This window comes from Pseudoalteromonas sp. GW168-MNA-CIBAN-0100, assembly GCF_040309225.1.
Classification (GTDB): domain Bacteria; phylum Pseudomonadota; class Gammaproteobacteria; order Enterobacterales; family Alteromonadaceae; genus Pseudoalteromonas; species Pseudoalteromonas arctica.
Window position 1 is genome coordinate 1 of sequence record NZ_JBEOOL010000003.1, and the last position, 115,343, is coordinate 115,343.

The 115,343-nt window shown below is 39.1% G+C and carries 91 protein-coding genes and 2 pseudogenes (1 of these 93 running past the window's edge); 52 read left to right on the forward strand and 41 right to left on the reverse strand.

What is annotated here, in order from left to right; genetic code table 11:
* The first annotated feature begins 381 nt into the window (after positions 1-381).
* The 6 genes and pseudogenes from AAEY62_RS02125 (at position 382) to AAEY62_RS02150 (ending at position 8,474) form a co-directional block, all read left to right on the forward strand.
* On the forward strand, positions 382-3,474 hold the full coding sequence (locus AAEY62_RS02125; protein ID WP_350634526.1) for a pilus assembly protein: 3,093 nt from the start codon (positions 382-384) through the stop codon (positions 3,472-3,474).
* Positions 3,475-4,056: 582 nt separating this feature from the next.
* Positions 4,057-5,544, forward strand: coding sequence for a hypothetical protein (locus tag AAEY62_RS02130; RefSeq protein WP_350634527.1), 1,488 nt, complete (start codon positions 4,057-4,059; stop codon positions 5,542-5,544).
* A gap of 235 nt (positions 5,545-5,779) precedes the next feature.
* The gene (locus AAEY62_RS02135) at positions 5,780-6,118 is read left to right on the forward strand and encodes a methanolan biosynthesis protein EpsI (RefSeq protein ID WP_350634528.1); all 339 of its coding nucleotides are present in this window, start codon (positions 5,780-5,782) and stop codon (positions 6,116-6,118) included.
* Entirely contained in the window at positions 6,111-7,451 is a 1,341-nt protein-coding gene (locus AAEY62_RS02140; protein ID WP_002961828.1) for an SPFH domain-containing protein, read from the forward strand. Before AAEY62_RS02135 ends, AAEY62_RS02140 begins: the two co-directional genes overlap by 8 nt.
* Before the next feature lie 150 nt (positions 7,452-7,601).
* Positions 7,602-7,868 (forward strand): YrhK family protein, encoded by a 267-nt coding sequence (locus AAEY62_RS02145; RefSeq protein WP_350634529.1) that lies wholly within the window; start codon positions 7,602-7,604, stop codon positions 7,866-7,868.
* A gap of 90 nt (positions 7,869-7,958) precedes the next feature.
* Positions 7,959-8,474, forward strand: a pseudogene (locus tag AAEY62_RS02150) (M23 family metallopeptidase).
* Positions 8,475-8,548: 74 nt separating this feature from the next.
* On the opposite strand, the gene AAEY62_RS02155 reads toward AAEY62_RS02150, so the two are convergent.
* Both AAEY62_RS02155 and AAEY62_RS02160 read right to left on the reverse strand, forming a co-directional pair.
* Positions 8,549-9,718 (reverse strand): MFS transporter, encoded by a 1,170-nt coding sequence (locus AAEY62_RS02155; protein ID WP_350634530.1) that lies wholly within the window; start codon positions 9,716-9,718, stop codon positions 8,549-8,551.
* Between the two features lie 299 nt (positions 9,719-10,017).
* Complete coding sequence (locus tag AAEY62_RS02160) at positions 10,018-10,965, reverse strand: sodium-dependent bicarbonate transport family permease (RefSeq protein WP_007583307.1); 948 nt, start codon at positions 10,963-10,965, stop codon at positions 10,018-10,020.
* Between the two features lie 151 nt (positions 10,966-11,116).
* Here AAEY62_RS02160 and AAEY62_RS02165 point away from each other — a divergent pair, with 151 nt between their 5' ends.
* The gene (locus tag AAEY62_RS02165) at positions 11,117-12,061 is read left to right on the forward strand and encodes a LysR family transcriptional regulator (RefSeq protein WP_024607567.1); all 945 of its coding nucleotides are present in this window, start codon (positions 11,117-11,119) and stop codon (positions 12,059-12,061) included.
* 19 nt (positions 12,062-12,080) lie between these two features.
* On the opposite strand, the gene AAEY62_RS02170 is transcribed toward AAEY62_RS02165, so the two are convergent.
* The 3 genes from AAEY62_RS02170 to AAEY62_RS02180 form a co-directional block, all read right to left on the reverse strand.
* The gene (locus AAEY62_RS02170; RefSeq protein WP_007583313.1) at positions 12,081-13,082 is read right to left on the reverse strand and encodes a LacI family DNA-binding transcriptional regulator; all 1,002 of its coding nucleotides are present in this window, start codon (positions 13,080-13,082) and stop codon (positions 12,081-12,083) included.
* 75 nt (positions 13,083-13,157) lie between these two features.
* Positions 13,158-14,684: an MFS transporter gene (locus tag AAEY62_RS02175; protein WP_165741114.1), complete on the reverse strand. Its 1,527-nt coding sequence runs from the start codon at positions 14,682-14,684 to the stop codon at positions 13,158-13,160.
* 32 nt (positions 14,685-14,716) lie between these two features.
* Positions 14,717-16,045, reverse strand: a complete 1,329-nt coding sequence (locus AAEY62_RS02180; protein WP_350634531.1) for a GH1 family beta-glucosidase — start codon at positions 16,043-16,045, stop codon at positions 14,717-14,719.
* Positions 16,046-16,283: 238 nt separating this feature from the next.
* On the opposite strand from AAEY62_RS02180, the gene AAEY62_RS02185 reads away from it, so the two are divergent.
* Positions 16,284-18,860, forward strand: coding sequence for a glycoside hydrolase family 3 protein (locus tag AAEY62_RS02185; protein ID WP_350634532.1), 2,577 nt, complete (start codon positions 16,284-16,286; stop codon positions 18,858-18,860).
* A gap of 327 nt (positions 18,861-19,187) precedes the next feature.
* On the opposite strand, the gene AAEY62_RS02190 is transcribed toward AAEY62_RS02185, so the two are convergent.
* The 3 genes from AAEY62_RS02190 to AAEY62_RS02200 form a co-directional block, all read right to left on the reverse strand.
* A complete protein-coding gene (locus AAEY62_RS02190) occupies positions 19,188-20,675 on the reverse strand; it encodes a tryptophan halogenase family protein (RefSeq protein WP_350634533.1) in 1,488 nt (495 codons plus the stop codon).
* A complete protein-coding gene (locus tag AAEY62_RS02195; protein WP_350634534.1) occupies positions 20,668-22,218 on the reverse strand; it encodes a tryptophan halogenase family protein in 1,551 nt (516 codons plus the stop codon). The genes AAEY62_RS02190 and AAEY62_RS02195 overlap by 8 nt, the downstream gene beginning before the upstream one ends.
* A 102-nt stretch (positions 22,219-22,320) precedes the next feature.
* The gene (locus AAEY62_RS02200; RefSeq protein ID WP_350634535.1) at positions 22,321-25,287 is read right to left on the reverse strand and encodes a TonB-dependent receptor; all 2,967 of its coding nucleotides are present in this window, start codon (positions 25,285-25,287) and stop codon (positions 22,321-22,323) included.
* A 678-nt stretch (positions 25,288-25,965) separates the two neighbouring features.
* On the opposite strand from AAEY62_RS02200, the gene AAEY62_RS02205 reads away from it, so the two are divergent.
* The 7 genes from AAEY62_RS02205 (at position 25,966) to AAEY62_RS02235 (ending at position 30,402) form a co-directional block, all read left to right on the forward strand.
* A complete protein-coding gene (locus AAEY62_RS02205) occupies positions 25,966-26,637 on the forward strand; it encodes a hypothetical protein (RefSeq protein ID WP_024590887.1) in 672 nt (223 codons plus the stop codon).
* A 3-nt stretch (positions 26,638-26,640) separates the two neighbouring features.
* A complete protein-coding gene (locus AAEY62_RS02210) occupies positions 26,641-27,315 on the forward strand; it encodes a Crp/Fnr family transcriptional regulator (protein WP_010553509.1) in 675 nt (224 codons plus the stop codon).
* Between the two features lie 71 nt (positions 27,316-27,386).
* Entirely contained in the window at positions 27,387-27,794 is a 408-nt protein-coding gene (locus AAEY62_RS02215) for a hypothetical protein (protein WP_024590888.1), read from the forward strand.
* An 84-nt stretch (positions 27,795-27,878) separates the two neighbouring features.
* Positions 27,879-28,382, forward strand: a complete 504-nt coding sequence (locus AAEY62_RS02220; protein ID WP_010553511.1) for an Mpo1 family 2-hydroxy fatty acid dioxygenase — start codon at positions 27,879-27,881, stop codon at positions 28,380-28,382.
* 60 nt (positions 28,383-28,442) lie between these two features.
* A complete protein-coding gene (locus AAEY62_RS02225; protein WP_024590889.1) occupies positions 28,443-29,234 on the forward strand; it encodes an SDR family oxidoreductase in 792 nt (263 codons plus the stop codon).
* Between the two features lie 61 nt (positions 29,235-29,295).
* Positions 29,296-29,889: a DUF2238 domain-containing protein gene (locus AAEY62_RS02230; RefSeq protein ID WP_007583339.1), complete on the forward strand. Its 594-nt coding sequence runs from the start codon at positions 29,296-29,298 to the stop codon at positions 29,887-29,889.
* A gap of 60 nt (positions 29,890-29,949) precedes the next feature.
* Positions 29,950-30,402: a GNAT family N-acetyltransferase gene (locus AAEY62_RS02235; RefSeq protein ID WP_350634536.1), complete on the forward strand. Its 453-nt coding sequence runs from the start codon at positions 29,950-29,952 to the stop codon at positions 30,400-30,402.
* A 39-nt stretch (positions 30,403-30,441) separates the two neighbouring features.
* Here AAEY62_RS02235 and AAEY62_RS02240 read toward each other — a convergent pair whose 3' ends face one another.
* The 3 genes from AAEY62_RS02240 to AAEY62_RS02250 all read right to left on the reverse strand — a co-directional run bounded on the left by AAEY62_RS02240 (position 30,442) and on the right by AAEY62_RS02250 (position 33,890).
* Positions 30,442-31,776 carry a hypothetical protein gene (locus AAEY62_RS02240; RefSeq protein WP_101162976.1) on the reverse strand — a complete coding sequence of 445 codons (1,335 nt, stop codon included), beginning with the start codon at positions 31,774-31,776 and terminating at the stop codon, positions 30,442-30,444.
* Positions 31,777-32,381: 605 nt separating this feature from the next.
* Positions 32,382-32,561, reverse strand: coding sequence for a DUF6435 family protein (locus AAEY62_RS02245; RefSeq protein WP_007375469.1), 180 nt, complete (start codon positions 32,559-32,561; stop codon positions 32,382-32,384).
* A gap of 153 nt (positions 32,562-32,714) precedes the next feature.
* A complete protein-coding gene (locus AAEY62_RS02250) occupies positions 32,715-33,890 on the reverse strand; it encodes a PQQ-dependent sugar dehydrogenase (RefSeq protein WP_101162977.1) in 1,176 nt (391 codons plus the stop codon).
* Positions 33,891-34,156: 266 nt separating this feature from the next.
* Between AAEY62_RS02250 and AAEY62_RS02255 the strand changes: the two genes are divergently transcribed.
* The 3 genes from AAEY62_RS02255 to AAEY62_RS02265 all read left to right on the forward strand — a co-directional run bounded on the left by AAEY62_RS02255 (position 34,157) and on the right by AAEY62_RS02265 (position 37,451).
* Complete coding sequence (locus AAEY62_RS02255) at positions 34,157-35,200, forward strand: flavin reductase family protein (RefSeq protein WP_101162978.1); 1,044 nt, start codon at positions 34,157-34,159, stop codon at positions 35,198-35,200.
* Positions 35,197-36,249: a fatty acid desaturase family protein gene (locus tag AAEY62_RS02260; RefSeq protein WP_350603189.1), complete on the forward strand. Its 1,053-nt coding sequence runs from the start codon at positions 35,197-35,199 to the stop codon at positions 36,247-36,249. The genes AAEY62_RS02255 and AAEY62_RS02260 overlap by 4 nt, the downstream gene beginning before the upstream one ends.
* Before the next feature lie 200 nt (positions 36,250-36,449).
* Positions 36,450-37,451 carry a branched-chain amino acid aminotransferase gene (locus tag AAEY62_RS02265; protein ID WP_257983256.1) on the forward strand — a complete coding sequence of 334 codons (1,002 nt, stop codon included), beginning with the start codon at positions 36,450-36,452 and terminating at the stop codon, positions 37,449-37,451.
* 81 nt (positions 37,452-37,532) lie between these two features.
* Here AAEY62_RS02265 and AAEY62_RS02270 read toward each other — a convergent pair whose 3' ends face one another.
* Both AAEY62_RS02270 and AAEY62_RS02275 read right to left on the reverse strand, forming a co-directional pair.
* A complete protein-coding gene (locus AAEY62_RS02270) occupies positions 37,533-40,115 on the reverse strand; it encodes a TonB-dependent receptor plug domain-containing protein (RefSeq protein WP_350634537.1) in 2,583 nt (860 codons plus the stop codon).
* Positions 40,116-40,785: 670 nt separating this feature from the next.
* Positions 40,786-41,100: an Mpo1-like protein gene (locus AAEY62_RS02275; protein ID WP_010552524.1), complete on the reverse strand. Its 315-nt coding sequence runs from the start codon at positions 41,098-41,100 to the stop codon at positions 40,786-40,788.
* 164 nt (positions 41,101-41,264) lie between these two features.
* Between AAEY62_RS02275 and AAEY62_RS02280 the strand changes: the two genes are divergently transcribed.
* A complete protein-coding gene (locus AAEY62_RS02280; protein WP_197174173.1) occupies positions 41,265-43,421 on the forward strand; it encodes a prolyl oligopeptidase family serine peptidase in 2,157 nt (718 codons plus the stop codon).
* Positions 43,422-43,674: 253 nt separating this feature from the next.
* On the opposite strand, the gene AAEY62_RS02285 is transcribed toward AAEY62_RS02280, so the two are convergent.
* On the reverse strand, positions 43,675-44,967 hold the full coding sequence (locus AAEY62_RS02285; RefSeq protein ID WP_197237060.1) for an anti-phage deoxyguanosine triphosphatase: 1,293 nt from the start codon (positions 44,965-44,967) through the stop codon (positions 43,675-43,677).
* 247 nt (positions 44,968-45,214) lie between these two features.
* On the opposite strand from AAEY62_RS02285, the gene AAEY62_RS02290 reads away from it, so the two are divergent.
* Entirely contained in the window at positions 45,215-46,021 is an 807-nt protein-coding gene (locus AAEY62_RS02290) for a glucosaminidase domain-containing protein (protein ID WP_197237061.1), read from the forward strand.
* Positions 46,014-46,682, forward strand: coding sequence for a DUF2987 domain-containing protein (locus tag AAEY62_RS02295; RefSeq protein ID WP_007585308.1), 669 nt, complete (start codon positions 46,014-46,016; stop codon positions 46,680-46,682). The genes AAEY62_RS02290 and AAEY62_RS02295 overlap by 8 nt, the downstream gene beginning before the upstream one ends.
* Before the next feature lie 72 nt (positions 46,683-46,754).
* Here AAEY62_RS02295 and AAEY62_RS02300 read toward each other — a convergent pair whose 3' ends face one another.
* From AAEY62_RS02300 to AAEY62_RS02310, 3 genes are all read right to left on the reverse strand, one after another.
* Positions 46,755-47,759 (reverse strand): LacI family DNA-binding transcriptional regulator, encoded by a 1,005-nt coding sequence (locus AAEY62_RS02300; RefSeq protein WP_197237062.1) that lies wholly within the window; start codon positions 47,757-47,759, stop codon positions 46,755-46,757.
* Between the two features lie 62 nt (positions 47,760-47,821).
* Positions 47,822-49,144, reverse strand: coding sequence for a glycoside-pentoside-hexuronide (GPH):cation symporter (locus AAEY62_RS02305; protein ID WP_197237063.1), 1,323 nt, complete (start codon positions 49,142-49,144; stop codon positions 47,822-47,824).
* Positions 49,145-49,190: 46 nt separating this feature from the next.
* The gene (locus AAEY62_RS02310; protein WP_197237064.1) at positions 49,191-50,519 is read right to left on the reverse strand and encodes a GH1 family beta-glucosidase; all 1,329 of its coding nucleotides are present in this window, start codon (positions 50,517-50,519) and stop codon (positions 49,191-49,193) included.
* Between the two features lie 258 nt (positions 50,520-50,777).
* Between AAEY62_RS02310 and AAEY62_RS02315 the strand changes: the two genes are divergently transcribed.
* Together AAEY62_RS02315 and AAEY62_RS02320 are read left to right on the forward strand one after the other, a co-directional pair.
* Entirely contained in the window at positions 50,778-52,052 is a 1,275-nt protein-coding gene (locus tag AAEY62_RS02315) for a sugar MFS transporter (protein WP_350634538.1), read from the forward strand.
* A complete protein-coding gene (locus tag AAEY62_RS02320; RefSeq protein WP_101162851.1) occupies positions 52,052-54,604 on the forward strand; it encodes a glycoside hydrolase family 3 protein in 2,553 nt (850 codons plus the stop codon). The genes AAEY62_RS02315 and AAEY62_RS02320 overlap by 1 nt, the downstream gene beginning before the upstream one ends.
* Before the next feature lie 189 nt (positions 54,605-54,793).
* On the opposite strand, the gene AAEY62_RS02325 is transcribed toward AAEY62_RS02320, so the two are convergent.
* Positions 54,794-55,747 carry a GGDEF domain-containing protein gene (locus tag AAEY62_RS02325; protein ID WP_101162858.1) on the reverse strand — a complete coding sequence of 318 codons (954 nt, stop codon included), beginning with the start codon at positions 55,745-55,747 and terminating at the stop codon, positions 54,794-54,796.
* A 354-nt stretch (positions 55,748-56,101) separates the two neighbouring features.
* Entirely contained in the window at positions 56,102-56,992 is an 891-nt protein-coding gene (locus AAEY62_RS02330) for a TIGR01777 family oxidoreductase (protein ID WP_010552533.1), read from the reverse strand.
* A 170-nt stretch (positions 56,993-57,162) separates the two neighbouring features.
* On the opposite strand from AAEY62_RS02330, the gene AAEY62_RS02335 reads away from it, so the two are divergent.
* On the forward strand, positions 57,163-58,200 hold the full coding sequence (locus AAEY62_RS02335; protein WP_024590908.1) for an AI-2E family transporter: 1,038 nt from the start codon (positions 57,163-57,165) through the stop codon (positions 58,198-58,200).
* A 69-nt stretch (positions 58,201-58,269) separates the two neighbouring features.
* Here the strand turns inward: AAEY62_RS02335 and AAEY62_RS02340 are convergent, their stop codons facing one another.
* The 6 genes from AAEY62_RS02340 to AAEY62_RS02365 all read right to left on the reverse strand — a co-directional run bounded on the left by AAEY62_RS02340 (position 58,270) and on the right by AAEY62_RS02365 (position 62,764).
* The gene (locus AAEY62_RS02340; RefSeq protein WP_350634539.1) at positions 58,270-59,349 is read right to left on the reverse strand and encodes a flavin monoamine oxidase family protein; all 1,080 of its coding nucleotides are present in this window, start codon (positions 59,347-59,349) and stop codon (positions 58,270-58,272) included.
* A gap of 286 nt (positions 59,350-59,635) precedes the next feature.
* Positions 59,636-60,046: a hypothetical protein gene (locus AAEY62_RS02345; RefSeq protein ID WP_101163078.1), complete on the reverse strand. Its 411-nt coding sequence runs from the start codon at positions 60,044-60,046 to the stop codon at positions 59,636-59,638.
* Positions 60,033-61,370 (reverse strand): ATP-binding protein, encoded by a 1,338-nt coding sequence (locus AAEY62_RS02350; protein WP_010552535.1) that lies wholly within the window; start codon positions 61,368-61,370, stop codon positions 60,033-60,035. Before AAEY62_RS02350 ends, AAEY62_RS02345 begins: the two co-directional genes overlap by 14 nt.
* A complete protein-coding gene (locus AAEY62_RS02355) occupies positions 61,364-62,038 on the reverse strand; it encodes a response regulator transcription factor (protein WP_007375447.1) in 675 nt (224 codons plus the stop codon). Before AAEY62_RS02355 ends, AAEY62_RS02350 begins: the two co-directional genes overlap by 7 nt.
* Before the next feature lie 3 nt (positions 62,039-62,041).
* Positions 62,042-62,299 (reverse strand): PepSY domain-containing protein, encoded by a 258-nt coding sequence (locus AAEY62_RS02360; RefSeq protein WP_002959808.1) that lies wholly within the window; start codon positions 62,297-62,299, stop codon positions 62,042-62,044.
* A gap of 162 nt (positions 62,300-62,461) precedes the next feature.
* A complete protein-coding gene (locus AAEY62_RS02365) occupies positions 62,462-62,764 on the reverse strand; it encodes a YciI family protein (protein ID WP_010552536.1) in 303 nt (100 codons plus the stop codon).
* A gap of 189 nt (positions 62,765-62,953) precedes the next feature.
* Between AAEY62_RS02365 and AAEY62_RS02370 the strand changes: the two genes are divergently transcribed.
* Together AAEY62_RS02370 and AAEY62_RS02375 are read left to right on the forward strand one after the other, a co-directional pair.
* On the forward strand, positions 62,954-64,378 hold the full coding sequence (locus tag AAEY62_RS02370; RefSeq protein ID WP_024590912.1) for a sodium-dependent transporter: 1,425 nt from the start codon (positions 62,954-62,956) through the stop codon (positions 64,376-64,378).
* A gap of 111 nt (positions 64,379-64,489) precedes the next feature.
* Positions 64,490-64,942 (forward strand): lysozyme inhibitor LprI family protein, encoded by a 453-nt coding sequence (locus tag AAEY62_RS02375; RefSeq protein ID WP_197237070.1) that lies wholly within the window; start codon positions 64,490-64,492, stop codon positions 64,940-64,942.
* 53 nt (positions 64,943-64,995) lie between these two features.
* Here the strand turns inward: AAEY62_RS02375 and moeA are convergent, their stop codons facing one another.
* On the reverse strand, positions 64,996-66,213 hold the full coding sequence (moeA, locus tag AAEY62_RS02380) for a molybdopterin molybdotransferase MoeA (protein WP_197237071.1): 1,218 nt from the start codon (positions 66,211-66,213) through the stop codon (positions 64,996-64,998).
* Between the two features lie 45 nt (positions 66,214-66,258).
* Here moeA and modA point away from each other — a divergent pair, with 45 nt between their 5' ends.
* Genes modA through AAEY62_RS02395 form a run of 3 tightly spaced genes read left to right on the forward strand, consistent with a single transcriptional unit; the run spans position 66,259 to position 68,705 of the window.
* Positions 66,259-67,011, forward strand: a complete 753-nt coding sequence (modA, locus tag AAEY62_RS02385; RefSeq protein WP_350634540.1) for a molybdate ABC transporter substrate-binding protein — start codon at positions 66,259-66,261, stop codon at positions 67,009-67,011.
* Positions 66,998-67,675: a molybdate ABC transporter permease subunit gene (gene modB / locus AAEY62_RS02390; RefSeq protein WP_002959821.1), complete on the forward strand. Its 678-nt coding sequence runs from the start codon at positions 66,998-67,000 to the stop codon at positions 67,673-67,675. The genes modA and modB overlap by 14 nt, the downstream gene beginning before the upstream one ends.
* A gap of 1 nt (position 67,676) precedes the next feature.
* Positions 67,677-68,705 carry an ATP-binding cassette domain-containing protein gene (locus AAEY62_RS02395; RefSeq protein WP_350634541.1) on the forward strand — a complete coding sequence of 343 codons (1,029 nt, stop codon included), beginning with the start codon at positions 67,677-67,679 and terminating at the stop codon, positions 68,703-68,705.
* On the opposite strand, the gene moeB is transcribed toward AAEY62_RS02395, so the two are convergent.
* Positions 68,706-69,464 carry a molybdopterin-synthase adenylyltransferase MoeB gene (moeB, locus tag AAEY62_RS02400; RefSeq protein ID WP_350634542.1) on the reverse strand — a complete coding sequence of 253 codons (759 nt, stop codon included), beginning with the start codon at positions 69,462-69,464 and terminating at the stop codon, positions 68,706-68,708.
* A gap of 289 nt (positions 69,465-69,753) precedes the next feature.
* Here moeB and AAEY62_RS02405 point away from each other — a divergent pair, with 289 nt between their 5' ends.
* From AAEY62_RS02405 to AAEY62_RS02460, 12 genes are all read left to right on the forward strand, one after another.
* Positions 69,754-71,223, forward strand: coding sequence for a NarK family nitrate/nitrite MFS transporter (locus AAEY62_RS02405; RefSeq protein ID WP_350603198.1), 1,470 nt, complete (start codon positions 69,754-69,756; stop codon positions 71,221-71,223).
* A gap of 13 nt (positions 71,224-71,236) precedes the next feature.
* Positions 71,237-72,994, forward strand: coding sequence for a bifunctional protein-serine/threonine kinase/phosphatase (locus tag AAEY62_RS02410; protein ID WP_350603200.1), 1,758 nt, complete (start codon positions 71,237-71,239; stop codon positions 72,992-72,994).
* Between the two features lie 9 nt (positions 72,995-73,003).
* Entirely contained in the window at positions 73,004-74,197 is a 1,194-nt protein-coding gene (locus AAEY62_RS02415; protein ID WP_350603201.1) for an alginate export family protein, read from the forward strand.
* Between the two features lie 227 nt (positions 74,198-74,424).
* Positions 74,425-75,948, forward strand: a complete 1,524-nt coding sequence (locus AAEY62_RS02420; RefSeq protein ID WP_350603203.1) for an FAD-dependent oxidoreductase — start codon at positions 74,425-74,427, stop codon at positions 75,946-75,948.
* Positions 75,949-75,974: 26 nt separating this feature from the next.
* On the forward strand, positions 75,975-78,671 hold the full coding sequence (locus AAEY62_RS02425) for a nitrate reductase (RefSeq protein WP_350603205.1): 2,697 nt from the start codon (positions 75,975-75,977) through the stop codon (positions 78,669-78,671).
* Between the two features lie 16 nt (positions 78,672-78,687).
* Positions 78,688-79,659, forward strand: coding sequence for a GTP 3',8-cyclase MoaA (gene moaA, locus AAEY62_RS02430; protein ID WP_024590923.1), 972 nt, complete (start codon positions 78,688-78,690; stop codon positions 79,657-79,659).
* Between the two features lie 37 nt (positions 79,660-79,696).
* Complete coding sequence (locus tag AAEY62_RS02435) at positions 79,697-80,356, forward strand: molybdenum cofactor guanylyltransferase (protein WP_442960167.1); 660 nt, start codon at positions 79,697-79,699, stop codon at positions 80,354-80,356.
* Positions 80,353-80,892, forward strand: a complete 540-nt coding sequence (gene moaB, locus AAEY62_RS02440; RefSeq protein ID WP_007585240.1) for a molybdenum cofactor biosynthesis protein B — start codon at positions 80,353-80,355, stop codon at positions 80,890-80,892. The genes AAEY62_RS02435 and moaB overlap by 4 nt, the downstream gene beginning before the upstream one ends.
* 1 nt (position 80,893) lies before the next feature.
* Complete coding sequence (moaC, locus tag AAEY62_RS02445) at positions 80,894-81,364, forward strand: cyclic pyranopterin monophosphate synthase MoaC (protein ID WP_350634582.1); 471 nt, start codon at positions 80,894-80,896, stop codon at positions 81,362-81,364.
* Positions 81,342-81,641: a MoaD/ThiS family protein gene (locus tag AAEY62_RS02450; protein ID WP_350634543.1), complete on the forward strand. Its 300-nt coding sequence runs from the start codon at positions 81,342-81,344 to the stop codon at positions 81,639-81,641. The genes moaC and AAEY62_RS02450 overlap by 23 nt, the downstream gene beginning before the upstream one ends.
* Positions 81,641-82,099: a molybdopterin synthase catalytic subunit MoaE gene (moaE, locus tag AAEY62_RS02455; protein WP_007585235.1), complete on the forward strand. Its 459-nt coding sequence runs from the start codon at positions 81,641-81,643 to the stop codon at positions 82,097-82,099. The genes AAEY62_RS02450 and moaE overlap by 1 nt, the downstream gene beginning before the upstream one ends.
* Positions 82,100-82,226: 127 nt before the next feature.
* Complete coding sequence (locus AAEY62_RS02460) at positions 82,227-83,546, forward strand: hypothetical protein (protein ID WP_350634544.1); 1,320 nt, start codon at positions 82,227-82,229, stop codon at positions 83,544-83,546.
* A gap of 156 nt (positions 83,547-83,702) precedes the next feature.
* Here the strand turns inward: AAEY62_RS02460 and AAEY62_RS02465 are convergent, their stop codons facing one another.
* Positions 83,703-84,872 carry a zinc-binding metallopeptidase family protein gene (locus AAEY62_RS02465; RefSeq protein WP_197111380.1) on the reverse strand — a complete coding sequence of 390 codons (1,170 nt, stop codon included), beginning with the start codon at positions 84,870-84,872 and terminating at the stop codon, positions 83,703-83,705.
* A 69-nt stretch (positions 84,873-84,941) separates the two neighbouring features.
* A complete protein-coding gene (locus AAEY62_RS02470; protein WP_007585227.1) occupies positions 84,942-85,715 on the reverse strand; it encodes an SHOCT domain-containing protein in 774 nt (257 codons plus the stop codon).
* Positions 85,716-86,472: 757 nt separating this feature from the next.
* On the opposite strand from AAEY62_RS02470, the gene AAEY62_RS02475 reads away from it, so the two are divergent.
* The 6 genes from AAEY62_RS02475 (at position 86,473) to AAEY62_RS02500 (ending at position 96,769) form a co-directional block, all read left to right on the forward strand.
* Positions 86,473-89,784 carry a transglutaminase family protein gene (locus AAEY62_RS02475; protein WP_350634545.1) on the forward strand — a complete coding sequence of 1,104 codons (3,312 nt, stop codon included), beginning with the start codon at positions 86,473-86,475 and terminating at the stop codon, positions 89,782-89,784.
* 112 nt (positions 89,785-89,896) lie between these two features.
* Positions 89,897-92,416, forward strand: a complete 2,520-nt coding sequence (locus tag AAEY62_RS02480; RefSeq protein ID WP_350634546.1) for a circularly permuted type 2 ATP-grasp protein — start codon at positions 89,897-89,899, stop codon at positions 92,414-92,416.
* Complete coding sequence (locus tag AAEY62_RS02485) at positions 92,413-93,291, forward strand: transglutaminase family protein (RefSeq protein ID WP_024590933.1); 879 nt, start codon at positions 92,413-92,415, stop codon at positions 93,289-93,291. Before AAEY62_RS02480 ends, AAEY62_RS02485 begins: the two co-directional genes overlap by 4 nt.
* Positions 93,292-93,337: 46 nt before the next feature.
* The gene (locus tag AAEY62_RS02490) at positions 93,338-94,792 is read left to right on the forward strand and encodes a circularly permuted type 2 ATP-grasp protein (protein ID WP_007585223.1); all 1,455 of its coding nucleotides are present in this window, start codon (positions 93,338-93,340) and stop codon (positions 94,790-94,792) included.
* A gap of 1 nt (position 94,793) precedes the next feature.
* Positions 94,794-95,726 (forward strand): alpha-E domain-containing protein, encoded by a 933-nt coding sequence (locus tag AAEY62_RS02495; RefSeq protein ID WP_007585221.1) that lies wholly within the window; start codon positions 94,794-94,796, stop codon positions 95,724-95,726.
* A gap of 389 nt (positions 95,727-96,115) precedes the next feature.
* Positions 96,116-96,769 (forward strand): MOSC domain-containing protein, encoded by a 654-nt coding sequence (locus tag AAEY62_RS02500; RefSeq protein WP_350634547.1) that lies wholly within the window; start codon positions 96,116-96,118, stop codon positions 96,767-96,769.
* A gap of 6 nt (positions 96,770-96,775) precedes the next feature.
* On the opposite strand, the gene AAEY62_RS02505 is transcribed toward AAEY62_RS02500, so the two are convergent.
* Positions 96,776-97,684: a LysR family transcriptional regulator gene (locus AAEY62_RS02505; protein WP_350634548.1), complete on the reverse strand. Its 909-nt coding sequence runs from the start codon at positions 97,682-97,684 to the stop codon at positions 96,776-96,778.
* A 129-nt stretch (positions 97,685-97,813) separates the two neighbouring features.
* Here AAEY62_RS02505 and AAEY62_RS02510 point away from each other — a divergent pair, with 129 nt between their 5' ends.
* Both AAEY62_RS02510 and AAEY62_RS02515 read left to right on the forward strand, forming a co-directional pair.
* On the forward strand, positions 97,814-98,251 hold the full coding sequence (locus AAEY62_RS02510) for a PACE efflux transporter (protein ID WP_350634549.1): 438 nt from the start codon (positions 97,814-97,816) through the stop codon (positions 98,249-98,251).
* A gap of 289 nt (positions 98,252-98,540) precedes the next feature.
* The gene (locus AAEY62_RS02515; protein ID WP_350634550.1) at positions 98,541-98,774 is read left to right on the forward strand and encodes a hypothetical protein; all 234 of its coding nucleotides are present in this window, start codon (positions 98,541-98,543) and stop codon (positions 98,772-98,774) included.
* Here AAEY62_RS02515 and AAEY62_RS02520 read toward each other — a convergent pair.
* The 5 genes from AAEY62_RS02520 to nirB all read right to left on the reverse strand — a co-directional run bounded on the left by AAEY62_RS02520 (position 98,758) and on the right by nirB (position 104,519).
* Positions 98,758-98,916 carry a hypothetical protein gene (locus AAEY62_RS02520; RefSeq protein WP_350634551.1) on the reverse strand — a complete coding sequence of 53 codons (159 nt, stop codon included), beginning with the start codon at positions 98,914-98,916 and terminating at the stop codon, positions 98,758-98,760. The genes AAEY62_RS02515 and AAEY62_RS02520 overlap by 17 nt on opposite strands.
* 279 nt (positions 98,917-99,195) lie before the next feature.
* Positions 99,196-100,458, reverse strand: coding sequence for a nitrate- and nitrite sensing domain-containing protein (locus AAEY62_RS02525; protein WP_350634552.1), 1,263 nt, complete (start codon positions 100,456-100,458; stop codon positions 99,196-99,198).
* Between the two features lie 274 nt (positions 100,459-100,732).
* Entirely contained in the window at positions 100,733-101,596 is an 864-nt protein-coding gene (cobA, locus tag AAEY62_RS02530; protein ID WP_350634553.1) for a uroporphyrinogen-III C-methyltransferase, read from the reverse strand.
* 9 nt (positions 101,597-101,605) lie between these two features.
* Complete coding sequence (nirD, locus tag AAEY62_RS02535) at positions 101,606-101,959, reverse strand: nitrite reductase small subunit NirD (protein ID WP_350634554.1); 354 nt, start codon at positions 101,957-101,959, stop codon at positions 101,606-101,608.
* Positions 101,946-104,519 (reverse strand): nitrite reductase large subunit NirB, encoded by a 2,574-nt coding sequence (gene nirB, locus AAEY62_RS02540; protein ID WP_350634555.1) that lies wholly within the window; start codon positions 104,517-104,519, stop codon positions 101,946-101,948. The genes nirD and nirB overlap by 14 nt, the downstream gene beginning before the upstream one ends.
* 394 nt (positions 104,520-104,913) lie before the next feature.
* Here nirB and AAEY62_RS02545 point away from each other — a divergent pair, with 394 nt between their 5' ends.
* A complete protein-coding gene (locus AAEY62_RS02545) occupies positions 104,914-107,055 on the forward strand; it encodes a 2Fe-2S iron-sulfur cluster-binding protein (protein WP_350634556.1) in 2,142 nt (713 codons plus the stop codon).
* Between the two features lie 196 nt (positions 107,056-107,251).
* On the opposite strand, the gene AAEY62_RS02550 is transcribed toward AAEY62_RS02545, so the two are convergent.
* Both AAEY62_RS02550 and AAEY62_RS02555 read right to left on the reverse strand, forming a co-directional pair.
* Positions 107,252-107,653, reverse strand: coding sequence for a hypothetical protein (locus AAEY62_RS02550; RefSeq protein WP_010552564.1), 402 nt, complete (start codon positions 107,651-107,653; stop codon positions 107,252-107,254).
* Positions 107,654-108,028: 375 nt separating this feature from the next.
* Entirely contained in the window at positions 108,029-108,652 is a 624-nt protein-coding gene (locus AAEY62_RS02555) for a glutathione S-transferase (RefSeq protein WP_350634557.1), read from the reverse strand.
* Between the two features lie 117 nt (positions 108,653-108,769).
* On the opposite strand from AAEY62_RS02555, the gene AAEY62_RS02560 reads away from it, so the two are divergent.
* Positions 108,770-109,687 carry a LysR family transcriptional regulator gene (locus tag AAEY62_RS02560; RefSeq protein ID WP_165721817.1) on the forward strand — a complete coding sequence of 306 codons (918 nt, stop codon included), beginning with the start codon at positions 108,770-108,772 and terminating at the stop codon, positions 109,685-109,687.
* Positions 109,688-109,763: 76 nt separating this feature from the next.
* On the opposite strand, the gene AAEY62_RS02565 is transcribed toward AAEY62_RS02560, so the two are convergent.
* The 3 genes from AAEY62_RS02565 to AAEY62_RS02575 form a co-directional block, all read right to left on the reverse strand.
* Positions 109,764-110,615 (reverse strand): universal stress protein, encoded by an 852-nt coding sequence (locus AAEY62_RS02565; RefSeq protein WP_197188145.1) that lies wholly within the window; start codon positions 110,613-110,615, stop codon positions 109,764-109,766.
* A 10-nt stretch (positions 110,616-110,625) separates the two neighbouring features.
* Positions 110,626-112,116 (reverse strand): SulP family inorganic anion transporter, encoded by a 1,491-nt coding sequence (locus AAEY62_RS02570; RefSeq protein WP_121954540.1) that lies wholly within the window; start codon positions 112,114-112,116, stop codon positions 110,626-110,628.
* A 271-nt stretch (positions 112,117-112,387) separates the two neighbouring features.
* Positions 112,388-113,116, reverse strand: a complete 729-nt coding sequence (locus AAEY62_RS02575; RefSeq protein ID WP_007585186.1) for an NUDIX hydrolase — start codon at positions 113,114-113,116, stop codon at positions 112,388-112,390.
* A 128-nt stretch (positions 113,117-113,244) separates the two neighbouring features.
* Here AAEY62_RS02575 and AAEY62_RS02580 point away from each other — a divergent pair.
* Positions 113,245-113,874: pseudogene (locus tag AAEY62_RS02580) on the forward strand (MFS transporter); the annotation flags it as partial.
* A 560-nt stretch (positions 113,875-114,434) separates the two neighbouring features.
* Here AAEY62_RS02580 and AAEY62_RS02585 read toward each other — a convergent pair.
* Positions 114,435-115,343 carry the final stretch of an AAA family ATPase gene (locus AAEY62_RS02585; protein ID WP_350634558.1) on the reverse strand. 1,710 nt of this gene lie beyond the right edge of the window, so only the last 909 of its 2,619 coding nucleotides appear in the window; its start codon lies off the right edge, out of view; it ends in the stop codon at positions 114,435-114,437.

Below are 115,343 nucleotides of genomic sequence, written 5' to 3' on the forward strand. Positions count from 1 at the left end.
ACGCCTGCAAAATTGATGCAGGATCACTTGGCGGCTAAAGCCGCCTAAACGTTATGCACTTCAGATTTGAATCCGCGTTATTTTTTGACGTGACTAAACTGTGCAGTAAAACGGGATTATTTTATTTAAGTTGTTGTTTTTAATTGATAATAAATCCTAATGTCTTTGACTTTAATCTGTTTTTATTTAAAATCGAAGTAATATATATTTTATAGCATTGACGACACGTGGATGCTAATCACTGTTTTGTGATAAATAGCTAGATATTATCTTGGTTTTAATTTTTAGTCCCACCTCCATATTACTAAAAATTAAACAGGGAATAGAGTAGTTATTAACTTGCGCAATAAAAATAAAAAGCGCAAATAAAGGGATTTAAAAATGCAATTCAAACTAAAAAAAATAGCTGCCTTGTTATTCGGGGTGGGTATTAGCCTTTCTGTATTTGCCGAAGATATAGAGCTATACGTAAACCATAATGTTAAAACCGATGAAAACCCTCGTGTACTTATTGTGTTTGATACTTCAGGAAGTATGAAGACTAAGTTGCCTAATGGGGGACCTAGAAAAATCGATGCTGGTATAAGCGCGATGACCCAATTAGTAAATGATAACAGCTCGATTGATTTTGGTTTAATGCGTTTTAATGGCAATGATGGTGGTTATGTTATGGCTGGCCTAGGCTCCTCACATGATAAAATATTGGGTCAAATAAAAAAGCTGCCAGCTAGCGGGAATACACCTATCACTGAGACCTTATGGGAAGCTTACCTATATATGACGGGGCAGACGGTTTGGTATGGGCAAAATACGGACAAACGAGATACTACGATTGAGAGAGAGCAAAGTGGTACTGATATACCTCGTTATGTCTCTCCTTTTCAACAGGCTGTTGGTGCAGATGAGCGTTGTGATAACTCAATTAGCTTAATATTAATGACTGATGGTGATCCGACACAAGATATTACCCGAAATGATGATATAAGAGCTTTATACAAATCTACTTTTGGTTCATATCCTAGTACTACAAGTAATAGTTATTTAGCCGCTTTAGCTCAGATAATACATGGCACAAGAGATGTTGAAGTTGACTTGTACGACACCACGCCAGAGGTTGCTGATACCGGACGCGTTTTTACTATCGGTTTTGGTAGTGGCATGAGTACAAATGGTAAAAAGTTATTAGAAAAAACCGCTTTATTGGGAGGAGGCGAGTACTTACATGCAGACACATCAACTGAACTTTCTGAAGCGCTTAATAATACAATATCGAAAATACGCGAAGTTAACGATAGTTTTTCATCTCCTACGGTAGCAAGTAATAATGTTGACCAAACACGTAGCCGAGAGTCAATTTACTTTGCGATGTTTTACCCTGAAACAGGCGCACGTTGGAGCGGAAATTTAAAAAAGCTTAAAGTGTCTGGTGCAAATATAGTCGATTCAACTGATAAAATAGCTCTTGATGAAAATGGGTTAATTGATGAGAAAGCGCGAACTTTTTGGCTGCCAACTAATAAGCCTGCAGATGGGAATTTAGTAGCTCAGGGTGGCGTAAATTTACTTTTATCAACTTTAGACCCTGATAGCCGTAAAATCTACATAGATAAAACGGGCAGTATTATTGATTTTACTTTTGATAAAGTACAAACCATTTTAAATTTAGCGACAAGTACAGTTACCGATCTTGCCCCTGATTTGATTCCTAATATCGGGTTAACTTTACAGGAGAGTGATATTAACTGGGCACGAGGGGTTGATGTTGATAATGAAGATGGAGATGACTCATCAGTAGATCAGCGAATCAATATTTTTGGCGACCCTTTGCATTCAAAACCGGTATCTATAGATTACGGCGATGGAAGTATTCATATACTTGTTGGTACCAATGCCGGCTTTTTACATATGTTCGAAGACAAAGGCGATACTGTTGAAGAAAGGTGGGCTTTTACACCTGCTGCCTTATTAAAAAACATTCCGGCTTTGCGGAGTAATCTCGCAAATACAAAAGTGTATGGCATGGATGGCCCTATAAGTGTGTTCTTTAATAATAAAAGTTTAAACACTGATGGTTTAAATGATGGCGTTGTTAAAGCAAGTGAGGGCGATGAAGTTTGGGCATTTACAGGCATGCGCCGAGGCGGTAAAAATTACTATGGCCTGGATATAAGTGACCCAAAAAAACCTAAAAAATTATGGAATAAGCCAATTGTTGGTGGCTCTGAAGAATTTAAATATTTAGCACAAACATGGTCTAAACCCCAAATTGCGTATATTAAAGCGTTTGGTGAGGATCCATTGCTAATATTTGGCGCAGGCTACGATACAAACAAAGATAATGCGATTAGAACAACAGATGAAACCGGGCTAGGTATTTACATTGTTAATGCTAAAACTGGCGAAAAGGTATGGGCGCTCACTCCAGATGAACATGGTTTTACCGGAGAGCACAGTATTGCAGCGGATGTAACTACGCTTGACTCAGATTACGACGGGTATATTGACCGAATTTATGCAACCGATACTGGCGGTAATATTTGGCGTGTAGATATTCCTAGTGACGATGAAAGTGATATTACTCATTTTAAGCTTGCGGAGCTTGGCAGTACATTAGCGTCACAAGACAGACGTTTCTTTTATAAACCGTTAGTTGCTAGAACGCTGTTTAGTAAAGTTACTAAGACCAATTATGGTGGTGAAATGATCACGACTCGTTTAGACACCCCGTACGACGCAATTGTGATAGGCAGCGGAAATCGCTCAAACCCACTTGCTACTAATGAGCAAGATCAGCTTTATATGATCCGTGATGAAAACACCTTAACAAAAATATTTACTGAATTTCCAGCCCCAATAGTGCCTGATGATTTAATGAAAATGAATGAAGACCCATTTGGTAACGCACTTGATGACGTTGACAAATTTGTTAACCTTGAAGTTAAGTTAGCCGAATTTAAAGGATGGCGATATGAATTAGGGACGGGCGAAAAGTCCCTTGCTGCAGCAACGGTCGTTGGTGGGGTTGCTTACTTTACTTCCTTTACGCCTGCATCTTCATCATCAACACAAAACCAATGTTCGTTAACGGGTGGCGGTGGTTCGCTTTATGCCTTTCATTTGCATTATGGAACGAAGGTTTATGACGATGTGAAATTTGCAACAAGTAATGATGTACCAGATACACCTAAACTGTTTTTTGGGGAAGGCCCGTCGTGTGCAGATAATGATGCGGATGGTAAGTGCGATTGGGATGATGCAACGGATGTAACGCAAGTTAGTCAGTTTTATTTAATAGGCCCTGGGGTTAAAGGTTCTGATAAGCCGATAAAAGCTATTGAAATACTTGGACCAAATTTAAATGTTGAAGGTGGAAAAGTTAAGCTAGTAAATGGCGCTGAACCAATTGGTTTTGGCTTTAAAACCCAACAAACCTATATTTATAAACGCGAAGAAAACGATACTCAGGCACTTTAGAAACACAATGCAATAAACATAAGCCACCTTAGTTAGGTGGCTTTTCAATTTTAAGAGCGAATCAAAAATGCTAATGATTTGCTTATATAATTGGTTTAGAGTTTTCGAAGGGCTCTAAACCAACCCATGTATAATACACATTCATTTACAAAATACTGCCTATCACTCACGCCCTTTAGATTGGGTTCCTGTAGTCCATATTAGTTAATAATAGCTGGCATTTGTTATATTTAATTAACAAATGTAAGAGCTAAATATAACATGCTGTGTCACTATATGGGTACGGGGCATGTTAACTTGTTGCCATCCCCCCATAAAAATTCAATAAATTTCTGTTGCTTAAATTTATACCAACCTGCATAAATCTTTGAGTAATTTAACAAATTAAATTGCACTATAACGTCGTTAAAATTTTTATTTAGAACAACTAGAGACAAAAATTTTTGCCTCTTTCTAGCATAATTTTCTTAATGTTAACTAGATCCCATATATAAGCAGATTGGCATTACTTATTTTGTTTAAAGTAACTTATAACAATATGATTTTTAATAATAATTAAAGTGCAAAAAAGGAAGTCTTTGTATGTTTTTTAAAAAAAGTCAGTTAGCTATTTCATTAGCGTTTACGCTAGGCCTTGTTGGGTGTGGTGGCGGTGATAAAGCGGCCGTTGTAGAGCCAGTTGTAGCTAAGCCAGATCCTATAAAAGTAGAGCCCGTAGAAGTTAACACTATCTCTCTTACAGGAAAGGTTATTGATGGTTATGTATCTGGTGCAATAGTATGGCTGGATATTGATGGCGATGGTACTTTTGATGAGCAATCAGAACCTTCTGTAGTCTCTGAAGAATCGGGTAATTATAGTTTTAATTTTACAGAAGAGCAGGCGCTGTGTGTGCCGTATTCAACTATGTATGTTGATGTACCAGTTGGCGCAATTGACGAGGATTTAGGGGAGGTAACACAAGCGTATCAAATGTCATTTCCACCCTCAATTGAGGCTTTGACTGATGAAGATATTCGAAATATATCCCCTTTAACAACCGTTATTTGGGAACAACTGAGCCTTCAATTACAAAAAAGTAGTAACAATAATTTAAGTTGTGATGCACTTAAAGAAAATACTGAACTACTTGCAAACCTTCAAAGCGAAATAACAAATGTTATGCAAAACTTGGTTGCGCATTATAATTTGTCGACAGAGCAAATTTACTCAGATTTTATCGCTACTAACGACAGCGACGCTTACGACAGAGCACAAGCAATTGTTAAGGGACTAAAAGCGGCCTATAAATTCAAGCAAGAGCTAGATGCTCAGTATCCTGATGCAGAAGAAGTAAGAGCAGTGATTTACCAAGACACAGCAAAAGATGCAGAGTATGGATTTGAAAATGCATGGTACCGCGATAAAGTTATTTTTGCAGGCGCTGAACTTATTTATGAGCAAGTAAAGCTTCAAAATACAGACGAACTCGACAAAATTGACGTTATTTTGTCTCGATTGGATTCAACAGATACGCCTTGGGGCGAAGAATCGTTAAATGGAAAATTAACAGTTAGAGACGATGTTTACATTAACGCCGATCGTACTTACCGATGCTCTAGCATTGAGAACGTTAGTTTTGAGCAAAGCAATGTGCTTTATGGCGTTGCTAATACTAGCCCAACGGTTAACTTTCCTACAGCAGATGAATGCGTTAGTGCTAATTTAGATACACCGTTCGAGCGAGGTTTTAGCATTAGCTATACTGAGTCAGGATCGTTTTACCAAACTGACTTTGCCTTTAGAGAGGAAAATGCCGACTTTCAGACATTATCTGATTGGGTAAATGTTAAAGACAAAGCTACTGACTTAGAAACTCAAGATTTAGTGACCGTACTCGCTGCTATGCCCTATAAGTTTGATGACGAAACATCTATTGATGCTAGCTTTTGGCGTAAATACAAAACCACAGACAACGTACGTATTATTAAAACAATTGAAGGGCAATGGTTTAGAGATACCCGCCGAGAAGATGGAACAATGCTGCATGAGTGCGGTGAAAATGGTGTTGATTGGGTGCAATGCGAATAATGTAAAAACACCTTAATTAATATTGACTTAGTGCCAGTCAGTTAATAACTGACTGGCATTTTTTTGTTTGAAAAAGCTTACTTTTATGTGCGGTTATAACTGTATACCTGATGAACTTTATTTTTAATCTGTTTTTTACTCGGGTTTACTGTAAAATTACTGGGTTAACATTTGTTAAGTGATGCTTACAATTGTTATTGCTCATTAAGTATTTAAACTAATTTAAGTAGAGCTTATGATTTTTTATATTATAGGGTTAAGTTTACTTGTTATTATTTTATGCGTTGCACTTTATGTAATTTACAGCAACGTACATAAAAGTCGGGTAAGAAAATCCAAGGAATACAACGTACTGTTTGATAAAGACACGATAGTTGATGATTTAATCACTCAACTAACAGAAAAAAATCAAACACAAGAAAACCAAGATAAAACAGCTAATGGTAAAGAAGAAATCCTTGCAACATTTGTTGAGTTACATCGCTCTGGTAGCTTTTGCGCACATTTGAGTGAACAGGAAATTATTTACTTTGTTAAAAAGAAATTAAACATGGAGAGTAATAAAAATGGATAGCGAAAAAGCAGTCCCAGCAGTAAAAAGTGACTCATTTATGAGTCGATTTGGTCGTCGTAATGTAATTATAGTGTCATCAATTGTTGTTGTATTGGTAGTGATAGCAACCCTTACATCGCAAGTTGTTTCGTGGAATGAAGCAGATGAGCGTTTAGTACATCAATCGGCTTTTACAGGTAACTTAACCGTAATAAATCAAGCCGGCCCTTACTTAAAAGCATTTGGTAGTACATCCGCTTATAAAAAAGTAATTTCGATTAACTTTACGGGCGATGCCGGTGCAACAGCAAGTGCAATTGTGCCGTTAATTCCGATTCGATTTTTAGATACGACAACAGGTGGCGCACGAGGTGTTTCTCGTTTTAGATTACCAGGCAATGTACCTGCAGCAGAGTCGGGTGCTCTACGTGGTTTACTTAAAATACACGAAGAGTTTGGTTCACAAGAAACATTAATATCTAATTTATTAATGCGTGCAACCACTGAAAATGTAAAAGCGTCGGCGCGTATGATGTCGGTAGAGCAACATTACTCTGGTGGTAATGGTCAATTAAGCCAAGATTTTGCTGATCAATTAACCAACGGTATTTTTGTTACTGAACAAATTATTAGTACCGGTGAGCGTGATAAATCTGACGATTTAGGTAATTTAAGTAAACAGCAACGTGTCACTATTAATATTAAAATGGACGATGAAGGTAATACACTGCGTAACGCACCTATTTTAGGCGCTTACGGTATTACAGTAGTTGATGCCAGTATTATTGATATTGACTACGAAAGCAAAGTAAATGCTCGCCTTGAAGCTCAAAAGCAAGCTGCTGCTGATGAAGCGCTAGCGCGTCAAAACCTTAAAAAAGCAGAGCAACAAGCGCGTACTGAAGTGGCTTTAGGTGAACAAGCAATTGCTAAGCAACGTGCTGAATCTGAAAAGCTAAAAATAAAAGAGCAAATTGATGCTGAGCGAATTAAGGCAAATGCCATTATTTCTGCGCAGCAACGAGTAGCTGTAAAAGCGGAGCTTGCAAAAGAGCAAGAAGAGATTTTAAAGCAACAACGTTTAGAAGCATTAGGTATGGACGTTTTAGCTGAGGCTCGTTTAAGAGCTAAGTCTGCTGCACTTGATCCAAAGTATGTATTTGATGAAACGCTAAAAGCAGAAGTTAAAATTCAAACCGCTTTATTTACAAGCCTAGGTAATAGCCGTTTAGTGCCTGAAATTGTAATAGGCGCAGGCCAAGGCGAGCAAAGTAATGGCTCTGAATTTATGCGTTTATTAGCCGCCGATGCTGCATTAAGTCTTAAAAAGCGTTTAGAAAAAGAGAAAAAATAAACGATTAGTTAGTATTGCACAAACAATAAAACGTTGGCTGATTCGCATTGGCTAGCGTTTTTTATTGCGTAAATTTTGTTATTGTATGGTGCGGCTTAGCGTGTGAAAACAAGCTTTTTAAATTATGAAATAAAAGAGTGAGCAGTACTTATGGACCCCAGTAATCAGTTTATTTTAGATTTAGGACAAGAGCATATTACCATCCAGCGACGATATGAAGCGCTGGGAGCGTTTAACGATTTTTTGATTGCTGTTTGGTTTTTAATTGGCAGTTTTTTCTTTTTAAATGACTCACTAATAGAAAGTGGCACATGGTTGTTTATAGCGGGCAGTGTTCAATTACTTATAAAACCTGTTTTGAAATTGATCAGCTTAGTACATGTTAGTCGGGTATTTCATTCAAATAAAACTTCATAAATAAAACCATAAATACGACTCATGATGAGTTCAGTTATTATGGCTAATAATTTACCAGTATAAGTTATTTAAATATCAAGGATAGAAAAAGTGAAAGTACTTAAGTGGATTGCAATTGGAATAGCTACTTTACTAATTATAGGCTTACTAATTCCCGAAAAAATAGTGATTCCGGTACAAGGTGCCACAAGTAAAGATTGGAACCATAACACGTTTTGGTACGAGCCTTGGGGTAGGTCGGGTGTGCACAAAGGAATTGATATTTTTGGCACAAAAAATACTCCCGTAGTTTCCTCAACAAGCGGTGTTGTTATATTTGCAGGTGAGTTAAGCCGAGGTGGTAAAGTGGTTGCGGTGCTTGGGCCTAAATAGCGCGTGCATTACTTTGCACATTTAAATGACTACTCGGTAAGTACAGGTGATGTAGTAAGCATAAACAGTCAAATTGGCTTACTGGGCGATACCGGAAATGCCGCAGGAAAACAGCCTCATGTGCATTATTCTATTTTATCGTTAGTGCCTATGCCGTGGCTTTTTACAACGCAAAACCAAGGCTGGAAAAAGATGTTTTTTTTGAGCCCACATAAAAAACTCACTGCTAAATAATAGTTTTAGCTGTTAAAACAAGGTGTTCAACAGCTAAAATCCGTTAATAAGCAAGCGTGTATTTAAGTTAAAAATTAGCCTGCAACAGGGGTTTTACCCGCGCGAATATTTTTAATGCTTTTAATAAACATATAAATACAGGTAGTGATTAAACAGCCTGCTAAATAAAACACAATACCATTGGGTGCATCAGATAAATTTGCGGCGAGCATAGGGCCAAATACCGAACCAATACTGTAACTCAAAAGCATTACCTCAGTTGCCGATACTATTTTTGCCATTGGCAATGAGTCGCACGCAAGTGTTATAGCAATAGGGTAAAGTGCAAAGCTGCATGCGCCTAGTATTAAGTAGCTTACTATTAATCCTGCTAAAGTGTTTGCTTGTAGTATACCCACAGCACCGGCTGCGCCTGCTAAACAAAACATACCCATCAATAAGCTTTTTTCAAGCCGAGTAGATAAGTAACTCACAAGCGGCTGCACGACCATGCCGCCTAAAATAATAACCGCCATAAGTGTCCCTGTGTACTGAGCTTGATCAGCCTGTGCTGAAATATACACCGGCATTAAGCCGTAAATAGGGCCCAGTAATAAGCCCGATGCTAAGCATCCGAGCATAGCTGGGTGGCTTAATGTTTTTATTTCTTTTAGTGGTAGTTTTTCAAGGTGCTGTTTTTCGGGCTGACCTTTAGTTATTAATAAAGGCGCCAAAATAGCTAAAAATAATAACGAGGCTACAAATAAATAAGGCGTTGAACCTTCGGTGCCAAGCGGCCCTATAGCAAGTTGACCAACCGCGCTGCCCCCATAGAGTGAGGTCATGTATAAACCCAAACGTTTAGCCCGCGACTTTGCTGTGTTGGTCATTAACAACCAAGACTCAACAACGACAAACACACCGGCAACAGCAACACCTGCTACAAATCGTGCAATTAACCAGTTAACGGTATTTGGCAGTGCAAGTTGTGCAAGCACACTTACTATTAATAAACTTAAAAATAATATAAATGCGAAGCGATGACCAATTTTTACCACAATGCGCTCTATTGTGGTGGCGCCAATAAGTAAGCCAAAGTAAAAAATGCTCGCAAGCCAAGGCGCTAGGTTTTCATCAAGTTTAAATGCGGGTAACGACAGCGGAATAAGGCTCATTAAAAAGCCCGAGGCAATAGCAAAAAATGACAGCCCGATAACAGGTGCTAAAGGGTTATTAGAGGTGCTTGTGGCGGCTAATTCGGCCATGTGTGTTTATCGACTCATCAAGGTAAATAACCACTGTTTTAAAGTTTGAGAGGTTACTTTAATAATAAAATTTGCGCGAATTTAGAGCCAAATTAAAAATAAGTAAAGTGATATTTTATTAAACAATATAAATAAACTTTAAAACGATCTTTTTGGTAAATTATCGGATCTATTATGCTTTTTATTGTAGTGTTTTTATGTAGATATTGTTTTATATTTGTGAGCATTTATTAGTGTTAAACCCTATGTAAAATAGGGTTTAACCGTTTTTTAAAGTGATAAAATTAGCACTTATTTGTTTATTGCATTACTAGTGCAAGGTGGTGATATAAACCAATACCAACAATCACATTAAACGGAAAAGTTACACCGAGAGAGCTCAGCATAGCAAGACCAATATCGGCTTTAGGAATTGCCGCTTTTATTGCAGCGGGCGCGGCTATGTAAGAGGCGCTGGCTACTAAACTTCCCAATATAACTACCGAGCCTAATTCTAAATTTAAAAGTGTGCCTACTGCTGTGCCAATCGTGCCTAGAAATAGCGGGGTGACAATAGCAAATACCGCTAGTTTCCAATGTTTCCAAGGGATAGGACGAAGAGTTTGCGCGGCTACTAAACCCATTTCTAGTAAAAATAATGCCAGTACAACTTTAAAGCTACTTGTTAAAAGACTCGTTACTTGGCTACCTTGCACCGTGCCGTACATCATACCTATTACTACACCGCCAACGAGTAAAATCACACTTTTGTTCGTCAGAGTTTCATGCCAAAGCGCCTTTAACGACAGCTCATTGTTTTGGCTGTTTTCTTTATCAAGCTTTCGGTAAAGCAATAAACCAACAATGATTGCAGGAAGTTCTAGCATCACTAAATACAGGGTGACTTCTGCGCCTACTACCAACTTAGCTGACTCGGCATAGGCGAGTGCAACAGCAAATGTACCTGCACTCACTGAGCCGTAATGTGCGGCAATACTGGCGCTATTAGCAACAGAGAGTTTAATCACGTATTTTAAAATAGGGTAAAGCATGAGGGGTATAAGTGCGCCAAGTAGCATTACCGATCCCATTTCTGGCAGTAGTTGCCAGCTTAAGTTACCGTGCAGCACCATACCGCCTTTTAAGCCGATGGTTAACATAAGTAATAAGCTTAATGTGTCGTAGGTGGCTTTTGGAATGGCCAAGTCCGAGCGTAAAACACCCGCTACTAATCCTAAAATAAAAAACATAACAACAATATCTGGCACTGGCTTTCCTTACTAGGTGGTAAATTAAGTGGCGCTATTGTAGATAAAACTTTGTATAGTAAATAATAAAATAAATACGAGTTATCTATAGATATTTATCTATAGGTTATTTATTAAGTAACTATTATTAGATAAAGATTATGAGGTTGGTATGGATTTACGACATATATCGTTTAGGTTGCTTGAAGTCTTTATGAGCGTAGTTAAAACGGGTTCAATAAGCGAAACCGCAAGGCGCTTACACCTAACGCAGCCTACGGTATCGCTACAAATAAAACGACTACAAGAAGCAGTAGGCGAGCCATTACTCCTTATACAACAGCAAAAGCTACACGTGACCGATGCGGGGCTTGAGCTATTTAAAACATGCCAACAAGTGTTTGGACATTTTGATGATTACCAAGATTTTTTAACTGAGCTTAATGGTGGATCGCGCGGCCGTTGTAAAATTGCCATGGTTAATACGGCGCAATATATTTTACCAAAACTGCTTGGCCCTTATAGTAATTTACATCCCCATGTTGAGCTACCGCTTGAGATTGGTAACAGGGCAGAGGTGCTTGATAGGTTTGAGCGAGGGGAGGACGATATTTATGTATTTAGCCACCCGCCGTCGCTTGAACACGCACAAGCTGCGCGCTTTTTGCATAATCCACTGGAATTTATAGTGCCGCTAAATCATCCGTTAGCTCACGTAAAAGCCGTTAAATTAACTGATTTAATGCAGTATCGCTTTTTACTACGAGAAAATGGCTCAGCAACACGTATGTTATTTGAAAGCGAGTTGCAAAGCCGAGGCTTAGTGCTGAGCGATAGCGTACAAATGGCGAGTAATGAAGCAATACGTGTCGCGGTTGCATCGGGGATGGGCATTGCGGTTTTATCACGCCATGTACTTGCAACAGACGATACAAGTTTTAAAATTTTAAACGTAACCGATACTCATTTAGCGAGTCATTGGTATTTTGTAATGCGAACAGATAGGCACATATCGCATGCTGCACGTAACTTTTTAAAGTTTGCGCAGCAGCACGTAGAGCAATATTTAGGTACGCAGTGGGTGCGTAATGAGTTACATAACTTAGATTTAAACTAGGTTTAAATTAGGTTTAAAGTTAATTAATGTCGGGTGTTGAGTCTCTTAAAATAAGCTTTGGCTGAAACACGTGCTTTACTGTTATGCCGCTTTTTTTGTAAATGTCTTTAAGCACTAAGTTAGCCGCAGCTCGGCCCATTTCGGGAACTGGGTTATCTATTGTAGTCAGTGTTGGGTAGAGGTAATTGGTAAAAATTACGTTATCGAACCCAATAATGGCTAAATCTTTTGGTAGGTTAAAACCGTGTTCGCGGGCGTATTTCATAGCACCCGATGCCATTTCGTCATTGGCACATACAAGGGCGGTTATTTGCGCTTTATTTTGAATAAAATGCCTTAAGCCGTCGCTTCCGCCGGTTTCTTTGAAGTCGCCTATGTAAAATAGGTTTTCGTCAAAGGTTAGGTTGTACTCTGCTAGGGCTTGTTTGTGACCTTTTAAACGATTTGACGCGTCTTCTTTAAACTGCGGGCCTGCTATGTACGCAATGTTTTTATGACCTTTGTTGATCATGGCTTTAGTGGCTAAGTAGCCGCCCATTACGTTGTCGAGGCTAATGCAGTTTTCTTCAATTTCTTTAACGTAGCGGCTCATTAGGTAAATAGGGGTTTTACCTTTACTTAACTCAATTAGGTACTCGTTTGATACCGCTTCTACGTGGGCAATAATAGCGTCGCAATTACGGCCTATTAAAAACTCAAAGCCGCTTTTTTCTTTTTTCTCGTCACTGTGCCCAGGCGTAATAATAACGTGTTTACCCGCAATACGAAGATGCTCTTCAATGGCTGACATCATTTGACCAAAAAACGGACCATCCAACTCAGAAACTAAAATACCGACGCTGTTTGTAGTGCTAGACGCCAAAGAGCGAGCAATAGAACTTGGCTGATAGCCTAGCTCTTTCATTGCTTCTAATACCTTTTTTTTAGTTTTTTTGCTTACGTAGTCGTTGTCGTTAAGTACCCTTGAAACAGTTGATAAAGACACACCTGCCATTTCTGATACTTGATAAATTGTCGCCATTGATGTCCTAGCTTATATGTGTTTTTACTCGCGCTTTATAAAAATATAAAGCGCGAAGAATCATTAAAAGTTAATTTACACATTACTGCGTCTAATTGCTAAGTCTTCTGTTATTTTTTGCGTCATCGCTGAGGTAAGCGGATAAATAAGCATCAACGCGGCGCCTAAAAAAGCAAATGCGGCAGGTATCCAGCTCATAAGTAACTGCATACCAGGTAGGGCTTGCGTAATTGTTAGCTCATCCATACCGTTATAGCCGTAGCCTGCAAGTACCACTAATACTAATGCACCGGCAAAACCACCACCGGTTTTTTGCACAAATGTACCCGCAGAATAAATAAGGCCTGTAGCGCGGCGTTTGTTTTTCCACTCTGAATAATCGGCTGAATCACCAAGCATACTAAAAAATAATGTTGGCATCATCGCGGCAAAAAATTCAGCAGCGCAACCAAAGGTAAATACAGCAACCAGGTTATCGCTAGGCACCCAGTAAAATGCAGTAGTGAGTATGCCGCTTAGCATTAATGATGCAATAAATAGGTTTCGTTTACCCATAATTTCGGCCAGTTTACCTGTGGCAAGTGCGCCTAATATAGATACAACTAACAAGGCAATAAAGTATTGCCCAGCCATGAGTTCATTGGCTACGTGGTACTTAAAGTAGTACGCAATTACACCATATTTTATGCCATTAAACATCATGGTTAAAAAACCAATGCCGAGTAACACCAACCAAGGTTTGTTGGTCAGAAGATCAACCATGTCGCGCTGTGATCCTGTTAGGCTTTGCTTATCTTTATTGAGCAATTTTTTAATAACGAATGTCATTGCTGCCATAACAAGGGCAAAAAATACGCCGCTGTATAAATCGCGGTAATAAAAAAACAGGGTAGTAGCAAGCAAAGGTAGGATTATAAATGGCAGGCTTTTGGTTAAATCAAACAACTCTGATTTTAAATTGCCTTCATTTGAGGCGTGCGGTGTTACACGCTCTTTGGTGGTCGCAAACGTTATAATCATTAAAATAATAAGTAAGCTGGCAAATAAGTACATAGTAAGCTGATAGCCTTTGGCATCGTCGCCGCCACCAAAAAAAGCTACTAGCTCAGGTAAAAAACCCATAACCAATAAGCCACCAGTAAATGCACCTGCAAACCTAAAACCAGAGAGCTTTGTGCGCTCTGTATCGTCTGGTGTCATTACGCCCATAAGTGCCGAGTAGGGCACGTTACTTACGGTGTAAGCAAGCGTTAAACCAATGTAGGTTACGTAGGCATAAATAAGTTTGTTGGTGGTGCTAAAGTCGGGTGTAGTAAAACACAACACCATAAACAAGCCCAAAAACGGTGCCGAGTAGAGTATCCACGGGCGAAATTTACCAAAGCGCGACTGCGTTCTGTCGGCAATCATACCCATAATAATGTCGGTTACGCCATCAGATAGCCTTACCACCAAAAACAACATGGCAGCGGCGGCTGCCGATATGCCAAATGTATCGGTGTAAAACACCGCTAAATAAGCAAGCGCGCCGCGCCATACTAAGTTAGCGCCGGCATCGCCCATGGCGTAACCGACTTTTTCGTATAAAGGGAGTTTGTTCACAGTGTGTGTTCTTATTGTTATAAGCCGATAAATTATCGGCTTGTTATTAGTTTACTGTACGCTTTACCGCTGGCTTTAACAGTTCGTTTTTGTGTGTTGTAGTCTACGTGTACTATTCCAAAACGTTTTAAATATCCTTCAGCCCATTCAAAGTTATCCATTAGGCTCCACGCAAAGTAACCATCTACTTTAACGCCTTGCTCTGCTGCGTTATGCAGGGCATTTAAATGTTCGTGGTAATATTCAATACGGTCGATATCTTTTACTTCACCGTCTTTAAATTCGTCAGCCATGGCTGCACCGTTTTCGGTAATATAAATAGGTGGTAGGGTGTATTTTTCGTTTAACGATACAAGTAATTCTGTCAGCGCTTTAGGGTAAATTTCCCAGCCAATATCGGTCATTGGCGCTTTATGTGGAAGCTCATGGTAAAAGTCGGTATCGCTTGCTTGATAATGCATGCGGGTATAAAAGTTAACCCCTAAATAATCCAGCGGTTGAGCAATTATTTCCATATCGCCATCTAAAATGTCAGGGCGGTGGGCTTTAGGTAATTGCTTAATAATATCAGGGTATTTACCTTGCATTACAGGCTGCATGTACCATTGATTTATATAGTCATCAGCAAATGCAGTGGCTTTTAAATCTTCTTCACTTTGGGTAACGGAGTAACAAGGCGTAAAGTTAAGTACAATCCCGTTTAGCGTATTTGGGCTATTTTTAGCAAGTACTTGCATAGCTAAACCGTGACCAAGTAATAAGTGGTGCGCGGCTTTACGACCAAATTCACGACCTACAATGCCAGGCGCATGTACGCCAATTTCGTAACCTAAGTAAGAGCTACAAAACGGTTCGTTTAAGGTGGCGTAAGAGTGCACACGTTCCCCAAATGCTTTGGTAATTAAATCTGCGTAATGAGCAAATTCGTAAGCGGTGTTACGGTTTAGCCAGCCACCTTCGTCTTCAATGTGTTGTGGTAAATCCCAGTGGTATAGCGTTACAAAAGCTTTAATGTTACGGCGTTTTAATTCATCTAAAATATCGGTATAAAACTTAACGCCTGTCGGGTTTAAGTGACCGCTTTTAGTCATTACGCGTGGCCACGAAATTGAGAGTCTGTAAGCGTCTACACCTAATGACTCAATTAAGTTTATATCGTCTTTCCAGCGAGTGTAGTGCTCGCAGGCTACATCGCCATTTGAATTATCGACTATTTTGCCTTCTTTACTGCAAAAGGTATCCCAAATACATGGCAAGCGATCAGCTGCGCCACCTTCAATTTGAAATGAGGCCGTAGCTACACCATAAGTAAAATTTTTGGCTAAAAGTGGTGAGCCACTAGGTAAAGATAATTGTTTCATTAAGAGAAAACCTCTGCTTCTTTGTAGTAAATTTTGCTTTTATTTATAGTTTATAAATTGCATTGGTGGAAGCGCTTCCATATTTAATTTGATTAATCACTAAGGATGGTATTTAATAACTTTAAGGAAGCGCTTCCATATTTAGGTTAGTGGCTATTGTTAAGCAGGTCAATAGTTAAATTTAAATAACAAATAGGCGTTTCACAAAAACACACTGACACAACACAGGGCTATAAAAATGAAAAAAAGCTTAAACACTAACAGGTTACGCATGCTCCTCATTTTAATAGGAGGATTATGCGTTTTAAGTGCGTGTAATAAACAAGAGGTTAACGCTAATAATAGCCAAGGCGCCGTAGCCAAAAAGGCTGAGCATGAGCAAGGTGATTTATCACTTTGGCCAACGCTTAAAAGTAAGGTAGTGAAAACGCCTGAAATTGAAAATACGATTGCACAGTACTTAAAAACAATGACGCTTGAGCAAAAAGTAGCGCAGATGATCCAACCTGAAATTCGCGATATAACCGCTGCAGACATGCGCAAATATGGTTTTGGTTCCTATTTAAATGGCGGTGGCTCGTTCCCGAATGCTAATAAACATGCAACGCCTGCAGATTGGATAACGCTTGCTGAAAGCATGTATCAGGCCTCGGTTGATGACTCAATTGATGGCAGTAAAATTCCGACCATGTGGGGCACTGATGCAGTACATGGCCATAATAATGTGATTGGGGCGACGTTATTCCCGCATAATATAGGTTTAGGTGCTGCTAATAACCCCGCATTAATTGAGCGAATTGCAGCAGCTACTGCAATAGAGGTAATGGCAACAGGCATAGATTGGGTGTTTGCACCGACTGTTGCGGTTGTGCGCGATGACCGATGGGGCCGAACGTACGAAGGCTACTCAGAAGACCCTGCAATTGTACGTGAATATTCAGCCGCAATTGTGAACGGATTGCAAGGCAGAGCCGATGAGGACTTTTTAAGTGACAAACGCGTAATTAGTACTGTTAAGCACTTTTTAGGCGATGGCGGCACGGTAGATGGCGACGATCAAGGGGACAACATTGATAGCGAAAAGACGTTATATAACATTCATGCACAAGGTTATATAGGAGGCTTAACCGCAGGTAGTCAGTCGGTTATGGCATCGTTTAATAGCTGGAATGGTAAAAAAAATCACGGCAATAAATACTTACTTACCGATGTACTAAAAACAAAAATGGGTTTTGATGGCTTTGTTGTAGGCGATTGGAACGGGCACGGACAAGTTGCCGGCTGTACAAATGAAAGCTGCCCGCAAGCTGTTAATGCAGGGCTTGATATTTTTATGGTACCAACGGGTGCTTGGAAACCACTTTATGAAAATACAATTAAACAAGTAAAAGCGGGCACAATAACAATGGCGCGAATAGATGACGCCGTAGCACGTATTTTATGCGTTAAATTACGCGCGGGTTTATTTGATAAACCAAGCCCCGCAAATCGAAAATATTCAGGTAAATTAGAACTAATAGGTGCGCCAGCACATCGAGATATTGCCCGCCAAGCCGTACAAGAGTCGTTAGTACTGCTTAAAAACAACAACCATTTATTACCGCTTAACCCATCAAGCAACATACTCATAGCAGGCGATGCGGCCGATAACATTGGCAAGCAATCGGGTGGTTGGAGTATTACGTGGCAGGGAACTAATAATCAAAATGCAGATTTCCCTGGGGCAACGTCTATTTATGCGGGGCTAAAAACGCAAATAGAGGCTGCTGGCGGTAACGCTATTTTAAGCCCAACGGGTGAATTTAATACCAAACCCGATGTAGCCATTGTTGTATTTGGTGAAGAACCATACGCAGAGGGGCATGGCGATAAAGACAACCTTGAGTTTGAACGTAACAATAAACGCTCTCTTAAAATATTAAAAACATTAAAGCAGCAAGGTATTGCGGTGGTATCGGTGTTTATATCGGGCAGACCAATGTGGGTTAACAGCGAGCTAAACGCGTCAGATGCATTTGTAGCAGCATGGCTTCCTGGCACTGAAGGGCAAGGCATTGCAGATGTTTTACTAGCGGATGCAAGTGGGGAGGTACAATACGACTTTAAAGGTAAGTTGTCTTTCTCGTGGCCTAAATCGCCACTTCAAACCGCAGTAAATAAGGGCGATGCTGATTACTCGCCATTATTACCCTATGGCTTTGGCTTAACGTATAAAGATGAAAGTACGCTTAGCAATAATCTAAATGAAGACTCAGGTGTTGATATTAGTAACCTTGCGCCGCTATCTATATTTAATGGCAGTTTTAAAACACCGTGGCGTTTGTTTTTAAATTCAAACAGCGAGCAGCACCAAGTAGCAAGTAACAGTGTAAAGCTCGGCGGCATTACTTATCGTACTGAAGACAAAGCGATTCAAGAAGATGCGATGCAATTTAATTTTGATGGCACTGCAGCCAGCTATATCGAAATTAATAGTAACTTTACCGAAGACAAAGTGGCCTACATTGAAGCAAATTCGGCCCTTAGCTTTAGCTATAAAGTAAACCAAATACCTAGCTCACAGACATACCTTGCAATGAAATGCGAACAAGGCTGTGGTGGCGAGCTTGATATTACCAATGAGCTTAAAAATGCTGATTTAAATACATGGCAAACCATGAGTATAGATTTAACGTGTTTTGCTAAAAAGGGCGTTGATTTTGCCAGAGTAACCAGCCCTTTTATTATTAAAACAGCAGGAGAGCTTAACGTTTCAGTTGCAGATATTAGCTTTGAACCACAAAGCGCTAAAACAGCAAAAATAAAGTGTGAGTAGTAGAGTGTTGATAAGTTAAGTTTATTGTGTGTTGTCTCAAAGCCCTAAGGGCGTGTTGATCTTTGTGGATTGAAATTTGTTCAATCTAGGGGCAATTTAATCGCGGCGCGAGGTTTGTAACCTAGTGGGCTAAGTAAAAACCGAGCAACAAAGAGTAAATTGCCCCTAGGCAGAACCCTACGGGCAGCGCATGTTTGGCATTTATGCTACGTTATCGCCTATTTATGGGGAATAACCACACTACATAGGCTCTGCCTTGCCTAAAAACCAAATATGCTGCTGCAAATTCAACCACCAAAGAACAACACGCCCTAGTAAGGGCTTTTTTTATGCTGGGCAATAGTGTTTTAAAAACTCATGATGAGATGGTAATTGGCTGACGCGTTGCTCTATTTGTTGCTTAATACCGTGTAAAAAACGGGTGAGTTCTTCGTCGTTCATCATGCTGGCTATTAAGTGATGTTGATTAGGCTCAATACCTTGACCAAGCATAACTTGCACCCACGAATCGACTCTAAAAATGTCGCCATCGTCTAAAAATACCCGGCCGGTTTGTTTAAACAAATCAATTTTATGTTGAAGTGTTTTTGGCACCTCCATGGCGCTACAGTGTTGCCAAAATTCACTGTCATTGCGACTAGTTACTTTGTAGTGCAGCACAATAAAGTCGCGAATATTTTCAATTTCGCTTTTAAGTTGTTTGTTGTATTCGTCAATGGCGTGATTGGTAATGCCATTAAACGGAAATAAACGCATAAAGCGAATAATACCCGACATAATTAAGTGAATGCTGGTGGACTCAAGTGGCTCTACAAAACCGCTAGCAAGGCCAAGCGCTAGGCAGTTTTTGTTCCACCCTTTTAAGCGACGCCCTGTTTTAAATTTAATAATACGGGGCTCTGTAAGCGGCTCACCTTCAATATTATTTAATAATAGCGCTTTGGCTTGTTCGTCATCCATATATTGGCTGCAATAAACTAATCCGTTGCCTACACGGTTTTGCAGCGGTATACGCCATTGCCAGCCGTTTTTATGGGCAATAGAGCGGGTAAGTGGCAATACGGTATCGCTGGTTGATTTTGTTTGCACCGCAATGGCGCTGTTACACGGTAGTAAATGCGACCAGTCTTCGTAGCCAGTATGCAATGCTTGCTCTATTAATAAACCTCTAAAGCCGGTGCAATCAATAAAAAAGTCGCCGTTAATGTGCTCGCCATTATTTAAAGTAAGTGATTCTATATGGCCCGTTTTAGTGTTTTTTACTACTTTTTGTATTTTACCTTCAATGCGTTTTACACCCAATGGCTCTGAAAATTCACGTAAAAACTGCGCGTAACGCGTAGCATCCATATGGTAGGCATAGTTAATGGGATTTTGCTGATTAAACGCAAATTTACCGCTTTTAGCCGCTTGCAGCTCGTAGCAGTAATCGCCAAATGGGTTGTTTATTCCAAGTACTTTACCTTGCAACCAAAAGTGATGAAATTCACCCGCCCAACATTCTTTGCCCGTTGCGCCAAATGAGTGAATATAATGCGTGTTTTCATCGCCCCAGTTTTCAAAGCTAATACCTAATTTAAAACTGGCTTGGGTGGCTTTCATAAATGCTTGCTCGTTTATACCCAGCAATTTATGAAATGTACGAATAGGCGGAATTGTTGCTTCGCCAACACCTACAGTGCCAATATCGTCAGATTCAACAAGGGTTATGTTTATATTGTTACCAACTAGTTTAGCAAGTGCCGCTGCGGCCATCCAACCTGCAGTGCCGCCTCCAGCAATTACTACGTTTTTAACAGCGTTTGTTTTAGTCATTATGTGGCTGCCCATTATTTGATAAAAGATGATTTAAAAGCGCGCGATTACTTGGCAGTCCATTTAAGCACTGCGCTATTTTTTCGCGATTTTGCTGATAATAGTAACCCCCAGTGCGTGGGTCGTTAAATGTATTTTGTGCAGATACTGTTTGTGTATTAAAGCCCATGCCATATAAAACGTATTGATAACTGCTTGATGAAAACACTTCTTCGTTTTCAATAAAATCAAAGCGGCTAGGGGACTGAAATTGCCAAAGTTTAAGTAAGTTTTGCAGGCGCTCGGGTGCGGTATTTAAATTACTAATATCTTGCCAATAGGGAGTGTCGTCGCGCTCGCTTAGCACATAATGAAGTTTTAAAAACTCAATAACGCGCTGCCAACGAGTGCTAAAACGGTCATTAAAACGCGTTTCAAGCTGGCTCATGTGGGTGCGGTTTTGCGGTAGTTGCTCGCTTATCATGCTAATTGAAAGCTCAACCATAGCAAGTGCTGACGCTTCAAGCGGCTCTAAAAAGCCAGCTGACATACCCACGGCAACACAGTTTTTAATCCAAAATTGTTGCCTGTAACCAGGGCTGAATTTTAATACGCGGTAGTTAAGTTGCTCGGCTTGTTGCTCACTGGTGCTTTTGGCTATGTAGCTTTTTAGTGTATTTGTTGCGCTTTCATCACTTTGATATTTACTACTAAATACATAACCTGTGCCACGGCGTGTTGGCAGGGCTATATCCCAAATCCAGCCGTTATTTTGCGCTGTAGATAGCGTAGCAGAGGCAACTGGCTGATCGGCGTGTGCATTAGGTATTTGCGCCGCAACAGCGCTGTTATTAAATAAAATATGATCTTGCGCTATAAATTCACTATTAAAATGCTCACCAATTAAACGAGCACGAGAGCCTGAGCAATCTATAAATAAATCACCTATTATATTGCCATTATTATTTGTTTTTAATGAAGCAATATAGCCATGTTCGTCGTTAATAACCTCGGTTACATCGTCAATAATATGCGTAACGTTTAGGTTTTTAACGCAGTGATTTTTTAAAAACTCAGCAAATTTACCCGCATCTAAATGATAGCCATAGTTGGTGACCGCTGCATATTCGGGTGTTTGTAATTGCTTTGGTGCAAGTGCTGCTTGGCATACAAAGCTTTGCATATTAACAACGTCGGCAAATTTTTGATCAGGTGCAATGCGTTGCCAGCTGGCGTGTAAATTAGTGTGCTCGTAGCCTTGTGGATTCATAAAAGGGTGGTAGTAGTTTTCTCCCTCGCTGAGGTTTCGCCAATTTATAAATTTAGAACCTTGCTTAAATGACGCGTCGCACTGGGTTATAAAATCACTTTCTTTAATGCCAATGCGCTGTAGGGTATTGCGCATTGACGGCCACGTGCCTTCGCCCACACCCAATATAGGCATATTTGCCGACTCCACTAACGTTACACTAAGGTGCGGGTGTTCGGCGGCTAATAAGCCTGCGCTTAGCCAACCGGCAGTGCCACCGCCTAAAACGACTATTTTTGTTATTGGTTTGGTCATGAGTTAACACCCTAAAGTTGATAACAATTAAACTAGCATTAATACTGTTTTAAATACAAAAAAGCCGCTAGTAAAAACTAACGGCTTTACTTTGTATTACCTTTAGAAGTTGTAACGCATACCAATATTGTAACGTGCACCTAGCTGTTGTAGGTTCCACAATTGAACTGACGTACGGCCATGTTCGCGGCTGTTTTGTTCAGTAATATTAAGGCCTTCAACAAAAAACGATAGTTGCTCGCTGTAGTTGTACGCAACATTAAAGTCGATTTGATAATATTCTTCAGTAAAGCCTGGCTCATTTACGTATCGAGCTGCGCTATTTAAAAACTTATCACGCCAGTTGTAAGCAATACGTGCTTGAAAATCGTCGTTTTCGTACATTGCAATAAAGTTAGCTGTATCGCTTAAACCCACTAGTGCAAATTGTGTAGTAGTAGGGTCAGCGTTTACATCAAAGTCTATGTCGCCATTAACAGTGGTGTAGTTTGCTTGCACCCCAAAACCGCTTTCACCAAAAAAGTGCTGAAAGGCAATTTCGAAACCATCAATTGTGGCATTTTTATTGTTGGTAGGTACTTGCGCTGTAAATTCTAGTAATGGGTCATCGCTGTTAGCAATTACATCGTAGGCGGCTTCAAACTCTTCGTAGGTCATAGAGTCAAAATCAACATTGTTTTCTGTTGCGGCAACCATTTGAAATAAGTTTGAATCGGTTACTGCAAGTCCGCGAGATTCTAGCTCAGCAATGGCAGCTTGAGCGCGAGGGCCCGCTGTTGCATCACGTAATCCGTAGTAGTTTTGTGTCATTGGTGTTAAACCAATAAAGTTTTCGATGTCTTTAGTGTAATAACCTACCGACACATAACTTGTTTCTGCAAAGTACCACTCAGCCGATACATCAATATTATCTGATTCAAGCGGCACTAAACCAGGATTACCCGTTGACGCAGTAGCTGGTGAAGAACCCGCTAAAAGAGTAGGGGCACCTGGTACACCAACCGTCGCTGCTGAACTTAAGTTGTCGTAAGTTGGGCGAGCAATTGTTGTGCTGTAAGAAAAACGCGCTTTTACGTTTTCGATTACTTCTATGTCAAAGTCAAAGCTTGGTAAAAAGTGATCGTAGCTAGATTTAAGCGTGAAATCTTCTTTAGCTGAGCCAAAACGAACATTAAAGTCGTTATTACCTTCCCACGCTACTGCGTTAGGTAAGTCGATATTAGCCGTTGAGGTAATGTCGGTAGACTCTTGGCGTGCGCCAATAACAATGTTGTATGGCATATCGCCAATGTAGCCGTTGTAAGTAAATTGCACAAACGCAGCGGTTATGTCTTCTTCAATGGTGCGGTTAGTTGCAAATGCGCCATCGGCTGCAAAGTTAAAGCCGTATTCTTCACCTGCCCAGTAACCAATTTGCGATGCGCTGCCAGTGTAACCTTGGTTGAACGAGCCCGATGTATCGTAGTCGTCAAACTCAGCTAAAAAGTTTGTTGGGTTTAGGTAGCCATCAGGTAGTTCGCCTGGGTTTTCGATACCCCAGTTACCCATTGTATTACGTGTAAGTGATTGCAGTGAATGGCTTTCCATAGAGCGAGACTCTATACCAAAGTCAATTGCACCGTTTTCAATTTCGTATTTACCATGGATTCTAAATTCTGTAATTTCAGATTCTTGGCGAGCAAAGTTAGAATCTAAAATAGACGTACCCACATCAGAGGCATCTAACGTGTTATTACAATTTAGGTTGTCTCGGCGGCAATCATCAAAATCGATACTCATTGATGGCAGTTCGCGGCTAAAATCAACTTCTTGTGCGTTAACTATGTTTGCGCCCAAGCCTGCGTTTACCCAGCTGCCGTAAGGTGCATCTGGTTTGCTAGTGGCTTTTGAATTGTGCGCATCAAACATAAAGCTCAATTCTGAATTGAAATAGTATTCAACGTTTAAACCAATAGAATCGTTTTGATTAACCTGGTTTAGCTCTTGAAACGCTAAACCTAAATCGCGTGTTTGCTGATCGCGACGTTCTTCTCGGTAATAAATCGGGGTTTTTACCGTGTTATCGTCAAACGTTAGCGCGCTTTTGTAGTTATCCATCCATATTGATTGCTCAGCACGGGCTTCGAACAAATCTTGTTTAGAATACGTGTAATCAAGCGTGGCTGTTAAATCGTCAATAGGGCTGTACTGCAGCGTTAATTGTGCGTTTGTACGAGTACGTTCTCTGTCGGCAATGGTGTAGCGCAAATCTGATGGCATTGAATAAAGCTGGCCAACAGCGGGTGCATTAGTTAAAACAATATCGTCTGCAGCTTGTGGGATTGTGCCGTCAAAAGCAGATGTATTCCATTGATTTACAAACGCACCTGTTGATGAGCTATCGCGCTGTTGCATGCTTGCAGTTAACGAGGCACCAAATTTAGCTTCACTGTCGGTCCAGCTGATTAAGCCCGAAAGCTCTGGTGTTATGTCATCACCAACGCGGTTTGTTGAGTCATGTAATGCTTTTACGCCAATGCTTGAAACAAAGCCTGGATTGTCGAGTGGGCGAGCCGTATTAATATTAATTGTTGCGCCAATACCACCTGATGCAATACTTGCTTTACCTGTTTTATATACTTCAACCGATTTAACGCTATCAGATGCTAAGTTTGCAAAGTCAAAAGCACGAGAGCTGGGTGTACCACCGCCTGAAGGCAATGAAGCTGCCGGCATAGTTCGACCGTTTAGGGTTACCATATTGTAGTCGGGACCAAAACCACGAACCGTTACTTTAGAGCCTTCACCATTTGAGCGATCAATCGACACACCTGTAATACGCTGTAGCGACTCGGCTAAGTTGGTATCAGGAAATTTACCAATATCTTCAGCTGATATAGCATCTACAACGCCTGCGGCGTCGCGTTTTAAACGAGTAGACTCTTTAATACTGCTTTTAAAACCAGTAACTTGAATTACTTCAACATCTGTATTTGCTTCTTGTGCATATACAGGTAAAGAGATTGATGCGCCTAAAATCAGAGATAGGCTGGTCGCTATCTTTGTTTTTCTTACAATATGGTTGGACATTCGGTTTCCCTCGCACTTTTATCATTATTATTAACAGCTGTATGGGGCTGTTATTGTGTAATTATAAACATTGTCAAATGTATGGAAGCGCTTCCAGAAAGGTGCATTTAACTGAGTTTTGTGGAAGCGCTTCCAGAAATGCTAGTTTAAATTTTAAATAGGGTCAACTATTGTTTTAATAAAATGAGACTAAATTGTTTTTAAAATGTATGTTTTTTAGATTTGATTTTATTTAAATTATAAATTACAGGTGGTTATAAAAAACCGTTTTGAATAGTTGTGTAACAACATTTTATTATAAGAAAACCGATTATTGATTCATTTAGTTATTTAAACACTTTTATAAGGTGTTTAAATCAGCTTTTAATACAAGCTAAAATTAATAAATCGGCCGCTGGTCACTCAACTAAAAAATAGGTACGTTTGCTAACTTAGCGAAAATGCCGATGTAGTGATTATGTACAACGCTATTGATGCAAACGCATCAAGCGGCGGTTCTATCTCATTTTATGAATCGGTCATTAAAAAATCAGCAGTTGTTTAAAAAATCGTTAATTAAATCACTAAAAAGTAACGTAGTTTTTGCAGAAGATGGTTTAAAAATAAACTTATAAAGTATTGCGCATAAGAGTGTTGCGGGTCGCTAGTTTTATCGCTATTTTAAAGGCTCTCTCATAGATGGATTTTATTATGCGCATTAAATTTTTAGCGAGCTTTTATTCTTTCTTCTTATTTGCACTGTTTGGTTGTGACGACCAAAGTATGGCAATGCAAGATAGCCCTCAGCTAAATAGTAATGCAAGTAACTTACCCTCTGATCTCAAAGTAAACACATCTCCAGCAGCTCAAACAAACGAACCCGCTTTAGTGGTCGGTATGCTAGCAACACATTGTAAAAGTAATGAAGCAGCCTACATTAACGCAAAAATGCATAAAGTTGTGCGTAACCCAGATGAAAGTACAGCCTACAAGTTAGAGCCTACCGATAAAGTGCTTTCTATTTGTGTTGCAAAAGATGACTCATCGCTTAGTTATCGATTTGGTAGAGTTAATGACATAGGGCTTGAAAAAGAAGCAACACCGGATGCACCATTTGGTAGTTACTACAGGCAAGTAGGGCGTATTGGCGAGAGTATTTTATTTTTTAGTAACGGCGAATATCATTATTATATTATTAACTCAGGCGGTATGGGCAGCGGTGTAACCGTTAATGTTTATAAAAACGATACATTAATAACTGAGCTGTTTTCGGGTAATGATCCTTACGATGATTTTGTTATAGCAACCGATTTAAATTTCCCTAAAAAATTGGTTATCGAAAAACAGCCATTTAATAAGCAAATGCAGTAAATAATGACTCCACAGCAGCAAAACGTAATAGAGCAAGGGCATTGGTTTAAAAACCGTAGCGCTTATTTAAAAAGCTTTTTATTAACGCAGGGCAAAACGCTCTCGCTAAAAGCTCAGCAATCATTATTTTTGCGAGGTGATAAGCACGATGGAATTTATGCCGTACTTAGCGGCGTGGTGCGTATTAGTGGCGTAAGTAACGAAGGCAAAGAAGCCGTATTGAGCTTTATTGATTCATCACTTTGGTTTGGCGAAGTTACCTTGTTTGATGGTGGCCTGCGTACTCATGACGTATATGCACAAACTGATGTTGTGCTTTTTTACGTGCCCCAACGCGAGCTTGAACAGCTATTAAACGAACAGCCACAATATTGGCAAGAGTTTGGTTTATTGTTGGCACAAAAGTTACGCCTAATGTTTACCTCAATGGAAGATCACGCATTACTAAGCGCTGAGCAAAAAGTATGCAATCGACTTTTAATGCTCAGCGAGCATACAGAGCACTTAACACCACTTGTTTTATCTCAGCAGCAACTTGCTGATATGACCTACCTAACGCGCCAAACTATTAATCAAATACTGCAACAGCTTGTTAGCTTACAAGCTATTAGTTTGGGGTATCAACGCATAACTGTTTTAGATAAACAAAAGTTACAGGCCCGTGCTACACAAGCTTAAATAGAGGATGCTTTATTTAGTTGGAACCAAAATTGCTACAGATAATGTAACGCAACAATGGATTTGAGCTAATGACTACAATAACCTTTAAAAATCAATATAGTAACTATAACTCTCCTGCATTAAATAAAGCGGCAGGACTAAGCGAAGTTGCGGCAACTAATACCCTCCCTAACGAAAAAACAAATGATGTTAAAGGCATTACCTCAGCTCCTAAAGAACCAACGTTTTTAGAAAGTGCTCAAGAAGCGCTGGTTTATCAGCGCTTAGGTGTAAACAAAAACAAAATAGACGAACTAAAAGCGACAATAGAAGAGCTCATTAAAGAACAGCAAAGTGAAGGCGCAGACCCTAGCGTAATTGCTGATAAAATAGAGGAACTTCAAAAAATGCTTGAGCAAGAGTATCAAAAAGGGCGCGAGCGAACGGATATGAAAGGTGAGCATGAGCCGGGTAAAATAATTTCTGCATTTGTTTAATTTACAAAATGTCGGATACTTGACATTGTTGTTGTGTCTACTTTTGCTAAAGTAAGTTTTATATATAAAAATAAAGGCAAAACAATGAAAACACTTCAACAGCAACTTGGTAAATATGGTTTGTATCATCGTTCTAAGCGTAATGTACTAACGCACTTTATTGGTATTCCGCTCATTGTATTTGCAGCGTTGTGTTTACTAGCGCGCATTCAAATACCCCTTGGTAGTGTAGTAATTGATGGTGCACAACTTTTTGTATTAGCGTCGGTTGTTTATTATTTTATGCTGAGCTTTTCGCTTGGCTTCATTATGGCCGTGATATTCACTTTACTCCTTGTTGGTGCTCAGCCTATTGCGGCAATGGCGTTTTGGCCTTGGTTGAGTATTGGCGTAGGTGTGTTTGTATTTGGCTGGGTATTACAGTTTATTGGGCACTATTACGAAGGTAAAAAACCGGCGTTTGTAGATGACCTAATTGGTTTAATTATTGGCCCTTTGTACGTAACTGTTGAACTACTATTTTTAATGGGTTTTTACAAAACATTAGAAGATGAAGTAAACGCAATAGCAGGTCCTACAAAGGCGTAAAATACTTTACTAAGTACCTTTATAAAACCTAATAAATAACAATAAAAGGGCAGATAACGCATGCAATATAATAATAAAACCGTGTGGATCACCGGGGCATCGTCAGGTATTGGTAAAGAGCTTGCTATACAATTTGCCGAGCTTGGAGCGCGCGTTATTTTATCGGCGCGCAATGTAGATAAACTAAACGATTTAAAAGCAACGCTTAAAGGCGAAGGGCACTTAGTTGTGCCGCTGGACTTAGCCCAGCCAGAGCATGTACTGAGTACAGTAACAGCAAAAATGAGCGAGCTTCCTGCAATAGATATTTTAATTAATAACGGCGGCGTATCGCAGCGCAGTTTATTTTTAGAAAACGACTTTAACGTGTACCGCCAATTAATGGAGGTTAATTACTTTGGCTTAATTGCACTTACTAAAGCTGTGTTGCCTACTATGGTGGCAAAGCGCAGTGGCTCAATTGTGTCTATTAGTAGTGTGGCGGGTAAAGTAGGTTCAAAATTTAGAACAGGTTATTCGGGTTCAAAATATGCGGTGGTTGGTTTTATGGATTGCCTACGTGCAGAAGTAGCACAACATAATATTCATTGTTTAACAATTTGCCCTGGCTCTATTAAAACAGCAATTGCGCATAACTCACTAAACGAGCAAGGCATAGCGCAAAATAAACCAGAAGAGTCGATAGAAAATGGCATGGATGTAAGCGTAGCGGCTTCAAAAATGATTCGTGCCATTAGCGATAAAAAAGACGAAGTGATTATTGGCAAAGGTTTAAGTGGTTGGGCGCCTACAATTAAGCGCTTTTTCCCTACTTTGTTTAATCGCATTACCGCAAAAACAAACTATAGGTAGCGTCGTTTATTTCAAAGGCGTAAAATGCCGGAAATTTGATCAATTTAGAAAAGGATTCTAAATGAAGTATTTATGGCTGAGCCTGTTTTTTATTGTATTAATTTGGTCTGGTATTAACCCAAAAGATCAATTTACATGGCTGCTTGAAGTTATCCCCGCAATTATTGGTTTAGTGCTGCTAGCAAGTACCTATAGCCACTTTAAACTTACTCCTATTTTATATACATTTATTTTAGCGCATTGCATTGTGTTGATGATTGGCGGGCATTACACCTACGCCGAAGTCCCTTTTTTCGATAATCTATTTGGTAGCGAGCGTAATAACTACGACAAAGTAGGGCACTTTTTTCAAGGCTTTGTACCTGCACTACTAGCACGCGAAATTTTACTGCGCAAAAAAGTAGTAAATGGTCGAGGCTGGTTAATCACCTTTGTTATTTCGGTATGTTTAGCATTTAGCGCGTTTTACGAATTAATAGAGTGGTGGGTTGCAGTGTTAAGCGGCGAAAACGCAGAAGCATTTTTAGGCACGCAAGGTTACGTGTGGGATACCCAATCAGATATGGGACTGGCGTTATTTGGGGCTATTTGCTCGCTATTAGTACTTTCAAAAGTACACGACAAACAGCTAAAAAACGTTAAAGATTATTTATAGGCTATAGGAACGTTCTATAGAAATGTTTATAAAAACGTTGGTAAAAAAGACTATTAACTTATGAGCGCAAACATTAGTAACTACTCAATAAGCACAGACAAAAGCAAACTTAACTTTAACGTTATTTATAACTTTATTGCTAATAGCTATTGGGCCAAAGGCATTCCTAAAAGCGTGATGCAATCAGCTATTGATAACTCAATGTGCTTTGGTGTTTACAGCGCTCATAACGAACAAGTTGGCTTTGCTAGGGTAGTGACCGATAAAGCAACCTTTGCCTATTTAGCCGATGTATTTATTACCCCAGATTTGCAAGGTAATGGTCTGAGTAAGTTACTTATTAAAACGATAGTAGAGCACCCTGAGCTACAAGGGCTCAGGCGCTTTTTATTAGCGACTTCTGATGCGCATGGCCTTTATGCGCAATACGGGTTTAAACCAATAGATAACCCAGCACTGCTAATGCAAATAAATCCTGAGAATGTGTATGGTAAAAACAATCGTGATACCTAATAAACGGGAGCGAAGAACAAATTCCGTCTAATGTTCTTGTTATGTTTTTTTCATACGATGCCATATGAAAGCAGGTGTCTTTTTCAGCTTTTGATATTGAGAAACTCCTGATAAAGACTCTGTAAAACCACTTGCAACGCCGAGTCCTAACATAGCTAAAAAAGGAATGGCTGAACCACCACTGACAATTGATGCAGACAACCCGCCTAAACTTACTAATGAACCTTTAGTAAAGCCTGATTTCATGGCACTTAGGCTATTACTGACTTCTTTAATTTGAGGTTCAATTTCATTAGAAAATAACCTCCTAGCTCTCCTATTGAATTCTTCACCTTCATAGCCAGAAAGCTCTCCTGATAGGTCTAGTAAAGTTTCATTAAAACGCTGATATAGTTGAGGGTCTTTTGTACGAAGTGCAAGTATTGTTTCTGGGCTATCAATATTCAACAGAGTACCATTAGCATCGAAAAAGCCTTTTGCCTCCTCTCCTTGGTTAGGATTCCTCTCAGTTGTCATATTTAATAATTTAGCTTCGAATGGTGACTCAGTTATATAAGTATGTCCCAGCTTTTGAGAAATGCTTGATTCAGTAGATATTCCAATTAATCGTGATCGCATAGCTTGATTGATTGTTTGATAAGACCAAAAATCAAATTTCTCTTTGCTTAATGTCCCTTTAGGATCCCACTTGGTTTTCAATTTCAATATTTCAGAGTTATCTATATCAGATTCAGTAACGCCTGTTTGAAATAAATAAAGGCTTGTTCCATTTTGCCAATAATCATTCTTAAAACTAACATTTAAAGCCATTCGACGATTTACATCTGCAAGTTCAGACAGCAAATACATACCACCATTTTCATTTGGAATGACAGATTTTTGTACTGCATTTTTATGAATATAGTCATGTATTTTTTCGGGGATTGATGATTTAAAAGCATCATCAGAAGCTAAAATTGGGATTTCATTTTCATTAGGCTGAACCAGATCTAATAACGGATAAACCTTTACAATGTCAGATCGGATTAATTTAAAAAAATACGAAAATAAATTAAGCCCTTCAATTAGATCTTTATATCTAATGTCACCTCTAACCATTAATGGGTCATTAATTATTTGAGACTCATATATTAACGCCGATGCTAATATTTTTGAATTAGTTAAATCAACTGATGTAGAGCTGTATAAACCACTTAACCGACCTGATACTGAAACATTCTTTAACTCTAAGGGAAATTGTACTGCTCTTGACTGTATATAGGCAGATATGCGTTTAGACACCTCATGATCAGGCAAAGAAGATATGTCACAGATTGCCCCTTGGGCACTTAATAACCCTACTTCAATCAATGTATCTAATGCTAAGTTGCTCAACACATTCTCCTAAAACATAATAGCTTTATCAGAGGACACTTTCCTCTTTTTATGAGTAACGCATGTCCTCTTAATTATTTTTAATATTAATAACAAATCCTGTAACACATTGCGAGTATTAAACTTTAAGTCGGGCTGTTCTTTTAATAACATGCAGAAAGAGGAAAACGTCCTCATTTTTTGACTTAGGAGGAAAAACGCCAGCGCGGTATATAAATGCAGCAATTAAGTATTTAAAATGAAAACCAAATCCGATTTTAAATCATTTAATAGTCACTAAAAAACGCCAGAGATAACGTAAGTAACCGCTTTAAGACACTTGTTTGTGTAAGCATATTATAAAAGGTGGTTTAGGGATGGTAGAAGCTGTAAACGAGGTTATGATTTATCTACTAAACGCGTCTTCCTACTTTTAAAACAGGGCAGACGCGTTTAAGTATACTGATACCAATCGACTTAAATATTTAGCCTTTCTAGCGTGCTAAATAAAGCGTTAACGGCGTTATAAATCTCTCATGTAGAACAACTGCATGTCGAAATTTATGCCTTGTTATCACTCTATTTATCCGTCGCTATAAATGTCTAATAACTTAACACGATTGGTATTATTTGGCTTTTTTAGCCTCTAGAGTTTCTATTTCACTCCAGATTTTTTCGGCTTCTGCACTTAACATGGCGAAGCTTTTAATGTCGCCTTTTCTTTGTGCCTGCATGCCTTGCTCTAGTTTTACGTCGTATTCTTTACGCAGTTTTTTTACGGGGTCAGGCTTTAAAAATGAAAACATTAGTATTCTCTTAATTTATTAAATTATATGTAGTTAGTGTACGCATTAATGGGCTTAATAGTTCTTTGTTTGGTGAAAATGTTTACTTTGCGATTTAAAAGCGCAAAGTAAACGCAGTGTAATTATTAACGTACTGTGTGCTAGTTCTAGTGCTTACTTTTCTGGCTCTAGGCGTTTAATACCTTGGCCATCAATACCTAAATAAATAAAACCATCACTGCCTTGGGCTAAGCTGCGTACTCTGCCAATTCCATCGAGTATTTTATATTGCTTAACAACCTTACCTTTTGAGAGCTCTAGTGCGCTAATGAATGCAAACTTCATTGATGCTAATAATAGCTTACCTTTAAGCTTTGGGTATTTATCACTCGTTACATACAACATATCGGAAGGGGCAATTGAAGGAGTCCAATGTAATACGGGCGATTGCATGCCGTCTTTTTCTTTAAGGTCGGTAAACTTGGTACCGCTGTAGTTAATGCCATAACTTACTAAAGGCCATCCGTAGTTAGCGCCTTTTTTTATAATATTAAGCTCATCGCCGCCGCGTGGTCCGTGTTCGTGAGACCATAAAATATTATTTTGATTATCAAACCACATGCCCTGTGGATTACGGTGCCCATAAGACCATGCTGCATGTTTTGCATCTTTTTGTTTAACAAACGGATTGTCGCTTGGGATACGGCCATCATCGTGTAAGCGATAAATTTTACCGCCGTCCCGCGTGAGATCTTGTGGGTTTATGTCGCGCGAGCCGCGATCGCCAATTGAAAAATAAACATAACCTTCATTATCAAACACAATACGGCTGCCGTAGTGCTGGCCTTTGGTAGTATTATGCTCGCCTTTGTATAGCAATTGCTGATCAGACAGCTGCGTATGATCGCTACTTAGTTTGGCGCGCATTAAGGCGGTGTTACTTCCGCTTCCTTTGCCCTCACTACTTGAGTAACTAAAGTACAGCCATTGGTTTTGCTTACTATCGGTGTGTAGTGATAAATCAAGTAATCCACCTTGGCCATTAGCGTCAATGTCGGGAAGCCCTGAAACCTTAGTTAATTTAGTGGTATTTTTAGGTAATAAAAATAACGCTCCACTGCGCTCAGATATTAGTAAATCACCATTAGCTAAAGGCTCAATAGCCCAAGGTATAACTACACCTTCTGCCGCTGTTACTGCGTTAACGCTAAGCGATAAAGTATCGAGCTGCTTATAGTTTTTTACGTAATCGCTTTTTGCATGCGCGGGTGCGTTAGTAGCAAATATAGCAACGGCTAAGCCTGCACTTATTAGTTTAGGGAGTGTGTTATGTGACATTAAATTTATCATTATGGCTTCCAAAATTAATCCAATCTTACACAACCTTATCATGGCATAAATCAATTTGTTAAGTGTTGAGTTGAATGAAAAACACACACTTATATATTTTAAAATTACTTCTTCACAGGAAATTGTTTTAGCAAATTGCGCTAATAAAAATTGAATAATTACTCTATTGGGGTTGAAAACTTAAAATTTGAGCGTACACTTGTGCGCTGAAGTTTGGGCGTACACGTGTAAGTTCAAAGTAATTAAGATTCGATAGAGATTTAACCATGATGACTCAAGTATTAAACCAATTTTCAAAATGGTTTTTACACCATCAAAGTTTTGCAGGCTACATAGAGCCCGTAATGCAGGTGTTTAAACCTGCGTGGCGTGCAGGGCAGTTTAGAGCGCAAGTAGTTAGTACAGCTGTACTTGATGGCGGTTTTTTAAGTGTGCAACTTAAGCCAAGCAAACAATGGCGGGCGCATACGTCAGGGCAACATATAAGTTTAACGGTTGAAATTAATGGGCGATTATTAACACGCGTTTTTACCGTGGCCTCAAGCGCTCAACAATTTAAAAATACTGGGTTAGTGCGTTTACTAATCAAAACAAATGCGCAAGGGCGCTTTACTGGCTTACTCAGCAGTGCATTAAAAGCGGGTTTGTGGTGCAATATTTCTGCGCCAAGCGGCGACTTTGTATTTAAAAACACACATACACCAGCCACTTTTATTGCAGGCGGCTCGGGTATAACACCTATGCTAGCTATGCTTGATGATTACTTAAGCCAAACTACGCAAAAAGTGTCGTTGGTGTATTACGCAAAAGCCACTGAGCATCAATGTGTTGATGAGCTAAGTGAGTTGGCGGCGCAATTTGAGCATTTTTCGTTTTTATTGTTAACGCGTGAGCAATCAAGCGATATAACCAGCAATATTAAGCCGTGGGAAAACCCAGACATTTACTGCTGTGGCCCTGCAGCATTTATGCAAACGGTGAGCGATTTTGCTAAAACGCATAAGCTAAATTACTACCAAGAAGCATTTGGTTTAGCGCTGCCTAGCTTAAACGACGACAGCCAATTTAATGTAAAAATTAACGCCAGTGCCCATGTTGTATCGGGCAACGATGTTTTACTACCTCAGTTTGAAGAAAAAAAGCTACCCGTTAAACGTGGTTGCGGTATTGGTATTTGCCATCAATGCCAATGTATTAAAAAGTCAGGCGTGGTACGTAATTTAAAAACAGGTGAATTGAGTGACAACGGCGAGCAATTAATACAACTTTGCGTAAGCCAACCTGTTAGTGATTTGGAGTTACAATTATGAAAAACATTAACTACGACATGCTCGCAAGCGAGCTAGATGCCATTAAAATGGACACCCTTGGCAAAGTAGGCCAACAAGATGCTGACTATATTCGCTCTGTTGTACGCAAGCAGCGAGTGTGTGAATGGAGCGGGCGAATTTTGCTAATGCTTGGTTTTATTCAGCCATTATTATGGGTTGCAGGCGTGTTGTTATTAGCACTTGCTAAAATTTTAGACAATATGGAAATTGGCCACAATGTAATGCATGGTCAATACGATTGGATGAACGACAAGCAACTCAACTCACAGCATTATGAATGGGACATAGCGTGCGATGGACAAAGTTGGCACCGCGTTCATAACTTTGAACACCATACGTATACTAATATTATTGGTAAAGACAGAGACTTTGGTTATGGCTTGTTGCGTTTAAGCGATGATTTTAAGTGGCGCTTTAAAAATGTATGGCAGTTTTTTACATATATTAATTTAAGTGTGTTATTTCAGTGGGGCGTGTCGTATCACGAGTTAGCTGCAGAGCGTGTTTTTATTGGTAAAAAGAAAGAAAACCGCGAAGGGCTTGTATCACACTCTACATTAAAGCAGCGCTTTTTTAGTAAAGGCGCTCGCCAGTTAGTTAAAGATTATGCGATATTTCCGTTACTTGCAGGGCCTTTATTTTTATGGGTGTTAGCGGGTAATTTAGTGGCAAACTTAATTCGTAATTTATGGACATCAACCATAATATTTTGTGGCCACTTTACCGAAGAGACCGAAACCTTTAAAGAAGAAGACTGTATAAACGAAACCCAAGGGCAGTGGTATTATCGCCAAGTACTTGGCTCGTCTAATATTAAAGGGTCGCATTGGTTTCATGTTTTAACGGGGCATTTGAGCTGCCAAATAGAGCATCACTTATTTCCTGATATGCCGTCTTCGCGCTACCAAGAAGTTGCACCTCAAGTACAAGCCGTTTTGAAAAAACACGGTATTGATTATCATACAGGTGGTTTTTTTAGACAGTATACGTCGGTGCTAAAACGTATTATTAAATATTCGTTTAAATAAACATGTTTTAATTAACGAATGAAAAAATCGGTCTGTGTAACTACACTGACCGATTTTTTTGTTTATTGCACTCAATACGGTTGATTAGTAAACAGCACTTGCAAAAAATTCTCATAGTTAATTAAAAAAGCCTTACTTTAGCTATGGTTAAATAGCGTGTGATTGTCATACAATGGAGGGAAATAGACCACACAAGAGAGATTAAAATGGCCGCATTTGGTACCGTGTTTATGCCGCAGATGATTCAAGCTCGTTTTTCTGATAATAAATGGAGCGAGAGCTCAATTGTCCCTTCCGATAAACTTGAACTTCATGCTGGTGCGCACGTTCTTCATTATTCAAGTACATGTTTTGAAGGCTTAAAAGCCTTTCGCCATGAAGATGGTTCTGTTTATCTTTTTAGAATGGATGCAAACATTGCACGCATGCAACAAAGCTCAGCGCTATTAAGCTTACCGAGTTTTGACAGCGATATGCTAAAAACGATGATTATCGATATTATGCGCGAATACGCAGATGAAACGCCATTACCACCGGGCTCTATGTATATTCGCCCAACGCACATTGGTACTGAGGCTGCAATTGGTAAAGCGGCTGCGCCATCAATGAGCTCGCTTTTATACACGTTACTATCGCCAGTAGGTGATTATTTTGCCGGTGGTGCAACTGCACTGCGCGTACTGCTTGAAGAAGATGGTATGCGCTGCGCTCCGCACATGGGTATGGTAAAAAGTGGTGGTAACTACGCCAGTGCTCTAGCACCTATTAGTGCTGCACGAACTAAGTATCAAGCAGATCAAATTTTATTTTGCCCAGGTGGCGACGTACAAGAAACCGGTGCTGCTAACTTTATACTTATTGATGGCAACGAAATTATCACTAAAGCGCTTGATAGCACGTTTTTACACGGTGTAACGCGTAATAGTATTTTAACCATAGCAAAAGATTTAGGTATGACGGTAAGCGAGCGTAACTTTAGCGTTACTGAGCTACTAGAGCGTGCTGCTAAACCAGGTACTGAAGCGGCGCTTTCGGGCACTGCAGCTGTGCTAACTGCTGTGGGTACGTTTATTCATAACGATAAAGAATACAAAGTAGGTACTGGCGAGCCAGGCCCAACGACTGCGCGCCTTCGCCAAGCATTGAACGATATTCAATGGGGTAAAAGTGAAGACAAGCACGGCTGGTTAACTAAAATCTAATTATAGATTTAATCGCAACTCGCATTAAAAAGCCACCTAATCGGTGGCTTTTGTGTGTTTGGTTACTTTAAGCTGTGCTTATTAGAACTTCATTTCTATTTTACCGTACACGTAGCGTCCGTTAAATCCATACGGCGAGAAGCTAGAGTAAGCAAATAAACGTGAGAAGGTGGTTACATCGTCAACATTTTCACGGGTTGCATCTGGGTAAACATCAAAAATGTTATTAGCACCTAAGCTAAGCGATACGTTTTCACTAAGCGAGTAGGCGACATCTAAGTCGGTTATCCATTTAGGCTTAAGCACTTCGTTACGTTCAGGGTTGTCTGAAGGGTCTTGAGTTTCTCCGTAACGCGTTGTTCTAAGAGTGGTACGTATGTCGTCGTTAGTCCACGTAGCGCTTAAGTTGTACTTATTACGCGGTGTGCTTACTTCAAAACGACGCAGCTCAGTGCCTGAGAACAAGTTGTCTTGATCAAACCCTGCACCTTGAAGCTCTGCTGGTGGGTCGATAATATTTGTTACTTCATTTTTGCCGTAGTTATAACCTAGGTTAAAGGCTAAATCGCCGTAACCATCAGTTGCTACATTATATGAGGCAACCACATCAACACCACGGGTTTTGCTGTCAATTGCATTTAAGAAGAAACGACCTTGGTTAGCGCCTGTGCCTTGGAGTAAATCGGCAATAGCATCGCCCGATAAGTTGTTTGATAGCACAATGCGGTCATCAATTAATATTTGGTAGTAATCAACCGATAAGCTGAAATTAAAGTCGGTAGACCATGTAAAACCAACGCCGTAGTTTGTTGCTTCTTCTGCATCAAGGCCAGGTGAGCCCAGTGCTTTTGCTACATCGCTGCTTGGTGCGAACGTACCTGTTTCGGTTGGTTCGCCATCAACAAATACAGTGGCCACTGAGGTAAAGTATTGCTGCTGCAAAGAAGGTGCTCTAAAACCAGTAGATACTGAGGCGCGTAGTGCTAAGTCTTCAGTTAATGAATAACGAGTTGCAATTTTACCGTTAAGTGTATCGCCAAAGTCTGAGTAATCTTCATAACGGGCGGCAACCGCTAAATTCCAATCGTCGGTTAGGTAGGTTTCAAGGTCTATATATAAGCTCACGTTGTGGCGGCTGTTATCGCCCTCTGATTCGGGTGTAAACCCCGGGAATACTTGTGCCCCCGCTGCGCCAAATGGGCCATCAACTGGGTCGGTTACTGCGCCTCCTGGGCCAAATGTGCCTTGTGCGTATGAAGCTTCTTCGCCTGCATCTATTTGATATCCTTCGCGGCGATACTCAGCACCTACAGCTACGTTTACAGAGTTTTCTAAAAAGCTGACGTCTACCTCGCGGCTAAAATCAACGTTTAAAGTAAGTTGATCGTAGGTAAGTGTTCCTGCATCAAAGCTTGTTTGGCTAGTAGGGCCATATGAGGTATTTAAGCTATTTATAACACCAAACTCAAATGCATCTTGACCATATACGGCCGATACATCGTAATTCCATTCACTTACAAAACCTTTAGCGCCAAGTGCCAGTGAAAAGTCATCTATGTCTGAGGTGATAACAGGTAAAAAGCCATCAGGATAAACTTCTTCTATATTACGGCTATCGCTTGCACGGCGATAAAAACCGCCGCCTTCGCCTTCGCGTTTGCTGTAAGAGCCAAACGAATATAAATCTACTTCGTTTGTTAATTGATACCCTGCGTTATAAAACACAGAAAAGTCTTCAACATCGCCATTACCAAAGTTATGGTTATATCGATTTACGGTAAGTTCACGTGGGTCAAGCGCGCCATCTACTGAACCGTCATCTATGCGTGCGTAGTTTTCACGATTATCGTAGTCAGAGCGGTTAGTTGAATGGCGGTCGCGGTATTCTGTTGAAATGTTTAAAAAGCCATTATCGCCAAGTTCAAAACCCATATTACCTTGCAGCGTTAGTGTTTGGCCGTCTGTTAAAGAGCGATCGCCTCCTTCAGTAAAGGCTAAATTACCATCACTGCCTTCAGATACAGATTCAAGTTGTGGTACACCGTCCATTTCGGTTACGTTAGCACCATATATAGCCGCAACTGAACCACCGCTGCTGGCACTTTTAAGCACAATATTAATAACACCGGCTATCGCATCAGAGCCATATTGCGCTGCTGCACCATCGCGTAATACTTCAATACGGGCAATAGCATTTGCTGGTATTGCATTTAAATCAACCGATGATGAACCACGACCCGTTGAGCCATTTAAGTTAAGTAATGCGTTGCTGTGGCGGCGTTTACCATTAACAAGCACTAAGGTGTGATCGGGTGCTAAGCCACGAAGCTGAGCGGGGCGTACATGGTCGCTGCCATCAGTAAGTGATGCCTGCGGGAAGTTAAAGCTGGGTAATAAACTGCTAAGTAGGGCATTCGTTTCAGTAAAGCCAGAATTTTTAAGTGCATCTGCACCAATTATATCGATGGGTACTGCACTGTCTTCTACTGTACGGCCTAATCGACGAGAACCAATTACGCTTATTTGTTCGATGTTTTCTTCTGCTTTAGTGTCTTGCTCTGCAGCATTTACTGAGAGCGAACCAAGTAGTGCAGCAGACGCGCTCATTGCGAGTAATATTTGTGGTACCGATTGCTGTAATTTAAATAACGGTTTTCTATTCATGCTGTATTTCCCCATACCCATTGAATTATTTTAGTTTTGTACAAAAAGATTAATACCAACCCGCAATAATACTTAATCATTTTTAGGGGCTAAACGTGCCGTTACCTGCGTTAAAAAATTCTCATTTGGAGCAACTAAATAGCGAATTTTTTGCCTAGCTATCAACACGTTTTTCCATCCTCAAAATAGATCACTTAATTAAGCGGATTGGTATAAACCTCTTTGTTACCTTGAACATATACTTAATTAACAAAGTCAGTCAATTGAATAACATTCAATTAATTTAAGGGTTTTTATAATTACATTTGGTTGTTTTTTATAATGATCATTGTTTTAGTTATATAGCGGAGGTAATTGCTAAGTAATTGATGGATAATGAATTATATTTAAAAGTTAAATTTAACGTTTAATTAACTGGTAAGATGAGATGGGTGGTTTAAATTAATTATGGGTAGGGAACCATTTTTATTGGGCTGGCAATAAATAGCTGTTGAGCTATAAATATTTTTTAAAATTTAAAATACAAATAAACCCATTAAATGTTAACTAAATTAACATTTAATGGGTGTACTATAAATTATGTACTACTTATTAGAACCTATACTTTAAAGCATGAAGCAATTTTGTTTTTATAAGTAATTGGTATAAAAAAAGAGTGCTAAAAATAGTGTTAAAATTTAATTTTTCCAACAAGCATATCTTTAAACATTACCCAATCTCCCCATAAACTGTAAAAAGGGTGTTTAAAAGTAGCAGGGCGGTTTTTTTCAAAAAAGAAATGTCCGACCCACGCAAACCCATATCCAATAACAGGTAATAGCCATAATAAACTGTAGTGTTGTTTTAATAATGCTATTGCGATTACAGCAAGAACGAGTGTACTTCCTATAAAATGTAAGCGGCGGCAAATCACATTGCGATGCTCTTTTAAATAATAAGGGTAGAAGGCTTTAAAGCTTTTAAACGTGGGGTTTGTACTTTGCATAGTGTGCTCTTTTATTGTTTTTTATTTTAATGAGGGTCGTGCTATTAAAGCGTAAGTTTACATTTGTTTACAGCGATAAATGGCGCTTAACGCATCTAAATAGACAAAAGGGCTAAAAGTTAATAACTTAGGCGCACTATTAATAAATAAGAATGGAACTCAGGATGTTTAAACACACTCTAGCATGTGCTGTAATTGTAGCGCTTAGCGGCTGTTCAGAGCCAACTAATACGGTAACTCAAGAAGAAGTAAAAGCACCAATGAAGCAAGTTAACGCAGTTATATACCCAGAAACAAAAAAAGGCGATATCGTAGATACCTACTTTGAAGAAGCCGTTAGCGACCCATATCGTTGGCTTGAAGATGACATGAGCAGCGAAACTGCCGATTGGGTTAAAACGCAAAACAATTTAACGTTTTCTTATTTAGAACAAATCCCTTATCGCGATAAGTTAAAGCAGCGCCTTGAAAAACTAATGAATTACGAAAAAATAGGCGCTCCTTTTACTGAAGGCGATTACACCTATTTTTATAAAAACGATGGCCTGCAAAATCAATATGTTTTGTACCGCAGTAAAGATGGCGGCGACGTTGAAGTATTTTTAGATCCAAACAAGTTTAGTGAAGATGGTACGACGTCTATGTCGGGTTTATCGTTTTCAAAAGATGGCTCATTACTCGCGTATCAAATATCTGAAGGTGGCAGCGATTGGCGCAAAATTATAGTTATTGATGCACGTACCAAAGAGCAAGTTGAAGAAGCGCTTGTTGACGTTAAATTTAGTGGCATTGATTGGTTAGGCAACGAAGGTTTTTATTATTCAAGTTACGAAAAACCTAAAGGGAGTGAACTTTCGGCTAAAACAGATCAGCATAAAGCGTATTACCATAAGCTAGGTACTGCACAGTCTGCTGATAGTGTTGTATTTGGTGAAACTGATGAGCAAAAACATCGCTATGTAGGCGCTGATGTAACTCATGACGGCCGTTACCTACTTATTTCAGCTAGTACGTCTACGTCAGGCAATAAGCTGTTTATAAAAGATCTAACAAAAGAAAACAGTGAGTTTGTAACGGTTGTTGGAAATACTGATTCAGATACATCAGTTATTGATAACGAAGGCAGCAAGCTGTTTTTAGTTACTAACCTCAATGCACCAAACAAAAAAGTAGTGACGGTTGATGCAAGTAATCCAAGCCCAGAAAATTGGGTTGATTTAATTCCAGAAACCAAAAACGTACTAAATCTTACAAAAGGTGGCGATACCTTTTTTGCCAACTACATGGTTGATGCTATTTCACAGGTAAAACAGTACAACAAAAAAGGTGAGTTAATTCGCGAAATTACATTACCAGGCGTGGGTACTGCACGTGGTTTTGGCGGTAAAAAAGATCAAACAACGCTTTATTATTCGTTCACTAACTACAAAACACCAGGTACTACTTATACGTTTGATGTAACTACGGGTGAATCGGGTGTTTATCGTAAGTCGGCTATTGATTTTAATAGTGATGATTACACGTCTGAGCAAGTGTTTTACACATCAAAAGACGGCACTAAAATACCGATGGTAATTACCTATAAAACAGGCATTAAGCTTGATGGTTCAAACCCTACAATTTTATATGGTTACGGTGGTTTTAATATTAGTTTAACGCCAAGCTTTAGCCCCGTTAATGCTGTATGGCTTGAGCAAGGTGGTGTGTACGCCGTTGCTAATATTCGTGGTGGCGGTGAGTACGGTAAAGACTGGCACAATGCCGGCACTAAATTGCAAAAGCAAAATGTGTTTGACGACTTTATTGCGGCTGCTGAGTATTTAAAAGATAAAAAGTACACGTCTAAAAAGCGCTTAGCACTTCGCGGTGGATCTAATGGTGGTTTATTAGTTGGTGCAGTGATGACGCAGCGCCCAGACTTATTTCAGGTGGCTCTACCTGCTGTAGGCGTACTTGATATGCTGCGCTACCATACCTTTACCGCAGGTGCTGGTTGGGCATACGACTACGGTACCAGTGAGCAAAGCAAAGAAATGTTTGAATACATTAAAGGTTATTCACCACTTCATAATGTAAAAGCAGGTGTTGAGTATCCAGCCACTATGATTACAACTGGCGATCATGATGACCGCGTTGTCCCTTCACATTCGTTTAAGTTTGCTGCTGAGCTTCAAGCAAAGCAAACAGGTAATAACCCAACGCTTATCCGCATAGAAACAAATGCGGGGCATGGTGCAGGTACACCAACGAGTAAAACAATTGAGCAGTATGCTGATATATTTGGTTTTACGCTATATAACATGGGCGTAGAGTCGTTATAAAAGCGCTTTAACAAAATAGCTAACTTTAATAGCTGAGGAAAAAGGCCGAGTAAATTAAATTTACTCGGCCTTTTTAATGTTTGCTAGTTAGTTATACCAATCTGCTTATATATGGGGTCTATTTAACGTTAAGAAAATTACGCTAGAACTAGGCAGAAATTTTTGTATCTAGTTGTTCTAAATAAAAAATTTTTAACGACGTTATAGTGCAATTTAATTCGTTAAATTGATCAAAGATTTATGCAGGTTGGTATTATTGCATAGGTGAAAATAATCGTTGATATGTTTTATAGGCGTACTCGTCGGTCATTCCGCTCAAATAATCGCAAATTATACGCATACCTTGGTTTTGTTTTTCGGCTTCTATGTATTGTGCTTGTGTAGTTTCTGGCAATAAACGCAGCGGATCGCTAGCAAACGCGGTAAATAACTCTATTAGTAAGTTTTGACCTTTAAACTCTATTTGCTGCATTTCGGGGTCGCGTATTAAACGTTGAAACACAAAATGCTTAAGTATTTGCAATACACTGTCGTATTGGGCATCTAATTTAGCGGTGTACTTTAAAATAGGGCATTCAAAGTCATCGTTTTGAATATCTAAATGTATATGAATAATAAAGGTATTAACCAGCTCACCTATGGCGTCCTTTCGCTCATAATCATTTTTTGAAAACAAACGCTTCGTGAGCGACTCAAGCATGGTGTTTAACCAGTCAAAGTTTAATGCTTTTAAATGAGGTAGAGCATGAGTTTGCCAATCGTCTAACGTAAGTACATGGGTTGCAATGGCATCTTCTAAGTCGTGTACGGCGTATGCTATATCGTCGGCATGCTCCATTATGGCACTGTCGAGCGATTTATACGTTGTTTTAGCGCGGTACTTATCAATAGCGGCATGGTTACTCAGCAACGTTTTATCGTTTTGACTCAGTGGTTCTACTATCCAATTGAATATGGCTGCATCGTCGTTGTATAACCCTTTGGCAGGTCGCCAATCATCTGCTTTTATAAATGCACGACCGGTTGTATCGTTGGGAATGGTATGCCATAGCGTGTTAATAAACGCGGGGTATTTTATAAAACCTAATAAAGTACGACGAGTTAGGTTCATACCGTGCCCATTACTGTAGGGCTCAAGTTTTGCAACTATGCGCAGTGTTTGTGCGTTACCTTCAAAACCACCGTGATCGCGCATCATGTAATTTAGCGCTATTTCACCACCATGACCAAAAGGCGGATGGCCAATATCGTGCGCCAAACACAGTGTTTCTAGCAGTCCGGTTGATGGAAAGTGCTTAAAGTCGCTATGTTGCGCTTTTAAATGGCGCAATATGCCAGTACCAATTTGCGATACTTCTAAAGAGTGGGTAAGGCGAGTGCGGTAAAAGTCGTTTAGGCCAATGCCCATAATTTGGGTTTTAGCTTGCAAACGCCTAAATGCAGCTGCATGAATAATACGCGAACGGTCGACCTGCCACGGCGAGCGGTTATCGTTAGGACGATGTTTATATTGCTCTATTATTCGGCTTTGCCATTGTTTATCCATACTGCTTACTCACACATAGTTAATATTATTAAACTTTGCTCAGTATACCCATGGACTTATAAATTGCGAATGAACAAATGCACTACATAGGCTCCGTTTTATCTAAAATTCAAGTACACTGCTGAAAATTCAACCGTAAAAGGTCACCAAACCCCAGTTATTCGCGTTTATAAAGTGGCTTAGGTATAATGCGCCTTCGTATGCTTGTGTATAAACCATGCATAACTAAGTTTAATAGAGAGAATAGATGTTAAAAACGATTTTTAAGCTTTTACTAACTGTATTTTTTGTTTGGGCGCTTGCATACCCGTTTATACAAAATGATGATGTTGAACTAGATGAACAAACGTCAGAACAACCAAAAAAAGTGAAGAAAAAAGAAAAACCATTACATAATGTAAAACTGCCAAAGTTTTCAGAATTTAGTGATGTTAAAGAAAAAAAACATGCATTTTTTAGCTTTATTCGTCCGCACGTTGAAGCCGAAAATAAAAAAATATTACAGCAACGCGCTAAGCTCGAAATAGCACGCATGATGTTACAAAACGAATTACCTTTAGAAAAAAAGCAAAACAAAGATATTGCTAAAATTTTAAAGTCGTATGACTTACCAACCACGGTTGATACGCTAATACTTACGCAAGCATTGCGCCGTGTTGATATAATTCCTAAAGAATTAGCGCTTATGCAAGCTGCAAACGAATCTGCATGGGGCACTTCGCGTTTTGCACGTATTGGCCTTAACTTTTTTGGTCAGTGGTGTTACACAAAAGGTTGTGGCATGGTGCCAAAACGCCGTAATACCGGGGCTGCGCACGAAGTTGCTGCGTTTAAATCAGTAAGAGCTGCTATAAACTCTTACTTTAAAAACATAAATACGCATCCTGCTTATAAAGATTTGCGCGCAATACGTGAAAACTTACGTCTTGAGCAAAAAACAATTTTAGCGACTGAACTTACACAAGGTTTAATGTCTTACTCTGAGCGCGGTGAAGCGTATATAGAAGAGTTAAACACGATGATTAGCCAAAATAGAGCCTACTTTGATGAATAAATACATTTTTAATTGTACCAACGCTATTGTGTTAGTACTGCTGAGCATTAGTGCATTTAATGTAAATGCGAGAGAATTTGTGATGTCGTATGACGGTTTTTACGACCGCTTAAAAATTGTTAACAAAGGCGATTTTCAATATGCGCGAGTTAACTTTTACATTAGTGATATTGGTACTAATGAAACATGTGCGATTAAAAGCGGTACTATTTTAACCGAAAGAAACGAGTATCCACTTAACTTTACCGATAAAGCACAATTACTATTGCCGTTCGATAAGCAGCTTGATACCGATAAAGCGGTTATTGTAGTAGAGCCGCTCAATCCTGTGCACGATTGCCAATTAAAGTTACAAATAGAAGCAAACGAACTTGAAGGTTTAGCATTTTCAAAGCAGTCGTTATATACCATTAACGAAGAACTTGATGAACTATTAACTGATTTGTCGGGCTTTTTTGTAAGTAAATTAATGTGGTTTTTATTACCAGAGCAAAAGGGCGTAGCAGTTACATTTAAAAGCCCAATGCAATTTGATGATGAAAATATAACGTGTGAAAAGTCAGTGTGTTATTTTGCAGTTGAAGATAGCTGGGAAGATGATAGCGCAGTGCTTGGCGATATATCGAACGTTATTAAAGTAACGCCTTGGATTGTTAAGTAGCTCATATATAAAAAGCGGCATTTAGCCGCTTTTTTTGTACCAAAATCAGTACTCGTTTTTAGCCTTTAGTTTTTATTTAATAAGTGGTGCTGATGAATCGCGCTGCATTAAAGTAGGTTCAAAAAAGCGATTTATAACGAGGTTTTTATTTTGATATACGTCTTTAAGCACTAATTTAGCTGCCATTTCGCCCATTTTCCCGACCGGATTATCTATGGTCGTGAGTGTAGGGTAAAGGTAGTTTGCAAAAATAACGTTATCAAATCCAACAATCGATAAATCAATTGGTAAGTTATAACCGTGCTCTCTTGCATACTTCATAGCACCGGAGGCCATTTCGTCATTGGCGCATACCAGTGCAGTAAAGCTAAGTTTTTCATCAATAAAATGTTTTAAGCCTTTACTACCGCCAGTTTCGTTAAAGTCGCCAATATAATAAAGCGTAGGATCAAATTTAACACCAGCCTCTGTAAGTGCTTGTTTGTGACCTTGAAGTCTATTAAAAGCATCGGCTTTAAACTGCGGGCCTGCAATATATGCTATTTGTGTATGGCCTTGATTTAATATCGATTTAGTGGCTAGGTAACCACCTAATTGATTATCTAGACTGATACAGTTGTCTTTTAGTTGCTCTACGTAACGGCTCATTAAATAAACGGGTGTAGAGCCTTGGCTTAGTTTTATTAGGTAGTCGTCTGAGACGGCTTCTACGTGCAAAATAATGGCATCGCAGCGTCTGCTAATTAAAAACTCAATGCCTTCTTGTTCTTTGTCTTCTTCACTGTGCCCGGTGGTAATAATAACGTGTTTACCCGCAGCACGAAGCTCTGACTCAATACCTGCCATCATTTGGGCAAAGAAAGGACCATGTAACTCAGACACTAAAATACCGACACTGTTAGTACAGTTAGAGGCTAAAGATTGCGCTATTGAATTAGGCTTGTAGCCAAGCTGCGCCATAGCATCAAGCACTTTTTGTTTAGTTTTATCGCTTACACGGGTATTTTTGTTCATCACGCGAGAAACGGTGGCTAACGATACGCCCGCAAGCTCTGAGACTTGATAAATTGTTGCCATGTTATTTGTTCACTCGCTTATCCTTAACTACTTCGGCTAAATAATACCTTAGAGTATATATCTTAACTAGCTGTTAGTTTAGATTGAATATTTTCAACAACCTGATTAGTCAGTGTATATTTTTTCATTATGTAGGCAACAAATAATGAGCCAAAAGCAGGTAGTACAGTGAATGACAGTAAAATACCGTGCTGGGTATCAAGAGTTTGTACTGCATCGGCCTGATAACTGTAAAAAGATAACAACCAGCCTGCAATTGCGCCGCCTACAGCCACGCCCATTTTAATAAAAAATATAACGCCTGAATAAACCAAACCCGTAATGCGTACACCTGTTTTTTCATGCCCGTAATCTATGGTGTCGGCCATTTTTGCCCACAACAACGGGGTTGCCATATCTAAAAAGAATTTCCATAAAATAAAGGCAGTAAATGCGAGTACTAATTGATCTTTACTAATAAAGTAACTAAAACCACAAATAGCGGCGGCAATAACTTGTAAACTTATATAGGCCTTTATTTTACAAAAGTGTTTTGCAAGTGGTTGAGCTAAAGCACAACCTACCATGCTGGCTGCAACACCTAGCGTCATAAATAAAGTGATTAAATCGTCTCGACCTAAATAGTATTTTACGTAGTAAACAGCAAGCGTAAGCCTTAATACTTGCCCGGTAAGTAAAAAGAATGCAGCTAAGCAAAGTGTTCGCCATTGATCGTTTTTAATTAATGCTTTAACACTTTGGGCAAAAGGAATGTTTTGCTCTTTAGGCTGTTGTATACGCTCTTTTGTGCCTAAAAAACAAAGTAAAAACAGTACAAAACCTAAAATACTCATTGCAGTCATTGTGTATTGATAGCCCTTGGCAGCATCGCCTTGGCCAAAGTACTCAACCATTGGCATAGTACAACCCGCTACTATTACGCCGCCTAGCATACCAAATACAAACCGGTAAGACTGAATAGTCACGCGCTCTTTTACATCAGCAGTAAGTACGCCGCCCAATGCACAATAAGGAATATTGATAGCGGTGTAGACAACCATAAGCAGAGTGTAAGTAGTAAAGGCATAAATTATTTTATCGGTGCCTTCTAAATCGGGTGTAGTGAACGCTAAAATACTAATAATGGCAAAAGGGAGGGCAAGCCAAAGTAAGTAGGGGCGAAAGTGCCCCCAGCGCGTATGTGTTTTGTCAGCAAGGTTACCCATTAATGGGTCGGTTACGGCATCAAAAATACGCACTGCTAAAAACATAGTACCTACAACAGCAGGCGATAAACCCACTACGTCTGTGTAGTACAGCATTAAAAACATCATAACTGTTTGAAAAATAATATTACTTGCGGTGTCGCCTAAGCCATACGCTATTTTTTCTTTTACACTGACCATGATTATTTATCCCGCTTTATACTTGTTTTTAGTTATGGGTATACTCTTATCTTTTAGAGATGAGTTCTTTATAAGCTAAGCCACTATTTTTAATGGTGCGTTGCTGCGTCTTATAATCTACATACACAATACCAAAACGTTTTAAGTAGCCTTCTGCCCATTCAAAGTTATCCATTAAGCTCCAAGCAAAGTAGCCATCTATAACAACACCTTGTTCAATCGCATTATGAACCGCATTTAAGTGATCATTATAGTAATTTAAACGATCTAAGTCGTTAACTTCACCATTATTATATGTATCGGGCATGGCTGCGCCATTTTCTGTTATATAAATAGGCGGTAGGGTGTATGTTTTATTTAGCGATACGAGCAAGTCGGTGAACGATTGCGGGTAAACTTCCCATCCCATATCAGTCAACGGACCTGTAGGTGCAATGGGTTCATAAATGTCAGTAGGATGCGCCTTATAAACTTGGCGGGTATAAAAGTTAATGCCTAAGTAATCAATTGGCTGAGAAATTAATTCCATATCACCAGGGTGTATGTCTGGTAAATGATCGCTTGGTAATTGGTTAATTATATCGGGGTACTTACCATCTATTATTGGTTTCATGTACCACTGATTTAAGTAGTCATCAGCGTATTTGGCACTGTCTATGTCTTGTTGATTATCGGTAAGTGGATATGCGGGTGTAAAGTTAAGCACAATGCCGTTTTGAGTATTAGGCGATGTTTTATTTAGCACGCTCATGGCCAGACCATGAGCGAGTAATAAGTGATGAGCTGCTTTTTTACCATACTGCTTGCCGACTAGGCCTGGGGCATGTATGCCAATTTCGTAACCCAAAAACGCGCTGCAAAAGGGTTCGTTTAATGTAGCGTAAGAATACACTCGTGTTCCAAATGCGTTAGTAATTAGTTCTACGTATTGCTCAAATGCGTAAGCAGTTTTTCTGTTGAGCCAGCCGCCTTCATCTTCAAGGTGTTGCGGTAAATCCCAGTGGTACAAAGTAACAAAGGCTTTTATATTTTTTCGTTTTAGCTCATCTAAAATATCAGTATAAAACTTAACGCCTACAGGATTTAACTTTCCGTCTTGAGTCATAACGCGAGGCCATGAAATAGAAAGCCTGTAAGCATCAACACCTAGAGACTCTATTAAATCTATGTCTTGTTGCCAATTATTGTAATGATCGCAGGCAATATGACCATGTGAATTGTCAGCAATTTTACCTGCAGTACTACAAAAGGTATCCCAAATACACGGTAAGCGATGCTCATATCCGCCCTCTATCTGAAATGATGCTGTAGCTACACCATAAACAAAGTCTTTTGTTAATAGAGGTGAATTAAATGGTAATGATATTTTTGTCATTGGTTACAAACCTTTTTGAGAACTTAATTGCACGCTTAGCGCTTATTTTTACTGACTTTCAGCGGGTACAAAACATTATTAAAAATAAAAGTTGTTGAAATATGTAACATGTTCGTATTTAATTAGCCGTGAAAGCGCTTACATTTTTAGATTAATGTTAATTAATCTTCAGGTCAACTCTTAAATACTGCGCCTTAGCGGGGTTTGTATTAATTACTTACTGAAGATCAATTTATAATAATAAATTGCGGAGAGCACATGGCTAGTTCAGCACCACTGACATCACACACACAGTCGCAAAACCACCAAGATAAAAACTATGGTTTTGCACTTACATCTTTAACTTCACTGTTTTTTATGTGGGGTTTTATTACCTGCTTAAATGATATTTTGATTCCGCATTTAAAAGCGGTTTTCGATTTAACGTATGTACAAGCAATGCTTGTGCAGTTTTGCTTTTTTGGCGCTTACTTTTTAATGTCACTCCCTAGTGGACACATTGTTAAAAAGCTTGGTTATAAAAAAGGAATCGTGGTTGGGCTTTTAATTGCGGCAGTAGGGTGTGTCTTATTTTACCCAGCAGCGTCTTTACATAGTTATCCTGTGTTTTTATTCGCTTTATTTGTACTTGCCAGTGGCATAACGTTATTACAAGTATCTGCAAATCCTTATGTAAGTTTGTTGGGTTCTGCAAAAACAGCGTCTTCTCGTTTAACGCTTACTCAAGCTTTTAACGCGTTAGGCACTACGGTTGTGCCATCATTTGGTGCTCTGTTAATTCTGGACTCAGCGTCAGAAGCCTTTTTAACACCTGCACAAAATGCAGAGTCAGTTCAACTTCCTTACCTCCTTTTAGCTGCAATGCTTATTTTACTAGCCGGTATTTTTGCTTGGCTTAAATTACCAGACATTATGAGCGAGCAAAAAGCAGAAGCCGAAAAATCAGAGGCAATTGAAGGCAGTGCTTGGCAGTATCGCCATCTTGTATTAGGTGCTGTGGGTATATTTATGTACGTTGGCGCAGAAGTGGCAATTGGTAGCTTTTTAGTAAGCTTTTTAGCACAAGAAAATATAGCAGGGCTAAAAGAGCATGCTGCAGCTCATTACATCACTTATTATTTTGGTGGTGCTATGGTTGGGCGTTTTATTGGTGCTGCTGTAATGCAAAAATTACCTGCTGGTAAAGTACTTGGCTTTAACGCAACCATGGCTATTATTTTAGTCGTTATTGCCATGAGCACGTCGGGTCAATTAGCAATGTGGTCAATACTATTGGTTGGTTTATTTAATTCTATTATGTTCCCCACTATTTTTAGTTTAGCGTTAAATGGACTTGGCAAACATACAGCTCAAGGCTCTGGTATTTTGTGTTTGGCGATTGTGGGTGGTGCAATAGTGCCACTTTTACAAGGTGCACTTGCTGATAGTGTGGGTGTTCAACTTTCGTATGTTTTACCTATTTTATGTTACATATTTATCGTGTTCTATGGTTTAAGCGGTAGCAAACCAGTTCAAGCGCAGGAGACTCTATAATGAAAACCCCTTTTACACTTAATAAAATAGCCTTAGCAACATTAATTGCATCAGTAGGTACTTTATCGGCTTGTTCAAACGACGCAGTAACATCGGTTGAAACTAATGAAACGTTATCTAAAACAGCGCAAATTTGGCCAAAACTTAATATTGCCGTTAAAAAAGATGCCGATATTGAAGCTAAAATAGTTAACTATTTAAAAGCCATGACACTTGAGCAAAAGGTTGCTCAAATGATTCAGCCAGAAATTCGTGATATTACCGTTGAAGATATGCGTAAATATGGCTTTGGTTCATATCTTAATGGCGGTGGCGCATTCCCTAATGGCGACAAACATGCAACACCAATGGACTGGGTAGCCTTAGCAGAGAGCTTTTATCAAGCTTCTGTCGATGACTCAGTTGATGGCAGTAGTATCCCAACTATGTGGGGCACCGATGCAGTACATGGCCATAATAACGTAATTGGCGCGACGCTTTTTCCACATAACATTGGTTTAGGCGCGGCGAATAATCCTGATTTAATCGAGCAAATAGCATCGATTACTGCAGTAGAGGTAATGGCTACGGGTATTGATTGGGTATTTGCACCCACAGTTGCCGTAGTGCGCGACGATCGCTGGGGCAGAACGTACGAAGGCTACTCTGAAGATCCAAAGATTGTTCACGATTACTCAGCAGCGATTGTAAATGGCTTACAAGGTAAAGCCGATGGCGACTTTTTAAGTGATAAGCGTGTTATTAGCACGGTTAAGCACTTTATTGGCGATGGCGGCACCGTTGATGGGGATGATCAGGGAAATAATATAGATAGCGAACAGTCGCTATTTGATATTCATGCCCAAGGTTATGTAGGTGGTTTGTCTGCGGGTAGCCAATCGGTTATGGCGTCTTTTAATAGCTGGAATGGCGTTAAAAATCACGGCAATAAATACTTACTTACAGATGTATTAAAAACACGTATGGGTTTTGATGGCTTTGTAGTGGGTGATTGGAATGGTCATGGGCAAATTAAAGGCTGTACTAACGAAAGCTGTGCACAAGCCGTTAATGCAGGCCTCGATATATTTATGGTGCCAACAGGTGCCTGGAAGCCACTTTATAACAATACAATTGCGCAAGTTAAGTCAGGCGAAATTAGTATGTCGCGTATTGATGATGCAGTGAGCAGAATATTACGCGTAAAACTTCGCGCTGGTTTATTTGATAAACCAAGTCCGGCTAAGCGTCTTTACTCGGGTAAAACAGAACTTATTGGCGCGCAAGAGCATCGCGAAGTCGCACGTCAAGCTGTGCGCGAATCGCTTGTATTACTTAAAAATAAAAATAACCTATTACCTATCGAAGCTAATCAACGCGTACTTGTTGCAGGTGATGGTGCTGATAATATAGGTAAACAGTCGGGTGGTTGGAGTATTACGTGGCAGGGGACTAATAATAAAAATGCTGATTTCCCTGGTGCTACTTCGATATATAAAGGGCTTGAAGAGCAAATATCTGCAGCAGGTGGAAGTGTTACTTTAAGTGCTGATGGCACGTTTGAACAACGTCCTGATGTTGCCATTGTTGTATTTGGTGAAGAACCTTACGCAGAAGGGCACGGCGATAAAGATAACCTTGAGTTTGAACGCGGAAATAAAAAGTCATTAGCACTTTTAAGCTCGCTAAAAGAGCAAGGTATCCCTGTTGTATCTGTGTTTATATCAGGTCGACCTATGTGGGTGAACAGTGAACTTAACGCATCTGACGCGTTTGTAGCTGCATGGTTGCCAGGTACAGAGGGCGCAGGTATTGCTGATGTTTTATTAAAAGCGGCAGACGGCACCATTCAAAATAACTTTAAAGGTAAATTATCGTTTTCTTGGCCTAAATCAGCGGTACAAACTGCGGTTAATAAAGGCGATGAAAATTACGACCCATTACTCCCTTATGGTTTTGGTTTAACGTACGGCGATAAAAACGTGTTAGCTGACGACCTTGATGAAGACTCTAAACTTGATAACTCAGGGCTTACGAGTATGGATATACTTGTTGGTGCACCTGTAGCACCATGGCGCTTATTGTTAAAATCGGGCGATGAGCTTTTAGATGTATCGAGTAGTACTCATGAATTTGGTGCAATTAAATACCGAACTGAGGACAAAATAGTACAAGAAGACGCGCGCCAATTTAACTTTAGCGGTGCAGAAAAAGCCAGTGCTGAAATAGTAACAAGCTTTGCAGAAGATACCATTGCCTACGTTGAGGCCGATAGTGTGATTAGCTTTGATATTAAATTAAACGAAGCACTAACGAGCGATATAGCACTTGCTATGACTTGCTCGGGTGAATGTGGTGCAAGCATTGATTTAGCAAACGTAGTGGATAAAACCATTGAGAATAAATGGCAGTCAGTATCAATCGATTTAGGTTGTTTTGCTGATAAGGGTGTTAATTTTGCAAACCTAACAAGCCCATTTAGCTTACGCAGCAATGGTAAAGCATCAATTTCTGTGGCTAATATTCAGTTTGTGCCAAATAAAGCAGGCGAAGCTACACTGTCTTGTAAGTAGTTTATTAACTCTATTGTGTGTATACCAAAGCCCTTCGAATGAAGGGCTTTTTTTATGTAGAGGATTAATACTAACCTGCATAAATACTTGAGCTAATTGATATAACTAAAAAAGAACAAGTCGCTATAAATACAAAGAGTTACCACGTTTTTGTAGGAAGAACCTTTTTTATAATAGCTTGTAAAATAATTAGCACTGCATTAAGAGGTTTTTTTCGTCAAAGCTAACTACTTTATCTCTGCCGGTTTCTTTAGCGAGATAAAGGCGTTTATCAGCCAAGGACAGTAAGTCTTTTACACTCATTTTACCATTTACAGAGTGACTCACTCCCGCGCTCACAGATAGTTTTATATGCGCGTTTTGATAATAAAACGGATGCTTAGAAATATTTTCACGTAAGTGCTCTGCATATTCTTTAGCTGCTCGTAGGGAATAGTCTGGTAGTAATATTGCAAATTCTTCACCGCCTATTCTGGCGCAAATACCCTCATCAATAAATTGCTCTTTTATGTGCTGCGCAATCCATTTAATTGCTTGATCGCCCGTGTCGTGGCCGTACTTATCGTTTACATGCTTAAAAAAGTCGATATCTAGAATAATTATAGATACATTTATATCATTGTTATTAGGTTGTTTAAGGACTGCTTTGGCGTTATTAAAGAAACCTCTGCGATTAAATAACTGTGTAAGAGAGTCGGTATTGGCAAGGTTCGATAGCGTGTATTCACTATTAGAAAATAACAAAAATGGCAGTATAAGAGCACTCAGTGTGGCTAATAGTAAATGACTAATAAGCACAATTTGCAAAGGGGTTGCTACATCTTGAATACTCGAACTAAGTACCGGTATTGATAGAAATATAGCATTTAAAAACATAACTCCACTGTGCACTAAAAAGCAGGTAATTAACGCCTTTTTCTGGGCTTTAGCAACAAAGCTCATGCTTTTGATTAAATACGCTGTGTAAATAAATAATCCGGCGATTACTAAACTCGTTAGCATTTTTGCTGCACCGAAAGGATAAATTGCCAATAACAATAAGCTAGAAAAACCAAATATGCAGTAAAGAGGCATTAAGCTAATATTTTGTACGTTTTTGTACTTATATAGTCCAATAATAATTAAGAGTGGGCTAGTTATCATTGAAACACTAGCTAAATAGTGGGTTATTAAAGGAAGATCTATGAATAAGCGCAAACATGCCAGTATTTCGGCTAATGCAAATGTGGCACAGGCTAAACCAAATAATAAAAAAGATGTTTGTTTTTTATATTTATAAATTGAGAGAAAAAATAAGCTTATGAATAAGTTAAGGATAAAAGAGAAGAAGATCACAGTAGGCAAATGAAACATGATTTATTCTCTTTATTATAAAATGATGAAATATATATTTAACTAACTGTTGTAATTATTATGTATTAATAAGGAAAGATCAATTCAGTTAAAAGGATTGCTTTTTCAATTTTTATATTTTACCTCAAGAATTATTAACGCCCGCTAAACCAAACTCTCTAAAGCTGATTTAATATCAGGATGATGAAAACGATAATTATGAACGAGCGCCTTTTTAGGGACTACAAATTGTCCCGTTGTTAGTAAGTCTGACATTTCACCCATTAATAGTTTAAGTACTGCAGTGGGCATAGTGATAAATGCAGGTCGCGATAACGCCTCGCCTAAGCTTTTACCAAATTGAGCATTGCTTACAGGATTTGGCGCAGTTGCGTTAACAGGGCCAGATATTTCTGGATGCTTAATAATAAAGAGTATTAGCTGAATCATATCGTCGATGTGTATCCACGACATTCCTTGCTCGCCATTACCAATTGGGCCGCCTAAACACAATTTAAAGGCAGGGAGCATTTTACTTAATGCTCCACCTTTTTTAGCTAAAACAATACCCGTGCGCAAAAGGCACACTCTGGTGTGTTCTGATTGCGCGAGTAGCGCTGCATTTTCCCAGTCTTTACAAAGCTGGTGGCTAAATTCGTCGTGTGGGTTTTCAAAAGTTTCATCAATAGGGTTACTATTTTGTCGACCATAAAACCCAACGGCGCTTCCAGATATATAAGTATGCGGGGCAGTGCTACAAGCTTTAATAGCTTCACTAATTTGTTGTGTAACACCAATACGGCTGTCGCGTATTATTTGCTTTTGTTTGTCGCTCCAGCGTTTATTTACAATAGGTTCGCCAGCTAAATTAATAACAATATCAACAGTGTTAAAATCTACTGCATTGACATTGCTTACGGCTTTAACTTTATGGCCCAATAATACGTTTGCTTTAGTCGGATTTCGGCTAAGCACAGTAACAGTATTATGATGAAGTAAAAAAGGGCATAAGTGCTTACCAATTAATCCCGTCGCGCCAGTAACAAATATATGCATTATTAATCCTTACAATAAAATAGTAGCAAGTGATTAAAAAACATACTCGCTAGCAAACAGCTTTGCAAATTTATACGTAAAACAGGCTTTTATGATCACTTCGTAATTATTTCATTTAATTACCTTTTGCCTTACACTAAAGCCATATCATTAATAAAAGGATTAATAAATTGGCAAGTTTAACTGGAGTAAATAAAAGCTTAATAGTTTTTGCTTCCTTAGTGGTCGTACTCGCGGGGATAAAAGCGGCAAGTGTAATTATTATTCCGTTTATTTTGGCGGCGTTTATTGCCATTATTTGTAATCCGCTTATCAAGTTTTTTGCGCGCTACAAAATTCCTAAAGGCATTGCTGTTATGTTGGTAGTGCTTATTATAGTTGGCTTAGGTGTAAGCCTTGGCGGGCTTGTAGGGCAATCAATAAACGATTTTTCGCAGCAACTTCCTGAGTATAAAACACAACTCAAAGAAGAATTTGTATGGCTTGTAGATTTAGCATCTCAATACAACATACTGATTAATAAAGAACAGTTAATCAATATGTTCGACCCAGGTAAAATGGTTGATGTAGCCACTAATATGCTCACCGGTTTAGGTGGCGTAATGGCAAACATGTTTTTAATTATTTTAACCGTTGTTTTTATGTTGTTTGAAGGGCCAATGCTAAGCAAAAAAATACACATGGCACTTGAAGATCCCGATAGCAAAATGAAGCAAATTGACCGCTTTTTAGAGTCTATTAATTCATATCTGGCAATTAAAACGCTAGTAAGTTTAGGTACGGGTATTATTGCTGCGTTTTACTTATGGATTTTAGACGTTGACTACTTTGTGCTGTGGGGGGTATTGGCATTTATGTTCAATTACATTCCTAATATTGGGTCAATTATTGCGGCTGTACCGGCTGTATTACTTGCGCTTATTACTCAAGGTCCGTTAATTGCGGGATTGGTTGCTGCAGGTTATTTAACAATAAATACGGTAATGGGCAATATTGTAGAGCCTAAGTTTTTGGGCAAAGGGCTGGGTCTTTCAACGCTAGTGGTATTTTTATCATTAATATTTTGGGGCTGGTTATTAGGTACTGTGGGTATGCTTTTATCTGTGCCATTAACTATGATTGTAAAAATAGGTTTAGAAGCCAGTGCTGAAGGTAAGTGGGTTGCCACTCTACTAGGCAGTGGCGAAGACGTTGCTAAAAATAACTAACATTTATAACCATCAAGGGCTGTAAAATTAAAGCCCTTGATGGTTAAGTTATCAGTAAATACAGGGCTATTAATTAACAAAAAATTTAATAGCGTCATCCACCGCGTTTATTGCGCCTTCTAAATATCCTGCTTCTTGTTTTGCAAACTCACTCGCTACAAAATGAATGTTCAAGTTATTTAATTGCTCATCTAAGCCTGAAAAATCAAATTCTGGGTGCTGCGAAGGCTGAGTTTGATCGTCTCTATTAGCTACAAACTTATCGTCTGCCCAATCTTTAATAAAATACCCCGTTGCCTTTTCAGCATCTTTACCATAAAAGTATCTAAGCTGCTGGGCACAGGCTTGAATTAATTGCTCTTTAGTTACTTGGTTTCTTGATAAGTAGGGCACACCTATAAAGCCAAATAATGCGGCGTAATTGCCATCTTCAGCACTGGCATCGTGAATTTCGACCATTGGGCCTACGCGACTAAAGCATTGTCCTGATAAGTTTTTATCACGCCAAAATGCATGTTCAAAAGTAGCTATAAATTTGGCTTGTCCTGCCATCCATGTAGGTACACTACTAAGGCGGTTTATGAGCGTTTGAGTAGCCCATAGTTCAGGTGTTAAGTGTGTTGTAACCATACGAGCAGGAATTGCTGAAATTAGTTTTTCAGTAGTAAAGTGCTTTATATTACCTAAGTGATTAACTGTAATTTGCCAGTTATTATCACCTTTTTTAAGCTCAGTGACATTGTGTTCTAATAACACTGAATCAGGATTAAGTTGCTCGTATAAGGCAGTTATTAGGGTATTCATGCCGTGCTTAAGCCTAAATAACTGCATATCTCCAGCACCTGCAATTTGTTGAGGTTGCTTGGAATTAGGCGCTTGATATAACACATCACCTTTGTTGTATTGCTCAAATATACTTAAGCGGAGTGACTTTACTAAAGCTTGAATTTTTGGTTGGTGGGGAAATATCCACGTAGGACCCAAATCAAAACTAACATCGTTATTTATTGGTGATTGCGCAGCAAAAATTCGGCCGCCTAATTGCGATTTGGCTTCCAGTAATAAGTACTCAATATTAAGCAGTTGTAATTTATACGCACTGTATAAGCCGGCCAGTCCGCCACCTATAATTATTACTGGTTTAGTCATTTGTTTACCTATTAGCTATTTAGCAATCTACTAGTAGGTAGTTTGTTTTGATATGAATAAATTGTCAAGTAGACTAAAGGGAACTAGTAGTGAAACGTAATACCAATCTGCTTATATACGAGGTCTATTTAACGTTAAGAAAATTACGCTAGAACTAGGCAAAAATTTTTGTATCTAGTTGTTCTAAATAAAAAATTTTTAACGACGTTATAGTGCAATTTAATTCGTTAAATTGATCAAAGATTTATGCAGGTTGGTATAACTAGTTTAGTGTGCTTAAGTTACGTTAAAATGGGTGTTTTAGTGATTCTGTAAATTGATTTATAAGCTCAATTTCACAGAGTTTATAGCTAATGGCCGCTGTTGTCGCATTAGGAAGTTTTATTAAGTAACGCCATTGGCAGGCACTCTCAAGGTACTTTTCGTTATTTTTAATGCTGCGCATAAATAACGGCAATACTTGCGTATTACCTGTGCTTTCTTGTGACTTAGTTAGCTCATATTTGCGCTTTTGTATCCAACTGCCTTGTGCTTGCTTTGCTTTATCAATCTGGCTATCTAGGCATTGAATATACCGCTTAGCTTCATCGGTTGTTGCTTTAGCGGCTAAAGTACATGCTTCATTTGCAAAGCTGTACTGGCTTGTAGCTAATAGCACAATGGCAGTTAGTTTTAATAAATAGTTACTTTTTGTCATTGTAATTAAACTCTAAGATAAATTGAGCGCCGGCTAAGTTATCAGCATCGGTAATGGTAAGCGTCCCGTTATACGACTTAACTAAATCAGATACAATCGCCATGCCTACGCCGTGTCCGCTTTCGTATGTATCGAGGCGAGTACCACGTGTAAGTAAAGATTCACGTTTATCCTCTGGCACACCAGGGCCATCATCGCTAATTCCAATACACAGAGTTTTACTTTGGATTACTTGTATTTCTACTTGCGAGCGACACGCTTTACAGGCGTTATCAATCAAGTTACCGAGTAATTCCATTAAATCTGTTTGGTCACCTAAAAAGTAATCTTTTTCGGTTACGGTGCAGGTGAAAATAATATCTTTATCACGGTATACTTTTGCCATAGCACTGAGTATTGAATCAAGTACTGGCTTAATAGGTGTTTGCTTTTTCCACGTGTCTGATGCACCGGTTGCAGCACGCTTTAATTGGTGCTCGATCATCACATTAATTCGGTCGAGTTGTTCTTGTGCATCGGCATCGTTTGCCAATGGACTTGATTTTAGTACTGCAAGCGGTGTTTTAAGTGCATGAGCAAGGTCGCTTAATGAGGCTCTATAGCGCTCTTTTTGGCGCTGTTGCGACTCAAGTAGCAAGTTTAGGTCTGCTTTTATTGTTTGCAGCTCTACAGGGTAGAGGCCTTTAATTTCTTGAATATCACCCGATTCAATCGCTTTTATTTCTTTATCGAGTCGTTGGAGTGGGCGAGCGCTCCAAATGAAACCAATAGCCATTAGGCCTGCAATTGCAATCCCCATGATAAACATCCAATCTACAAGGGTTTGCTTAAAGCCATCCATTATACGAAGTAGAGCGTCGTTACGTTTGACTAATATAAAGCGAGCTTGTTCTGATTGATCTATGTTGTTTAAAATTACAGTCAGGCTAAGTTGCCAGTACGCGGTATTATTATACTCCACACGCCTGAAGTCGGCGGCACCGGCTTTGGTTTCTATTTGTTGAGGTACATAGTTTAAATTTACAGCCGATTCTGAGTTCCAAACAGGGTCATCATCGCGGTAAATCATTGCGTAGGTATCTGAATTTAATCTGTTTAACTCAGGCGCTAAAATAGTGCTGGGCATAATAATACCATGCTCAGTAAAGTCGACTTCAGATATTAGCGAGTAGAGCTGCGCCTCGAGGGTTTTTTCTGTCGCATCAACAAGCGAAGCGTAATACGCTTTGCCAATTGAATAAAATAAGATAGGGAGTGCGACTAATAAAACAAAGACAAGGATAAATCCTTGCCTTATTTTTAACGATATTTGCGGTATTACCACTGGCTTTTAAGCCTGTAACCACGCCCACGTAGTGTTTCTACTGGGTTTAGTACGCCTTCAGGGTCAAGCTTTTTACGCAAACGTAGTACAAATACTTCAATTACGTTTGAATCAAGGTCGAAGTCTTGGTCGTAAATATGCTCAGTAAGTTCTGATTTAGAAATTACTTTTTGCGGATTTACCATTAAGTATTCAAGTACTTTATATTCGTAAGCTGTAAGGCTAAGTTCTTTATCATCAACCCATACTTGTTGTGAACGTGTATGAATTTTAATTGGACCCGCAGTCATTTCTGGATTTGCTTTACCAGCACTGCGACGAATTAATGCATTACAACGTGCAATAAGTTCTTCAACATGAAATGGTTTAGTAAGGTAGTCATCTGCACCTGCATCTAAACCTTCTACTTTATCCTGCCAGCGATCGCGCGCTGTTAAGATTAAAATAGGGATAGTAATGCCTTGTGCTCGTGCTTTATTGATTAGCTCAATACCGTCTATTTTAGGTAAACCTAAATCAACTACGGCCATATCAAGCGGGTATTCTGTAATGTGGAAAAGACCTGCTTCACCATCGTGACATAAATCCACGCTGTAACGTTCTTTTTCTAAAGCATTACGTAGGTTATCTGCTAAATGTAAATCGTCTTCAATAACTAAAATTCGCATTTGTTAATCCTTTTTCACTTCGCCGGTTTTTTTATTTATATGTAAATCAACGACGTGGCCGTCAGATTTGAGTATTCGTACGGTATAAAAATCTGTTTTTTCGGTAATTTTTAAGGTCTTACCGCCTATTGTTTTCTTTGCAAGTATTACGGCTTTCTTTTTGTCCACCTCAGCATGAGATGCTTGGGTGGCCGTCGCTGCTTGAGCAAAGTTAGCTAAGCTAACACAAGCAATAAAACCGAGGCTTAATAATACGCGCATAATGGAAAACTCCTAGACCAGACCCACTTAGTTTAATTAACTAAGTTACTAAAATTCAAGTAAAAACGCTAAATTCGCTTTTATCCCAGTAATTTTAATTAAAATCTTGTGAACAAACCCTGAATTACAGTGCAACACACGCTCTTAGGGTTTAATACACTTTTAAGCAGGGAACACTTTTTTGAAAGGTTTAACAATTGTATTTTCATAGATGCCAGCGGCAACGTAAGGGTCAGCTGCTGCCCACTCTCGAGCTGCTTCTATTGACTCAAACTCCGCAACAACTAATGAACCGGTAAAACCTGCTTCTTGAGGATCTTCACTATCGACTGCCGGAAATGGACCCGCAGTTAATAAACGGTTTTGTGAATCAAGCTCACTAAGGCGTGCTAAATGTGCCGGGCGTGCTGCTTTTCTAAGCTCTAAGCTGTTTTCAACATCTGTTGAGTGAATCATGTACAACATAAGGAATCTCATAAAAATTGTTAAATTTGATTAACGCAATACTACCACAGCGTTGAAAATTGGTGAATTAAAAGCGTATTTACACAGGTTTACACTTCGATTTTATTTTTAAGCTGTAATTGCTTGAAAATATCTGTGTAACACTGGTAGAGTCGCTGAAATATACAAAATAATAAAAAGGTTTTATGCATGAGCGAAAATAGAGAACGATTTAGTTCCCGTCTCGGATTCATAATGGCAGCGGCAGGTTCGGCTGTTGGTATTGGTAATTTAGTTGGTTTTCCGGTTTCTGCTACCAAAAATGGTGGTGGCGCATTCTTATTAATTTACGCTTTATTTGTCGTGTTCATTTGTTTACCAGTCATGATGGCTGAAATGGCAATGGGTCGTAACGCTCAAAAAGATCCACTTGGTTCGTACAAGCTATTATCTACTAACGATAAAAAATGGAAGCTAGCAGGTTTTTTAGCGGTGCTTACACCATTTATGATTGCTGTGTTTTATATGGTAATTACGGTTTGGATTTTTGGTTACTTAACGCAAACAGGCCTCGGTAATTTAGATTTACTTGCAGATCCTGGCCACTTTGGTGTTTTTATTAATAGTTACACTGTGTTTGGTTATATGGCCGTTGTGGTTATTATTGTTAACTTAATTTTATTAGGGGGTGTTAAACAAGGCATAGAAAAAGCCGCTAAATTTTTAATGCCAGCCTTACTTTTCATGCTACTTGCTTTAGTTACTTATGTATTAACGCTTGATAACGCAATGGCCGGTGTAAAATACTACATTATTCCTGATTTTTCTAAGATGAGTGCAAGTGTACTTAATGGCGCATTAAGCCAAGCGTTTTTCTCGCTATCGCTGGGTATGGGTATATTAATGACTTACGCGTCGTACATTTCTAAAAAGGATGACATTGTAAGTAGCGCTAAAATGGTCGCTATTACAGACTCACTCGTTGCGTTTGTAGCGGGCCTAATGGTGTTGCCCGCTATATTTAGCTTTGATCCAAACACAGACCCATCAGCACTTTCTGACTCGTCTGTATCAATGATTTTTGTATACCTACCTAAAATATTATTAGCACTGCAAAATGATATTGGCTATGTAGGTGCATCTATTGTTGCGTTCTCATTCTTCTTATTAGTATTTTTTGCAGCGATTACTTCACTTGTTTCAATAGTAGAAGTCCCGACTGCAACACTAAGTGACCGTAAAGGTATTAGCCGTAAAAAAGCATTGGGCATCCTTACACTTTCAACCGGTGTACTTACTATTTTATGTACAATGTCGTTTGGTATGATTGACAGCCTCACATCTTTCACCAGTTATGGCGGCGTTAATAAGAGCTTTTTTGATATTATTGTTGATGTATTTTACGACACAATTTTACCGCTTAATGGCTTAATGGTGTGTTTGTTTGTAATGTACCGCTGGAAAAAAGCACGCTTAACACAAGAGCTAAGCTTAGGTTCGCCTAATTATGCGGGAAGCTTGATGGAAAAGTACGTTAACTTTTCACTTTCAACGTTTATTCCTGTCATTCTAGCTGTGATATTTATAAATACAGTGGCGACTAAGTTTTTTGATTTAAAAATATTTGGTTTTTAAATAGACCTCTTTAAAAGCTTATTGAATAATATAATGCCGCTCAGTTAAGCTTAGCGGCATTTTTTATGAGCGTTTTTTTCAGGTATCTGGTAACTATTAAAAGGATTTAAAATGAATAAAATTATTATTGGGTTTGCTTTTGCTATTTCACCATTTGGCGCATTTGCACAAAGCGCTGATGGTTGGCCAGAAGGCGGTGCAATGCACACGGGCAATACTTATAATTTAGAGGGCAATAGATACAAAACTAAAATCAGTAAAATGATGGATGAAATCTACCCACAACTAAATGACGATTACCAAGTAGATGCAGTTAAAGCACAAATAAAAGCATGGGAGCAGTATATAGATGCTACATGTAACGTTGTTGGCATAGCAACGGGTGCCGGTGGCTCTTGGCCCTCAACGTATAGTGTTAAATGCGAAAGAAGCCTAAGTTATGATAGATACTTTGCGACTAAAAATGCGCTAAAGTGTGTTAATAGATTAAGCAAAGAAGAGTTTGTAGGACATAGCGAAAAGTTAAATTGTTTAATTCAAACATTAAATATAAAAATATTTTAAGACCTACATAGCGCTACAGCTAAATTATACAGTTAGCTGTAGCATTTTAGGCTTTATAGCAACTCAATACTTACAGTTGCGCCTTTTTCGATATTGCCGCTTTGTGCTGGCACTACAATTAAGCAGTTAGCTTTACTAAGCGACGAAAGTACACCCGAGCCCTGTTTATTAAACGGGGCAACCACTAAGTCACCTTGCTCGTTAATTGTTGCTGTACCGCGTTGAAAGTCAGCTCTGCCAGGGCGCTTTTTAATAACGGATGTAGTAACCGCGTTAAATCGCATTTTAGGGTTTACTTCACCAAGACCCGACAACTTTTGCAGTGCAGGCTCTACTAACTGATTAAACGTAACAGCAGCCGACACAGGGTTACCTGGCAAGCCAAAAAAGTAACTGTTAGCTAGTTTACCAAAGGCAAAAGGTTTGCCTGGTTTCATGGCTATTTTCCAAAAGTGTATTTCGCCAATTTCGTTGAGCACTTCTTTAGTAAAGTCGGCTTCACCAACCGATACACCGCCTGAGCTTATTACGGCATCGGCAAGTTCGTTCGCTTTCAAAAATGCATTAGTAATGAGTTCTTTGTCATCAGGGATTATTCCTAAATCAATCACATCGATATTTTTTTGTTGCAGCGCACTAATAATAACAGCGCGGTTACTTTCAAAAATAGCGCCTTGCTTAAGAGGCTGACCAGGTTCAATTAGCTCATCGCCTGTAGAAAGCACGGCTATTTTTAAGGTTCTTACCACGTCTATATTGGCAATTCCCAAAGATGCAAGTAACCCCACATCAACGGCTTTTAATTTATCGCCTGCTTTTAAAATAACATCGTCGATTGCAATGTCTTCGCCAGCAAAACGTACGTTTTCATTTAGCTCAGGTTGCGCAGTAAACGTAATTTTATCGCCATCAACCGAGGCGTTTTCTTGCATTACAACGCCGTTAGCGCCGGGTGCAATGGCGGCGCCGGTCATTATTCTTACGCATTGCCCTGGGGTAAGCGTTTTTTCAAAAACTTGCCCCGCAAACACGCTACCTACTTGTGTATAGGTTAAGCTTTTATCTGAAATACATAGCGCATAGCCATCCATTGCGGAGTTATCATGAGCTGGTACGTTTATAGTTGATTTAACATCGCTTGCTAAAACGCGATCAACGCTTTGCATTATAGTGATGGTTTCAACGTCTTTAACAGGCGTTATTGAGCCAAGTATATTTTGTATTGCAGTTTCAATTGGCAATAAACCGGGTGCATTGCAAACATCGTTCATATATATTGCTTACTTAAATCATTTTATTTTGAAACAATACTTATAATGTCAAAGCTTTACAATACATGGTTGGGTTATTTTTTGCTTATAGCATGCACGCTTTCGTGCGGCGTAAATGCAAAAGAAACGCTGCAAGTAGCCGTAGCGAGTAATTTTAAAACTGTATTGCAAACCCTACTAAAAAAATCCCCATTACCTAATGTTGACGTGAAAATATCAGCCGCTTCTAGCGGTGTTTTATATTCGCAAATAGTGCATGGCGCGCCATTTGATGTGTTTTTATCGGCCGACGATTTTCGACCGCAATCACTTATTAAAGAAGGCTATGCCGAGCAAAGCAGTTTAATCACTTACGCGTTAGGCGAGCTTGCTTTGTGGCAACCCAAAGCTGAAAAAGTAAATGATAAAGTAGCCATTGCTAATCCGCGCTTTTCACCATACGGGCGTGCCTCAGAGCACTACGCTAATAACCATTTTAAAAAGCCAGTAAATTATGTGTACGGTAATAATATTACGCATGCGTTTCAGTTTGTGCAAAGTGGTAATGTAGGAGTAGGGCTGGTGGCTGTTTCATCACTAAAGGCGGCTTACAGTAACACGCAAGATCAAAAATATTTAGATTACACCGTGCTGCCTACCAATCATTATCCCGATATAATTCAACAAGGCGTTATTATTAAGTCGACTAAAAAGCATGCTAGCGCTAAGCAACTTATGCAATTTTTAATGGCAGAGGCTACGCAGCAGCAGTTAATTGAACTAGGTTACAGAATAAAGGACAACAATGCTTCAAAGTGATTTAACCGCGCTGTGGTTAACTATAAAACTTGCCTTTATAACCGCAGTGCTCCTTCTTGTTTTTTGTATTCCACTGGCTTACAAGCTCGCTGGCTATAACGGTAAATTTAAACCATTTTTAGAGGCATTAATTGCAATGCCTTTAGTGCTGCCGCCTACGTTGTTAGGGTTTTACTTACTTGTTTTATTTTCGCCTGATCACGCTTTTGGGCAGTTTTGGTTTTGGCTAACGGGTACACAGCTTGCGTTTAGTTTTCAGGGCGTGGTTATTGGCTCGCTTTTTTATTCACTGCCTTTTGTTATGCAGCCACTTGTGGCTGGGTTTAAGCATATTAATCAAACCTATAACGAAGCAGCCATTGCGCTTGGGTTAAGCCCGTTTAAACGCTTTGTGCATTTAATTATTCCGCTTTTAAAACCCAGTATTGGTAGCGCATTTGCTTTAGGCTTTGCGCACACATTGGGTGAGTTTGGTTTGGTATTAATGATTGGCGGCAATATTCAGGGGCAAACACAGGTGGTGTCTATTGCGCTTTACGACCATGTTGAATCGTTAAATTATACGGCGGCGCATCAGCTTTCACTTATTTTACTGGCTATTTCGTTTGCCTGTTTAGTGCTGTTATTTAAGTTTAATAAAAGCATTGTAGGGGTTAAGCAATAACATGATTAAGTTAAGCCTTTTTAAAGCACTCAATAATTTTGATTTAGATATAAACCTTGAGCTTGAGTCGTTTAATGTATTGGGTGTTTACGGGCCTTCAGGCTCTGGTAAGTCAACATTACTGCGTTGTATTAGCGGTTTAGAGCCGGCAAAAAATGTTTATGTAAACAATCAGCCAGTGCATGAGTTACCAAGCGATAAACGCGGTATTACGCTTCAGTTGCAATCGTGCCCGTTGTTTCCTCATTTAGATGTTGCAGGTAATTTAGCGTTTACACAAAAACACTGCGGGAATAAACAAACAAGCTTAACGCTTCAGTACGTTGTTAAAACACTTGAATTACAAGACTTACTAAATCGTGATGTACAAAGCTTATCGGGCGGCGAGCGCCAACGTGTAGTATTTGCGCGTACGCTATTAGCCGGTCAAAAATTTATAATGCTTGATGAGCCTTTTAGCGCGCTTGATTGGTCATTGCGTTTTAAAACACTCACTAAACTTAGCGAGTTTGCAGTTAAGTTTAATATTAAATTTATAATAGTAAGTCACTCATTAAAAGAGCTGCTATTTTGCTGCGATACCCTTATTCAGCTTGATAAAGGTAAGGTGATAAACCAAGGTGCAAGTGCACACGTTGCAAAAGCTATTTATGCAAACGATAGGCAAACACCGCTGAGCTTAATTAATTACGATGTGGTTAAATTTGATGAAGACTACGGGCTATATCAACTACAATTACAGCAAAGTGAGCAGCCGCTTTTTGTGCTTCCTGCACTTGTAGATAGCAGTAATAAGCTAATTATAGAAAGTGAGCAAATGTCGTTTAGTGCGTTAAAGCCTGAGCAAACAACGCATAGCAATGTTTTAAAGTCGGTATTAACTCAGGCTGAGCTTATTAATAATAAGTGGCAGTTAACGCTTAATGTAGATGGGCAAACGTTGTTTAGCTTGGCATCAAGACGAGTGTGGGACAATAACGACTTTAAAGTGGGCGATGTGCTTTATACAACAATCAGCAATCTAGAGTAACTAGATACTGCACACCGCACATTGACTATTTTTAGCTATTTTAAAACGATTAAATTCCATGCTTAAACCATCCACCAGCAATAAGTGTTTGTTTAAGCCACTTGGCAAACCAGCAAGCATTTTTAGCGCTTCAGTTGCCTGAATACTGCCTATTAGCCCCACAATAGGAGAGAGCACACCGGATTCTGAGCAGCTTTGTGTTTGCTCGCTAAAAAACTGCGATAAACAGCCATAACAGTGGCTGTTTTCATCCATAGTAAAACACGCGACTTGTCCTTCCATACGTATTGCCGAGCCTGACACCAGTGGAACTTTAGCGTTAAAACAGGCGCTATTAAGTGCATTGCGCGTTGTTAGGTTATCTGAGCAATCAATTACTATATCAATGTTATTAAATAATTGTTCTGTAGAGGTACTTGCATCAAAAAATGCCTCAATAGTGTTTATGTCTATTTCACTATTAAGCGCGTTAAGCTGTTTTTTAGCAGCACTGCATTTTGAGCTACCAATATCACTTTCTTTATACAGTATTTGTCTTTGCAGGTTGGTCACTTCTATTTCATCGTTATCAACTAAGGTAAGCGTCCCAACGCCAGATGCCGCTAAGTATTGACCTACCGCACACCCAAGCCCACCCACACCAATAATTAAAGCATGCGATTGCCATAGTCGCTCTTGTCCGTCTATATCAAGCTGCGGGAGCATAATGTGCCGAGAATAGCGCAGTTGCTGCTGGTAAGTTAATGGTGGTTTTTGCATTTTTAAACTTCTCATACTTTTTTTGAACAATACCAATTTGTTAAATCCAAGAGCAAGTAGTAACGCTTTTTATTTGCACTCTAACAGTCCATCCCTCTTCACTCATATAGTGCAACTATAACGTATTAAAACAGGATTTACACATAACTAGCTGAAATATATGAAATTTAATTAGTGGCTCAGTAATTGCTGTAATGTGTTAACTAAAACTTAACAAGTTCGAGTGCCTGCCTAGACAAAAGGGTGGGGCTTTTAATAAAACAACAATACGTTTACGAGGAAAATAAACATGCAACCGAGTTCTGGGTTTAACCTAATATCCTTTAAAGGAAAAATGAAAGTATTACATCTGAGTTGGATGGTCTTTTTTGTGTCATTTTTTGTATGGTTTAACCATGCTCCATTATTAGGTGCTATAGCAGGTTCGCTTGGGATCACCATGGCACAAGTTAAAACATTACTAATTTTAAATGTAGCGTTAACTATTCCAGCCCGTGTTGTGGTGGGTATGCTAACCGATAAATTTGGTCCCCGGATTGTTTATGCGGCACTACTTATTAGCTGTAGTATTCCATGTTTTATGTTTGCTATGGCAACCACATTTGAGCAAGCCGCAATAGCGCGTTTTGCTTTAGGCTTTATTGGTGCTGGCTTTGTTGTGGGCATTCGTATGGTGAGTGAATGGTTTCCTGCTAATGAGTTGGGTATAGCCGAAGGTATTTATGGTGGCTGGGGTAACTTTGGTTCAGCAGCTGCGGCTATGTTACTGCCTATTATTGCACTTATGTTTGGTGGCGAAGATGGTTGGCGTTACGCAGTAGGTTTAACCGGTGTATTAAGCGTTATATTTGGTGTTATTTGGTATATCAATGTAACTGACACACCAAAAGGCGGTACATACTTTAAACCTAAAAAAGTAGGCGCAATGGAAGTAACAAGCAAAGGTGACTTTGTACTACTGCTTATTATGAAAATTCCAATGTACGGTGCATTAGCATTACTTACTTGGAAGCTTTCGCCAACCGGTGCTAACTTAATTTCTGCTAATTTTGTACTTGCCGTGTATGCTTTTTTAATTCTACTTTATGTTTACGAAGTGTATAAAACCTATGACGTAAATGGTCATATTTTTAAAGAGCCTGTCCCTGAGTCGCACCGTTATGAGTTTAAGCAAGTGGCTGTTTTAAATATTTTATATTTTACAACCTTTGGTTCTGAGCTTGCGGTTGTTTCTATGTTACCGCTGTTTTTTATGGATGTATTTGCGCTTGATATGGTGTATGCGGGTATTTTAGCCTCTGCTTATGCGTTTATGAACTTGGCATCTCGCCCTGGTGGCGGTTGGATTTCAGATAAATTAGGTCGTCGTATAACACTTATTGTGCTTACTACAGGTCTTGCTGTTGGTTATTTTGTAATGGGCTTAGTTGATGCATCGTGGCCTTTATGGCTTGCAGTGGTTGCAGCTATGGCGTGTTCGTTTTTTGTGCAAGCCGGTGAAGGCGCCGTATTTGCTGCAGTACCGCTAATTAAACGTCGTTTAACTGGGCAAATTGCAGGTATGACAGGGGCTTACGGTAATGTTGGTGCGGTCGTTTACTTAACAGCGTTATCGCTTGTTGATTATCAAACTTTCTTTTTCATAATTGCGGGCAGTGCAATACTTGGTTTAGGCGCACTGTTTTTTATGAGAGAACCTGATGGGCATATTACCGAAGTAAATGAAGATGGCACCGTTGAACTTATTTCAGTGACGTAAGGCATTATTTACCATGTTTGATGAAACACGCAAAGCGAGCGCCGTAAATAATGAACTTAATGTTTCATTTGGCGGGCACAGCGCTAAAGGGTTAAAAGCAGAAAACCAAGATGCGTTTGCTGCCCTTAACACCAAAGCGCAAGAAAAAGAGTCTAAAGGCGTTATTGCCTGCTTAGCCGATGGGTGTTCATCAGCAAAAAATGCTAAACAAGCGTCTCAGATTTCGGTTACTCATTTTATTAATGAGTATTTAAATACCCCCGAAAGTTGGGCAGTTAAAAAGTCAGTGTCGAAGGTGCTTGCGAGTTTAAACCAGTGGTTGTATTCGCAATCGGTTAATTACAATCACTTAGGTCAGCGCCAAGCTGATTGGATGACCACGTTTACAGCACTTATTTTAAAGTCGGCAACGGGGTATATATTTCACTTAGGTGATACGCGTATTACCCGCCTGAGAGGCAGCAAAATAGAGGCGATAACACGGGATCACAAAGTAAACGATACGCTAACGCGTGCATTAGGGGCACAACTTCATCAAGAAATAGATGTATACGAAGTTGACCTAAAAGCAGACGATATTTATATATTAACCTGCGATGGCGTACACGATGTGCTCCCAAACAGCGATATAGCTAAATTAATTAATGAACACGTTAATTTAGAGCATGCTAATTTAGAAAATGCAGCTAAAGCAATTACCGAACTTGCATTAGCGCGAGGTAGTGACGACAACGTAAGTTGTTTGCTTGTAAAAGTAGAAAATATTGCCGAGCAAAAGTTAGATGAGCTTTATCATTCGCTAACACGACGAAAAATTCCACCTGCGCTTAATGTTGGACAAAAAATTGATGACTACACGGTTATTCGTAAATTGCATGCCAGTAGTCGCTCGCATATTTATTTAGTGCAACAAGCGCCCGATATACCGCCAGTGGTTTTAAAAGCACCTTCGGTTAATTTTGAAGACGATGTGCACTACCTTCAAGGCTTTATAAGAGAAGGTTGGGTAGGGCAACGTATAAACCATTTAAACGTGATGAAAGTACTGAGTACGCAATCGCAAAGTCGTTTTTTGTATCATATTTGTGAGTACATGGACGGGCAAACACTCAGTGATTGGAAGCACGACGTGCCGCACCCAGAAATAACTCAAGTACGCAGTATTATTGAACAAATAGTACATGCACTAAGGGCGTTTCAGCGACTCGATATGGTACATCGCGATTTAAAACTCGATAATGTAATGATAGATGCGCACGGAAAAGTAACGCTCATTGATTACGGCACAGTAAGTGTTGCAGCTATGGACGAGTCGGTTAAACAAATTGCGGATGATTGCCCACAAGGTACTGCAGACTACACCGCACCTGAAACACTTATTACTATGCACGCCGATTTTAAAAGTGATTTGTTTTCACTTGGCGTTATTGCATATGAGTTATTGTGCTCAAAATTGCCTTACAAACCACTGCCACTTAACCACGTAGCGCCAAAAGATTACAGCCATTGGCACTACACAAGTATTCGTAAATACAGAGCCGATATTCCGTTTTGGTTAGATCAAGCCCTTATGAAGGCGCTTGCCCCTAAACCAGAGCTCAGATACCAAGCTTTTTCTGAGTTTATAAACGATATCAACAAACCTAATCCTTATTTAGAAAGTACCGCTAATAAAAGTTCAATAATGAAACGCGATCCAGTTATGGTGTGGAAATGTATTTCGCTGTGTTTATTTATTGCTTTGGTATGTGTATTAATAATTAAAACGTAGAGAACCAAAATGCTTAACTATAAGAACAACTTACCTATTATTTTTATACTGGGTTGCTTCACTGCGCCTTCAATAAGCTTTGCTGCGCAAACTGATCTTGATTTTAGACTGCGTTTTGAAAGCGTTGATCAAAACAATGCCTTAAAAGATGCAAGCGGCTTAACACTTAGAACCCGCTTAACGCATCAAACAGACGAGGTTAATGGTTTTTCAGCCCTTATTGAAGTAGAAGACACTCGCAGCCTATTGGGCGTAGATGATTACAACAATACGGTGGGGAAAAACACTAATTACTCTGTTATTGCAGACCCAGAAAACACTGAGATAGACCAAGGTTTTGTTAAATATGCCCGCGATGGTCTATCGCTAAAAGTAGGACGCCAAGTAATAGCCCTTGATGGGCAGCGTTTTGTTGGGCATGTAGGTTGGCGCCAAGACAGACAAACCTTTGATGCAGCAACCATTAATTACGCATTTAATAACATAGATTTACAATACAGTTATTTAAATAAGCGTAACCGCATATTTGCTGACGATAAAGACATTAAATCGTCCGATCATCTTATTAATGCAAGCTTTAAAACAGACTACGGTAAAGTGGTTTTATACAGTTACTTATTAAGTGACGATGCACTACAAGACGACAGTTTAGACACTTATGGCGTTTCTTTTAACGGTAATAAAACCCTAAACGACATAAAATTTTATTACAAAGCGGAGTATGCAACGCAGTCTGCGTCAACAAGCGTGAGTGATTTTGATACCGATTACTATGCACTTGAAGGCGCTGTTGATTTAAATGGGTTGGGCATTAAAACAGTAACATTAAAAGTCGGCATAGAGTCACTTGGCTCTGACAATGGCGATTACGGCTTTGCAACACCACTTGCCACGCTGCATAAATTTAATGGTTGGGCAGATACGTTTTTAAATACACCCACACAAGGCTTGGACGACACCTACATAAGCTTAAATGGTAAAGCGTTTGACGGAAAATGGCTGGTGGCTTATCACAGTTTTGATGCTAATGAGCAATCAAATGGGGTTGATGATTTAGGCAGTGAACTAAACGTACAATACGTTAAACCTATTAATAAACAATACGCAGTGGGTGTTAAATATGCTGATTACTCAGCGGGCGATACTGCAGCTAATAAAGTCGATACTCAAAAATTGTGGGTATGGATGAGTGCTAAATTTTAACCCTCACTATCTTCTAAGATCCTCTTGTAATTTATAGCGATACAAGATGGTGCAATTGCACCATCTTGTGGGGCTTTATGCTTTTTACTTCTGCACCAATGTAGGTAACTTGCTGATTTTAAATGCTTATATATTTGGCTTACATATTGCTATAACAATCCTATAACAAATCATTCGATTTCAATTTTAGTCAATTACTAAAGTAGATATCATTTTAAGGTGAGTAAATGCTAAGCAAGCAGCGTGTTGTAGTGGTAGGAAACGGAATGGTGGGGCACCATTTTGTGCAGCAGCTGGTTTCTCAAAATCAGGCTGATGAGCAATTTGAAATTACCGTATTGAGCGGTGAAGACCGTTTAGCGTATGACCGCGTGCAACTATCCTCTTTTTTTAAAGGCAAAACCGCGGACGACCTCGCACTTACATGCAATAAAACCTATGACGATTGGCAAGTACGCTTTCATACTCATTCTAAAGTGGTTGACATAAATCGTGATGCGCAAACTGTAACAACCGCTAAAGGAGAGTTGTTTGAATACGACAAGCTTGTGCTTGCTACAGGTTCATTTCCATTTGTACCTCCTATACCGGGTAAAGATCGTGAGCATTGCCTTGTTTATCGCACCATTAACGATTTACACGCAATAAAAAACTCAGCCCACGGCAGCAAAGTAGGCGTGGTAATTGGTGGCGGTTTACTGGGGCTTGAGGCTGCAAACGCATTAAAGCAATTGGGTTTACAGACTCACGTAATAGAATTTGCACCGCAACTTATGGGTGTACAAGTTGATGCGGGGGGCGGTCGGTTACTAAAAAACAAAATTACAGATTTGGGCGTTACTGTGCATACATCGGTAGCAACTGAGGAAATAGTAGAAGGTGAAAGTTGCCGTTACAAAATGTGTTTTAAAGGCGGTAAAACCCTTGAAACCGACATGATTGTATTTTCGGCGGGTATTCGCCCTTATGATAATTTAGCCCGCGAGTTTAATTTAGATATAGGTGAGCGCGGCGGTATTGTAATTAATAACCACTGCCAAACGAGCGACAAAAACATATACGCAATTGGTGAATGTGCACTATGGAATAATTTTATTTTTGGCTTAGTGGCACCCGGTTACGCTATGGCTAAAATAGCAGTTGGACATATTTTACAAGATACGCAGCAAGGTACTTTGCAAAGTACTGCCTTAGATAATAAAGCCGATGAATTTAGCGGTGCCGATATGAGCACTAAGCTCAAATTAATGGGTGTTGAAGTGGGCTCTATTGGCGATGCACATGCACGCAGCGAAGGCGCAATAAGCTATTATTTTGAGGATCAACCCAATGGCATTTATAAAAAAGTAGTCACTAATTCACAAAGTAATAAGCTGATTGGCGCGGTACTTGTTGGCGATACCAGCGATTACGATAATTTACTGCAATATCACTTAAACGACATTGAACTTACCACCGCCCCCGAAGCGCTCATTATGCCCCTTGCTGGCGACATAGCAGAGCTAAGCGCCGCCGACTTGCCTGATGACGCTATTATTTGCGCTTGTCATAAAGTAACTAAACACACCATTGAACAAACAGTCGCTAAAGGCTGCATAGATTTGGCAAGTGTGCAGCAAAGCACCAAAGCTAGTACAGGCTGTGGAGGTTGTGAAAAGCTCGCTAAAAACGTAATAAGCAGCGCACTCGCTAAAGCAAGTAACACTATTAACGTAGTTACTCTTAATGAGCCTGTTAAACAGCCCGCATAAATTAAAGCACACTAAAAGAGAGCAGTATGGCAACCGCAAACACGTCACCAACTATAAATAAAACGAGTTTAAAACAAACAACATGTGCTTACTGTGGTGTAGGGTGTGGTGTTGATATTTCACTTTTTAATAATGTGCCAACCAAGCTTGAAGGCATGCGAGAGCACCCCGCAAACTTTGGTCGTTTATGTGTAAAAGGCACGCATTTGCTCGACACAACAGGCAGTGATAATCGCTTAACGTCGCCTCTTATTAATAACCAATCCGTTACGTGGGATGAAGCAACCGACTACGTTGCCAATAAATTTAACGACATAATACAAAAGCACGGACCCGATGCGGTGGCATTTTATGTATCAGGGCAGTTACTTACTGAAGATTACTACATCGCTAATAAATTAATGAAAGGCTACATAGGCTCAGGCAATATTGATACAAATTCGCGCCTGTGTATGTCGTCTGCTGTGGCAGGTTATAAACGCGCTTTTGGTGAAGACGTAGTGCCGTGTACCTACGAGGATTTAGAGCAAACTGAGCTACTTATTTTAATTGGCTCTAATGCCGCATGGACTCACCCGGTTTTGTATCAGCGAATGGAGCGTGCAAAGCAGCTTAACCCAAATATGAAAGTGGTGGTTATTGATCCGCGAAAAACCGACACTGCTGAACTTGCAGACACATTTTTAAATATAAAACCAGGCAGTGACGCCGCACTTTATAACGGCTTACTTAATTATTTAAATGAGCATAACCACCTCGATACGCAATTTATTGCTCAGCGCACAAACGGCTTTGAAAGCGCATTGCAAGAGGCACAAAAATGGAGCTGTGAGGCAGTTAGCGACTTTTGCGATATAGCAATTGAGCAAGTCACTGAGTTTTATGCGCTATTTGCTAACAGCCCAAGTGCTATTAGCTTTTATTCAATGGGTATAAATCAGTCAAACTCGGGTGTAGATAAATGCAACGCCATTATTAATGCACATTTAGCCTCAGGTAAATTACTTAAGCCAGGCAGTGGTCCGTTTTCAATTACTGGGCAACCCAATGCGATGGGCGGGCGCGAAGTAGGTGGTTTGGCTAATCAGTTAGCGGCGCACTTAGATATTGAAAACGAAGCACATCAGTCACTTGTACAACGTTTTTGGCTCTCGCCAACTATCGCTAAAAAAGCAGGCAGTAATGCCATTGATATGTTTGATGAAATAGCCGCAGGTAAAATAAAAGCAGTGTGGATAATGGCAACAAACCCAATGGTGAGTTTGCCCAACAACGCCGCTATTAAAAAAGCATTAGAGACCTGCGAGCTGGTGGTTGTATCTGACTGTATTGCAAAAAGTGATACGTTAAAATTTGCCGATGTTGTTTTTCCATCAACCGGATGGGGCGAAAAAAACGGCACAGTAACTAACTCAGAGCGCAGAATATCAAGGCAGCGCCCGTTAGTAGCGCCTTATTCAGGAGCTAAAAACGATTGGCAAATTATGTGCGATGTTGCTAAAAAAATGGGCTTTGAAGGGTTTGATTTTACAGACCCAAGTGGCATTTTTGAAGAATGGGCACAATTAACCGACTTTGAAAATAACGGCAGCCGATTATTAAATCTCTCTGGTTTAGTTGGGCTCACACAAAATCAGTATGATAATTTAAAACCCATTATGTGGCCTGTTGTTAAAAACGAGCCTTATAAAAATGGTCAGGTTTTTACAGATAACCAATTTAGCACCGCTGATAAAAAGGCGCGTTTTATACCTATAACGCCGCAATTACCGGTACAAAAAACATCAAGTGATTACCCGTTTATAATGAACTCGGGTCGTATACGCGACCAATGGCATACCATGAGCCGCACCGGTAAAAGCACTGCGCTTTCATCGCATATTACACGGCCGTACATAGAAATTAATCCGCTTGATGCCAGTAAATTAGCAATTAAACAAAACGATTTAATAAGTGCAATTGCCCAAACTGGGCAGGTTACCGCGCATGCAAAAGTGACCGATGCCGTGCGAAAAGGTGAATGCTTTATGCCTATTCATTGGAATAAGCAATTTGCGTCATCAGCAACAGTAAGTGGGTTATATCAATCGGTAGTTGACCCTCTATCTGGTCAGGCTGAGTGTAAACACGGCGCTGTTAATATAGTTAAAGCACCCTTTGTGCAATATATGCAGCTGTTTGCTAAAAACGAACTTGTTATAAACAGTGATTTTTGGCTCAAAGTTAATGCTAGTAATTGCTTTAATTACCAATTGGCGCTTAATGAGCCACAAAGTGATTTACTGTATTACTGCCAAACCTTAACTGGTTTACAAGGGCAGTGGTCGGCTATGAATACGGCAAAAGCCATGCATGTGCAGTGTATTCAAAACGATCAATTAGCGTTTGTTGGTGTTATTTCTAATGAACAAAAAGAAATATCACTTGAGTGGATAAACCATTTGTTTGCAGAGCCATTACTGACTTTTACACAGTTACAGTCTTTGCTTTATGCAACCCCCGATGAAGAATTTACCCAAGGTGCACAAGTGTGTAGCTGCTTTAAAGTAAGAGAGCAGCCAATTATAAACGCCATTAAAAACGGTGCAAACACAGTCGAGCAATTGGGGTCTGAACTTAAATGTGGAACGAATTGCGGTTCGTGTAAAACACAATTAAGCCAATTAATAAAACAACATTACAAAGCAGGTTCTAGCAGCATTGATGTTGCGGTTGTAATGTAAAGAAAAAAGGAAGCATATGCTTAATGATCAATTTGGTCGGCAGTTTAACTATTTGCGCCTCTCAATAACCGATGTATGTAATTTTAGTTGTAGTTATTGTTTACCAAATGGGTATCAGTGCGATACGCCGCGTAATTTTTTAAATAAAAATGAAATTAGCACGCTGGTAAATGCGTTTGCAGAGCTAGGTACTAAAAAAGTGCGCATTACAGGTGGCGAACCATGCTTACGAAACGACGTAACCGATATTATAAAGCTCTGTAAAAATACACCTGGCATAGAAAAAGTAGCCATTACTACCAACGGATTTAATTTATTAAATAAAATTGATGAATTTGCAGAAGCCGGGCTTGATGCGCTTAATGTAAGTATTGATAGTTTAAATCCGAGTATGTTTAAACTCATAACAGGGCACGACAAACTTACCCTTATTTTAAAAGGGATTGAACGCGCGGTAGAGCTGGGCATAAAAGATATAAAAATAAATGCGGTGCTTGCCAAACAGTTTAATAAAAACCAATTGAAGGATTTTTTAGCGTGGGTAAAGCACCACAAAGTTACAGTGCGCTTTATAGAATTAATGGAAACAGGTGACGGCGCAACCTTTTTTGAAGAAAACCACTTAAGTGGGCAAACGGTTAAAGCCCAATTACTCGACCAAGGTTGGTTACAAGTCGTTAGGGGGAAATTAAACGGACCCGCTGAGGAATTTTGTCATCCTGATTACGATGGTCGTATTGGTTTAATAATGCCGTACAGTAAAGATTTTTGTAAAAGCTGTAATCGCTTAAGGGTGTCGGCGTTAGGTAAATTACACTTATGCTTGTTTGCTGAGCAAGGTATAGATTTACGCGAACTGCTAAACGAGGATGATACTGCAGCGACCGTAAAGGCAATTCGAGCCGCTATGGGCAATAAAGAAATAAGCCATGAGCTAGATAAGCGTCTTACAGGTGCGACAACTCACTTAGCCATGTTAGGCGGCTAATATGGGAGCTGATGTGAATACTCATATAAAAGCTAATATGAAAGTTAAGCGAGATTTTACAGGCGTTGTGCTTGCTGGTGGTAAGTCATCAAGAATGGGCACAGACAAAGCCGATTTAGTTTTAAAAAATAAAACGCTATTGCACAATGCGTGTGATTTATTAAAAGACGCAGGCGCTAAAAACATATTGGTAAGCCGCAACGTTACAAATCCAATCAAATCATTGAACCATTATCCGTCAGAAAAGTACGTTAAAGATATATACCCAAATAGTGGACCCCTTGGCGGAATTTACTCAACATTAATAGCCACCGAGCACGATTTACTTATTACTGCGGTAGATATGCCACTACTCACAAGTAGTTTGTTAAGCACAATAGTGCTGGCTTCTCAGACAAATAACGTACAAAGTGTGAGCAATCAATTAAATCAGTCACAAATACATGCTTGGCACTTTGAAAATGAACCGCTACCGCTGTATATTCGTAATACACACAGTGTAAAAAATCATTTAAAACACATACTCACAAACGCAAACAGTCATAAATCAATAAAACAGTTTACCCAAAGCATTGGTGTGCAAACGCTTTTATGTAATAAAGCGCACGCATTAATAAACACCAATACACCGGCGCAATTTAAAGCTGTAAATGAGCATTTTGACCAAAGCATTAACCAATTGAGAAGAACATTATGAGCCACACAAGCGATACACAAATACCTTTAAACATTGCTGTACTTACAGTAAGCGACACGCGCGATGCGATTACCGATACTTCTGGTCATTACTTAATTAAAGCGCTAACTGAGGCGGGTCATCACTTAGCGGATAAAGAAATTGTAAAAGATGATGTTTACCAAATGCGCGCTATTGCATCGCAGTGGATTGCCGATGACACCATTCACGCTATTTTAGTGACTGGTGGTACAGGATTTACCGAACGTGATTCAACACCTGAGGCATTTGCGCCGCTGTTTGATAAAAGCGTAGACGGCTTTGGTGAGCTATTTAGACATATATCGTACGGTGAAATTGGTAACTCAACTATTCAATCTCGTGCACTTGCAGGACTTGCTAACAACACCGTTATTTTTTGTATGCCAGGCTCTACAGGCGCATGTAAAACAGCGTGGACAGGCATTATAAAAGATCAACTTAACTCAATGCATAAACCGTGCAACTTTGTACCGCACATTACCATTGGTAAAAAGTGTGAATCGCGTGAGCAATAGTATGCTAAGCCACGTAGACGAAAACGGCCAAGCTAATATGGTTGATGTATCGCTCAAAGACGTAACCTTGCGCGATGCCTCAGCTGAAGCATTTATTAGCATGAGCAAGCTTGCCTTTGAGCAAGTAATGCTTAATCAAAACAAAAAGGGCGATGTGTTAGGCGTGGCTCGTATTGCGGGTATTCAAGGTGCTAAAAAGTGCGCCGATTTAATTCCGCTTTGCCATCCGCTTGCACTGAGTAAAGTTGCTGTTGATTTTGAGCTTGATGAAGCGAACAGCCAAATTAAAATAACCAGCTATTGCAAACTTGCCGGTAAAACGGGTGTAGAAATGGAAGCGCTAACGGCGGTATCTGTTGCTGCGCTTACTTTGTTTGATATGTGTAAAGCAGCCGACCCACTAATGGAAATTAGCGGTATGCGCGTTACTCAAAAAGCTGGGGGCAAAAATGGCAGTTGGCAGCGAGATTAATCCAAACGATGCTATACCTAGCGCCCAAAATGTAGAGTTATTGTTTTTTGGGCAACTAAAAGAGCGGTTAAAGTGCAGTAAATTAAGCCTTGAGATTGAGCAGCCGCTTACTATTTCAGAACTTAAATTAAGATTAGTTAGCCAATACCCGCATTGGCAACCGTGGCTTGAGGAGCGTGAGCTACTTGCAGCGCTTAACCAAACTATGTCATCAAGCGACGCAATAGTGAAAGCAGGGGATGAGCTTGCCTTTTTTCCGCCGGTTACAGGTGGCTAATGAGCATACATATTCAAGTACAAACCGATGATTTTAATGTAGGTGACGAGCACAATACGCTTTGTAGTAATAATAAAAGCGATGGCGCTGTTGTCACCTTTACAGGTTTGGTAAGAGAGTTCAGCAGTGGCGATAACGTTACTGCACTTGAGCTTGAGCACTACCCTGGTATGACCGAGCAACTTCTTCAATCTATTGCAGAGCAAGCACAAACTCGCTGGCAACTGGCGAGAATATGCATTATTCATCGCGTTGGTTACTTAGCACTTGGCGAGCAAATTGTATTTGTAGGCGTAACTTGCCGCCATCGCCAAGCCGCGTTCGAAGGCGCACAATTTATAATGGATTATTTAAAAAACCACGCCACGTTTTGGAAAAAAGAGCATTTTAAAGACTCATCAAATTGGGTTGAGTTTAAACAAAGTGACAAACAAGCGCTGGGTAAATGGGAAAAGTGATGCAGATATTTCATTACTTGTGCTCTACAGGGGTTATATAGCTCTCAGTTTGCGTGTGAAGTCTGCGTTTTTCGTGTTATAAATCAGCAATATTAGATTGTTAGCCCGACCCAAGTCTGGAAGACATATGCGCACATCAAAAATGTTATATTTTACAATATTATTACTTGTTCTACTTTCAGCTTTTCTTGCTGTATGGGTATATGATTTAAAAGAAGGTAAAGATTTACTAAGCTTTACCATATCAACAGTAAGCTTTTGTATAGCCGTATTAGCTTTATTTATTACCGTTAGAACATATACATCAATTGATAGTGTAAATAACATTAGTAAAATGGAAGGTAACATTTTAGATAATGAAAATTACGTAACCTCACTTCCAGAGTTAATTAATCAGTTTAAGTCCCAAGATGAAAATACACTAGAGAAAGAAATTTTTGACTCTATTGAGCATAAACTAAAAAAAGAGTCAGAAACCGCCGTTCTTTTTGCCGATACCCTGCAATATATAATTGACCTAATTGTTTTATTTCCAGCTGTTTTTAATGCATCAGAAATTAACAAAGAGCTTTATAAAAAGCGTATGGACACAATTTTGTCAGAAGTTGATAGGCGCTGTGAAATATTGCACTCGGTGAGTAAAGGTAATTCAATTCAAATAACGGAAACAATAAAGCTATTTAAAGCTGTTGTTTCTTACCAAAGTTTTGTGGCTGATGATAATTTTAATATTCATGCAGACTTACTTCATGTGAGAGGTCCAATTCTTCGTAATCCAGTGACAAAAACCATTTACCATAATTACCTAGGTTTGTATTACAACAAAAAAGGCATGCATTTATTACGTGAGTCGCTAAATATGAACTCTGTAGATATTTTGTCGATTGATGGTTTAGAGCTGGCTCAAAAAAATATTAACACTATAGAGCCATCAATACTTGAAGAAGTAAGTATGTATCTTAAATCTGCCGCTGAGCAGTTTGATAAAGCACTTAAAGTATCTAGCGAAGATGTTATGTGGCCTGGTTTTATTAATTATAATAAAGCACGTACGGTATATTTTTTAGCTTTACTATCAAATACAAAGCTTAATTGGTTAGATATTCTCGACGAAGCAATCGAATCTCGCAGTAGATTGAATCGATTGATAGATGAGATTTTAATGATAGACAGATCAAAACCAGCCAATATTGTTAGCACACATTTAAGAGAATTTTTTCTGTATCAAGAAGAGTTAGCACGTACAGTAAAATTGAACATTTTACTGTCGGATAATTTAACCAGACAAAATAATGCACCTATTATATACAAAGGGATTAATATCTCTGATATATCAAACGAAAAACTAACTGACTTATTTGTATCAATACAAAAGTTTTCTACAGTAAGTACTTATCAAGAAAAAGTCATAAGTCGACTTAAGAATAACCTCGCTGTGACAAGCTAATAAAGCTTCAGCGAGAAAGTAGGATATATACTATTTTTAGACTTTTATTTTACGGCTTTTTTCTCATCATAAAAAAGCCATCTACCTATGCATGAAAAGTCATAGCAAGAATAAATGGCTCTTTATTAAAATGTTTTTTGGACTGAGCTTATTTTATTACACTTTTCCAATGCTCAAATCAGGCATTAAATTGAGCCTGTTATGAATGGCATGATGGATGAAAGATAACTTAGTTCGCACCGCTTGAGTTAGTACAAATGGGTAGGCATCGGCAAGTCCCATGCTGCGATTTAGTGAATTTAGAATAATCGAAAATTCCATCCAAGTATCTAAAATAGCATCAATCGATGTTTGTGAATTAAAGTAATAAGCACTTTGTGGCAATCGAAGCTCGTCTGCTTCATCTAATTCAAACTCATTACCCGTTGTTGAGCCTGTAATTGAAAAGTTTTTGGCTGTTTCAAGCGTATCGATAATGTGCATGTAATGCGCCCATGTTTCTGCCCAGTCTTCATAAGGGTGCATAGTAGCGTATTCACTAATAAAGGTTTCATGCCAGTTAGCTGGCGCACCTTGCTTATAATGAGTATCGAGTGCTTGCTGGTAATCTAATTCGTCATCACCAAAATATTGCTTACATAAAGTATGTTTTTTTGGTGAATTTGCAATTAGTTGATCAAAATAATAATGACCAAGTTCATGGCGAAAATGACCAAGTAAAGTACGATAACGCTCACCCATTGCTATTTTAGCTTGTGAGCGTGCTACGTCATCTGCCTCGGCTAGGTTTATAGTGATATGCCCGCAGTCGTGTCCTGTAAATACAACGTCTTGACCTATAATTGGGCTTACAAAGTGATCGCTTACGTTACGGTCTGCTATAAAATCGAAGCTTAATCCGCTTTCAGGTTCTTGAATCGTTGTATTTAAAGGGAGTGATAATGACTTTAATGTATACAAAGCGCGACGTTTTGCTGTCTCCATTTTTTTCCATAATGGAATATGTTCAACAATACTTAAATCGGGCACAGTTTCATTAAAGCGGCACGAAAAACACAGCACTTCGTCTTTATCGGCAACGGGTATAAATGTGTCTAAATTAACCATGCCATTGCATACGTGATACTGAGCGTTGTTATCACATTTTTTATAAAAAACGTCAGGCGCTTCTGCTTTGTAAAATAGCCCCGATTGTTCATCAATTTCATAGGGTTCAACTTGGTCGAACTCATCATCAATACCCACGGTTCTGCCACAAGCCAAACAATGGCTGCTTTCAAAAAATAAAATAAGTTGATCTGTGCAATTACATTTAAATGTTTTCATATGTTACCGAATAAAAAAGAGACCGTATAAACCACTTTTACTTAGCGCTATGCTATTGGAGGATAGTGGTTAAATCCTTTTTAAAAGTTCAGACTTTTTAATATTAAATTCATCATCACTCAACGCATTAGAGTCGCGAAGTTGTGCTAACTTTTCAATAATTTGAAGTGTTTCGTCTACCGAGTATTGCCCCACAGTATTATTAGCCGGTGCTTCAACTTGGTTTGGTGTTAACGATGCAAAATTCGGCTGCGTTACTTGCTGCGTAAAATCTTTTTGAGGTTCTGGAGGCGTTGGCGTTTGCCCTGAAATTAATGGCAGGGTATTTACATTAATTGTCCCCCACTGACTGTTAAATGTAAGAGAGGTATTATTGCCTTGCTGTTGGCTTACACCACCAATATTATGATCTAACGTGTCGTATACGCTCACTTGTCCATTTAATTCAACGGCTAAGCGATTAGGGAATATAGCGTAGCGAATATTATTTTGCGCACCACTGCTAAATGGGCTGCCTAGATTACCTGGCCACCATTGATTGCTGCCAGGCGTTCCTGCAGGAATAACCGGAAATATTTGGTTATTGCTCAATATATTAGCAAGTTCGTTGCATAAGTTATCAACGGTTGATTTTAAGCCGTTGTTAAACATGTCGCCAACCATTGTCATTCCGCCGCGCATCCATTGACCAGAACCACCAAGTTCTGGGCAATTAAACTGCGCCATTGAGCAACCGCCGTTATTAACGCTAACTAACATGTGAATTACTGCATCGTGACTGAGGTTATAACGAGATGCTATACCATTAACTAAGTTTTCACCGACATCTGTTAGCTTTTGCATAAGAAAATATCCTATTAGGTAGATTGGGTTGATTTAAAAAATCTGAAAATACGCCAGGGCTGCATTACCTTTAGCATTGATGATAATGAAAAATTAACAGGTTAGTGAGGTGTGCTGGTTTTTCAAATTGGACGTGTTCTGTTTTGTTTGAAATTAAAACACACCACTGCAAAACTACTCTTTAAAGTAAGCATCTATGTATTAAAAGTTGCTTGTTTTATGTCATCGAGATTGTTAGTTTTACTGTAACGTAAGCGGTTAAAAATCGATCTAGTATAGCACCGTTACTTACTTTAACAGCAGCTTTATTGTGAACTATTTCTTACTATTTAATGATTATTTTTAATGATTTTTAAACTCTAAATAAATACTTTTAATTATAACCGTTTAGCGTTATAAATAACGGAGTAAGTATTTTTAAAAATTAACTTTATTTGTTTTATTTCAATATTTTAAATTAATTAGCTTTAATTGTAAGTTATTTTAAAGCACTATTTTGGTGCATTTTCTGCACCATTAAAAATCTAAAATTGATGGTTTAAATTACACTAAGTTTACTATTTATTGAATTGGTGTGTTTTTCCTATTAATTAGGTCAAAACCTTTATGCATAACGTTGCTTTGTGCAAGAGCCGCGAGTGGATGAACAGTACTACTTAAGCAAGTCTTTTGGTATAAAAATTGCAAAAGTGAATTAGTCCAAATAATATTTTCAGCGTTATATTGTGGCCATACATTATTAAAGGAGAATTAATAGATGACAATTACAGTTGGGATTTCGCACCATACTCAGTATAAATACGATCGGTCAGTTAATATGGGGCCGCATATATTCCGATTACGTCCAGCGCCACATAGCCGTACAAAAATTAAAAGTTATTCTTTAAAAATAGTTCCAGAAGATCATTATATAAATTGGCAACAAGACCCTTTTGGTAATTACCAAGCGAGGGTGGTGTTTAACAAGCCAACTACCGAATTTAGTTTTACAGTTGATTTGGTCGCCGAACTAACGGTTATTAATCCTTTTGATTTCTTTTTAGAAGATTACGCCGAAAACTTCCCGTTTGTTTACGATGCTATTTCAAAGTCAGAACTCACTCCTTATTTAAAAAAACGCAAAGCCAGTCCAAAATTTAAAGAATTAATTGAATCTTTAAACCCTAAAGAGCCGCTTAGAAGCGTTGATTTTTTAGTGGCTGTTAATCAAGCTATTTATGAATTAGTAGGTTATGGCATTCGTTTAGAACCCGGTGTGCAAACGGCAAACGAAACAATAAGTAAAAAAACAGGTTCGTGTCGTGATTCTGCTTGGTTGTTAGTACAATTGTTTCGTCATTTAGGGTTGGCATCTCGATTTGTATCGGGTTACCTGGTACAGCTAACCTCAGATCAAAAATCACTAGATGGTCCAAGCGGTCCAGAAGAAGACTTTACCGATTTGCATGCATGGACCGAGGTGTATATTCCAGGTGCAGGTTGGATAGGGCTTGATCCTACCTCGGGTTTATTTGCCGGTGAAGGACATATTCCATTGGCATGTACGCCAGAGCCAAGCTCGGCAGCGCCGGTAACCGGCGGTATAGACGACTGTAAATCTGAGTTTAGCTTTTATAATAAAGTAACGCGTGTACACGAAGACCCACGTGTTACTAAGCCTTATTCTGAGGCGCAGTGGGCGGCAATTAACCGCTTAGGTCAGCACGTTGACAATGTTTACAATGAAGAAAACATACATTTAACTATGGGTGGCGAGCCTACGTTTATTTCTATTGACGATATGGAACATCCTCAGTGGAATACTGATGCCGATGGTAAAGAAAAAAGAATATTAGCTCAAAATTTATTTGTAGAAATGAATAAAGTATACACAAAAGGTGGCTTTACTCATTACGGACAAGGTAAATGGTATCCGGGTGAGCCATTACCACGTTGGCAATACGCATGTTATTGGCGCAAAGATGGTGAGCCTTTATGGCAAGATGCTGCACTATTAGCCGATCCTAATAAAGATTATAAATTTGATCATACCGATACTAAAAAGTTTGCTGATAAACTGTGTGACTCACTTGGTCTTGAAACCAAGGCACTTACTACGGCTTATGAAGATATTTTATATCACATGTGGCAAGAAGCCTCATTACCTACCGAAATAAAGCCAGATCAACCAGAACTTCTCCATGCAATGAGCCGAAAAGGCTTTTTAGCTAAAATGGATAAAGGCATAGAAAAGCCTGTTGGCTATGTTCTACCTTTAAAATGGAACGACAGTAAAAACTGTTGGCAGTCGTGTACGTGGGAGTTTAAACGGGGTCATTGTTTTTTATTACCGGGTGAATCACCACTTGGTTATCGCCTACCTTTAGACAGCCTTGAGTGGAGCGGCAATATTATTGACCGCGACCCGTTTGATATTCCAGAAAATTTTACCAAAGCTAAAAAGCTTAAAAAGGGCTTTATTGGTAAAGAAATGGTTAAAACTGCGCTTGTAATGGAAGTGAGAGAGGGGCGTTTATATATATTTATGCCACCAACAAGTCATTTTGAACATTACATGGGTTTAATAAGTAGTATAGAGAGTGTGGCAAAAGAACTTAAAATGCCACTTGTTATTGAAGGCTATAGCCCACCTAAAGATAGCCGCGTAGAAAAATACGCTGTAACGCCAGATCCAGGTGTTATTGAAGTAAATATTCATCCTTCTACATCGTGGGATCAATTAGTAGATCGTACTAATACGTTATACGACCTTGCAAAACAATGCCGATTAGGTACCGATAAGTTTATGGCAGATGGTCGCCATACGGGTACTGGTGGTGGTAACCACGTAACGCTTGGTGGCGAAACACCTGAGCAAAGCCCATTTTTACGCAGACCCGATATTTTAAGAAGTTTTATTACCTATTGGCAGCATCATCCTGGTTTGTCGTATTTATTTTCGGGGCTTTTTATTGGTCCTACAAGCCAAGCACCGCGAGTGGATGAAGCCCGTGATGAAGTTTTATACGAGCTAGAAATTGCCTTTTCGCATATGCCCGAAGGTGAAGTGCCTGAACCTTGGTTAGTTGATAGGTTACTTCGTAATTTATTAGTGGATTTAACGGGTAATACACACAGAGCAGAGTTTTGTATTGATAAGCTCTATTCTCCCGATTCAGCCACAGGTCGTTTAGGGATTGTAGAATTTAGAGGCTTTGAAATGCCTCCACATTCACAAATGAGCTTAGTGCAAATGCTACTGTTGCGTACTTTACTTGCTTGGTTTTGGAAAAAACCTTACCACAAGCCATTAATACGTTGGGGTACAGAGTTACACGATAAGTTTTTATTACCACAATATGTAGAAAACGATTTAGCTGAAGTAAGCCGCGATTTACAACAAGCAGGTTTTCAATTTCAGTTAAGTTGGTTAAATCCATTTTTTGAATTTAGATTTCCGGTATGTGGAACACGAGAACTTGATAACGTTACACTTGAGCTTAGAACCGCAATCGAGCCTTGGCATGTACTAGGCGAAGAGGCAAGTGCGTCGGGTACGGCGCGCTATGTAGATTCGTCATTAGAAAGAGTACAAATAAAAGTACAAGGAACAATGAGCGATCGCTATGTTGTAACGTGTAATGGTCGAAGAGTGCCGCTTAAACCGGTTAAAGGTAAAGCAAAAGATGAAATGGTCGCGGGTATACGATACAGAGCTTGGCAACCACCTACAGCACTTCACCCAACTATTGGCGTACATGCTCCATTAGTTTTTGATTTAATCGATACGTGGGAAGGTCGTTCAGTTGGAGGCTTTGTATATCATGTGAGCCATGCTGGAGGTCGTAATCCTGAAACGCTACCGGTTAATGCATTTGAAGCCGAAGGGCGCAGAGTTGCAAGATTTTGGGAGCATGGGCATACACCATCGTTACTTGCATCAGCAGAACCAAGCTGGAGTCCATCGGCGGTTACGCATAGTTTTCAATCGGCGCAAAGCGCAAGTGAATACGTGGTACCTGATGAAGAAAGTAGTAATCCTGATTATCCAAATACCTTGGATTTACGCAGGCAGCCTAACTTTAAATAATAATTGATAGTTGTGTCATTCCACTTTGAAATTATTTAAAGTGGAATGACTAAATATTTTTAAAGCATCATTATGAACACGGCTATTTACTATAAATTGGAGCGCTTTCAGCTTGTATATTAACAATAACGCGATGCCGGAATTGCCTGAGTGGTTGTCTTTATACCTTGATAAATCACATGGACATGATGAACTAGCAAACCACAGTGGTTTAAACCCAGACCATTGGGATACTTTATTTAAGCGTTTAGCTAGTCTAACAGCAGATGATGTTAGCAGCCGCGCTACAGAAATTAGCCAATTGCTACAAAATGGCAATATTAAAAATGAAAGCAATAAGCAGTGGCATTTCGACCCATTGCCATTTATGTTATCTAAAGCTGATTGGGCGTTGCTCGAAGAGGGAATAAAACAAAGAACCCTTTTATTAAATAAAATTCAGCAAGATATTTACGGTGACCAAACATTATTAGTTGATGGTCATATTCCTGCAAAGCAGCTTTTTCAAGACCCTAATTACTTACGCGAAGGTTTTAGCCTACCTAGTAACGAATTAACACTTTTTTTTACCGCGTTAGATGTTTACCGCACGCCAACAGGCGAATTTAAAGTATTAAGCGATCATTGCCAGTGCCCGCTGGGCTTAGGGCTATTAATTAAAAGCCGTATTATTGCAAGGCGTGTAATGGCTGAAGAATTTGCCGAATGTAATGTTCAGCAAATTAAAGAATTTTTAAACCTATTCCAAGAGGGTATTAACGAATATACCCATTATATGGATGACCCACGAATTGTAATCCTTACCCAAGGAATTGATGACCCTAACTACAACGAGCATGCATTCCTATCTACCTACTTTGGCTATACATTAGTACAAAGCGCCGACTTAACCGTACGTGGTGGTGACGTATGTTTGAAATCGTTACAAGGCTTGGGTAAAATTAATGTCATTTTACGCTGGGTTTCTGATCGTTGTATTGACTCTTTAGAGCAAACTGAATATTCACTTCATGGTATTCCGGGCTTATTACAATCGGTACGACAAGGGTCGGTTAAGGTTTTAAACCCGTTTGGTAGCGGTGTGCTCTCATCACCTTCAATAAAGTGCAACTTAGAAAAGTTATCGCAGCAAATTTTAAAACAACCGCTGTTGTTAGGTGAGCCAAATTACTTAAGTATAAAAGAAGCGCAAGCCATTGATTGGAATAACCTCGAACTACTATCTGCTATAGACCCTACACTCAAGTTAGATGGAGTGCTAGACGAGCAAGAAATAAAGCTACTTATTAGCAAAGAACCCGATAATTACTTTTTCCAAGAAAAACCTTCTTTTAGCAGTGCACCATTTTGGCATGACGGGCAATTAATCTCCAAGCCAGTGGTGTTTAGATGCTATGCATTAACCACTGAAAATGGCGTAGAAGTACTTCCTTCAGCACTGTGTTTTTCGAACGAAAAAAGTAACAACCCGAGAATATCTGGTTGGATCAAAGATACATGGATAAATACAGCCGATAGAGTTGATTTAGGCGAGCATAATCCACCGGTGCCAATTAGAAAAAGAATGGATGTAACGCTACTCGAAGGGGTTATTTCGAGCCGTACGGCTGAGCACCTTTTTTGGTTGGGCCGATACTTAGAACGCTGCGAAAATACCATACGTATATTGCGTATTTTTATAGACAAGTACACCGAATTTTCTGTTTACCCAGATTCAATACGAAAAAGTATAGTTGCACGGCTTTCTAATGCCATTAGGTCGCAATATATTGTTTATCCCTATATAGAACCTGATTTAAAACTAGATGGCATTGATGTAAATCTGTCTAAAGAAACCGCCTTTCAACTGCTTGCAGACGAGCAATGCGCTGGCAGTATTATTAATACATTAAAGTACATTGCAAATGCGTCGGTGCAAATTCAAGAATTACTATCTCATGATAGCCGCCGAATAATTGATGATATTAATGAGCAAATTAAAGTATTTAAAAATGTAAATATTAATATTCCAACGCGTGCAATGCAAAGCAGCCTAGATAGAGTTATAGGCTCAATTATGGCTTTTAATGGCTCGATTACAGATTGTATGCCAAATAGTAACGGCTGGTTTTTACTCGAAATGGGCAGAAGAGTAGAGCGTAGCTTACAAATAACATCATTAAGTGCGGCTTTATTAACCAAAGAGTTAGACGAGCCCGAAGAGCTTGGCTTACTTGAAGCAGTGCTAAGTTGCCAAGTTAGTTTAGTTACGCATAAGCGCCGATACAGAATGTATCAAACCATTGGTACAGGGCTTGAGTTATTACTTTTAGATGCTGAATACCCACGTTCTTTATTATTTCAGTTAGAGGAAATTAATAAGTTGTGTAAGCATTTACCCACAAAACGCAGACAAGGCGTAATTGCGGCACACGAAAAAGCAATTTTACTGTCTAAAACAAGTTGTTATGTAACTGAGAAAGATTACCTACAAAAAAGTGAAAATGGACAACGTAACCAGTTAATCGAATTTAACCATAATACGCGTATGAACTTAGATACATTTTGTGATGTATTATTACTACAGTATTTTTCTCATACCCAAACGGCAAATAAATTGAACTGGACTAATATTGAGCAAGCTCAATCGTGAAATATAAAATAAAGCACTCGACTACATACAACTATTCAGACTTTGTTAGTTTGTGTCAAAACCAAGCGCGATTAACGCCAAAAACGAATCGCGGGCAAATATGCCACAGTAGTCGTGTAGAAATTGAACCTACACCGACTTACTTACAAACATTTACTGATTATTTTAATAATCAGGTAACAGCGTTTGAAATAGCAATACAGCATAAAAAACTTAAAGTAACGATGATCAGCGAGGTAGAACTGTTAGTCGGCGCTAATAGTAATTTAGAGAGCGTTGATATTGCTTGGCGAAAAGTACGTGATTTATTGGTTAAACCAAATACAGCGGAATTATTAAAAACGTCTGAATTTGTACTACCTTCACAGCTTATTCCAATAGATAAAGGAATTAAGGAATACGCATTAATTTCGTTTGATGCACACAAAAATATAATTTCTGCATGCAAAGATTTAATGGCACGGATTTTTCATGAATTTCATTATGATCCTGGTTTTACAACAATTAGTACGCCTTTGAGCACTGTTTTTGCACAAAAAAGGGGCGTTTGCCAAGACTTTGCACACTTTGCGCTTGCATGCTTACGCAGCGTAGGGTTAGCAGGTCGATACGTAAGTGGGTACATAGAAACTATGCCACCAGAAGGCGAAGAAAAGCTAGAAGGTGCAGATGCAACTCATGCATGGTTTGCGGTATTTGTGCCAAACTTTGGTTGGGTTGATTTTGATCCAACAAATAATGTTTTACCACGCGATCAGCATATTACTCTAGCCGTAGGGCGAGACTTTTCTGACGTAACTCCTTTAAAAGGAGTGGTATTTGGTGGCGGTAGTCAATTGCTTGATGTAGCAGTTGATATGATTCGAATGGAATAGCAGTTTAACTACGTCATATATGATGATGGATAAGGTGAAAGAGTGTATGAAAATTGATTGGAAAGCGTACCAAACAAAAGGTTTCTTTGATGAATTAATTGATGCACAAGGAAACGTTAGATCGCATGGAACACAATTAGCACAATTTTTTGCTAATTTATCAGCAGAAGAATTAGTAAAAGCCAGAGCGGTTGCTGATTTAGCAATTAAAGAAATGGGTATTACTTTCACGGTTTACAACGAAGGTAATATGATTGATAGAGCCTGGCCGTTTGATATTATCCCTCGAACTATTGGTAAAAAAGAATGGCAAAGCGTAGAGGTTGGTTTAAAGCAACGTGTTGAAGCGCTTAACCTTTTTATAGATGATTTATACCACGACCAAAAAATAATAAAAGATGGTGTTTTTCCAAAAGGGTTACTAGAAAAATCAGTTAACTTTCGCCAGCAATGCGTGGGAATAAACCCGCCAAATAAAATATGGGCGCATATCTGTGGCTCAGATTTAGTACGCGATGGTAGCGGTACAATGTATGTGCTTGAGGATAACCTGCGTGTTCCTTCTGGTGTTTCTTATATGCTTGAAAATCGCTCTGTAATGAAGCGTGTATTCCCTGAATTATTTGAGCAAGTATCGATTTTACCTGTTGATGATTACCCTTCACAATTATTTGATATGCTAGCGGCAATGTCGCCTCGTCCACAAGATAAACCAGAAGTCGTGGTACTTACTCCTGGGGTGTTTAACTCCGCTTATTTTGAGCATTGTTACCTTGCCCAAGAAATGGGTTGCGAACTGGTAGAAGGGCGCGATTTAGTTGTTGAAAAAGATGACTGTGTATACATGAGAACAATCACAGGGCTACAACGAGTTGATGTTATTTATCGTCGTATAGATGATTTGTTTTTAGACCCAGAAGCCTTTTTACCAGAATCCCAACTTGGCGTTCCTGGATTAATGCGTGCTTGGTCTAAAGGTAATGTTGCTTTGGTTAATGCACCAGGCGCAGGCGTTGCTGATGACAAAGTAGTTTACGCTTACGTACCTGAGATGATTAAGTACTACTTAGGCGAGGAAGCTAAGCTTGCTAATGTCCCAACGTTCAAATGTTTAGACCCGAAAGAATGCGACCATGTGATTAAAAATATCGATAAGCTTGTTGTTAAACCAGCAAATGAATCTGGTGGATATGGATTATTAATTGGACCTAAATCGACTAAAAAAGAACAAGAAGCGTGTATTGCTCAAATTAAAGCGGACCCACGAAACTGGGTAGCTCAACCAACATTAGATTTATCAACAGTACCAACATTTGATGGTAATAAACCAGATGGTCGACATACCGATTTAAGACCGTTTATTTTATCATCAGGTAAAGATACGCAAGTTACCACTGGCGGATTAACGCGTGTTGCTATGGTTAAAGGCTCTTTGGTGGTTAATTCATCACAAGGTGGTGGCAGTAAAGATACTTGGATTGTTGACGAAGAGGCTAAATAATATGTTATCAAGAGTAGGCGAAACTTTATATTGGGTATCTCGATACATTGAGCGTGCGGAAAATGTAGCTCGTTTAATCAACGTTAACAATTTACTGATGATGGACTTACCCAAAGGCGTATGTACCGGCTGGGAGCCATTAATTGATATTATTGGTGTGCGTAAAGCGTATTCAGAAAACCATACTGATTTTACTGAACAAAAAGCATTAAGGTATTTACTTGTTGGTAGTGATAACAGCTCGTCAATTTTAAACTCTATTACTTCGGCACGAGAAAGCGCGCGTACAATCCGCGATGTAATACCTCGAGATGTATGGGAAGAAATTAACTCTCTTTATTATTATGTAAAAGATAATCAAAAAGAAGGGATAACAAAGCGCGGACGTTTTGATTATTTAAAAAAGATTATAGATTCAGCCCATCAAATATTTGGGGCGTTAGATGCCACAATTAATCATGATCAGGGCTATGTTTTTATCCGCTTTGGTTCGATTATAGAGCGCGCAGACATGACATCGCGAATTTTAGATATTCGCTCTGCTACGTTAATTACTAATGAAGAAGAAGTGAAGCCGTTTGATAATATTCAGTGGATCAGTTTATTGCGTTCGTTAAGTGCTTATCAAATGTATCGCCAAGAAATGGGCGTTAGAGTACAGCGTGCTGATGTAATAGAATTTGTGATGCACAGCAAAGTATTCCCACGATCTATTTTATTTTGTATGAATGAATTAAAAGCATTGGTTTTACCTTTGCCAAACTCAACAGAAATTATTAAATCAATTGATGATGCAATTGTTGAGTTAGAAAATAAAGACGTACGAGTACTTAAAAATGGTCTGTTGCATGACTTTATCGATGAAATACAAATAGACTTAGCTGGAATACATAACGGACTGGCCGAAACGTATTTTTTAAAACAAGCAGAATAATAAAAACTGTATATTGTGAAATGACTGCTTAGGGCGTGTTGAACTTTGGTGGTTGAATTTACAGCAGTATGTTTGGTTTTTAGGCAAGTCAGAGCCTATGTAGTGTGGTTATTCCCCATTAATGGGCGATAACGCAGCATAAATACCAAACATGCGCTGCCCTCTGGGTTCTTTCTAGGGACGATTAACTCTTTGTTGCTCGGTTTTTACTTAGCCCACTAGGTTACAAACCTCGCGCCGCGATTTAATCGCCCTTAGATTGAATAAATTTCAATCCACAAAGATAAACACGCCCTAGTCTTAAGCGGTCATCTTTTTGCTTAAATTTATTTATAATAATTTTAAAACCTGCATAATTAATCTTTACTTCCTCATCCGTTGGTATCGCAATGAAAATCATCTCGACTAATATCTCTAAAATTAAAACTCTTATTCATAATGGTAAAGAGGTGAAAACGGGAATATTCAAAACCCCAACTAACGAACCTGTTGTTATTGAAAAACTAAACATTATAGGTGACGAGCAAGCTGATTTAGTTAATCACGGCGGGGTAGATAAAGCGGTATATGCTTTTTCGCACAATCATTATGAGTATTGGAAACAAACCCTCGAGAATGATGATTTAGCAGTAGGTGCCTTTGGCGAAAACTTCACAATTTCTGACCTTGATGAAGTGAATATACACATAGGTGACCATATTCGAATTGGTACTGCACTGCTTGAAGTAAGCCAGCCTCGTGTACCTTGTTTTAAATTAGCTATCGCCCTTAATAATAAAAACAGCCTTAAATTGTTTACGCAGCATTACTGCACTGGCGTGTATTTTAGGGTACTAGAGCAGGGCGTTGCAAAAACGGGTGATAGTGTTGTTATCGAGAAGAAAGCCTCGCACGACATATCAGTAAAAAAGCTGTTTCAGGCTTTTTTTGATAAGAAATACGTAGGTTATGAAGACATACTTTTAGAAGCATTAACTTTGCCAGAGCTTGCTGTAGAGTGGCAAGAAAAGCTAAAGAAAAAGCTTGCTATTAAAAGTGAATAAAGCAGTTTAAAACTGTTTTATTCCCGCGCTATCACTCTTTAAAAAGTGTTGCTGCAACCTATTTATTAAACTTTGAAGAACAGGTCCTGTTGATCGGCTTCTTGAAACAACGCATCCCACAGGAGTAAGCCAACCGCCTTGTTCATGAGTAACGGGTAGCGTTACCACTTCAGCTTGGTTTATATACCTCTTAATAGCAAGCTCGGGTACAAGCGCCCAACCAATACCCTGAACTACTAAGTCGATAATAGTTTGATGTGTATTTGCGTACCAAATTCTAGAGCTAATTGCGTAGCTAAACCATAACTCTTTTTGGCTAAGGCTGCGATGAACACATTGCCTATGGGCTTTTAAATCATTGCTTGTTACAGCCTTTAGCTTTGCAAGCGGGTGTTCTGGTGATGAAATCGTTAAAAATCGAGCTTGACCTAATAGAAAAAAATCCATATCAACTTTTAGTTCCCCATCACTATAAATGATACCTACTTGTGCTTTTCCTATTTTTACTAAGTTGTCTACATCGTCAGTTGTTGTCGATATTATTTCGAAATTAGTAATCGGGAACTGATCAGCAAGTGGGGCAATCACTTTTAAAATATCTTGATTATTTAGGCTTTCATCAATAGCTATAATTACCTCATGCTCATAATTTTTTGCTAATGCATCCACTTTTTGGTCAAAATATTTTTGCTGATGAAGTATAGAGTATGCGACAGGTAACAATGCCTTGCCGCTAATCGTTAAGCTGGGTATATTTTTATTACGCGTAAACAATGTTTGATTAATCGCTATTTCAAGATTAGAAATAGCTTGGCTAATTCCCGATTGTGCACGGTTAAGCTTTCGGGCTGTTGCCGAAAAAGATCCTGTTTCTACCACGGTTACAAAAATTTTTAGTTGCTCAAAACTATACATATCATTCAACTTAAAGGTGAGTACTTATATGCTCATCTTATCACTAAAGGTGATGGCTACTAACTTTGCAAATAATTAAATTATGTCACTATTATTTTCTTTAATTATTTGGCGTAAAAGGGGTTAATTATGGATGCAAAAATGGGGTCGCTAGAGAGGATGTTTCAGGCTGTTTTGTTTGAAGTGTTAGCGGTAACGCTGTCGATTATTGGTTTGGCTGTATTTACAGAGCATGCAATATCGGCTTTATCAGGCACTATGATTATAATTGCAACGATTGCGATGTGTTGGAATTTTGTTTTTAATTGGTTTTTTGACAAAGTAGCTACCGGTGCAAAAGAGCAACGTTCTGTATTATTTCGTATTTTTCACGTGCTTTTATTTCAAGGTGGGTTACTTGTTTTTACTATTCCCGTAATGGCGAGCATTTTAAACGTAGGCTTATGGGAAGCATTAATAATGGATATCGGCGTAACTTTTTTTATAACCCTTTACGCTTTTACTTTTAACCTAGTGTACGACCACACACGAGCCTATATTTTTCATTCAAAAAATGCTGCATGTTAATACACTTTTTAAATATGGGATGACTTAACAAAGTTTTGTATTTAGCTGCTGGTGTATTTGCCAATGCACCAGCACTTTTAGAGGCGTAATATTACCCAAGTTTGCTTTATAGTGGCAAAAAACTAATAAAGGATCTTTTTATTAAAAGTGAATAAAGCTAAATATCAATTGTTATTCATAGAGGAGCTAGTAAAAAAGATAAAATCTGCTATACCTAATGTTATAAATACTACAATTATTATAGTGTTATTTAAAATTTTTGGGTTAGTGGCTAAAATAGGTGTCGTATATGAATATCTCAAGAAAACTGATGCTTATTGTAATATTAACTGCAGCAGAGATAAGTATTACTGTCTACTCAGCTTTTGAAATAGCTAAAGGAGCTAAGTTTCATCAACTTAACTTTCTTCATTTAAAGTATACACATCAACTTACCAAGTCAGTTAAAAAAATAGAAAATGATATCCCCATAGATATAAATACCATTGAGTCGGATATATTGTTAATTAGGCAGCAACAATAGAGAATGAGCTTGCATCAAAAATGTTTAAAATTAGCTCAGCAAAGCTTTTTAAGCTTGTTTGAATGTCATTATCAAGAGAAGTCGTTAATTGCTGCTCATCTATTAATGATACACCTTCTAAATAACTCTCTACATTGGGCATTCAAACTCCTACAACAGTATTAAATAAATATGCCTCATTAAAATGAGATGCAACAAATGATTAACTTATTGTAGTTGATTATTTTGAATGTGTTGAATTATTCACTTTATAAATTAACGCCAAATTAAAGCCTTACCTTATTATAGTCAGTAGCTTATGAATCTATTTTCTAATAAGGTAAAACTAAGTCTGATCGTGAAATTTATGACTGAATAAATAAGTATTATGTAGAGTAGTGTTCTTACTAAAGAGCAACATGCCCTAGTAAAAACAGCATATTTAATCGCTCATTTGTACAATTGTTTGCGCTACGTTAAATAAGGTTTTATGTGTATCCATTGCTTGTTTTTGTAGCTGTTTATGGGCTTGCTCTTCAGTGAGTTTTAACTGTTCAATAAGTATATATTTGGCTTGGTGAATTACCTTTTGCTCACTAATTACTTTTTTAGCGTCAAGTAACGCTTGGTTTATTTGTTTAATATGCTGGCTTTGCTCGATAATTAAATCGTACATACTTTTATTACTATTGAGCTTATCGGCCGCTATGTTTTGGCTCACTTCTGGCTCTGGTTGCTTAACGGCTAATTGGCCAAAAGTAGGGGCTATGTGTTGCTCTACCATATTGTTAAGTACCTGCTTATTTGTATTTAAGCTACGTTGAGCACAGGCTATTTGCATTGCTGCGGTATCAATTAACTGATCTGCTATATTTTGTTCAATTTTGTGCATTATATCTATGCGCGTAGTGGTTACTTCGTACCATACTTCGCTAAGTTGTGAGAGCGGTTGAGCGTTCTCGTCATCGAGCTTTTGCAGTAAACTTCTAAGTTGCTCTACCTGATTATTAACCTGATGCGTTGTTAGTGTGCCAAAACATTTTAAAAGGTGCGCATCGGCGTTCTCATTAAAAAAGTCAAAGCTGTGGTTTTGCTCTTGTACAAAATGCGCGAGTTGTTGTTTTTGTTCTGTGGTAAATTTACTCGCTGCAAATGCTTGTGCACCACAGGCACGCTCTTGTCCTGCGTATTCTTTACCTTGCATAAAATTAAAAAATGCGACTAATAAGCGCGTTATTTTGGGATCGCTTGCGCCATCAGCTGCCTCTAAAATAATATTGAGCAAACTAGCAATTAACTGAGTGAATGACTGCGTAGCATGTACCGCACTAATGTTTTGTTGTGCTATTTGCTTGCGCAATACCGGTAATGCATCGAGTGCTTGTAAGCTGTAGGTAATTAAATTAAATAACCGAGTATGGCCAGTATCGGCGTTGTCGTTTATAAATGTTTGTTTAAGAGAATCATAAAATGCAGTTTGTGCGCTGTCGCTTAAAGGGATTTGTTCTTGTAATTGGGTTTTAAATCGCTCTCGATTTGAGGCCAAAAATATATTACTCATTGCGCGTTCTTTTTGTAACTGATGTACAAAATCGCCTAATTTAGTAAGCGAGGCACAACTGTTTTGTAATTGCTTTAGCGCGTGTATTTCTTGATACTTAGCCGCTAATAAAAACTGTTTTGTGAGAGGATTGCTTGTCGCCATTGGTATTATTCCACACTTTTTTGTTTTTAAAGTGCAACCACTGTTCCAATCATTAATAAATTTCATCATTGAATTTAAAATCAAGCTAATACAATTGCTTAAAGTGTTATTTTTGTTTGTCACTGTGTTTCTATAATTTAACTTACCATTACTTTTAACTTATTTGGTGCATTTAAGCATGTTATTGCACACAACTTGAACCCAAATTAAAAACAAAAAAAGCGCCTACTCCTGGGGAGGTAGTAAGCGCGAAAAGTGCATTATTCATTTTGTATCATGCGTTAACATTCATACAGTTTAATAACTCAGGGCTAATTGCCATTTTATGATTTATTACTTCGCCAATCATAATTAGGGTAGGGCCTTGAAGGTTGTGTTTAGCATGCTCATTTACTATCAGTTCAAGCGTACTGGTAATTACTTTTTGCTTAGTGGTAGTGGCATTCTCTATTAGTGCAATGGGTGTATTACTTGGCCAACCCACTGATTGCAAACCGCTGCTTAGCGCTTGTAAGCGCGAAAGCCCCATATAAACCACTAAAGTGGGGTTGTTGTTTGCAGGCATAAACGCGTAATTTTGCCAATGAGGTTGCTTGTTAGGGTCGGCAAACTGCGCCGTTAAAAATGTAACACTACGCGCTACATCGCGTGCAGTGAGCGGAATACCCGTATAAGCAGAAGTAGCACAAGCCGTTGTAACACCCGGAATAATAGCAAAATTAATATTATGCTTAGTAAGCGCATCGGCTTCTTCGTTAATACGTGCAAAGATACTCGGATCACCGCCTTTTAAACGCACTACGTTCAAGCCTTGTTGCGCGTATTTAACCAGTAGTTCGCAAATGTTAGCTTGGGTCATTGAGTGCTTACCCGCACGTTTACCTACAAATACACGCTGCGCTTTTTTAGGAAGCGTTTTTAATAAATCATCGCTTACTAACCAATCGTATAAAACAATATCGGCGGTATTAATTAAACGCTGCGCTTTTACCGTAATTAGCTCTGCGTCTCCTGGGCCCGCACCAATTATATAAACGTTGCCGCTTTTAGCACTGCGATCATTTGAGCTTGTTAGCTTAGTAACAAGCTTATTTAGCCACACGTTTTCAATACCCGAAAAATAAGACAGTACACTCATAATATTCCCCTAAGCCACAGCTGTTGTAACTTTTGGTTCAGAGCTTATAAATACACTGCCGTCTTCAGTTTTTGAATTAAAAACCGGTAAGTGTATTGCTTCTGCTTCTAAGCATTCGCCTGTTTCTAGGCAAAAGTGTTGCTTATATAAAGGCGAGGCGACAACTAATTTATTGTCGATTGAGCCAATAATGCCACGCGATAATACATTGGCTTTGCCAATCGGGTCGTAGTTGCTAATGGCAAACACAGCCGTTGGATTTTGTGGAATGTAAAAAATAGCCACTTGCTGATTATTAACTAATGCGCATACGCCGCTATTAGCCACTAGGTTGTCGATTGTTCCAATATTATGCCAAGACATCAGCTTGCTCCTCTTCAACTTCCATTACTGGAATACGGTTTTGTGTATTACGTTGCTCACGTTTTTCGGCTTCTGTAGCAGGGCGAATTTGGTTACGCTCTTGCACAAATAAAATATTGTCGTCGGTTTCGGGGCTATTAACAAACTGGCGGAATCGTTTGGCAGCATCTGGGCTTTCAATGGCTTTTTTCCACTCACAGGCATAGGTTTGTGTAATTAATTCCATTTGCGCTTCTAGCTCATCGCAAATGCCTAAGCTGTCGTCAATTACGATACTTTTAAGGTAGTCTAAACCGCCTTCAAGATTTTCCATCCATACCGACGTACGCTGTAATTTGTCAGCCGTTTTAATGTAAAACATAATCACGCGGTCAATGTATTTAATCAGTGTTGGCGTGTCTAAATCGGTCGCAAATAAATCAGCATGGCGAGGGCGCATACCGCCATTACCACACACGTATAAGTTCCAGCCGTTTTCGGTAGCTATAATGCCAATATCTTTACTTTGTGCTTCGGCGCATTCGCGGGTACAACCCGATACCGCCATTTTAAATTTATGCGGTGCACGTAACCCTTTGTAGCGGTTTTCTATTTCTATTGCGTGTCCAACGCTGTCTTGCACACCATAACGACACCACGTACTACCCACGCATGATTTAACGGTTCTAAGAGACTTACCATAAGCATGACCTGTCTCAAATCCAGCTTCTATAAGTCGCTCCCAAATAACAGGAAGTTCTTCTAAGCGCGCACCAAATAAATCAATACGTTGACCACCAGTGACTTTGCAGTACAGGTTAAAGTCTTTTGCTACTTGTCCAATTACAATGAGTTTGTCGGGGGTTATTTCGCCACCAGCAATACGCGGTACTACAGAGTACGAACCATCTTTTTGCATATTTGCTAGGTACGTATCGTTAGTGTCTTGTAAGCCAACATGGGCGGGTTCTAAAATGAAGTCGTTCCATGTTGAGGCTAAAATAGAGCCAATGGCAGGTTTACATATTTCACAGCCATGACCGCTGCCGTGTTTAGTTAGTAAGTCATCAAAGCTTTTAATGCTTTCTACTTTTACCATATGTAGTAGTTCTTGGCGTGAATACGCAAAGTGCTCACATACATGGTTGTTAACTTCAACTCCACGGCTTGCTAATTCGTTATCAACAACTGATTTTAATAACGCGGCACAACCACCACAGCCGCTTGCTGCTTTAGTGCATGACTTTACTGAGGCTAAATCGCATGAGCCGCCATCAATTGCACCTACAATGTCGCCTTTACTCACATTGTGACACGAACAAATAGTGGCTGTGTCGGGTAGGGCACTGCCAGATAACGACGGCGCGCCGCCGCTGTCTGGTAAAATTAAACACTCAGGGTTTTCTGGTAAGTCCATGTCGTTAAGCATGTACTGTAATAAAGTATCGTAGTCGCTGGTATCGCCAACAAGTACAGCGCCCAGTAATTTGTCGCCTTTTTCACTTAGTATGATTTTTTTATAACAGCCGCGAATAGCGTCTTGGTATATAAGTTCTTTACAGTCTGGCGTTTTTGCATGAGCGTCGCCAATTGAGCCTACTTCTACGCCTAACAGCTTAAGTTTTGTGCTCATATCAGCACCTAAAAACTCAAGCTCGCCGCCACTTAATTGGCTCGCTGCAACGCGCGCCATGTTGTAACCCGGTGCAACTAAACCAAATAGTTTTTTGTCCCACAAAGCACATTCGCCGATGGCTAAAATATCCGGATCTGATGTTTGGCATTGGTTATTAATAATAATACCGCCGCGCTCACCGAGCTCTAAATCAGCAATTTTGCCAAGCTGATCGTACGGGCGAATACCAGCAGAGAACAAAATCAGATCTGTTTCTAAAAATGACTCATCCGAAAAATTTAATCTAAAGCGACTCGTTTCGCCTTTTACTATTTCGCTGGTTGCTTTTGATGTGTGTACTGTTACGCCAAGTTCTTCTATTTTATTTTTTAGTAGCGTACCGCCTTGTCCATCAAGTTGAACAGCCATAAGTTGTGGTGCAAATTCAACTACGTGGGTATCAAGCCCTAGTTGCTTGATGGCATTTGCGGCTTCAAGCCCCAACAAACCTCCGCCAATAACAACACCGCTTTTACTTACAGCGGCACTGGCTTTTATTTGTTCTAAATCTTCTAATGTGCGATACACCAAACAATGGGGTTGGTCGTTACCTTTTATAGGCGGCACAAACGGAAACGAACCTGTAGCGAGTATCAGTTTGTCGTACGGGTATTGCTCACCGGTTAATGTGGTCACTATTTTTGCTGATCTATCAATGCCTTCAACCCACTGGCTGGTATGCACATTAATATTGAGTTGTTTATAGTTGTCGTGAGTTGTAAGTGCTAAATCGGCGGCTGTTTTGCCATCAAATACACTTGATAAGTACACGCGATCGTATGCAAGATTTGCTTCTCCGCAAAGTACAGTAATGTCTGCGTTGGCATCGCTTTGGCGCATTTGCTCAACAAAGTGGTGTCCGACCATACCATTACCAATAATGAGTATTTTTTGCGAGGTTTGCATAGGGCATTCCTTAAAGTGACGGTTTAAATACAATTAACAAAAAAGCCCGCCACAAATACGCAATATGCATAACTGTGTGCGGGCTTCTTTGCCGATGGTTGCTAATAGCTATTGTGCTCACAACCTAAATTTTTGCCGTAAGTAAAACGGGCTTGTTAATAGAATGTTTGCAAAAATACAGCCAATTTTTTAAGTTATTGTTTAAATAGTATTTAATGTATTTATAGAGTGAGAATAAAACCTATTTTGTTATATGTTGGTGCGCGCATGGCACTAAGAGGGTGCAAGTATTGTCATTGTTTTGTGCATTATCAGTCAATAAAACACCCATTATCATTGAGTGTGTATTGAGTTAAATTTACCCCATGAAATACGCACACGAATTACGAGCAAAATGACTAACACAAACTCAATAGATGCTTCACCTTTTCACGAAGGCGAGCTGGCAATACAAGACAAACTCGGTAAACGAGAAATAATGGCAACATTTGGCAAACGTGCCGTGCGCTCATTTATGCCAAAGCAGCATCAAGCCTTTTTTGAGCAGTTACCATTTGTGGTTGCAGGCAGTGTTGATGAAAACGCCGATGTGTGGGTATCTATTGTTTCAGGGCAGCCAGGTTTTTTAAACTCCCCCACACCCACGTCGTTATTAATGACCCACGCGGTTGATAAAAACGATCCCTTACATGGCACGTTAAATATTGTCGGCTCGCCAATTGGTTTATTAGGCATTGAGCTAGGCACGCGTAGGCGTAACCGTTTAAATGTGCGCGTAGGTGAGGCAATTAGTAATAATAAAGTGAGTTTTAATGTTGATCAATCCTTTGGTAATTGCCCGCAGTATATTCAAACGCGCGACTTAACGTTTAATAGAGATCCTTTAGTTAAAAGTAGTGCAGTACAAAAAGTTGAATTTAATACACTTGATAACGCAGCCAGTACGTTAATTGACACCACCGATACGTTTTTTGTTTCAAGCTTTATAACCGCTAAGAACAATCCAAAAATTGAAGGGGTTGATGTTTCTCACCGTGGTGGGTTGCCGGGCTTTGTAAAGCGCGAAGGTAACACATTAACGATTCCTGATTACGCAGGTAACAATTTTTTTAATACCTTGGGTAACTTTTTATTAAACCCAAAAGCAGGTTTGTTATTTCCTGATTTTGACACGGGTAATGTATTAATGCTTACCGGCAGTGTTGAAATTTTATGGGACGGGCACCTAGAGTTAGAGGGCTTTATTGGTGCAGACCGAGGCTGGAAATTTACCCTCACTAAAGGAATGTGGCTTAAAAACTTACTCCCGTTTAGTGCTAAATTTGATGCTTATTCCCCTAACACTAAAATGACGGGCACGTGGCTTGAGGCTGATAAAAACAAACAAGCCGAAAAACTAAAACATACTTGGCAGCCTTTAAAAGTAACTAAAATAACGAAAGAAAGTGATGTAATTACATCATTTTATTTAGAAGGGCATAACAATACAACCTTGTTACCGTTTAAAGCTGGGCAGCATTTAACCGTACAAATACCAAGTAAAAGTAGTGGTAATAGCAAACCCGCTATTAGAACCTACACCGTGTCATCGAGCCCTCATGAACTATTTTATCGGTTATCGATTAAAAAAGAGCTCAGTGGCGAGGTATCTAACTACTTTCATAATAACGTAAAAATAGGCGACGTTATTTTAGCTAAATACCCACAAGGACAGTTTTTTATTGACCCAACCAGCGCTAAACCTGCGGTATTAATTGGTGGCGGAATAGGTATTACACCTATGATCTCAATGGCTAAACACATTACCAATGAAGGGTTAAGAACCCGCTATACACGCCCTTTGCATATTTTTCACAGTGCTAAAAATAAACAGCAGCGTGCGTTTTATAACGAGCTAAAAACACTTGCAGATACGAGTGGCGGCGCAATTGATTACTACTCACTTTTATCTCAGCCTGAGCTTGATGAAAAACAAGGCGGTGGCTTTAACGTAAAAGATGAGAGCTTTAATTTAAAAGACGAAAGCTTTAATTTAAAAGGGCGCATAAATGCGGATGTGTTTAGGTACTATTTACCACTTGATGATTACGAGTTCTTTTTATGTGGGCCTGCTGCGTTTATGCAGCACGTATATAACGAGCTGTTATTGCTCGGTGTGCAGGTAAAAAACATATTCGCAGAAGCATTTGGACCCTCCAGTATTAAGCGCAAAGTACTTAACACAAACGAAGCGCCTAATAAAAGCAAAGAAATTAGCGTTGAGGAAGCAGACAACACCGTAATTAAATTTAGTAAATCGGGCTTTGAACAGCGGTGGAACAAAGGTGACAATACATTACTAAATGTAGCCGAATCCCATGGTTTAGAACCTGAATTTGGCTGTCGAAACGGTAGCTGCGGCAGTTGCGCTGTAAAAATAAACACAGGCGCTGTGGTGTATCGAAATAACGTAAGTTACCCAGTAGAGACAGGGCAGGCGCTAATTTGCTGCGCCGTACCTGCTAAAGGCGCTGATGAACTTGATTTAGAGCTGTAGTGTTTTGAAACAAAGTATTAAACTTTAATTTAGTGTAAACTGAAAAGCTTGAGAGGCAAAAGTATTGGGGCCGCTTAACGTTATTAAGAGATATGTGGGTAAGCTCACTTAACGGTAGTTAAGCCTGAAATTGTTTTTTATTAATAATAGGCACAAAGGTGGAAGGTAAGTTGCCTTCCAACCTGATATGTAAACTTTACCTGAGGTATTTATTTATTAATATGTGAAACAGCGGCACACCTAATGTAAGTATAAGTCCCATGGACATGCCTGCTATGAGACAAGCTGCACTCCAAAATGACCACTTTTTCTGAACAGCTTGAAAGTGTTCAATATTATCCCATCTTTTATTTTGCCATGCCCATTCTCGTCCTTTAAAACCTAAGACAAATGCCATGATAAAACCAAGATAAGGAACAAGAACAAGTGCGCCAATCCATGTCCGGTTATGTATTGCCCACGCCCAATTAAATAAAAAGGCGCCCCAGCTCCATCCTTTTATACCTTCTGGTAGCTTATGGCCCTTTCCCATGCCTGAAGTGTTGGCATCACTCTTTATGTTTTTACCAGATTTGGCGTTTGAACGTTTTTTACTCACTTATTCTCTCCTTGAATATATACAATAGTCCTGTAAATTAAATCATTTTTAATTTGTTATTAAAAAACAATAACTTGAATCCTATTTGCATTCAATAGTTTACTGTATTTTATGCAGGAAATGATAAAGAGTTTTTCTTTGTCACTATTACTTATTTACACTGTTTCAAAATCATATTTATGTGTAATTGCTTTACCAGAAAGTATTTTCCTTGTTTTATATAAAAATGTCTGCACATTTTAAGAAACCATTCGCAGGATATATTTTAACTTATTGTAAAATAAAAATATTATTCACTTTTTGCAGATTCCACTTAATCAAGCACAAAAAAAGAGGCTTAATAGCCTCTTATTAAACAGTATTAAAAACTTAAAACTAAGCTAGTAAACCCGCTTCTGTTTCAGGCATTGCTATAAAACCATCAAGTTTACGTACATTGTTTAGCCATCTTAAAATATTTGGGTATTGCTCAAGTGATACGCCACCCTCTGGTGCGTGTGCTATGTACGAAAAGTTGGCAATGTCGGCAATAGTTGGCTGAGTGCCTACTAAGTACTCGCGATTTTGTAAGTATGCATCCATTGTTTTAAATAATGTGTGGGCAATATTTATCGCGTTTTGATGATCAAGCTGCGCGCCAAATACAGTGACTAAACGAGCTGCACACGGACCTGAAGCCACAAGCCCTGCAGCAACGCTCAACCAGCGCTGAATGTGCGCTTGAACAGTTACATCTTCAGGGTACCAGGTTCTGTTAGCATCAAATTTTTGTGCCAAATACAGCAAAATAGCGTTTGAATCATTAATAACGTCATCGTTATGTTTAAGTACGGGTACTTGCCCAAAAATATTCATTTTTAGAAAGTCAGCTTGCTTTTGTGCGCCGTTTTGCAATGCAACATCAACCATATTTACATCAAGATTTAAAAGCGATGTAAATAGCTCTGCACGATGTGAATGACCAGATAAAGTAAAACGGTATAGCGTTAGGTTGCTCATGGGTTGTCCTGTTTTTTAATTTTGAATAGTGATTTTTAATAAGGCTATTCTTTCACTATTATCAGTTTTGAAAAACCGAGCTAGTAAGGAATTAATGTCAATGCTATATTGACAATCATGGATACTATTATTGGCATTAAAACAATCATAGCGGTTGTTGAAACAGGCTCTTTTACAGCCGCAGGCGACAGGCTAGGGCTCTCAAAGGCACTGGTTAGTAAGTACGTGGGCATTGTAGAGCAAGACTTAGGGGTTAGGTTATTTAACCGCTCCACGCGCAGAATTTCGATTACCGAAGCGGGGCAAAGTTATTACGCAAGCGTAGTGCCTGTAATTGAAAGCTACAGCGAAATGCTCGATAACTTATCGGGTCAAACAGCGCTTGCTAGCGGCAAACTTCGGGTGAGTGCGCCGGTGTCGTTTGGTGAATCAAACCTTGCGCCGTTAATGCCTGAGTTACTGAGCCAATACCCTGATTTAAGTATTGATTTAGTGCTTTCAGACAAAACAATTGATTTGCTAGAAGAGGGGGTTGATTTAGCAATAAGAATTGGCAGTGTGTCTGACTCTAATTTAATTGCGAGGCAAATTACCAGTTACCCTTTAATTTTATGTGCATCACCCGAATACATTCAGCGTTTTGGCGCACCTATAAGTGTTGGCGAGCTTGAACAACACGCTACGGTGATTGATAGCAACTTTAAAATAGGTCGCCATTGGCCTTTAATTTCACCTAGTGGTGAGGCATTAACGGCAAGCGTAAACTCGCGTGTTTCGGTTAATAATCCGCAAGCTGTAAAAGAGGTGGTTGTAGCAGGTGGCGGTATTGGCTTAATCCCTGAAATAGTGGTGAGAGACGATATTGCATCGGGTAAGCTTGTACAGGTTATGCAAGGTTATAAAACCTTTGAGTTTGGCTTATTTGCTATTTATCCGCATAGAAAGTTTGTGGCTCAAAAGGTTACGTCGTTTATTCAGTTTTTATTTGAAAAGTTTGAAGCTAAGCCAAAAACAAAAAAGCCTAAAATCAGTTAAGTGATTTTAGGCTTTTTAAAGTAGGTCATTTAAAACAGTTGCTTACTTAAAAATGGCGCTTACTTAAAACAACCACTTACTTTAATATAATAACTGGCACATCGTTGTTTTCGAGCATTTTAATGGTATTACTGCCCACAAAAAACTGCCTTAACTTAGAATGCCCAAAAGCCCCCATAACAATTAAATCAATATTATTTTGTTCTTTGTATTGCATCAACGAGTCAAAAACATTGCCCTCTAAAAAGCTTGCAGACACTTCAAAACCCATACTACTGAGTTTAAATTGAGCGTTAAGAAACTTCTCTTCTAAGTTCTTCTCATTATTATTAATACTCACTAAATGACAATGAAGCCCATGTAATAAACCGCCATCAATGACTTGTTGCAGTGCTTTGTCGGCTGTTTCGCGACCATCGTACGCAATCATAAATGATTTAGGCTGCTTAAACTTTTTAGAAATAAGCAATATTGGTTGCGAGGCGCTACGCACGAGCGTTTCGATGTGTGAACCAAGTGCATTTAAATCAACACGATGATCAACACCATTTCGACCAATAACGATTAAGCGAGTATCATCTTTAAAATCAATAATAGCGTCGATTACATCACCGTGACGTTTAATTAATTCATAGTTTTGAATATGAGCAATTTTTGCTTGTACAGCAACCGAGTCGAGTAATTCATCTGCTAGTTTTAAAGAAACTTTACTACGGTGTTCATCGAGTTTTGTCATTTCTTCAAGCAAAGCCGATTGGGCACCTAAACCAATTGTACCGGTGTAGTTACCTACATTAGTTTGTTGTATTTTTTCAAGCATATGTATAAAGCTAATTGATTTATCTAGCTTTTTTGAAGCCCAAATAGCAGCTTCGGTTACAGCGTGTGTAATGACAGAGCCATCGATACAGGTAATTATTTTTTCCATTACATTCTCCTTAATGACCGCCAAGTAGTTTATCGACTTCTTTGGGGTCGTTATGTACGCCAAACTTATCAACAACTGTTTCGGTTGCGCTATTCATACCAACAATATTAACTGTTGCGCCTTCGCGTCTAAACTTAATAACCACCTTATCGAGTGACGATACACCGGTTATATCCCAAAAGTGGGCATGGGTTAAATCAATTACTACGTTAGAAACCGCATTTTTAAAATCGAACGACGCTATAAACTGCTCAGCTGAGGCAAAAAATACCTGGCCTACAACTTCATAAGTTACTAGGTTTTTAGTTTCATCGTGCTTAGTTGTAACAACCATAAAGCGACCAATTTTGTTCGCAAAAAACAACGTAGCTAGCAATACGCCAACTAAAACACCAATGGCTAGATTATGCGTGGCAACAACCACAATAACGGTTGAAATCATCACTACGTTTGATGAAAGAGGGTTCTTTTTTAAATCTTTAACTGATGCCCACGAAAACGTACCAATCGATACCATAATCATTACTGCAACTAATGCAGCCATAGGAATTAAACGCAGCCACTCATCTAAAAACACCACCATGATGATTAAAAATAAACCAGCAATAAAGGTTGAAAGTCGTCCACGACCGCCCGATTTAACGTTGATGATTGACTGTCCAATCATGGCGCAACCCGCCATACCACCAAATAAACCTGCGCCAATATTAGCAATACCTTGGCCCTTACATTCTTTATTACGATCGCTCGTTGTATCAGTTAAGTCATCAACAATGGTGGCGGTCATCATTGATTCAAGTAAGCCCACAACCGCAAGACCAATTGAATACGGTAAAACAATTTGCAGTGTTTCGAGTGTTAGTGGTACATCGGGCCATAAAAATATAGGTAGGGTGTCTGGCAGTTCGCCCATGTCGCCAACGGTTCTTATATCAAGACCCAAAAACAGTGAAACCAGTGTAATAACAACAATACACACTAAAGGAGAGGGAAGTATTTTGCCAATAGTTGGAATGTATGGGAATAAGTAAATAATACCTAAGCCTGCAGCAGTCATGGCGTAAACATGCCAAGTAACATTGGTAAGCTCAGGTAACTGTGCCATAAATATTAAAATCGCCAGCGCATTTACAAACCCTGTTACAACAGAACGCGATACAAACCGCATTAATTCACCGAGCTTTAAAAAGCCTGCAAATATTTGTAGTACACCGGTGAGTAAGGTAGCAACCAGTAAGTATTCCAGACCATGATCTTTAACCAGCGTCACCATTAACAGTGCCATTGCACCGGTAGCCGCCGATATCATGCCAGGGCGTCCGCCTACAAAGGCAATAATAACCGCAATACAAAATGAGGCATATAAACCTACTTTTGGATCAACACCCGCAATAATAGAAAAGGCAATAGCTTCAGGTATTAGGGCAAGCGCCACAACAATACCAGCAAGCACATCACCACGAACATTAGAGAGCCAATCTCTTTTTACGTGATCAAACATTTAATAAACCTAATTAGTTAGTTTCCCAAAGTATAGGGGAGTATTTTATTTAAATAACAATGATTCTCGCGCAGATGGCGATTAAGGTTGCACGCAACGTGCTGATGAAAAAGGGAGTGGTTGCCTAGGGCGGCGTAAGTTTCAAGTAAAAAGCTCCTTTTTGATTAGTGTGTATTGATAATGGGAATAAATTATAAGTAACGCATACACTTTAGCAATATAGAGTTAGTTCATAAAGAGTAAACCTCAATCCAATAAGGTTTTTAAGCAATTAAAACTCAAACGTAAAACCAAACTCTCTTAATTTTTCGTACACGTTTATATCAAAACGATAAAGCGTTGCGGCTCTGTGAGCTACGTTGGTTTGTTTTTCTTTGCAGTTTATTAATAAGTTCATTTTTTGAAACTTACGTCTAAAGTTAGGTTTATCGAGTGATTTATTTAAAATCGACTCGTAAATTCCTTGTAGCTCAAGCAGGGTGAATTTTTCAGGGAGTAAGCTAAAACCAATAGGCTCGTGCCTTACTTTATAGCGTAAGTAATCAAGGCCGCTTTTTAAAATATCGGCATGGTCAAACATTAAAGCGGGTACACTATTTACATCAAACCATTCACACTCTAAAGCATTATCGCCGCTCACAAGGTTGGTTTCTTCAAAGCGAACGAGCGAATAATAAACAATAGTAATAATGCGTCTAGCAGGGTAGCGGTCTACGTTACCAAAAGCACCTAACTGATCTAAGTACAGGTTTTCAACACCGGTCGTACTTTTAACAACACGTAAAGCTGCAAGGTCTAAGTTTTCATCTTTACGAACCCAATGACCAATTAAACCCCACTGGCTTGTTGCAAGGCCGCGGTTATATTTAACCAGCAACACCTTTAACTTACCTTCATGAATAGCAAATACAATATTATCTACGGTTAGATTACTAATGCAGTCATCAGGAATCGATTCTTCGTCGATGTTGTTAGAAATGTTTGATGTTTTATAGTGCATAAATTACTCAGCCAAAGCTATACGTAGATATTGTTATAAAGACTATTAAGGGTATATAAAAGGTGGGTAAAGCGCAAATAAAAAGCTTTTATAATTCCTATTTAAAACAATCAGATAAACCTAAAAAACGTTTACGCCCCATTGTTTGGATAGGAATTGGCTTAGCTACATTTCAGCAATTAGTCGGCATTAACGTTGTTTTTTACTACGGCGCGGTACTTTGGCAAGCAGCCGGTTTTACTGAATCTGACGCGTTACTCATTAATATAATAAGCGGCTTTGTAAGTATTTTAGCGGTGTTTATTACCATGTATTTTATAGACACAATTGGCAGAAAACCTTTTTTGTTAACCGGCTCAATTGGTATGACGGTGACACTTTCGGTTATTGTTTATGCCTTTTTAAACGCAGATATTGGCTCAACAGGTAATTTAGAGCTAGGAGAGCAGGGCATAGTTGCTTTAATAGCCGCTAACGCTTACGTGTTCTTTTTTAACCTATCGTGGGGCCCTGTAATGTGGGTTATGTTAGGCGAAATGTTCCCTAACCAAATTCGCGGCTCTGGCCTTGCAGTTACCGGCTTTGCCCAGTGGATAGCTAACTTTTTAATTACCTGGTCGTTCCCTGTTATGCTCACAGGCATTGGTTTAGCTGGGGCTTATGGTTTTTACGCATTTTGTGCGTTTGTTTCAGTTATATTTGTATTTAAGTTTTTACACGAAACCAAAGGCAAAGAGCTTGAACAAATGAAAGGGTAAATATTACCCCTTTAATAAGCGCCAAAACTAAAGCAATAGTTTTGGCGTGGTAAGACTACTTCACTCGTTAAGCTTTCTTTTTACTAAACCCAAACACTTTATAAACTCGCAGCAACTATCTAATTTCTCAATAGTTAAATTACTAATGCACTTAAGTAAAGTGTGAGTCGCTTGTTCAATATCACGATTTGCAATAGCGTTTAACATCATTTTTTAAACTTTTATTATTTCGATTTAAGCTGCCTCGATCGCCGTTTTCCCTTAGTTGTTAACTGGGTCATCAACCTTCGGCCATGTTCTAAAAATGAATAATATTAGACGTGACGTAGTTTTTAAAAAGACGTAGTAGAGCGATTGGCGTAATAGACAGCTAAAAAACACATAAAGCTAATAGTTTGCAGTGAGCGATCAACGGACGGTCAAATTTATATTTTCGATGGGCAGCTTCTCACTCATAGCTGCCGTTGATGTTTTGCTTCTACAGATAAATATTATATTTGAAATGTGAGTTGCCAGCTTCTTCTGTTTGAGAGTAAAGGCTGGCTTAAGGTGCTGTTAAACTATAGCGCCTGATCTAGTAATGCTAATGCTGATACAATGGTATGAACTGAATTTCGTTCGAATTCGGCTCGGTCTACTTCATCATGAGTGCCTTTGTTCAGATATCGCCATTCTAGAGAGTCACCATTAATACCTAATAATTGTTCAATGGGAGACAAAACATTATGTTTTTCAGCGTCAGTAAAGTCACCTTTTTTAATCTTACTTTTGAGTTGGTCTGTTAATTGACGTAATCCAATTGGTGCGTTTGCGGCACGTAATTTGATACTTAAATTACCATCACCATGTTTGCTGACATATTGCCATACTTTCCCTGTAGTTAATGACTCCAAAGCTTGGCGAGATTTACCCAGTGCAAATCGTAATTCATTTTTGCGAAAATGCTCTAATGCCCCCTCAATATAGTTTCTTGGGGCGCATTTGAAATCAACTTGAATATGCGGTTCATCAATGCGGGGCAAGAACGCTAACCGCTGACTACTTTTAACTTGTTCCACCGACAATTGATTTTGGATATCTTTAAAAAACTCCTCCCCATGACACGTCAAAATAATTTGTTTTCCATCAAAGTAATCATCTTCAAATAGCGTGCGTCTGATGGATTGACGATGATCATCATCAATGGCATTAACTGGGTCATCAAAGATAAGAAGAGGACAATCTTCTTTGATATTTTTCGCCAGTAATATTGCCAAGCCAACACAACGAATATGCCCTTCACTTAGTACATGAAGCGCATCAAAATATTTTTGAGGCTCGTTTTGGTAGGAAATTTTTAGCTTCTGGTTTTGTGCTAGCGGTAGCTGAATTGATGCCAATAACTCTGTTGGCGCATCATTACGGTTGAATGCATTATATAATTTAACAACTTCATCTCCTAAGTTTTCGACTAGAAGTTCAGGTAGCTT

Bases quoted from the DNA above. Each gene is read 5' to 3' on its own strand.
- AAEY62_RS02320 (WP_101162851.1), top strand. From the start codon at position 52,052: ATGAAAACCCCTTTTACACTTAATAAAATAGCCTTAGCAACATTAATT.
- AAEY62_RS02340 (WP_350634539.1), bottom strand. From the start codon at position 59,349: ATGACTAAACCAGTAATAATTATAGGTGGCGGACTGGCCGGCTTATAC.
- moaA (WP_024590923.1), top strand. From the start codon at position 78,688: ATGCTTAATGATCAATTTGGTCGGCAGTTTAACTATTTGCGCCTCTCA.
- AAEY62_RS02125 (WP_350634526.1), top strand. From the start codon at position 382: ATGCAATTCAAACTAAAAAAAATAGCTGCCTTGTTATTCGGGGTGGGT.
- AAEY62_RS02545 (WP_350634556.1), top strand. From the start codon at position 104,914: ATGACTAACACAAACTCAATAGATGCTTCACCTTTTCACGAAGGCGAG.
- AAEY62_RS02465 (WP_197111380.1), bottom strand. From the start codon at position 84,872: ATGAAAACATTTAAATGTAATTGCACAGATCAACTTATTTTATTTTTT.
- AAEY62_RS02260 (WP_350603189.1), top strand. From the start codon at position 35,197: ATGAAAAACATTAACTACGACATGCTCGCAAGCGAGCTAGATGCCATT.
- AAEY62_RS02510 (WP_350634549.1), top strand. From the start codon at position 97,814: ATGGATGCAAAAATGGGGTCGCTAGAGAGGATGTTTCAGGCTGTTTTG.
- AAEY62_RS02505 (WP_350634548.1), bottom strand. From the start codon at position 97,684: ATGTATAGTTTTGAGCAACTAAAAATTTTTGTAACCGTGGTAGAAACA.
- AAEY62_RS02435 (WP_442960167.1), top strand. From the start codon at position 79,697: ATGAAAGTTAAGCGAGATTTTACAGGCGTTGTGCTTGCTGGTGGTAAG.
- AAEY62_RS02235 (WP_350634536.1), top strand. From the start codon at position 29,950: ATGAGCGCAAACATTAGTAACTACTCAATAAGCACAGACAAAAGCAAA.
- AAEY62_RS02135 (WP_350634528.1), top strand. From the start codon at position 5,780: ATGATTTTTTATATTATAGGGTTAAGTTTACTTGTTATTATTTTATGC.
- AAEY62_RS02180 (WP_350634531.1), bottom strand. From the start codon at position 16,045: ATGAAACAATTATCTTTACCTAGTGGCTCACCACTTTTAGCCAAAAAT.
- AAEY62_RS02225 (WP_024590889.1), top strand. From the start codon at position 28,443: ATGCAATATAATAATAAAACCGTGTGGATCACCGGGGCATCGTCAGGT.
- AAEY62_RS02140 (WP_002961828.1), top strand. From the start codon at position 6,111: ATGGATAGCGAAAAAGCAGTCCCAGCAGTAAAAAGTGACTCATTTATG.
- AAEY62_RS02215 (WP_024590888.1), top strand. From the start codon at position 27,387: ATGACTACAATAACCTTTAAAAATCAATATAGTAACTATAACTCTCCT.
- AAEY62_RS02205 (WP_024590887.1), top strand. From the start codon at position 25,966: ATGGATTTTATTATGCGCATTAAATTTTTAGCGAGCTTTTATTCTTTC.
- AAEY62_RS02170 (WP_007583313.1), bottom strand. From the start codon at position 13,082: ATGGCGACAATTTATCAAGTATCAGAAATGGCAGGTGTGTCTTTATCA.
- AAEY62_RS02500 (WP_350634547.1), top strand. From the start codon at position 96,116: ATGAAAATCATCTCGACTAATATCTCTAAAATTAAAACTCTTATTCAT.
- nirD (WP_350634554.1), bottom strand. From the start codon at position 101,959: ATGTCTTGGCATAATATTGGAACAATCGACAACCTAGTGGCTAATAGC.
- AAEY62_RS02285 (WP_197237060.1), bottom strand. From the start codon at position 44,967: ATGGATAAACAATGGCAAAGCCGAATAATAGAGCAATATAAACATCGT.
- AAEY62_RS02370 (WP_024590912.1), top strand. From the start codon at position 62,954: ATGAGCGAAAATAGAGAACGATTTAGTTCCCGTCTCGGATTCATAATG.
- AAEY62_RS02155 (WP_350634530.1), bottom strand. From the start codon at position 9,718: ATGGCCGAATTAGCCGCCACAAGCACCTCTAATAACCCTTTAGCACCT.
- modA (WP_350634540.1), top strand. From the start codon at position 66,259: ATGTCAAAGCTTTACAATACATGGTTGGGTTATTTTTTGCTTATAGCA.
- AAEY62_RS02450 (WP_350634543.1), top strand. From the start codon at position 81,342: ATGGCAGTTGGCAGCGAGATTAATCCAAACGATGCTATACCTAGCGCC.
- AAEY62_RS02410 (WP_350603200.1), top strand. From the start codon at position 71,237: ATGTTTGATGAAACACGCAAAGCGAGCGCCGTAAATAATGAACTTAAT.
- AAEY62_RS02360 (WP_002959808.1), bottom strand. From the start codon at position 62,299: ATGCGCGTATTATTAAGCCTCGGTTTTATTGCTTGTGTTAGCTTAGCT.
- AAEY62_RS02250 (WP_101162977.1), bottom strand. From the start codon at position 33,890: ATGATAAATTTAATGTCACATAACACACTCCCTAAACTAATAAGTGCA.
- AAEY62_RS02220 (WP_010553511.1), top strand. From the start codon at position 27,879: ATGAAAACACTTCAACAGCAACTTGGTAAATATGGTTTGTATCATCGT.
- nirB (WP_350634555.1), bottom strand. From the start codon at position 104,519: ATGCAAACCTCGCAAAAAATACTCATTATTGGTAATGGTATGGTCGGA.
- AAEY62_RS02190 (WP_350634533.1), bottom strand. From the start codon at position 20,675: ATGACTAAAACAAACGCTGTTAAAAACGTAGTAATTGCTGGAGGCGGC.
- AAEY62_RS02495 (WP_007585221.1), top strand. From the start codon at position 94,794: ATGTTATCAAGAGTAGGCGAAACTTTATATTGGGTATCTCGATACATT.
- AAEY62_RS02280 (WP_197174173.1), top strand. From the start codon at position 41,265: ATGTTTAAACACACTCTAGCATGTGCTGTAATTGTAGCGCTTAGCGGC.
- moaB (WP_007585240.1), top strand. From the start codon at position 80,353: ATGAGCCACACAAGCGATACACAAATACCTTTAAACATTGCTGTACTT.
- AAEY62_RS02460 (WP_350634544.1), top strand. From the start codon at position 82,227: ATGCGCACATCAAAAATGTTATATTTTACAATATTATTACTTGTTCTA.
- modB (WP_002959821.1), top strand. From the start codon at position 66,998: ATGCTTCAAAGTGATTTAACCGCGCTGTGGTTAACTATAAAACTTGCC.
- AAEY62_RS02365 (WP_010552536.1), bottom strand. From the start codon at position 62,764: ATGTTGTACATGATTCACTCAACAGATGTTGAAAACAGCTTAGAGCTT.
- AAEY62_RS02195 (WP_350634534.1), bottom strand. From the start codon at position 22,218: ATGACCAAACCAATAACAAAAATAGTCGTTTTAGGCGGTGGCACTGCC.
- AAEY62_RS02165 (WP_024607567.1), top strand. From the start codon at position 11,117: ATGGATTTACGACATATATCGTTTAGGTTGCTTGAAGTCTTTATGAGC.
- AAEY62_RS02325 (WP_101162858.1), bottom strand. From the start codon at position 55,747: ATGATAACTAGCCCACTCTTAATTATTATTGGACTATATAAGTACAAA.
- AAEY62_RS02520 (WP_350634551.1), bottom strand. From the start codon at position 98,916: ATGCCCAATGTAGAGAGTTATTTAGAAGGTGTATCATTAATAGATGAG.
- AAEY62_RS02245 (WP_007375469.1), bottom strand. From the start codon at position 32,561: ATGTTTTCATTTTTAAAGCCTGACCCCGTAAAAAAACTGCGTAAAGAA.
- AAEY62_RS02200 (WP_350634535.1), bottom strand. From the start codon at position 25,287: ATGTCCAACCATATTGTAAGAAAAACAAAGATAGCGACCAGCCTATCT.
- AAEY62_RS02255 (WP_101162978.1), top strand. From the start codon at position 34,157: ATGATGACTCAAGTATTAAACCAATTTTCAAAATGGTTTTTACACCAT.
- AAEY62_RS02490 (WP_007585223.1), top strand. From the start codon at position 93,338: ATGAAAATTGATTGGAAAGCGTACCAAACAAAAGGTTTCTTTGATGAA.
- AAEY62_RS02315 (WP_350634538.1), top strand. From the start codon at position 50,778: ATGGCTAGTTCAGCACCACTGACATCACACACACAGTCGCAAAACCAC.
- cobA (WP_350634553.1), bottom strand. From the start codon at position 101,596: ATGAGTGTACTGTCTTATTTTTCGGGTATTGAAAACGTGTGGCTAAAT.
- AAEY62_RS02565 (WP_197188145.1), bottom strand. From the start codon at position 110,615: ATGGAAAAAATAATTACCTGTATCGATGGCTCTGTCATTACACACGCT.
- AAEY62_RS02300 (WP_197237062.1), bottom strand. From the start codon at position 47,759: ATGGCAACAATTTATCAAGTCTCAGAGCTTGCGGGCGTATCGTTAGCC.
- AAEY62_RS02475 (WP_350634545.1), top strand. From the start codon at position 86,473: ATGACAATTACAGTTGGGATTTCGCACCATACTCAGTATAAATACGAT.
- AAEY62_RS02345 (WP_101163078.1), bottom strand. From the start codon at position 60,046: ATGACAAAAAGTAACTATTTATTAAAACTAACTGCCATTGTGCTATTA.
- AAEY62_RS02560 (WP_165721817.1), top strand. From the start codon at position 108,770: ATGGATACTATTATTGGCATTAAAACAATCATAGCGGTTGTTGAAACA.
- AAEY62_RS02145 (WP_350634529.1), top strand. From the start codon at position 7,602: ATGGACCCCAGTAATCAGTTTATTTTAGATTTAGGACAAGAGCATATT.
- AAEY62_RS02395 (WP_350634541.1), top strand. From the start codon at position 67,677: ATGATTAAGTTAAGCCTTTTTAAAGCACTCAATAATTTTGATTTAGAT.
- AAEY62_RS02305 (WP_197237063.1), bottom strand. From the start codon at position 49,144: ATGGTCAGTGTAAAAGAAAAAATAGCGTATGGCTTAGGCGACACCGCA.
- AAEY62_RS02275 (WP_010552524.1), bottom strand. From the start codon at position 41,100: ATGCAAAGTACAAACCCCACGTTTAAAAGCTTTAAAGCCTTCTACCCT.
- AAEY62_RS02355 (WP_007375447.1), bottom strand. From the start codon at position 62,038: ATGCGAATTTTAGTTATTGAAGACGATTTACATTTAGCAGATAACCTA.
- AAEY62_RS02270 (WP_350634537.1), bottom strand. From the start codon at position 40,115: ATGAATAGAAAACCGTTATTTAAATTACAGCAATCGGTACCACAAATA.
- AAEY62_RS02185 (WP_350634532.1), top strand. From the start codon at position 16,284: ATGAAAAAAAGCTTAAACACTAACAGGTTACGCATGCTCCTCATTTTA.
- AAEY62_RS02330 (WP_010552533.1), bottom strand. From the start codon at position 56,992: ATGCATATATTTGTTACTGGCGCGACGGGATTAATTGGTAAGCACTTA.
- AAEY62_RS02515 (WP_350634550.1), top strand. From the start codon at position 98,541: ATGAATATCTCAAGAAAACTGATGCTTATTGTAATATTAACTGCAGCA.
- AAEY62_RS02570 (WP_121954540.1), bottom strand. From the start codon at position 112,116: ATGTTTGATCACGTAAAAAGAGATTGGCTCTCTAATGTTCGTGGTGAT.
- moaE (WP_007585235.1), top strand. From the start codon at position 81,641: ATGAGCATACATATTCAAGTACAAACCGATGATTTTAATGTAGGTGAC.
- AAEY62_RS02210 (WP_010553509.1), top strand. From the start codon at position 26,641: ATGACTCCACAGCAGCAAAACGTAATAGAGCAAGGGCATTGGTTTAAA.
- AAEY62_RS02405 (WP_350603198.1), top strand. From the start codon at position 69,754: ATGCAACCGAGTTCTGGGTTTAACCTAATATCCTTTAAAGGAAAAATG.
- AAEY62_RS02420 (WP_350603203.1), top strand. From the start codon at position 74,425: ATGCTAAGCAAGCAGCGTGTTGTAGTGGTAGGAAACGGAATGGTGGGG.
- AAEY62_RS02310 (WP_197237064.1), bottom strand. From the start codon at position 50,519: ATGACAAAAATATCATTACCATTTAATTCACCTCTATTAACAAAAGAC.
- AAEY62_RS02470 (WP_007585227.1), bottom strand. From the start codon at position 85,715: ATGCAAAAGCTAACAGATGTCGGTGAAAACTTAGTTAATGGTATAGCA.
- AAEY62_RS02425 (WP_350603205.1), top strand. From the start codon at position 75,975: ATGGCAACCGCAAACACGTCACCAACTATAAATAAAACGAGTTTAAAA.
- AAEY62_RS02295 (WP_007585308.1), top strand. From the start codon at position 46,014: ATGAATAAATACATTTTTAATTGTACCAACGCTATTGTGTTAGTACTG.
- AAEY62_RS02575 (WP_007585186.1), bottom strand. From the start codon at position 113,116: ATGCACTATAAAACATCAAACATTTCTAACAACATCGACGAAGAATCG.
- AAEY62_RS02555 (WP_350634557.1), bottom strand. From the start codon at position 108,652: ATGAGCAACCTAACGCTATACCGTTTTACTTTATCTGGTCATTCACAT.
- AAEY62_RS02375 (WP_197237070.1), top strand. From the start codon at position 64,490: ATGAATAAAATTATTATTGGGTTTGCTTTTGCTATTTCACCATTTGGC.
- AAEY62_RS02290 (WP_197237061.1), top strand. From the start codon at position 45,215: ATGTTAAAAACGATTTTTAAGCTTTTACTAACTGTATTTTTTGTTTGG.
- moeA (WP_197237071.1), bottom strand. From the start codon at position 66,213: ATGAACGATGTTTGCAATGCACCCGGTTTATTGCCAATTGAAACTGCA.
- moeB (WP_350634542.1), bottom strand. From the start codon at position 69,464: ATGCAAAAACCACCATTAACTTACCAGCAGCAACTGCGCTATTCTCGG.
- moaC (WP_350634582.1), top strand. From the start codon at position 80,894: ATGCTAAGCCACGTAGACGAAAACGGCCAAGCTAATATGGTTGATGTA.
- AAEY62_RS02525 (WP_350634552.1), bottom strand. From the start codon at position 100,458: ATGGCGACAAGCAATCCTCTCACAAAACAGTTTTTATTAGCGGCTAAG.
- AAEY62_RS02230 (WP_007583339.1), top strand. From the start codon at position 29,296: ATGAAGTATTTATGGCTGAGCCTGTTTTTTATTGTATTAATTTGGTCT.
- AAEY62_RS02130 (WP_350634527.1), top strand. From the start codon at position 4,057: ATGTTTTTTAAAAAAAGTCAGTTAGCTATTTCATTAGCGTTTACGCTA.
- AAEY62_RS02415 (WP_350603201.1), top strand. From the start codon at position 73,004: ATGCTTAACTATAAGAACAACTTACCTATTATTTTTATACTGGGTTGC.